The sequence below is a fragment of the Rhodococcus sp. IEGM1428 genome, from assembly GCF_050321865.1.
Taxonomy (GTDB): Bacteria; Actinomycetota; Actinomycetes; order Mycobacteriales; family Mycobacteriaceae; genus Rhodococcoides.
The window spans coordinates 1-115,343 of the sequence record NZ_JBNQFW010000007.1 but is presented as its reverse complement, the minus strand read 5'-3'; the positions used below and the strand labels follow the sequence as shown (position 1 = coordinate 115,343).

107 protein-coding genes, 1 rRNA gene and 2 pseudogenes (1 of these 110 running past the window's edge) are annotated in these 115,343 nt (G+C 63.2%); 49 read left to right on the top strand and 61 right to left on the bottom strand.

From position 1 onward, the window contains the following. On the top strand, positions 1-505 hold the 3' end of the coding sequence (locus ACQR3T_RS25355; protein ID WP_428695330.1) for a Fic family protein. 683 nt of this gene lie to the left of the window's left edge; the window shows 505 of its 1,188 coding nt (coding positions 684-1,188); its start codon lies beyond the left edge, outside the window; its stop codon occupies positions 503-505. 110 nt (positions 506-615) lie between these two features. Here ACQR3T_RS25355 and ACQR3T_RS25350 read toward each other — a convergent pair whose 3' ends face one another. The 6 genes from ACQR3T_RS25350 to ACQR3T_RS25325 all read right to left on the bottom strand — a co-directional run bounded on the left by ACQR3T_RS25350 (position 616) and on the right by ACQR3T_RS25325 (position 6,659). Then, the gene (locus ACQR3T_RS25350; RefSeq protein ID WP_428695329.1) at positions 616-1,449 is read right to left on the bottom strand and encodes an HpcH/HpaI aldolase/citrate lyase family protein; all 834 of its coding nucleotides are present in this window, start codon (positions 1,447-1,449) and stop codon (positions 616-618) included. Beyond that, on the bottom strand, positions 1,446-2,609 hold the full coding sequence (locus ACQR3T_RS25345; protein WP_428695328.1) for an acyl-CoA dehydrogenase family protein: 1,164 nt from the start codon (positions 2,607-2,609) through the stop codon (positions 1,446-1,448). Before ACQR3T_RS25345 ends, ACQR3T_RS25350 begins: the two co-directional genes overlap by 4 nt. Before the next feature lie 39 nt (positions 2,610-2,648). Continuing rightward, a complete protein-coding gene (locus tag ACQR3T_RS25340; protein ID WP_428695327.1) occupies positions 2,649-4,019 on the bottom strand; it encodes an MmgE/PrpD family protein in 1,371 nt (456 codons plus the stop codon). Beyond that, positions 4,016-5,233 (bottom strand): CaiB/BaiF CoA transferase family protein, encoded by a 1,218-nt coding sequence (locus ACQR3T_RS25335; RefSeq protein WP_428695326.1) that lies wholly within the window; start codon positions 5,231-5,233, stop codon positions 4,016-4,018. Before ACQR3T_RS25335 ends, ACQR3T_RS25340 begins: the two co-directional genes overlap by 4 nt. After that, positions 5,230-5,793, bottom strand: coding sequence for a MaoC family dehydratase (locus tag ACQR3T_RS25330; protein ID WP_428695325.1), 564 nt, complete (start codon positions 5,791-5,793; stop codon positions 5,230-5,232). The genes ACQR3T_RS25335 and ACQR3T_RS25330 overlap by 4 nt, the downstream gene beginning before the upstream one ends. A gap of 131 nt (positions 5,794-5,924) precedes the next feature. Further along, the gene (locus ACQR3T_RS25325) at positions 5,925-6,659 is read right to left on the bottom strand and encodes a FadR/GntR family transcriptional regulator (RefSeq protein ID WP_428695324.1); all 735 of its coding nucleotides are present in this window, start codon (positions 6,657-6,659) and stop codon (positions 5,925-5,927) included. A 305-nt stretch (positions 6,660-6,964) separates the two neighbouring features. Between ACQR3T_RS25325 and ACQR3T_RS25320 the strand changes: the two genes are divergently transcribed. The 9 genes from ACQR3T_RS25320 (at position 6,965) to ACQR3T_RS25280 (ending at position 18,326) form a co-directional block, all read left to right on the top strand. Beyond that, positions 6,965-9,046, top strand: coding sequence for a hydantoinase/oxoprolinase family protein (locus tag ACQR3T_RS25320; protein ID WP_428695323.1), 2,082 nt, complete (start codon positions 6,965-6,967; stop codon positions 9,044-9,046). Further along, positions 9,043-10,860: a hydantoinase B/oxoprolinase family protein gene (locus ACQR3T_RS25315; RefSeq protein WP_037148397.1), complete on the top strand. Its 1,818-nt coding sequence runs from the start codon at positions 9,043-9,045 to the stop codon at positions 10,858-10,860. The genes ACQR3T_RS25320 and ACQR3T_RS25315 overlap by 4 nt, the downstream gene beginning before the upstream one ends. After that, positions 10,806-12,065, top strand: a complete 1,260-nt coding sequence (locus tag ACQR3T_RS25310; RefSeq protein ID WP_428695322.1) for an amidase — start codon at positions 10,806-10,808, stop codon at positions 12,063-12,065. The genes ACQR3T_RS25315 and ACQR3T_RS25310 overlap by 55 nt, the downstream gene beginning before the upstream one ends. 175 nt (positions 12,066-12,240) lie before the next feature. Continuing rightward, a complete protein-coding gene (locus ACQR3T_RS25305) occupies positions 12,241-13,257 on the top strand; it encodes an ABC transporter substrate-binding protein (RefSeq protein WP_428695321.1) in 1,017 nt (338 codons plus the stop codon). 76 nt (positions 13,258-13,333) lie between these two features. Continuing rightward, complete coding sequence (locus ACQR3T_RS25300) at positions 13,334-14,098, top strand: ABC transporter ATP-binding protein (RefSeq protein ID WP_219520223.1); 765 nt, start codon at positions 13,334-13,336, stop codon at positions 14,096-14,098. Beyond that, positions 14,095-14,919 carry an ABC transporter permease gene (locus tag ACQR3T_RS25295; protein ID WP_428695320.1) on the top strand — a complete coding sequence of 275 codons (825 nt, stop codon included), beginning with the start codon at positions 14,095-14,097 and terminating at the stop codon, positions 14,917-14,919. Before ACQR3T_RS25300 ends, ACQR3T_RS25295 begins: the two co-directional genes overlap by 4 nt. Beyond that, positions 14,919-15,740 carry an ABC transporter permease gene (locus ACQR3T_RS25290; RefSeq protein ID WP_428695319.1) on the top strand — a complete coding sequence of 274 codons (822 nt, stop codon included), beginning with the start codon at positions 14,919-14,921 and terminating at the stop codon, positions 15,738-15,740. Before ACQR3T_RS25295 ends, ACQR3T_RS25290 begins: the two co-directional genes overlap by 1 nt. Positions 15,741-16,444: 704 nt before the next feature. Next, positions 16,445-17,725, top strand: a complete 1,281-nt coding sequence (locus ACQR3T_RS25285) for a GmrSD restriction endonuclease domain-containing protein (protein ID WP_428695318.1) — start codon at positions 16,445-16,447, stop codon at positions 17,723-17,725. A gap of 4 nt (positions 17,726-17,729) precedes the next feature. Beyond that, entirely contained in the window at positions 17,730-18,326 is a 597-nt protein-coding gene (locus ACQR3T_RS25280; protein ID WP_428695317.1) for a HEPN domain-containing protein, read from the top strand. 468 nt (positions 18,327-18,794) lie between these two features. Here ACQR3T_RS25280 and ACQR3T_RS25275 read toward each other — a convergent pair whose 3' ends face one another. Both ACQR3T_RS25275 and ACQR3T_RS25270 read right to left on the bottom strand, forming a co-directional pair. Then, positions 18,795-19,820 carry a DNA cytosine methyltransferase gene (locus ACQR3T_RS25275; protein ID WP_428695316.1) on the bottom strand — a complete coding sequence of 342 codons (1,026 nt, stop codon included), beginning with the start codon at positions 19,818-19,820 and terminating at the stop codon, positions 18,795-18,797. Further along, positions 19,810-21,645, bottom strand: a complete 1,836-nt coding sequence (locus tag ACQR3T_RS25270) for an ATP-dependent nuclease (RefSeq protein ID WP_428695315.1) — start codon at positions 21,643-21,645, stop codon at positions 19,810-19,812. The genes ACQR3T_RS25275 and ACQR3T_RS25270 overlap by 11 nt, the downstream gene beginning before the upstream one ends. 823 nt (positions 21,646-22,468) lie before the next feature. Between ACQR3T_RS25270 and ACQR3T_RS25265 the strand changes: the two genes are divergently transcribed. Further along, entirely contained in the window at positions 22,469-23,242 is a 774-nt protein-coding gene (locus ACQR3T_RS25265) for a hypothetical protein (RefSeq protein WP_428695314.1), read from the top strand. 56 nt (positions 23,243-23,298) lie between these two features. Here the strand turns inward: ACQR3T_RS25265 and ACQR3T_RS25260 are convergent, their stop codons facing one another. Beyond that, the gene (locus ACQR3T_RS25260) at positions 23,299-23,730 is read right to left on the bottom strand and encodes a GNAT family N-acetyltransferase (protein WP_428695313.1); all 432 of its coding nucleotides are present in this window, start codon (positions 23,728-23,730) and stop codon (positions 23,299-23,301) included. 39 nt (positions 23,731-23,769) lie between these two features. Further along, the gene (locus tag ACQR3T_RS25255; RefSeq protein WP_428695312.1) at positions 23,770-24,366 is read right to left on the bottom strand and encodes a TetR/AcrR family transcriptional regulator; all 597 of its coding nucleotides are present in this window, start codon (positions 24,364-24,366) and stop codon (positions 23,770-23,772) included. A gap of 159 nt (positions 24,367-24,525) precedes the next feature. Between ACQR3T_RS25255 and ACQR3T_RS25250 the strand changes: the two genes are divergently transcribed. The 3 genes from ACQR3T_RS25250 (at position 24,526) to ACQR3T_RS25240 (ending at position 27,335) form a co-directional block, all read left to right on the top strand. Next, positions 24,526-25,629 carry a serine hydrolase gene (locus tag ACQR3T_RS25250; RefSeq protein WP_428695311.1) on the top strand — a complete coding sequence of 368 codons (1,104 nt, stop codon included), beginning with the start codon at positions 24,526-24,528 and terminating at the stop codon, positions 25,627-25,629. Further along, positions 25,626-26,099 carry an ArsR/SmtB family transcription factor gene (locus ACQR3T_RS25245; RefSeq protein WP_428695310.1) on the top strand — a complete coding sequence of 158 codons (474 nt, stop codon included), beginning with the start codon at positions 25,626-25,628 and terminating at the stop codon, positions 26,097-26,099. The genes ACQR3T_RS25250 and ACQR3T_RS25245 overlap by 4 nt, the downstream gene beginning before the upstream one ends. Positions 26,100-26,183: 84 nt before the next feature. Continuing rightward, complete coding sequence (locus tag ACQR3T_RS25240) at positions 26,184-27,335, top strand: DUF3089 domain-containing protein (protein WP_428695309.1); 1,152 nt, start codon at positions 26,184-26,186, stop codon at positions 27,333-27,335. A 13-nt stretch (positions 27,336-27,348) separates the two neighbouring features. Here ACQR3T_RS25240 and ACQR3T_RS25235 read toward each other — a convergent pair whose 3' ends face one another. Next, positions 27,349-27,876 carry a hypothetical protein gene (locus tag ACQR3T_RS25235; protein ID WP_052070867.1) on the bottom strand — a complete coding sequence of 176 codons (528 nt, stop codon included), beginning with the start codon at positions 27,874-27,876 and terminating at the stop codon, positions 27,349-27,351. A 263-nt stretch (positions 27,877-28,139) separates the two neighbouring features. Here ACQR3T_RS25235 and ACQR3T_RS25230 point away from each other — a divergent pair, with 263 nt between their 5' ends. The 3 genes from ACQR3T_RS25230 (at position 28,140) to ACQR3T_RS25220 (ending at position 30,099) form a co-directional block, all read left to right on the top strand. Then, on the top strand, positions 28,140-28,817 hold the full coding sequence (locus tag ACQR3T_RS25230; protein WP_428695308.1) for a hypothetical protein: 678 nt from the start codon (positions 28,140-28,142) through the stop codon (positions 28,815-28,817). Positions 28,818-28,831: 14 nt separating this feature from the next. Beyond that, a complete protein-coding gene (locus ACQR3T_RS25225) occupies positions 28,832-29,467 on the top strand; it encodes a DUF6636 domain-containing protein (protein WP_428695307.1) in 636 nt (211 codons plus the stop codon). A gap of 95 nt (positions 29,468-29,562) precedes the next feature. Further along, positions 29,563-30,099 carry a DUF6636 domain-containing protein gene (locus tag ACQR3T_RS25220; protein WP_428695306.1) on the top strand — a complete coding sequence of 179 codons (537 nt, stop codon included), beginning with the start codon at positions 29,563-29,565 and terminating at the stop codon, positions 30,097-30,099. Here the strand turns inward: ACQR3T_RS25220 and ACQR3T_RS25215 are convergent, their stop codons facing one another. Next, positions 30,100-32,025: a flavin-containing monooxygenase gene (locus ACQR3T_RS25215; protein WP_428695305.1), complete on the bottom strand. Its 1,926-nt coding sequence runs from the start codon at positions 32,023-32,025 to the stop codon at positions 30,100-30,102. It abuts the gene before it with no gap. 176 nt (positions 32,026-32,201) lie between these two features. On the opposite strand from ACQR3T_RS25215, the gene ACQR3T_RS25210 reads away from it, so the two are divergent. Genes ACQR3T_RS25210 through ACQR3T_RS25195 form a run of 4 tightly spaced genes read left to right on the top strand, consistent with a single transcriptional unit; the run spans position 32,202 to position 36,195 of the window. Next, positions 32,202-32,864, top strand: a complete 663-nt coding sequence (locus ACQR3T_RS25210) for a nitroreductase family protein (RefSeq protein ID WP_032375276.1) — start codon at positions 32,202-32,204, stop codon at positions 32,862-32,864. 25 nt (positions 32,865-32,889) lie between these two features. Further along, positions 32,890-34,452, top strand: a complete 1,563-nt coding sequence (locus tag ACQR3T_RS25205) for a class I adenylate-forming enzyme family protein (RefSeq protein WP_428695304.1) — start codon at positions 32,890-32,892, stop codon at positions 34,450-34,452. Then, positions 34,449-35,075, top strand: a complete 627-nt coding sequence (locus tag ACQR3T_RS25200) for a TetR/AcrR family transcriptional regulator (RefSeq protein WP_032379759.1) — start codon at positions 34,449-34,451, stop codon at positions 35,073-35,075. The genes ACQR3T_RS25205 and ACQR3T_RS25200 overlap by 4 nt, the downstream gene beginning before the upstream one ends. Further along, positions 35,065-36,195 carry an EstA family serine hydrolase gene (locus tag ACQR3T_RS25195; RefSeq protein WP_032379760.1) on the top strand — a complete coding sequence of 377 codons (1,131 nt, stop codon included), beginning with the start codon at positions 35,065-35,067 and terminating at the stop codon, positions 36,193-36,195. Before ACQR3T_RS25200 ends, ACQR3T_RS25195 begins: the two co-directional genes overlap by 11 nt. 93 nt (positions 36,196-36,288) lie before the next feature. Here ACQR3T_RS25195 and ACQR3T_RS25190 read toward each other — a convergent pair whose 3' ends face one another. Genes ACQR3T_RS25190 through ACQR3T_RS25175 form a run of 4 tightly spaced genes read right to left on the bottom strand, consistent with a single transcriptional unit; the run spans position 36,289 to position 40,070 of the window. After that, positions 36,289-37,392, bottom strand: a complete 1,104-nt coding sequence (locus ACQR3T_RS25190; protein ID WP_428695303.1) for an LLM class flavin-dependent oxidoreductase — start codon at positions 37,390-37,392, stop codon at positions 36,289-36,291. Between the two features lie 28 nt (positions 37,393-37,420). Next, entirely contained in the window at positions 37,421-38,467 is a 1,047-nt protein-coding gene (locus tag ACQR3T_RS25185; RefSeq protein WP_428695302.1) for an ABC transporter substrate-binding protein, read from the bottom strand. 28 nt (positions 38,468-38,495) lie between these two features. Beyond that, on the bottom strand, positions 38,496-39,215 hold the full coding sequence (locus ACQR3T_RS25180) for an ABC transporter ATP-binding protein (RefSeq protein WP_428695301.1): 720 nt from the start codon (positions 39,213-39,215) through the stop codon (positions 38,496-38,498). Between the two features lie 3 nt (positions 39,216-39,218). Continuing rightward, on the bottom strand, positions 39,219-40,070 hold the full coding sequence (locus tag ACQR3T_RS25175; RefSeq protein WP_428695300.1) for an ABC transporter permease: 852 nt from the start codon (positions 40,068-40,070) through the stop codon (positions 39,219-39,221). Positions 40,071-40,186: 116 nt separating this feature from the next. On the opposite strand from ACQR3T_RS25175, the gene ACQR3T_RS25170 reads away from it, so the two are divergent. Together ACQR3T_RS25170 and ACQR3T_RS25165 are read left to right on the top strand one after the other, a co-directional pair. Further along, entirely contained in the window at positions 40,187-40,717 is a 531-nt protein-coding gene (locus ACQR3T_RS25170; protein WP_094679613.1) for a GNAT family N-acetyltransferase, read from the top strand. A gap of 107 nt (positions 40,718-40,824) precedes the next feature. Beyond that, positions 40,825-41,892 carry a ParB/Srx family N-terminal domain-containing protein gene (locus ACQR3T_RS25165; RefSeq protein WP_428695299.1) on the top strand — a complete coding sequence of 356 codons (1,068 nt, stop codon included), beginning with the start codon at positions 40,825-40,827 and terminating at the stop codon, positions 41,890-41,892. A 45-nt stretch (positions 41,893-41,937) separates the two neighbouring features. Here ACQR3T_RS25165 and ACQR3T_RS25160 read toward each other — a convergent pair whose 3' ends face one another. Next, positions 41,938-42,594 carry a DedA family protein gene (locus ACQR3T_RS25160; RefSeq protein ID WP_428695388.1) on the bottom strand — a complete coding sequence of 219 codons (657 nt, stop codon included), beginning with the start codon at positions 42,592-42,594 and terminating at the stop codon, positions 41,938-41,940. Positions 42,595-42,769: 175 nt separating this feature from the next. Between ACQR3T_RS25160 and ACQR3T_RS25155 the strand changes: the two genes are divergently transcribed. Then, positions 42,770-43,990 carry a sensor histidine kinase gene (locus ACQR3T_RS25155; RefSeq protein ID WP_428695298.1) on the top strand — a complete coding sequence of 407 codons (1,221 nt, stop codon included), beginning with the start codon at positions 42,770-42,772 and terminating at the stop codon, positions 43,988-43,990. After that, entirely contained in the window at positions 43,981-44,637 is a 657-nt protein-coding gene (locus ACQR3T_RS25150) for a response regulator (RefSeq protein ID WP_428695297.1), read from the top strand. The genes ACQR3T_RS25155 and ACQR3T_RS25150 overlap by 10 nt, the downstream gene beginning before the upstream one ends. 25 nt (positions 44,638-44,662) lie before the next feature. On the opposite strand, the gene ACQR3T_RS25145 is transcribed toward ACQR3T_RS25150, so the two are convergent. The 6 genes from ACQR3T_RS25145 to ACQR3T_RS25120 form a co-directional block, all read right to left on the bottom strand. Beyond that, positions 44,663-46,441 carry an ABC transporter ATP-binding protein gene (locus ACQR3T_RS25145; RefSeq protein ID WP_428695296.1) on the bottom strand — a complete coding sequence of 593 codons (1,779 nt, stop codon included), beginning with the start codon at positions 46,439-46,441 and terminating at the stop codon, positions 44,663-44,665. Next, positions 46,441-47,991, bottom strand: a complete 1,551-nt coding sequence (locus ACQR3T_RS25140; protein WP_428695295.1) for an ABC transporter transmembrane domain-containing protein — start codon at positions 47,989-47,991, stop codon at positions 46,441-46,443. Before ACQR3T_RS25140 ends, ACQR3T_RS25145 begins: the two co-directional genes overlap by 1 nt. A gap of 424 nt (positions 47,992-48,415) precedes the next feature. Beyond that, positions 48,416-49,072 carry a nitroreductase family protein gene (locus tag ACQR3T_RS25135; protein WP_428695294.1) on the bottom strand — a complete coding sequence of 219 codons (657 nt, stop codon included), beginning with the start codon at positions 49,070-49,072 and terminating at the stop codon, positions 48,416-48,418. Positions 49,073-49,079: 7 nt separating this feature from the next. Then, positions 49,080-50,066, bottom strand: a complete 987-nt coding sequence (locus ACQR3T_RS25130; protein WP_428695293.1) for an alpha/beta fold hydrolase — start codon at positions 50,064-50,066, stop codon at positions 49,080-49,082. A 12-nt stretch (positions 50,067-50,078) separates the two neighbouring features. After that, positions 50,079-50,501 (bottom strand): EVE domain-containing protein, encoded by a 423-nt coding sequence (locus tag ACQR3T_RS25125; protein ID WP_428695292.1) that lies wholly within the window; start codon positions 50,499-50,501, stop codon positions 50,079-50,081. Positions 50,502-50,521: 20 nt separating this feature from the next. Continuing rightward, a complete protein-coding gene (locus ACQR3T_RS25120; protein WP_428695291.1) occupies positions 50,522-51,154 on the bottom strand; it encodes an isochorismatase family protein in 633 nt (210 codons plus the stop codon). A 125-nt stretch (positions 51,155-51,279) separates the two neighbouring features. On the opposite strand from ACQR3T_RS25120, the gene ACQR3T_RS25115 reads away from it, so the two are divergent. Further along, positions 51,280-52,260 (top strand): GlxA family transcriptional regulator, encoded by a 981-nt coding sequence (locus ACQR3T_RS25115; RefSeq protein ID WP_428695290.1) that lies wholly within the window; start codon positions 51,280-51,282, stop codon positions 52,258-52,260. Then, positions 52,257-53,090: an adenylate/guanylate cyclase domain-containing protein gene (locus tag ACQR3T_RS25110; RefSeq protein ID WP_428695289.1), complete on the top strand. Its 834-nt coding sequence runs from the start codon at positions 52,257-52,259 to the stop codon at positions 53,088-53,090. Before ACQR3T_RS25115 ends, ACQR3T_RS25110 begins: the two co-directional genes overlap by 4 nt. A 2-nt stretch (positions 53,091-53,092) precedes the next feature. On the opposite strand, the gene ACQR3T_RS25105 is transcribed toward ACQR3T_RS25110, so the two are convergent. Genes ACQR3T_RS25105 through ACQR3T_RS25095 form a run of 3 tightly spaced genes read right to left on the bottom strand, consistent with a single transcriptional unit; the run spans position 53,093 to position 56,159 of the window. Further along, complete coding sequence (locus ACQR3T_RS25105) at positions 53,093-53,401, bottom strand: AtuA-related protein (RefSeq protein WP_428695288.1); 309 nt, start codon at positions 53,399-53,401, stop codon at positions 53,093-53,095. Continuing rightward, entirely contained in the window at positions 53,398-54,750 is a 1,353-nt protein-coding gene (locus ACQR3T_RS25100) for an acyclic terpene utilization AtuA family protein (RefSeq protein ID WP_428695287.1), read from the bottom strand. Before ACQR3T_RS25100 ends, ACQR3T_RS25105 begins: the two co-directional genes overlap by 4 nt. Next, entirely contained in the window at positions 54,747-56,159 is a 1,413-nt protein-coding gene (locus ACQR3T_RS25095) for a CitMHS family transporter (RefSeq protein WP_428695286.1), read from the bottom strand. The genes ACQR3T_RS25100 and ACQR3T_RS25095 overlap by 4 nt, the downstream gene beginning before the upstream one ends. Positions 56,160-56,241: 82 nt before the next feature. On the opposite strand from ACQR3T_RS25095, the gene ACQR3T_RS25090 reads away from it, so the two are divergent. Beyond that, complete coding sequence (locus ACQR3T_RS25090) at positions 56,242-57,135, top strand: LysR substrate-binding domain-containing protein (protein WP_428695285.1); 894 nt, start codon at positions 56,242-56,244, stop codon at positions 57,133-57,135. A gap of 187 nt (positions 57,136-57,322) precedes the next feature. Here ACQR3T_RS25090 and ACQR3T_RS25085 read toward each other — a convergent pair whose 3' ends face one another. Then, entirely contained in the window at positions 57,323-59,560 is a 2,238-nt protein-coding gene (locus ACQR3T_RS25085; RefSeq protein ID WP_428695284.1) for an NADP-dependent isocitrate dehydrogenase, read from the bottom strand. Positions 59,561-59,799: 239 nt separating this feature from the next. On the opposite strand from ACQR3T_RS25085, the gene ACQR3T_RS25080 reads away from it, so the two are divergent. The 3 genes and pseudogenes from ACQR3T_RS25080 (at position 59,800) to ACQR3T_RS25070 (ending at position 62,451) form a co-directional block, all read left to right on the top strand. Then, on the top strand, positions 59,800-61,176 hold the full coding sequence (locus ACQR3T_RS25080) for an NAD-dependent succinate-semialdehyde dehydrogenase (RefSeq protein ID WP_428695283.1): 1,377 nt from the start codon (positions 59,800-59,802) through the stop codon (positions 61,174-61,176). 68 nt (positions 61,177-61,244) lie between these two features. Next, positions 61,245-61,541, top strand: a pseudogene (locus ACQR3T_RS25075) (antibiotic biosynthesis monooxygenase family protein). 46 nt (positions 61,542-61,587) lie between these two features. Further along, entirely contained in the window at positions 61,588-62,451 is an 864-nt protein-coding gene (locus ACQR3T_RS25070; protein WP_428695282.1) for an alpha/beta fold hydrolase, read from the top strand. A 2-nt stretch (positions 62,452-62,453) separates the two neighbouring features. Here ACQR3T_RS25070 and ACQR3T_RS25065 read toward each other — a convergent pair whose 3' ends face one another. Then, a complete protein-coding gene (locus tag ACQR3T_RS25065) occupies positions 62,454-63,806 on the bottom strand; it encodes a cytochrome P450 (protein WP_428695281.1) in 1,353 nt (450 codons plus the stop codon). An 85-nt stretch (positions 63,807-63,891) separates the two neighbouring features. Between ACQR3T_RS25065 and ACQR3T_RS25060 the strand changes: the two genes are divergently transcribed. Next, positions 63,892-64,509: a TetR/AcrR family transcriptional regulator gene (locus ACQR3T_RS25060; RefSeq protein ID WP_428695280.1), complete on the top strand. Its 618-nt coding sequence runs from the start codon at positions 63,892-63,894 to the stop codon at positions 64,507-64,509. A 73-nt stretch (positions 64,510-64,582) separates the two neighbouring features. Here the strand turns inward: ACQR3T_RS25060 and ACQR3T_RS25055 are convergent, their stop codons facing one another. The 6 genes from ACQR3T_RS25055 to ACQR3T_RS25030 all read right to left on the bottom strand — a co-directional run bounded on the left by ACQR3T_RS25055 (position 64,583) and on the right by ACQR3T_RS25030 (position 72,230). Beyond that, entirely contained in the window at positions 64,583-65,947 is a 1,365-nt protein-coding gene (locus tag ACQR3T_RS25055) for an acetamidase/formamidase family protein (RefSeq protein WP_428695279.1), read from the bottom strand. 81 nt (positions 65,948-66,028) lie between these two features. Further along, the gene (locus ACQR3T_RS25050) at positions 66,029-66,487 is read right to left on the bottom strand and encodes a hypothetical protein (RefSeq protein ID WP_428695278.1); all 459 of its coding nucleotides are present in this window, start codon (positions 66,485-66,487) and stop codon (positions 66,029-66,031) included. Between the two features lie 191 nt (positions 66,488-66,678). Next, on the bottom strand, positions 66,679-68,367 hold the full coding sequence (locus tag ACQR3T_RS25045; protein ID WP_428695277.1) for an ABC transporter family substrate-binding protein: 1,689 nt from the start codon (positions 68,365-68,367) through the stop codon (positions 66,679-66,681). A 35-nt stretch (positions 68,368-68,402) separates the two neighbouring features. After that, positions 68,403-70,304: an ABC transporter ATP-binding protein gene (locus ACQR3T_RS25040; protein WP_428695276.1), complete on the bottom strand. Its 1,902-nt coding sequence runs from the start codon at positions 70,302-70,304 to the stop codon at positions 68,403-68,405. Beyond that, a complete protein-coding gene (locus ACQR3T_RS25035; RefSeq protein WP_428695275.1) occupies positions 70,297-71,217 on the bottom strand; it encodes an ABC transporter permease in 921 nt (306 codons plus the stop codon). Before ACQR3T_RS25035 ends, ACQR3T_RS25040 begins: the two co-directional genes overlap by 8 nt. A gap of 32 nt (positions 71,218-71,249) precedes the next feature. Then, positions 71,250-72,230, bottom strand: coding sequence for an ABC transporter permease (locus tag ACQR3T_RS25030; RefSeq protein WP_032394960.1), 981 nt, complete (start codon positions 72,228-72,230; stop codon positions 71,250-71,252). 320 nt (positions 72,231-72,550) lie between these two features. Here ACQR3T_RS25030 and ACQR3T_RS25025 point away from each other — a divergent pair, with 320 nt between their 5' ends. Next, on the top strand, positions 72,551-73,507 hold the full coding sequence (locus ACQR3T_RS25025; RefSeq protein WP_428695274.1) for a hypothetical protein: 957 nt from the start codon (positions 72,551-72,553) through the stop codon (positions 73,505-73,507). Beyond that, positions 73,504-74,166, top strand: a complete 663-nt coding sequence (locus tag ACQR3T_RS25020) for a hypothetical protein (RefSeq protein WP_428695273.1) — start codon at positions 73,504-73,506, stop codon at positions 74,164-74,166. Before ACQR3T_RS25025 ends, ACQR3T_RS25020 begins: the two co-directional genes overlap by 4 nt. On the opposite strand, the gene ACQR3T_RS25015 is transcribed toward ACQR3T_RS25020, so the two are convergent. The 3 genes from ACQR3T_RS25015 to ACQR3T_RS25005 form a co-directional block, all read right to left on the bottom strand. Further along, a complete protein-coding gene (locus ACQR3T_RS25015; RefSeq protein WP_428695272.1) occupies positions 74,099-75,367 on the bottom strand; it encodes a DUF4185 domain-containing protein in 1,269 nt (422 codons plus the stop codon). The genes ACQR3T_RS25020 and ACQR3T_RS25015 overlap by 68 nt on opposite strands. Before the next feature lie 142 nt (positions 75,368-75,509). Next, positions 75,510-75,923, bottom strand: a complete 414-nt coding sequence (locus tag ACQR3T_RS25010) for a DUF6992 family protein (protein WP_428695271.1) — start codon at positions 75,921-75,923, stop codon at positions 75,510-75,512. Between the two features lie 83 nt (positions 75,924-76,006). Beyond that, positions 76,007-76,573, bottom strand: a complete 567-nt coding sequence (locus ACQR3T_RS25005; RefSeq protein ID WP_428695270.1) for a peptide deformylase — start codon at positions 76,571-76,573, stop codon at positions 76,007-76,009. Here ACQR3T_RS25005 and ACQR3T_RS25000 point away from each other — a divergent pair. From ACQR3T_RS25000 to ACQR3T_RS24990, 3 genes and pseudogenes are all read left to right on the top strand, one after another. Beyond that, positions 76,551-76,724 (top strand): annotated as a pseudogene (locus tag ACQR3T_RS25000) (DUF2256 domain-containing protein); the annotation flags it as partial. The gene ACQR3T_RS25005 and the pseudogene ACQR3T_RS25000 sit on opposite strands and share 23 nt — an antisense overlap. Before the next feature lie 15 nt (positions 76,725-76,739). Next, complete coding sequence (locus ACQR3T_RS24995) at positions 76,740-76,991, top strand: DUF3253 domain-containing protein (protein ID WP_428695387.1); 252 nt, start codon at positions 76,740-76,742, stop codon at positions 76,989-76,991. Between the two features lie 46 nt (positions 76,992-77,037). After that, complete coding sequence (locus tag ACQR3T_RS24990) at positions 77,038-78,792, top strand: DUF222 domain-containing protein (RefSeq protein ID WP_428695269.1); 1,755 nt, start codon at positions 77,038-77,040, stop codon at positions 78,790-78,792. A 7-nt stretch (positions 78,793-78,799) separates the two neighbouring features. Here ACQR3T_RS24990 and ACQR3T_RS24985 read toward each other — a convergent pair whose 3' ends face one another. Then, entirely contained in the window at positions 78,800-80,296 is a 1,497-nt protein-coding gene (locus ACQR3T_RS24985; protein ID WP_428695268.1) for an acyl-CoA synthetase, read from the bottom strand. A gap of 89 nt (positions 80,297-80,385) precedes the next feature. Between ACQR3T_RS24985 and ACQR3T_RS24980 the strand changes: the two genes are divergently transcribed. The 3 genes from ACQR3T_RS24980 to ACQR3T_RS24970 all read left to right on the top strand — a co-directional run bounded on the left by ACQR3T_RS24980 (position 80,386) and on the right by ACQR3T_RS24970 (position 84,358). Continuing rightward, positions 80,386-80,919 carry a DUF2231 domain-containing protein gene (locus ACQR3T_RS24980; RefSeq protein WP_032379789.1) on the top strand — a complete coding sequence of 178 codons (534 nt, stop codon included), beginning with the start codon at positions 80,386-80,388 and terminating at the stop codon, positions 80,917-80,919. Between the two features lie 138 nt (positions 80,920-81,057). After that, positions 81,058-83,361, top strand: a complete 2,304-nt coding sequence (locus ACQR3T_RS24975) for an ATP-binding cassette domain-containing protein (RefSeq protein WP_428695267.1) — start codon at positions 81,058-81,060, stop codon at positions 83,359-83,361. Positions 83,362-83,434: 73 nt separating this feature from the next. Then, positions 83,435-84,358, top strand: a complete 924-nt coding sequence (locus ACQR3T_RS24970) for an ABC transporter substrate-binding protein (protein ID WP_428695386.1) — start codon at positions 83,435-83,437, stop codon at positions 84,356-84,358. A gap of 1 nt (position 84,359) precedes the next feature. On the opposite strand, the gene ACQR3T_RS24965 is transcribed toward ACQR3T_RS24970, so the two are convergent. From ACQR3T_RS24965 to ACQR3T_RS24950, 4 genes are read right to left on the bottom strand one after another with little or no spacing between them, the layout of a single operon-like run. Next, entirely contained in the window at positions 84,360-84,890 is a 531-nt protein-coding gene (locus ACQR3T_RS24965) for an LpqN/LpqT family lipoprotein (RefSeq protein WP_428695266.1), read from the bottom strand. Then, entirely contained in the window at positions 84,887-85,768 is an 882-nt protein-coding gene (locus tag ACQR3T_RS24960; protein ID WP_428695265.1) for a hypothetical protein, read from the bottom strand. Before ACQR3T_RS24960 ends, ACQR3T_RS24965 begins: the two co-directional genes overlap by 4 nt. Before the next feature lie 59 nt (positions 85,769-85,827). Continuing rightward, the gene (locus tag ACQR3T_RS24955) at positions 85,828-86,835 is read right to left on the bottom strand and encodes a hypothetical protein (RefSeq protein ID WP_428695264.1); all 1,008 of its coding nucleotides are present in this window, start codon (positions 86,833-86,835) and stop codon (positions 85,828-85,830) included. Continuing rightward, a complete protein-coding gene (locus ACQR3T_RS24950; RefSeq protein ID WP_032379793.1) occupies positions 86,832-87,131 on the bottom strand; it encodes a type VII secretion target in 300 nt (99 codons plus the stop codon). The genes ACQR3T_RS24955 and ACQR3T_RS24950 overlap by 4 nt, the downstream gene beginning before the upstream one ends. Positions 87,132-87,286: 155 nt before the next feature. Between ACQR3T_RS24950 and ACQR3T_RS24945 the strand changes: the two genes are divergently transcribed. After that, positions 87,287-88,405: a YbfB/YjiJ family MFS transporter gene (locus ACQR3T_RS24945; RefSeq protein WP_428695263.1), complete on the top strand. Its 1,119-nt coding sequence runs from the start codon at positions 87,287-87,289 to the stop codon at positions 88,403-88,405. Positions 88,406-88,421: 16 nt separating this feature from the next. Here the strand turns inward: ACQR3T_RS24945 and ACQR3T_RS24940 are convergent, their stop codons facing one another. Then, positions 88,422-89,096: a GntR family transcriptional regulator gene (locus ACQR3T_RS24940; RefSeq protein ID WP_428695262.1), complete on the bottom strand. Its 675-nt coding sequence runs from the start codon at positions 89,094-89,096 to the stop codon at positions 88,422-88,424. 199 nt (positions 89,097-89,295) lie between these two features. Here ACQR3T_RS24940 and ACQR3T_RS24935 point away from each other — a divergent pair, with 199 nt between their 5' ends. Together ACQR3T_RS24935 and ACQR3T_RS24930 are read left to right on the top strand one after the other, a co-directional pair. Then, entirely contained in the window at positions 89,296-90,714 is a 1,419-nt protein-coding gene (locus tag ACQR3T_RS24935) for an MFS transporter (protein ID WP_428695261.1), read from the top strand. Positions 90,715-90,717: 3 nt separating this feature from the next. After that, positions 90,718-91,383 carry an aspartate/glutamate racemase family protein gene (locus ACQR3T_RS24930; protein WP_428695260.1) on the top strand — a complete coding sequence of 222 codons (666 nt, stop codon included), beginning with the start codon at positions 90,718-90,720 and terminating at the stop codon, positions 91,381-91,383. A gap of 1 nt (position 91,384) precedes the next feature. Here the strand turns inward: ACQR3T_RS24930 and ACQR3T_RS24925 are convergent, their stop codons facing one another. The 10 genes from ACQR3T_RS24925 to ACQR3T_RS24880 all read right to left on the bottom strand — a co-directional run bounded on the left by ACQR3T_RS24925 (position 91,385) and on the right by ACQR3T_RS24880 (position 102,135). Then, positions 91,385-92,011, bottom strand: a complete 627-nt coding sequence (locus tag ACQR3T_RS24925; RefSeq protein WP_428695259.1) for an SRPBCC family protein — start codon at positions 92,009-92,011, stop codon at positions 91,385-91,387. Continuing rightward, the gene (locus ACQR3T_RS24920) at positions 92,008-92,511 is read right to left on the bottom strand and encodes a (2Fe-2S)-binding protein (protein ID WP_428695258.1); all 504 of its coding nucleotides are present in this window, start codon (positions 92,509-92,511) and stop codon (positions 92,008-92,010) included. The genes ACQR3T_RS24925 and ACQR3T_RS24920 overlap by 4 nt, the downstream gene beginning before the upstream one ends. Then, complete coding sequence (locus ACQR3T_RS24915; protein WP_428695257.1) at positions 92,508-94,874, bottom strand: xanthine dehydrogenase family protein molybdopterin-binding subunit; 2,367 nt, start codon at positions 94,872-94,874, stop codon at positions 92,508-92,510. Before ACQR3T_RS24915 ends, ACQR3T_RS24920 begins: the two co-directional genes overlap by 4 nt. Then, entirely contained in the window at positions 94,871-95,722 is an 852-nt protein-coding gene (locus ACQR3T_RS24910) for an FAD binding domain-containing protein (RefSeq protein WP_037148520.1), read from the bottom strand. Before ACQR3T_RS24910 ends, ACQR3T_RS24915 begins: the two co-directional genes overlap by 4 nt. Then, positions 95,722-97,152 (bottom strand): MFS transporter, encoded by a 1,431-nt coding sequence (locus ACQR3T_RS24905; protein ID WP_428695256.1) that lies wholly within the window; start codon positions 97,150-97,152, stop codon positions 95,722-95,724. Before ACQR3T_RS24905 ends, ACQR3T_RS24910 begins: the two co-directional genes overlap by 1 nt. Beyond that, positions 97,149-98,408 (bottom strand): FAD-dependent monooxygenase, encoded by a 1,260-nt coding sequence (locus ACQR3T_RS24900; RefSeq protein WP_428695255.1) that lies wholly within the window; start codon positions 98,406-98,408, stop codon positions 97,149-97,151. The genes ACQR3T_RS24905 and ACQR3T_RS24900 overlap by 4 nt, the downstream gene beginning before the upstream one ends. A gap of 1 nt (position 98,409) precedes the next feature. Then, positions 98,410-99,441 carry a hypothetical protein gene (locus ACQR3T_RS24895; RefSeq protein ID WP_428695254.1) on the bottom strand — a complete coding sequence of 344 codons (1,032 nt, stop codon included), beginning with the start codon at positions 99,439-99,441 and terminating at the stop codon, positions 98,410-98,412. After that, positions 99,419-100,312, bottom strand: a complete 894-nt coding sequence (locus ACQR3T_RS24890; RefSeq protein WP_428695253.1) for a carbon-nitrogen hydrolase family protein — start codon at positions 100,310-100,312, stop codon at positions 99,419-99,421. The genes ACQR3T_RS24895 and ACQR3T_RS24890 overlap by 23 nt, the downstream gene beginning before the upstream one ends. Further along, complete coding sequence (locus tag ACQR3T_RS24885) at positions 100,309-100,941, bottom strand: flavin reductase family protein (protein ID WP_428695252.1); 633 nt, start codon at positions 100,939-100,941, stop codon at positions 100,309-100,311. The genes ACQR3T_RS24890 and ACQR3T_RS24885 overlap by 4 nt, the downstream gene beginning before the upstream one ends. A gap of 159 nt (positions 100,942-101,100) precedes the next feature. After that, the gene (locus tag ACQR3T_RS24880) at positions 101,101-102,135 is read right to left on the bottom strand and encodes a formamidase (RefSeq protein WP_428695251.1); all 1,035 of its coding nucleotides are present in this window, start codon (positions 102,133-102,135) and stop codon (positions 101,101-101,103) included. A gap of 112 nt (positions 102,136-102,247) precedes the next feature. Between ACQR3T_RS24880 and ACQR3T_RS24875 the strand changes: the two genes are divergently transcribed. Beyond that, complete coding sequence (locus ACQR3T_RS24875; RefSeq protein ID WP_428695250.1) at positions 102,248-103,318, top strand: LacI family DNA-binding transcriptional regulator; 1,071 nt, start codon at positions 102,248-102,250, stop codon at positions 103,316-103,318. Here ACQR3T_RS24875 and ACQR3T_RS24870 read toward each other — a convergent pair. The 4 genes from ACQR3T_RS24870 to ACQR3T_RS24855 are packed head-to-tail and all read right to left on the bottom strand — an operon-like array spanning position 103,274 to position 107,480. Continuing rightward, positions 103,274-104,212: a PfkB family carbohydrate kinase gene (locus tag ACQR3T_RS24870; RefSeq protein ID WP_428695249.1), complete on the bottom strand. Its 939-nt coding sequence runs from the start codon at positions 104,210-104,212 to the stop codon at positions 103,274-103,276. The two genes, ACQR3T_RS24875 and ACQR3T_RS24870, sit on opposite strands and share 45 nt — an antisense overlap. Further along, a complete protein-coding gene (locus ACQR3T_RS24865; RefSeq protein ID WP_032402932.1) occupies positions 104,209-105,675 on the bottom strand; it encodes a purine-cytosine permease family protein in 1,467 nt (488 codons plus the stop codon). Before ACQR3T_RS24865 ends, ACQR3T_RS24870 begins: the two co-directional genes overlap by 4 nt. A 30-nt stretch (positions 105,676-105,705) precedes the next feature. Then, on the bottom strand, positions 105,706-106,707 hold the full coding sequence (locus ACQR3T_RS24860) for an ADP-ribosylglycohydrolase family protein (protein ID WP_037171192.1): 1,002 nt from the start codon (positions 106,705-106,707) through the stop codon (positions 105,706-105,708). Positions 106,708-106,742: 35 nt separating this feature from the next. Then, complete coding sequence (locus ACQR3T_RS24855; RefSeq protein ID WP_428695248.1) at positions 106,743-107,480, bottom strand: GntR family transcriptional regulator; 738 nt, start codon at positions 107,478-107,480, stop codon at positions 106,743-106,745. Between the two features lie 285 nt (positions 107,481-107,765). Here ACQR3T_RS24855 and ACQR3T_RS24850 point away from each other — a divergent pair, with 285 nt between their 5' ends. After that, on the top strand, positions 107,766-109,517 hold the full coding sequence (locus ACQR3T_RS24850; protein ID WP_428695247.1) for a pyruvate dehydrogenase: 1,752 nt from the start codon (positions 107,766-107,768) through the stop codon (positions 109,515-109,517). 196 nt (positions 109,518-109,713) lie between these two features. Beyond that, positions 109,714-110,418 carry a TerD family protein gene (locus ACQR3T_RS24845; RefSeq protein ID WP_094609816.1) on the top strand — a complete coding sequence of 235 codons (705 nt, stop codon included), beginning with the start codon at positions 109,714-109,716 and terminating at the stop codon, positions 110,416-110,418. On the opposite strand, the gene ACQR3T_RS24840 is transcribed toward ACQR3T_RS24845, so the two are convergent. After that, entirely contained in the window at positions 110,419-111,486 is a 1,068-nt protein-coding gene (locus tag ACQR3T_RS24840; RefSeq protein WP_428695246.1) for a DNA polymerase IV, read from the bottom strand. A 34-nt stretch (positions 111,487-111,520) separates the two neighbouring features. Between ACQR3T_RS24840 and ACQR3T_RS24835 the strand changes: the two genes are divergently transcribed. Next, positions 111,521-111,949: a DoxX family protein gene (locus ACQR3T_RS24835; protein ID WP_428695245.1), complete on the top strand. Its 429-nt coding sequence runs from the start codon at positions 111,521-111,523 to the stop codon at positions 111,947-111,949. Here ACQR3T_RS24835 and ACQR3T_RS24830 read toward each other — a convergent pair. Then, positions 111,943-112,935, bottom strand: a complete 993-nt coding sequence (locus ACQR3T_RS24830; protein WP_032379797.1) for an isopenicillin N synthase family dioxygenase — start codon at positions 112,933-112,935, stop codon at positions 111,943-111,945. The two genes, ACQR3T_RS24835 and ACQR3T_RS24830, sit on opposite strands and share 7 nt — an antisense overlap. An 87-nt stretch (positions 112,936-113,022) precedes the next feature. Here ACQR3T_RS24830 and ACQR3T_RS24825 point away from each other — a divergent pair, with 87 nt between their 5' ends. Together ACQR3T_RS24825 and ACQR3T_RS24820 are read left to right on the top strand one after the other, a co-directional pair. Next, entirely contained in the window at positions 113,023-113,691 is a 669-nt protein-coding gene (locus tag ACQR3T_RS24825) for an SIMPL domain-containing protein (protein WP_428695244.1), read from the top strand. A gap of 23 nt (positions 113,692-113,714) precedes the next feature. Then, on the top strand, positions 113,715-114,464 hold the full coding sequence (locus ACQR3T_RS24820; RefSeq protein ID WP_230594706.1) for a YqjF family protein: 750 nt from the start codon (positions 113,715-113,717) through the stop codon (positions 114,462-114,464). Here ACQR3T_RS24820 and ACQR3T_RS24815 read toward each other — a convergent pair. Both ACQR3T_RS24815 and rrf read right to left on the bottom strand, forming a co-directional pair. Next, positions 114,443-115,063 carry a DUF6188 family protein gene (locus ACQR3T_RS24815; RefSeq protein ID WP_428695243.1) on the bottom strand — a complete coding sequence of 207 codons (621 nt, stop codon included), beginning with the start codon at positions 115,061-115,063 and terminating at the stop codon, positions 114,443-114,445. The two genes, ACQR3T_RS24820 and ACQR3T_RS24815, sit on opposite strands and share 22 nt — an antisense overlap. A 183-nt stretch (positions 115,064-115,246) precedes the next feature. After that, positions 115,247-115,343 (bottom strand): 5S ribosomal RNA (rrf, locus tag ACQR3T_RS24810); the annotation flags it as partial.

Here is a 115,343-nt window from a genome sequence, read left to right as displayed (position 1 = left end):
AATCGGACGCGCATTGATCAGCGCGGTATTGCGCCGACGCGGCCTGACTCGTCGAATCACCGTTCCCCTGGCCTCGGCGATGCTCGCCGACACGACTCGGTACTTCTCCTTCTTGACGGGGTACCGCAGTGGACAGGCGGACGAGTTCGTCCACTATCTGGCTTCAGCCGCTGTGCACGCAAGCGAAGCGTCAGCGGAGTCGGCGCACGCTCTCTCGGAGCTGCCGGGTGCGTGGAAACACGTAGCAAAACCTCGCGCCAATTCTGCTGACGAAGCTCTGCTTGCCCGACTGCTGGAGGTGCCGATCCTTAACGCAGACATGGCGACAGAGATCACCGGAACAACCGATGTCAGCGCGTATCGCGCACTTGGTCGACTGACCGAGGCAGGCATCTTGGAGTTGATCTCCACGAGCAAGCGAAACCAGATATGGGCGGCGACCGACGTTCTGGCCGAGCTCGACGCACTGAGCGCCGCGATCGGCAAACGGACACTCGGTCCTTGAACTCGAGCGCTGGCGGAGGTCGGAACAACGGTTCGGCGGCGGTTAGGCGAGCAACTTCAACCTGACCGCTTGTAGGGCTACGTCGGGCTTCGCATCGCCTTCGGCTGACGTCAGGTACTGATCGTCTCCCGCGCAGCACCTCGCTCCACCACTCGTCGAGCAGTTCGGGCAACGGCTTCGTCGATCAGGAATCCCTTGCGGTCGACGGCCACACCGGACTCGGCACGTTCCAAGTCGGCCAGCAGTTGCTCGGCTTCGCGTACTTCCAACTCGGAGGGCACGAACACCGTTCGTACAGGAGCGAGTTGAGCCGGATGAATACACGCACGACCGACAAAGCCGAGACCGGCCAGAGTGCGGGTATCGGCCTCGAATGCATCGGCATCGCGGAAGTTCCGCGACACCGCAGCAGGCGGCGGATCGATCCCCGCCGCCACGCTGGCTGCGACCACCTGAGCGCGCACGAACGACAGTGACTCCGCCGAGCCGTCGACACCCAGATCGGCAGCGAGGTCCACCTCCCCGATCTGAAGGAACCGCACCCGAGGCGCACGGGCAATCTCAAGAGCGGCGAACACTCCGGCGGCCGTCTCGATGAGGGGCGACACCACCGCGCAACTGCCATTCAAAAGAGCATCGGCCTGCTCGACCTCGCGAGCAGACGACACCTTCGGCAGCCAGAAACCAGTCAGGTTCGGGTGCATCACCGCGCGAATATCATCCTCCTGCAACGCCCCAGGATTGACGCGCACCCAAATCTGCACGTCACCCGGATCGCAGGCAGCCACCCACGCAGCCACCGTCGCACGAGCATGATCCTTGTTCGCCGCGGTGACCGCATCCTCGAGATCCAACACCACCGCATCAGTTCCAGAGTTCAGTGCCTTGTCGAACCGCTCCGGCACGTCCCCGGGAACGTAGAGGTACGTCAGAGCCGACTTCATCCGATGACTCCCGTACCCGCGACGAGGGACTTCGCGATGACGGTGCGCATGATGTCGTTGGTTCCCTCCCCGATGGCCATCAACGGGGCGTCGCGGTAGAGGCGCTCGACGACGAACTCGGTGGAGTAGCCGTACCCACCGTGAATGCGCATGGCTTCGAGGCTGGCGGTGATGGCGGCTTCGGAGGCGAAGTACTTCGCCATGCCGGCCTCCATGTCCACGCGCTTACCCGAATCTGCCTGTGATGCAGCCCAGTACGTCATCAACCGTGCAGCCTGGAGCTGGGTTGCGATGTCGGCAATCTTGAGCTGGATGGCCTGGAACTCGGCGATAGGCTGACCGAATGCAGTGCGCTGCTTCGCGTATTCGAGGGCGGCGTCGTAGGCAGCCTGCGCGATGCCGACACTGCGTCCGGCGATGTTGAGGCGACCGATCTCGAGCCCCGACAGTGCTTGCTGCAGGCCACGGCCCTCCACACCACCGAGAAGAGCATCGACGGGGACGCGCACATCGGTGAAGGTGATCTCACACGATTCGGTGCCCTTGTAACCGAGCTTGCCCATGTCGCGCTGCACCTCGAACCCGTCGGTGCTGGTGTCGATCAGCAGCAACGACATTCCCTTGTGCGCGGGAGTCGTGGTGGTGTCGGTCTTGACCAGTACCGGAAGCACATTCGCGTGGCGTGCGTTGGTGATCCATGTCTTCGCACCGTTGACGACGTAGTGGTCGCCGTCGCGCTTCGCAGTGGTCTTGATGCCTTGCAGGTCGGTTCCGGCACCGGGCTCGGTGAGACCGACGCCCGTTCGCCATTCGCCGGACGCGAGCTTGGGCAGCAGAGTCTTCTTCTGCTCCTCGGTGCCGTGCTTGCCGATCATCCAGCACGACAGGTTGTGGCTGCCGAGAATTCCGGCTACGCCCATCCATCCTCGGGCGAGCTCCTCGTAGACGAGGGTGAACGAGACCTTGTCGAGGTCGAGACCGCCGTACTCCTCCGGCGTCGTGATCCCGAACAGTCCCATGGCCTTCATGTGTTCGACGATCTCGGTGGGGTATCGCCCCGTCTTCTCCCATTCGTTCGCGACCGGGATGATTTCCTTGTCGACGAAGATGCGCAACGCTTTCCGGAATGCCATCTGCTGTTCGTCATACGTGAAGTCCATGATGATGTCCTGTCGATTGGGGTGTCGTCGATCGAAGTGTCACGGTGCCGGCGCGATGGCTGCGGCGAGGTCGAGGATGGCGGTCAGGTCGGTTTCGTCGACCAACCCGAGGACGCGGTCGGCCAGCTCGTTGGCGCGAGAGTCGTTTCCGCAGTTGCCGAGAAACTTCTCCAGCAGACGGTCGTCGCTGAGCGGGAACCCGGCGGAGCCTTGGCTGCCGCCGACGGAGGCGTCGAGCACCCGGCCGTCGGTGAGGGTGAGAACCGCCCTGCCCGACGCGGCCGCCGCGGGAACCTCAGACGGTAGGTTCGTCACCCGGACCTTGCGGGCGGTGACGAGAACGTCCTCGCGTGCGATTGATCCGTCGGTGTAGGTCGAGACGGTGATCGCTCCGTCGTGCAGCAGTGCCGCCACACTCCACGGCAGATCGAACTTGCCGTCGTAGGTACTGCGCGGTGACGCGACCCCGGTGTTGGGTCCGCAGACGAACGGACTCGAATCGGGGTGAACGAACACCTCGATGTCGTCGACATCACTGGCCTGAACTGCGTCGTCGCCGAGCGCCTCCGACACCGCATCGAGCGTCACGTGCATCAGTTGGCAACTGGGGTACGGCTTGATGCCGATCCGGGTGGCTTCCCACCGCGTGCCGAGTCCCTCCGTCAGTGCCGCGAAGTTCGTCGGCCGGTCGGTCAACGCAGCGTAGATTCCGCGTCGACCTTCGAGGACTGAGGACGGGCCGGTGGCACCGGCGGCCGAGAGCCGGGCGGCAAGCACACCGTTCATGCTGGCCGATCCGGGATGCAGCGCCTTGGTGTCGGCGTCGGTATCGAGAAACTCGAGCAGACCCGAACTCGACGACCCGGCGATCCCCAGGGCGTTCACCAACGTCTCGGTGTCGAACTTCGAGAGGTGTCCGGCGACGAGTGCGGCTGTCAACGGCCCTACCGCTGCCGTGGCATGCACACCCCGAGCGTGAAATCCGTGCGGGCTGACTTCGCCGAGGCGGCAGGCGGTTTCGAGCCCGAGAGCTGCGGCGGTCAGCACATCTGCACCCGAGGCCGATACCTGCTGTCCGACGGCGAATGCCGCAGGAAGAGATACGGCCGTCGCGTGAACCAATGCGCCCGCATGCGTGTCATCGAAGTCCAGGGAGTGCAGCATCACCCCGGTCGCGAAGGCGGCTGCCGGCGCGGACAGGCCTCGGGTGCCGGTGAGAGGCCGCGCCTCCGGTGGTCCGCCGAGAGCGTCGGCCACTGTCCAGCCCGGTCGGCCGTAGCCGAGGCGTTGGGCCGCAACGGTATTACCGACGCCGTCGAGTAGGTGACGCGCGGCCGCGTGCCGAACCTCCTCGGACAGATCGGCGACGGTGACACCCGATGCCCACTCCGCCAGGATCGTCGAGGTCACGCCCGCACCTCATCTTTCGCCGTACCGAAGGCTCCCTCCGCCTTCAGTTTCGCGACGCGTTCGTCGTCGTAGCCCAGTTGGTCGCGCACGATGTCGTCGAAGTGCTCGTTGCGCTGCGGTGCTCGGCGGTACTGCTTGGCCTCGGAACCGAAGTTCACCGGTGAGGCGACCTGACGCACGGTGTTGTACACCGGGTGCTCGGTCTCGACCACAAGATTGCGTGCGAGCGTGTGTGGTTCGGTCAGCGCGTGCTCGACGTCATTGATCGGACCGGTAGGCACCCCGGCCGGGCCGAGCTTCGAGAGCCAGTGCTCGACGGTATTAGTAGCGAACACCTCTTCCAGGATCGGCAGCAGCACGTCCTGGTTCTTGCCACGCAGCGAGAAGTTGGTGAACCGTGGATCGGCACCGAGGTCCGGGCGGTCGATGGCGACGACGAGCCGGTCCCAGAACTTCTCCTTCGCGCAGCCGACGATGAGCCAGCCGTCCGTTGCCTCGAAGGCCTGGAACGGAACCAGGGACGGGTGAGCGGAGTTCTTCGTGCGGATCGGCTCGAAGCCGGCGTTGAGATGCCACGTCGCGGGATAGGTGAGCAGCGACATCGCTGTGTCGTACAACGAGACGTCGCAGTCACCGCCGATGCCGTCGCGTCGGGCAGCGTGCAATCCCGAGAGCAGCGAGATCGCGGCGACGAATCCACCGGAGTAATCGACCAGCGACAGACCGGATTTCGTGGGCGGGCCGTCGGGATCGCCGGTCACGCTCATCCAGCCGGCGAGGCCTTGCAGAATGTAGTCGTAGCCAGGCTCTTTCGCGCGAGGGCCGGTCATACCGAAGCCGGTGAGGCTGCAGCACACGATCGCGGGATTGAGGTGCTTGAGCTGGTCGTAGGTGATGCCGATCTTTTCCGGCACGTCACCGCGGAGGTTGGAGTAGACGGCGTCGCTGGTGCGGACGAGGTCCTCAAATACCGCTCGCCCACTTGGGGTCGAAAGGTCCAGTGAGAGAGAGCGTTTGTTGCGGTTGAAGCTCTCGAAGAACAGCGAGTCTTCGCCCTCGTTGTAGGGCGGGACGTAGCGTCCGACGTCGCCGCCGACGCTGGGGTCCTCGATCTTGATGACATCTGCGCCCAGATCTGCGAGGTGCAAGCTACCGAATGGGCCTGCGCCGTACTGCTCGAGGGAGATGATGCGGACGTCTTCGAGTGGCCTCATGCGTCGGAATCTTTCGTCTGTAGTTCAAGGTCCGCCGGGAGTTCGAGCGGGCCGTTCTGCGCTTCGGGGAAGTAGTTCTGCCCGATGCCACTGTCGCGGGTGGCGACCATGACCGAGCGCTTCCATGAAATGACTTCGACGCCATCCTGATTGAGGCCGCGGGTGATCATCGAGACGATGCCGGCGTAAGGCCTGGACTCGGATTTGCGCAGTCCGGTGCAGATGCTTTCGGCGTAGAGCGTGTCGCCTGCGTAGACCGGGTGCGACATCTTGATGTCGGTGAAGGCGAGGTTCGAGATCGCGTTCTGGCTCATGTCGATCACCGAAAGTCCCAGTACCACAGAGACTGTGAAGCCGGAGTTGACGATGACCTTCCCATCGGTGATGGGATTCTGCGACGCCAGATGCGCGTTGAAGTGGTTCTGGTTGGTGTTGAGCGACAGCAGCGTGATCCACGTGTTGTCGGTCTCCGAGATCGTCCGCCCGAAGGGATGTTGGTAGACGTCCCCCACGGTGTAGTCGTCGAAGAAGCGCCCCAGAACGGCCGGATGGATTGCCACCGTGTCTCCTCGTGTCGGTTTGGCGAGTGCCTTACCTAGACCATAAACATCAGATGTTTACGGCGTCAAGGGTTCGAGAAAACCGGTAATCAGCAAGCTTCGCGTGAATCGACTCGATAAAGAGCAGATGTTTAGGTGTTGCGGAGTCGATCCATCTGACGGTACGAGTCGCCGAGGTGGTCGAGATGCTTACGCATCAAGTCCATCGCGGCCATCGAATCACCGGCCTGCACCACGTCGAGCAGTCCCCGGTGGTCGCTGTCCACGCACTGCCAGAAGCCCTCGGGCGCGTGGTCGCGGCCGAATCGGCCGGACAGGACACGGAAAACAGGAGCGGTGATGAGCTCGAGCAGGGGATTGTGGGCTGCGCGCAGCAAGACGAGGTGGAATTCCTGGTTCTTGGCGAAAGTCTCGGGCCCCTGCAGTTCGTTGGGGTCGAAAATCGTCGCGTTGAGCTGCTCGAGGTGCTCATCGGTGCGGCGGAACGCGGCAATGCCCGCCGCCGGAACCTCCATCAGGTTGCGCACTTCCATGAGCTGGTCGACGGTGACAGTCTCCGCGGCGGCCATCAGAGCGACACCGGTTTCCAGATGCTCGCTGATGTGTCCGACGCTGGGGACGGCGACGAAGCTTCCACCGGTCACTCCCCTGGTCGTCTCGATCAGGTTCTGACTGGCCAAGGAACGAAGTGCTTCACGGATGGTGCTACGCCCGACGCCGAATTCGGCCGTGAGCTCGGCTTCGCCGGGTAGCCGCTCCCCTGGCTGCAGCTCACCGGAGAGGATGCGGCTCCGAAGATGGCCGGCGAGAACCGCATACGCGGGGACACTCTTGGCGGTCGCCTTGAGCGGAGCCGATTGGGCCACGTCTTCCCCCTGATGTCGCTCGACTGTTTCTACTGACCGGTCGGCTCGAGCTTAGCCTGGCCGCTGCCTCTAGACGCAGAGATCACGACGGACGATACATCCGCTTTTTAGCAAGAAAATGCGCATACCGGCCCTGATCCAGGCCAATATTTGGACAAAGCCGACGCAATACATCAGAGGTATTGCTTTTCCCGTCGATCATCAGCACTATGACTCATGTCACCTCAGCAGTGACCCCACGACTTCGTAGGACACGCGGAGCACGCCTTTCCGCTCCCCTCGGGCACCGACAGAACGGACGCAGCATGAAACGCATTGGAGTCGACGTCGGCGGCACGTTCACCGACCTCGTCCTGTGGGACGACGACGGCACGGTCGTCGTGCACAAGACCCCGTCCACCAACCACGACCCCTCGATCGGCACGATGGACGGCATCAAAGTTCTCGCCGAACGCGCAGGGATCGACCCGTCCGAAATCGACATGTTCTTCCATGGCACCACCGTGGCCACCAACATCGTGCTCGAACACAACGGCTGCGACGTTGGCATGATCACCACCGAGGGCTTCCGCGACCTGCTGCACATCGCGCGCAAGAAGCGTCCTCTCAATTACTCGAACTACCAGGATCTTCCGTGGCAGAAGTGGCAGCTCGTGCCGCGACGCAACCGTCGGGTGGTCCCCGAACGCATCGATGCCGCAGGAAATATTCTCACCCCACTCGACGAAGATGCTGTACGCGAACAGGTTCGACTGCTGCGTGAGCGAGGCGTGCAGGCCATCGCCGTCGCATTCCTGCACGCGTACCGCAACCCCACGCACGAGCAGCGCGTGCGAGCCATCATCGAAGAAGAGTTTCCCGGCGTCTTCATCTCCCTGTCCAGCGAGGTGGCTCCGCAATACCGCGAGTACGAACGCTTTTCGACCGCAGCGCTCAACGCGTTCATCGGACCGAAGACCTCGAAGTACATCGAGAATCTGGCCGGTAAGGCCAAAGCTGCACAGGTCGGTGAGGACGTGCACCTGATGACCTCGGCCGGCGGGCTCGTCACCTCTCGCAGCGCCAGCGAAATCCCGGTCTCACTCTTGACCAGCGGTGTGGTCGCCGGCCTGCTCGGTGGCTGCGCCATCGGCAAGGCGTCCGGGTACCCCAGCGTCATCACCCTCGATGTCGGTGGCACCTCCGCGGATGTCGGCGTGGCCCCGGACGGCGCGCTGCGGATGAAGCATCTGCTCGACACCCGAATCGGTGACTACCACGCGATGGTGCCGATGGCCGAGGTCGACACCATCGGTGCCGGCGGCGGTTCCATCGCCGTGGTCGACGACGGGGGCATGTTCCGCGTCGGACCACGCAGTGCGGGTGCCGTTCCCGGTCCCGCCTGTTACGGACACGGCGGCACCGAACCGACCTCCACCGATGCCATGGTGATGATGGGATGGCTGCGCGAGAAGAGCTTCCTGTCCGGAACCATGGAGGTCAAGCCCGAGCTGGCGCGCGGAGCGATTCAGACTCACATCGCCGACAAGCTCGACACCCCGCTCGACGACGCCGCGATGGGCATCTTCAAGATCCTCGCCCATTCCATGACCGAGGCGATCAGCCTGCACTCGGTGCGCAAAGGCTATGACCCGCGCGACTTCTCACTGATCGCCGAGGGCGGTGCCGGTCCGCTGTTCGCCTGGCAGATCGCCGACCAGCTCGGCATCCCGCGCGTGATCGTGCCCGGTCACCCCGGCATCACCTCCGCCGTCGGCCTGCTCACCACCGACATCCGCTACGAGGAGCCGACGACGGTGTGGACGTCGTCTGCGGACCCGAACATCGAACTGCTGCAGGAGCAGGTCGAGCGTCTGTCCGCCCTCGCCGTCGCGCAGCTCGAGAAGGACGGCGTTGCAGCCGAGAACATTTCGCTCGAACGCAGCGTCGACTGCCGTTACGTCGGCCAGGGCTACGAACTCCGCGTCGCCGCGCCGGACGGCAACATCGACGATGTGTGGGTCAAGACCGTCGCCGAGGCGTTCCACGACGTGCACGGACGTACCTACTCTCAGCGGTTCGACGACAAGCCCGTACAGCTGATCAACGTCCGCGTCACCGGCGTGGGTGCGGTCCCGCACGTGCAGATCGCCGACATCGCCGTGGGCTCCGCCGACTCCTCGGCCGCGATCAAGACGACCACAAAGGCACTGTTCTGGCAGGACGAGACGTCCGCGCCGCAGTGGGTGGACACCCCGGTCTACGAGCGGTCGTTGTTGTTGGCGAACAACGAGATCGACGGTCCGGCAATCGTCGAGCAGTTCGATTCCACCACGATCATCGGCATGAATCAGCATGCCACCGTCGACGCCGTCGGCCACATCATCATCGAGAGGAACCCCGCATGAGCAAGGCGCTGATGCCCACCACCGGAGTGTCACTGGCCGGCGAATCCACTCGAACCTGGAACGACGTCGAGGTCGATCCCATCACGCTGCGCGTCATCGGCGGAGCCCTGCAGTCGATGGCCAAAGAGATGGCCCAGGTGCTCTACCGCATGGCGTACTCGTCGCTCATCCGCGAGTCCGAGGACCTCGGCGCGGGCATCTTCGACATCAACGGACGTGAGCTGTGCGAATCGGATTCGACTCCGATGCACTGTGGTTCGATTCCCGCCTACATCAAGGGCGTCAACCGTCGCCTCGCCGGAACGTACAAGCCCGGAGACGTGGTGCTGCACAATCATCCGTACCACGGAGCGGCTCACTCCCCCGATTACGGCGTGATCATTCCGATCTTCTGGCAGGGCGAGCACATCGGGTTCGCCGGATGTACCGGGCACGTGTCCGACGTCGGCGGCAACTTCCCCGGCCTGTGCATGGACGTCGTCGATGTGTGGGCCGAGGGCAAGCTGATGGACTCGATGAAGATCTACGAGGCCGGGGTCCGCAACGACTACCTGATTCAGCACATCCTCGACAACGTCCGTACCCCGGAGCAGAACCGCGGCGACCTCGAAGCATTGATCGCGTGCTCGCGCATCGGCGAGAAACGATTCACCGAGCTGCTCGAGAAGTACGGCCTCGACACCGTCATGAGCGCGGGCGAACGCTGGATGGACTACTCCGAGTCCATGCTGCGCAAAAAGATTCGCGAGATTCCCGACGGCAGCTACACCGCACCCATCGGCTACCTCGACGACGATGGCAAGAACCGCGACGAACCGCTCAAGGTGGCCGTGCGGGTGCAGGTCGAGGGCGAGGACATTCTCATCGACCTCACCGGATCCAACAGCCAGGTCCCCACCGCGTTCAACGTCCCGTTCGAGGGTTCGGTTCTGCCGGTGGCCGTCTCGGCCATTCGCACGATTCTGCTCGACGAGGACCTGACCGAGGAGTTCGTTCCCCAGAACGACGGGTGCTTCCGGCCCGTCAAGGCCTATGCCCCCGAGGGGACGATCTTCAATCCGGACTTCCCCGCATCGTGCTTCGCGCGGTTCTCGCAGGTGAACCGGGTGTTCGACTCGATCAATCTCGCTCTGGCCCCGGTGCTTCCGGACCACGCGATCGCGGGGTCGTCCGCCGCTCTGTGCGCCATCGCGTATTCCGGTATCGCGCCGGACGGCGAATCATATTGGGTCTACATCGAAATCAACGAGGGCTCCTACGGCGGCCGCAACGGCAAGGACGGTATGGACGCCGTCGACGCCCTGATGGCCAACACTCGCAACAACCCGATCGAGGAGCTCGAGCTCAACCACGCGATGCGTGCGTTGCGGTACGAGCTGCGCGACGAGGCTCCCGCACCAGGGAAGTGGCGCGGCGGTATCGGCAGTGTGCGCAAGTGGTTGATGGAGACCGATACGTTCCTCGGTTCCGAGGCCGACAACCGGTCGGATCCTCCGGCCGGAGCCCTCGGTGGTCACAACGGTGTGTCCGGCTCGTTCACCAGGAACGCCGGGACCGACCGCGAGGAAGTGTTGTACTCCAAGGTCACTCAGGAGACGATTCGTTCCGGTGAGACGCTGGAGATCAAGCTCCCCTCGGGCGGTGGATTCGGAAACCCGTTCGAGCGTGATCCCTTCCAGGTGCTCAGCGACGTCTGGGACGAGTACCTCACCGAGGACGATGCTCGACGCGACTACGGTGTGGTCGTGAACACCGATTCGTGGACGGTAGACGAGGACGCGACGGCCGAGTTGCGCGCCCGGAGCGCAGCCTGATCGAGGACGGGACCTTCGGCGGTGTCGTCCGGTGGATCGACGACCGGAACGACACCCCGGGGCCCCTGTCCGGCCTGCGCATCGGCGTCAAAGACAACATCGACGTGGCCGGCGTCGAGACCACCTGCGCGTCGGAGTTCTTCGAGCACAACGTCGCCGACACTGATGCTGAGGTCGTCACCCGCCTGCGGCGCGCAGGCTGGTCGGTGGTCGCGAAACTGAACATGGCCGAGTTCGCCGTCGGCGTGACCTCACAGAACTCGGCTGCCGGCCCGTCCTACAACCCGTGGAATACCGCTCGGGTGCCCGGCGGATCGAGTGGCGGCTCAGGGATTGCCGTCGCCGCCGGATCGGTCGACGCGTCCCTGGGCACCGACACCGGCGGGTCGGTGCGCCTCCCCGCCGCGGCGTGCGGAATCTCCGGTCTACGCCCCAGTTGGGGATCGATCAGCAACGACGGCGTGTTCCCGGTGAGCGAGCAATTCGACACCGTCGGCCCGATGGCAAGGTCGGTCGCAGAGGTCGAGGCGCTGTTCGACGTCCTGTCCCCCAGCCCCTCCGAATTGCTCGCCGTGACACGCATCGGTGTCCCGACCGTCTTCCTCACCGCGGACGTGGATCCGGGCGTCGCGCAGACCGTTGCAACCGCGGTGCGCACGTTCGCCGAGCTGGGGTACGAGATCGTCCCCATCGAGCTGGGGCATGCCGCCGATGCCCAGGACATCGTCTACACGATTGTCTACAGCGACCTCGCTCGCCGCCATCGGCACCGGCTCGACACCGAGCCCTCCCGTTTCCAACCCGCGACCTATGAGCGAATAAGGTTGGGCCTGAGCATCTCCGACTCGGACCGCGCCCGTGCACTCACCGGCCTCGATCGGTTCCGTCAGGCCATGACCGCCACGTTCGAGATTGTCGACGCGGTGCTGACCCCGGCCATGCCCGTCGATGTTCCCCCGAGGGACGGGGGCGACGACGTTGTCGCGCTCTCGCGCCGGATGGGACAATTCACGTACCCGTGGTCGTTGCACGACGGCCCGACGCTGGCTCTGCCTGTCGGGTTCCACCCGTCCTCGGGCATGCCGGTGGGAGCGCAGCTGACCGCTGCTGCGCACCGTGAGGGTGCACTGTTCGGCGTGGGTGACCGCTATCAGTCGGTGACCGACTGGCATCGGGCAGTACCACCGCATACATCAGATATTTAACCTGAACTGTTCGCAGATTGCCGCCGCTTTGTCCGATTTTCGCCCACCTTGACGCCCTAAACATCTTATGTTTAGGTGGAAGACAGCTGTTACGTACGTCTCACTACGGGTGGGCATGCGACAGCCGACACTCCCACTTCGGCACCGTCACGCCGATCAGCAAGCGAGGACGCAGATGCATTTACGCCGAATCACCTCGATCATGACAGCAGTGGCGCTGTCCGGCGCGCTGGTGGCATGCGGATCGGATCCCGGCCCCGACGCGGACCCCGCCAATCCGGTCACGATCGACGTCACCGTCTCGGCAGCGGCCGAAATCTACAGCATCCCTTGGCTTGTCGCGCAGAAGCAGGGACTGTTCGAGAAGCACGGCGTGATCGTGGAGAACATCGTTCCGGGCAAGGGCGGCAGCGCGACCATGCGCACGCTGCTCGACGGCAACATCCCCATCGGTGAGGTCAGCTACCCGTCGATCGTGCAGGCGGACGCGGCCGGCTCCGAACTGCGCATCGTCGGCGGCGGAACGCAGGGGCCGTACCCAATGAACTTCTACGCACTCGCCTCGAATCCCAACATCAATTCCATCGAAGACGTCCGCCGTTGGGCCTACACCCGGCCCAACTCGGCGTCCGATGCTCTGACGCGTCTGCTTCCCTCCGTTGCGGGCGTCGACCCGAGCCGGATCGAGCGGGTTGCCTCCGGCGGTATCGGCGAGGGCTTCGCGCTACTCGAAGCCGGCAACGTCGATATCGCACTCGTTCCCTCCATCGTCGCCGAACAGCGGCCGGAGGATTTCAAGCTGATCGTCAGCAGCCCCGACTACATGTCGCGGTTCCTGCAGTCGACGATCACCACAACCAAGGATTACGCCGCGAGTAATCCCGGTGTCGTACGGGCCATCAATGCCGGTTACACCGAGGCGGTGGCGTCCATCAAGGCCGATCCTGTTGCAGCCGCGCAGATCTACGCGGACTACACCGGCTTCGATGTGGAGTCGGCGACCGCGGTGGTCGAGCGCGCAGCCTCGGTCGACACCTGGGGCGGCGGCTTCGACACCGCGTCGGTCGAATCCGCCCAGGACGGCGTCGAAGCGTCCGGCAGCGATCGAGTACCCAATTTCTGCACCCTGTTCGACCCGGAGTTCCTCGCCGAAGGAGTCGAGAACGATGTTCCCGGCGACTGCGACTCCTGACAGCATTTTCCCACCACCAGAAGGTATCGACGTGACTCACGCAGCGACTCGACCCCGCCCCGACACCACCTCTGCCATCGCCGTCGCCTCGTCGGTCTCGCGGCGCTTCGGTGATGTGACCGCCCTCCACGAGATCGACTTGTCCATCGGCCGAGGCGAATTCGTCTCCGTCGTCGGACCCAGTGGCTGCGGTAAGTCCACTCTCCTCGAAGTGTTCGCCGGCCTACAGGATCACGACGGCGGCACCGTGTATGTCGACGGCCAACCACTGACCGGCCCTCGGTCCAAGACTGCGGTGATCTTCCAGGAATCGGCGACGCTGCCCTGGCGGACCGTCCGCGACAACGTCGCGTTCGCTCTCGAAGTCCGGGGTGTCGGGAAGAAAGAACGTCGGTCCCGAGCCGACGAGCTGCTAAACACTGTGGGGCTGAGCAAGTTCGGCGACCACTACCCCACCCAGTTGTCCGGCGGTATGCGCCAACGTGTGGCCATCGCGCGCTGCCTGTCCATGGAGCCCGATCTCATTCTTGCGGACGAGCCGTTCGGCGCACTCGACGAGCAGACGCGACTGGTCATGTCGTACGAGCTACTCAAGATCGTCGAAAAGCTAACGTGCGGAGTCCTGTTCATCACCCACAGCATCCAGGAAGCGGTACTGCTGTCCGATCGCGTGCTGGTGATGAGCGCGCGGCCCGGTCGATTCATCGACGAGGTGGACATCGACCTCCCGCGTCCACGGTCCGAAGACGTACTGGCCAGTCCCGACGCTGTCGCTCTGCACGAACGTATTTGGTCGCGGCTGCGGGACGAGGCCAAGAAGACGATGAGCATCGAACCATGAGTGCCCCCACGCGCGAGATCACGCGCGCCTCAGTCGTCCCCGGATACATCCGGCCGGCCCCCTCCAGACAGCTCGGTCTCCCCGCATGGGGTTGGACCGTGCTCATCCTCGTCGCGGCACTGGTGGCCATCGACATCTCGGCACGGTTCTTCGCCTCACCGCTGGACATCGTTCCGGTAACCGACATGATGTCGACGTCACTGGGCTTGCTGACCGATCCGGACTTCCTGATCGACGAGTTGGGCCGGACGCTGGGCATCATCGTTCTGGCGTTCGTGCTCAGTTCCGTACTCGGTGTTGCCGCCGCGTACGTTCTGTGGCGGTACGAGCTGTGGGACAGAGCGTTTCAGCCGTACCTCAACGTCTACTACGCCGTCCCGACATTCGCGCTCTACCCCATCATGGTGGTGCTGTTCGGTGCCGGCGTGGCTCCGATCGCCATCCTGTCCACCATCTTCGCCTTCGGTGTGGTTGCGTTGAACGCACACACCGGATTCAACGCGGTGTCGCCGATCGTCACCAAGCTCGGGACCACGCTGATGTTGACGCGCTGGCAGTACTTCCGATCGGTGCTTCTGCCGTATGCGCTGCCGAGCATCGTGACCGGGCTCAAGCTCGGGCTCTCGTACGCCGTCATCTCGGTGTTGGCCAGTGAGTTCATCCTGTCGACGCAAGGGCTAGGCCACTTCATCTCCATTGCCTACGACGGGTTCGACATAGCCGACATGTACGCCGGGATCCTCATAGTGGCGCTGATCGCTCTGCTCTCGACCTCGCTGATCTCGCTCGCGCTCAACCGATTCGATTGGAGGCGCCGCTGATGAGCAGCACCTTGGACAGAGTAGCCACCGCCCCGACCACTCCCCCGAAAGCCGCCTCGTCCGCTAGCCGCACCAACGCCCGACGGTTCCTGCCACCCGTGGTCGTCGCCGTCGTCGCGGTGTTGATCTGGTGGGTCTCGGCCGTTCTGGTCGACAGCCTCATCTTCCCGACGCCTGCCGAGGCCATGCGTTCTCTGGTCCAGGATCTGGGCAACGCAGACTTCCGAGTCAACGTCTACGACTCGCTCCGCATCCTTGTACTCGCGTTCCTTGCCAGTACCGTCGTGGGTTCACTGCTGGGCCTGACACTGGGCCTGAGTCCGTTTTGGACCCGAACCATCGCCCCGATCGTGTACTCGATCAACAGCATCCCGAAAATCGTGCTGTACCCGATCTTCCTGTCGTTCCTCGGTATCGGCGCACTGAGCCGATTCGGGTTCTCCTTCTACGCCGCGTTCATCCCGATGTTCCTCGTCGCGGTCGAGGCGACGGCATCGGTCCAACGAATCCATCTCAAGATGGCGGCGTCGCTGCAGGTGAGCTGGCCCAGGCTGATCCGTCAGATCGTCATTCCCGCAGTGCTTCCAGCATTGGCGACGGGTATGCGGATGACCTTCGGCTTGGCATTCCTGGGTCTGCTTCTCGCCGAAATGTTCTCGTCGTCCAGTGGCATCGGCTACGAACTGCTGCGCAACGTGAGCCTCGTGCGGATGGAGAACATCATGGGCACGGTTGTGTTGATACTGGTGATGGCACTGCCACCCACGATTGCGCTGCAGTGGTTGGAGAGTCGAATCACCTCGAAATACGGCGGTCAGTAGTCACACAGGACCCAGGCAGGTTGGCCAGCCGTCGAACAGCCGGGACCAGGCGGTCCAGGCATAACACGCCATCTCGTACTCAAAAATAATCAATCCGGTCTATTCTTGCCGCCACTCAGAGCTATGGTGTGCTAAGTGATCCTCACCATGGCACTGACGGGAACGGCAAATCCAGACGCGCCGGCCCACAAAATTCGGGACTGCCAAATCGTTTTGAGCATACCCGTGCTACCGAATTCGCTGTCTCCGACATGTCGATTTTCCTGGCTAGTACGATCGTTCTGCGACGGGGCTTGACAGACTACGTGCCAGTCGACCAGATCCATGAGTGAATCACGTCCGACCTGGCTGCGAACAAATCCGCCAGTTAATTGCCGAAATTCGACTATCAAGCACGGCCTTGCGACCATTGCATCTAGGTTTGGCATCCTTACTTTGACTCTAACCGAGCGTTGACCAGGACGTACTGAGCCCGGCCAAAAAATTGTCCGAGGTCCTCGCCGGGGATAACGTACAACTCACATGCTCTCCGTGCAGACGTGACTCCAGATCGTGGTTCTGGCTGGAATCCGACTGCTATCGCCTTGCTCTCCACCCTGCCACCGGCACACCTCACTATGTTCTCAAGACTGCGCCAACATAACATGGCGACGTATATACTTTTGACGAGCTGTCCGTAACCGCCCAAGGAGCCGAGCCCGAACATGACGATCGACGATGAGCATGAGACCGATTCGCATACAATCGAGTACCGCCAAGCCGATTCGGAGCTAGGAGGCGATGACTTAGATGAGGAATCAGACGAAGAAAGTCCGTCGTCTTTAACGGCCGACGATGTCGACGACGTACTTCTTTATACCCTTGACTGGAGCGTACAGAGTCTTCTAGAAAGAATAGGAGGAACATTTGATATTAATCCAGCATTTCAAAGACGAGATGCGTGGAATGCGGACCGCAAGAGCAAGTACATTGAGTCACTTATGTTGGGCTTGCCCGTTCCACAGGTGGTGCTTGCCGAAGACAAAACGCGCAAGGGAAGCTTTATTGTTTTGGACGGCAAACAGCGCCTAGTGACGATGAAGCAATTCGGCGACCCAAATGACAGCTTTCGAACATTTAAATTAAAGAATCTTCAATTCTTGAGCAGTCTAAATGGTATGAGTCTGCAGGAGATACAAAACGAGTCTCCCGAGAGCAGGTCTTACGTTGACAACTTCTTGGCACAACCAGTTCGAACTATTGTTGTTCGAAACTGGGGTAAACCTGCCGTGCTATACCAGATATTCGTAAGATTAAACCAGGGAAGTCTTCCGTTGTCCCCTCAAGAACTGCGGCAAGCCCTATTTCCAGGATCATTTTCGTCCTGGATAAACAATAGGTCGGCAAGAAGCGCTGCAATTCATCGCGCACGCCGAACAAAAGGCGAAGACTTTAGGATGCGCGACGCCGAGATGCTACTTAGGTCCGTCGCTCTCCAGCAGAACTTGGAAAGCTATGACGGGGACCTACGCCAGTTTTTGGACACCATGTGCGAAACCGGGAATAAAGATTGGGAATCCAACCGAGAGCGCTACGAGTCGCTTGCAGATCGTACTGAACTTGCGATCGAGAGGACGGAGAAGATTTTCAAATTAACCAATTCGTTCTTGAGATACGACGGTGAAAAGGAGCAGTATGTTCGACGATTTAATATTGCTGTCTTCGACACAATGTGCATCGTTCTATCGTCGGAAGAACTCACAGATAGCTTAGTGTCGCAATTCTCACAGGAAATACGAATGGCGTTCGAACAACTCTGCTCGGACAGTCGAGAATTTGAAAATGCCTTAAAATCGACCACGAAGACAGCGCGCGCGACAGCGACTCGCATAAAACTCTTCGCGGAGGCAGTTGAACGCTGCACCGGGGCAACGCTTGACGCTTCAGCTCGCGCCAATGCATTGCTAGATCGCGTAACGTCCACGTCCAAGAATAAGGCATCTTGAAGTCATGACGTCGCCCGGTTTAGTTTCCCTCAAGGATTCACTGCAAAAGCTGCGGGAGGCTCTCATAGCCGAACGGGATGAATCTCTAAGCTATAGCCGTGCAGACCACGACCGAGCGCTCGGTTTTCGGGTTCTGGCCAGTGCCCACCTCGAGGACTACGCGGAAAGACGGTGTTTAGAAGCTGTTGAATCAGCTAGAGCCAAGCTTGTGCGAGGTCAAATCTCGCGAACTGCAAAATGTCTTCTTATTTGGAACTCAGTTCGGAGCGAAACGCAGCCGATTCCATTGGAATTAGCTGACTTTTCTTCGGACATGGAATCCGCTGTGAAGTCTTATGAGAAGCTAATCAAACGCATGCACGGGATAAGTGGGCGAAACTTTAAGGCAATACTCATGCCACTGGGTCTTCGTGATCCAGATTTTGATAGTCAGCTTTTTGACAAACTTGATGAACTGGCGCAGAAAAGAGGTGCGGCTGCGCATGTCCGAGTTAATAGAGCGAAAACTATGACAGAGCCAGCTCAAGAGTGGCAAATTTTTGACGATCTACTGCCCCTGCTAGAGGAGCTTGACATGCAGATCGCAAATGCATCATCGTAAATGTCCACCGACAAGATCGAAACGGTTTTCGAGAATTATCGACAGCAACTCAAGTCGTCCATGTTCTGAGTGCAAGCTTCAACTATCTACCGTTGTGGACGATCATGTTGACTTGCCTTTAGCAGCGGACTTCAACTGATATAAGCACCCAAAACGCCTCCGCATCACACCGATCTAGGCGGTCAGACTTACCCCTCACCGAAATCCAAGAATTCAGATAGCCTACTTTTTACTTCACAAATCTGCCCCGGTCACTGACGCCGAACGCACATCGCTCGTACGCTCGTACGCTCGTACGCTCGTACGCTCGTACGCTCGTACCCGTGAATAACATATCGAGATAATACATATGGCACGAACGCCGGGATCTCCTCGGTAGGCTCTGCTACTGTGAAATACAAGCGTCTGCGTCCTAGAACGACGTAATTCAGCAGCATCGAAATTTACAGCTCTAGGGTCGACCGGCTATCAGGTACCTTCGATTAGCGCTTCAGCGATCCTTTGCGCCATTAACGGAGGAACCGCATTCCCAACCTGCTTTGCTCTAGACGTTAAGGTTCCAGCAAACTTGAAGGATCTCGGGAAAGTCTGCAGGCTGGCTGCCTCCCTCAAACTGATAGCTCGATCTTGCTCGGGATGACCGAAGCGCCCATTCGAGTAGGAGATACATCTGGTGGTAAGACCGGACGCGGGGCGATCCCACCACATTCGGCCGTATGCATCTGTGTGGCCTTTATGGTCGCGATGGCATTCCGCGATGAGCTCACTGCTCCAATCGCGTCGATCACCACCCTCTGGTGTGGCTCGAATTCTCTGCAAGTTAATTTCGGCTAGCTTCATTGCTGCATGGTCCGGATCTTTAGGGTCAACCGCACCGTCCTTCAGAATGGGAAAGCGCTCGATGGTTTGCCGCACCGTCTTAGCTTTCCTTCGCGTCGAGACGTGAGTTGGAACCGGCATGTGCGCTGCACCAATTCTTGAAGCTACGATAACCAGTCTTTTGCGCTCTTGTGGAACGCCGTATTCCAGTGCCCGCAGAACTGAAAAATGGGTATCATACCCGGCGGAAGCCAATCTCTTAATAAATGAATTGAACGGGCCACCCAGCGCTGGATTCTGAATGCCTGGCACATTCTCCACCACTATCAATTCTGGGCGAAGTGCAAGCGCAACTTTGCCGAACTCAGCCAGCAGACTACGCCGCGGATCGCCGCCCTTCTGGTTCTTGTTTTGCCGGGAGAAGGGCTGGCAGGGAGCGCATCCGGAAAAGAGTACGGGACCGCTGGGCATCAGTTCGCGGATCTCATCGAGCTCGATGCCACGAATATCCGCCTCGATGAACGCAGATCGGGGAAAGTTCTGTCGGAATGTGGTCGCCGAATCTGCATCAAAGTCGATGCCGGCGGCAATGTTCAAACCGGCTTTTTCGAATCCATAGCTCGTCCCTCCGCAACCCGAAAAGAAGTCAATGACCGAGACATCATTAGCTCTCATGTGTGCCTCCGTTAACGAAAATCTCTACCCTACGAAGTATAGCCTGTAGCAGCACGTGGTGTACGGGCACTCTCGCTAGGGCCTGAAGTTGAAACGTGTAGATCTGCTCTCCAGTCACTTTTTCACGTTTCAGCTGTCCACATGCGTACTCCTCCCACAAACCCTTGATAACGCTCGACTCGGGCCCGTCGGGGTTAATCCCAGATCCAGTTTGCAATTCGTGGCGAAATTCCCAAAGCATTTGTTCGGGCGTATTACAAGAGAGAAAGTCTACGTTTGATGACCTCCAGGATAAGACTGTCCGGATAGATTCCCGTCTATTTTCAACTGACGAGATCTCACTGGCCCCGAATGGAAGCTTAACGTCCTCCTCATTCATGCAATGCTTCATCTCCGCTTCAAGCTCCACCGCTGGGATTTCATCGAGCGGCCTGGTCTGCTCGCAGTGCTGATCACCGTCGAGCATTAACAAGAGGTCAGTCCTATCGTCGTGAGCCCACATTGGAACGTAGTGGGCCCAAAGTGTGCTGGCACCGCCAGGAATAAATTTCACCTGTACGATATTCGCGACTGGATTTTGACTGATCGCTCTTTCCACAACCGCTTTGGCGAGCCTGTCTTCTACTACGATTGTTGGGTGTTCGAACTTCGCCCCCACCGCATCGAAAGCGACATGTGCGGAGGATGATTGCGATGGTAAGTCGACTTTACCGTCATCGTTCCGTACTGAAAAAACTTTGATTGCATTCGGTGGTAACGGCCGGATCATCTCAGGTGAGTGCGTGGCAAAAACCATCTGGTGCTTGTACCTTTTACTTGCTTCACAAAGAAACTGTATCAAAACTTCTTGTGCAGACGGATGCAACGAGACTTCTGGCTCGTCTAATAGAATCAAAGATCTCTCATCAGCACTTAGAACCGAATGTACGATCATGACTGCCGCAAACTCCCCGCTTCCAGCAAACGCTTCGGAGTACGTTAGTCCTGCTGTCTGCACGATAATGGTCCAACCACCCGCATTGCCAAAATATCGATGCTTAATTAGGCGAACTTTCTCATAAGATTTTCCTAAAATTTTGTTGACCCATTTCAGCTCATCCGCGGTCAATTCAAATATCGGCTTGATTATTCTTTCACGTGTATACCAAACATCAGTTTGCGCTTCAGTTTCAATAGCGTGAGCAAGCCTTTTAGCTCTCGCTCGGATCTTGTCCTTCCGTGACCTCAACACCTGGAGATCGGTTGCTGCACCGATCTTCTTCGACGGCTCAGAATGATGAAATGCCCAATCGAATGCAGACAGTTGAGACCGGAAGTCTAAATAGACCACCGGTTTAGCGATGGGGTTCCATCTCGTTGTCGATCCGTCGGGGAACGGCTGCTTTCCATGGGTGTAACGTTGCATGCTGTCGGGATCGGAAGTGAGGGGACGACTTGGCTCAAACAGATCGGGGTCGATCTCCCGTTTGGATCGCTGACTCTTCCGCCGACCGATCCTAGTCTTAATTACTTCCACTGTGCGCTTGGCGTAATAAGATTTTCGACCATATATAAAACGATGTCTTGCATCGGCGGGAATTTCGTCCATCGCAGTGCCGAACCAATAGTTCCCCATATCGTTCCCAGCGGGACTGCCCTGCAGTGCTCTGAGCATGGCGGTTTTGTTAGATCCATTCGGTCCCACCAGGGCAGTGACCGGATGCGAAAACTCGATCCTTAGATTCGTTGCCAGGTTCTTGAACACAGGGAATCGGATGTAAGAGAGCGCTGGTTCCAACATGCCGTTGGCCCAGAGCTGCGCGAGTGCCTGCTGATCTCTATCCATCGTCCCAATCCACCGTCTCTCGACTCTTTTCCGTGCCCTCGCGCGTGAATTCAGGCTGAATCCGCGGTTGACTCGATCGAACGCACAAACTCTATCCGACTTTAATCTAGCTGACGGGTGAGCTGGCTTTACCAGTTAAAACGCGGTACATCACCACGTCAACTGACGCAGCTAAACCAATATTCGGGTCATACGCGGCCGCTCGGAAGACAACAGAACCGACGGACGTGGACACGGTTGCTAGGACATACGGCCCTGACCCTCCTTCTCATGCATCGCTTCAGACTCGAACTCGCCAAGTACCGGCCCGCGGCGAGGCTTTCAATCGGTAGCTCCCGCCAGTCATCGCGAATTCGAATTGCCTCGGACAGACTGGACTTGCTGAGCCATTGCGTCCAATGAAGACGGTGATGCCCGGGGGCAGGATGCAGTTCGAGCCTTGCCTTCCGGCCGATCCCCCGAACGCCTGCACCGTCGATGGGCTTCAGGAACGCAGCGACGGGCTCTGCGACCGACCTGTCAGCCCATGACTCGGGGACATTGGACGTCGAGATGCCGTCGAGCACTTCCTGTAGTGCCGTCGGCTCTTCGAGGGCGGGCAACACGCAGTACTTCACGTCGCCGGACAAGCCATCGTCCACGTCGATGGCTTCATCACCACGTCGACGAGTAGCCTGTCGACAGCATTGTCGGCAATGGTCACCGGCACTCCCCTGTTCGTGCTGATGGTTAATCAGACCCCACAGTTCCATATGGGACCGACAGTTCGCAGGGACATCGCCAACGCCGCCAGTGTGTCGGTACCCGATGCTTCGATGGCGGTATGTCACGACTCGACGAGGGGTTCCCGCCGCCAGAAGCCTGTGTGCAGTGGTGCCAGCACCGCAGCTACGACCTGCATGTCCTCGACGACGGCGTGGAGGTAGATCTGGATTGGTGGAACGGCCACCTCGACCGTGCAGGCCACGATCTTCGGCTGCGGGGCCGCAACCTCGACGGAGAAATAGTCGAGTACGGCGGTGCCACCGTGCAGCGCAACGATCTTCGGCATGGCACCGATCTGGCCACGGGCGAACATGATTCGCTCGGACTGCTGTTTCTCTGCGCGGCGTGGCAGGGCAGCCATCGGCACCGCCGAGCCATGAGGCGATTCCCCGACGTCATGAACCCGCACCTGAGCCGTCCGGACGAGAACCCCGTCGCCAAGACTCTGGCAGTGCTCGACAGTTGCGTCCGCAACCGCGTAGTGCCCGACCATCCGAACTCCACCTGGTCCGGCTGGCCCGACGCACCGGGCGTCGGAATGTCCCTCATGGCCACGTTCCTGTGGGCCGTGAAGGCGTCGGTCTACGGCGGGCCGGCGCAGCTGATCGACCAATACGGAGTGTCGACCCTGATCCACGAAGGTTGGCTCGAAGACCCGTCCGTCACCGGATTCACTCGTCGTCGCTACGACCGTTACGTCGAACTCATCACCGCTTGGTCCACCGACATCGGTACCAGCCCCGAGCTCGTCGAAATGTGGCTCGTGCAGCGCTGGAGCGCGCGATTGAACGAAGCACGGAACGGTCGCTACACCGCACCCACGTTGTTCTGAACCGCTCGACATACCATTGCGGCTCAACGGCATTGGTCAGGACAGAAGAGGGTTGGTCATCCGCTCGTCACCATGCGCACCTGCGGGATTCCAGCGTCCAGGTAGTTCTCCCCCACACGAACGAATCCGAAGCGTCCGTACCACTCTTCGAGGTGCGCCTGCGCGGAGAGTTCGACCACCCCGGGATATGCCTCCTGTGCCGCCTTTACGAGTTCTCCCGCATAGCCCCGACCCCGCGCACTGGCGGCAGTCGCGACTCGGCCGATATGAACGGTGTCGTCGACGAGAACTCGAATGGTCGCCAGCACCTCACCGTCGTCGTCCTGCATCCAGAACAACTCCGTCGTCGGAAGCAGGTCCGCACCATCGAGTTCGATGTCGTCGACGATGCCCTGCTCGTGCACGAATACCGCGACCCGAAGCGCCATGATGCGGTACAGGGTGTTCTGGTCCACGCGTGCCAGCGGGGCGTGATGGAGCGTAGGCATGGGGGTCCGTTCAGTCGAAGGTAGGGACAAGGTCACCGATCAATGCCGGGCACTGCGGTCGACCACGTTTGCGATCGTGCGCTGGGCCAGTCGTTTTTGCGTCGCCGGCGGATACGTCTCGGGATCGAGTACCGCCAGAACCACGATGCCTTCCACCGCGGTCGCGATTTGCAGGGCGCTCTCTGCGGCCTCGGTATCGGTGATGTGAGTGCCGAGGTCGGCAACGAGACCCGCTAGGCGAATGAGCCACTGACGCGTGTGGGTCACGTGCGGGTTTCGCAGCTCGGCGTCCGCGATCGCCGCCGCCGCGAAGCCCGTGAAGATTCGAGCTTCGACAATGCGCTCGTCGTTGAGCGGAAGCACTGAGCAGACAACGGCATACAGACGCTCCGCCGCGGACTGCGTGCCACCGGTACCGGCCTCGTCGGCCCGCGCTGCCGTGCGCTCGAACAGGGTCTGTCGCGCGTGTACCAACATCGCCGACCGGGAGCTGAAGCGGTGCATGATCAGACCGGTCGTGCAGCCCGCCCGAGTCGCGACCGCGCGCACCGTCGTCGCCTCGATTCCCACCTCCGCGATCGTGTCCCACACGGCCTGCGAAATGCGATGCCGCGGATCGTCCGCTTCGAGTGTCACTCGTTCCCACCTCCCCTCTCGCCGTAACACTTGTTACGGACGAGCGTAACAGGTGTTACGGCAAGCCATCTTCCGAACGCCGCAGGAAGGGGTTGCCCAGACGCACAATCCGTTTTACTGTTATTCCGTAATTACGGAATAACAACCAAGGAGCTCGAGATGCGACACCTCACCCTGGTTTCGGCAGCCTGCGCGACGGTCCTGTTGATGAGCGGATGCGCCTCCACCGCCTCGGACACCGCCGAGGCCGCCACTCCGACACCGGAGAACTGCGCACCCGTCACCTCGACCGACCTCGCCACCGAAGACGGGTGGATCGGACTGATCGATCAGGCACCCGACACCGTCGGCCTCGTCATCGACGACGGACGCGGCCGCACCGTCGAACACCGGGCCGATCAGGAGCAGGTCCTCGCATCCGCGATCAAGGTGGTGCATCTCGCCGCCTACGCCCAGGCCGTCGCGAATGGCAGCATCGACCCGAACGAGCAAGTGTCGCTCTCGGATTGGGAACGCTGGTACGTACCCAACACCGACGGCGGCGCGCATCCGAACGCCTTGAATCGCTTGGGAATCGCCAACACCGGCACCAACGCAACCGACCCCAATGCCACGGTCCGCATCGACGACATGGTTACGGCCATGATTCAGGAAAGCGACAACTCGGTCCCCGACTTCCTCCGATACCGACTCGGCGACCAAGCCATCATCGACGCGGCAGCAACTGGCGGGTGGGAGAACTTCGAGGTCCCGAGCCTGGTGGCCGACATACTGTCGGTATTCGACCCGGCACTCGCCGACGAAGACCGCTGGGAGACCGCGCAGAAGTGGGCCTTCGATCCGCAGTTCCGAGCCCGGGTCGACGCAGCCGCGCAACAACCGACCTACGAAGACCAGGCCACCCGAGTGGAGAGCAGCTTTCGCGGCGGGTCGGCCCAACAACTCAATGGACTGTATCGCGCCTTCACGGATGGAACCTTCGGTGCCGCGTCGGATACCATTCTGCGCCAATTGGAATGGCAGCCCGCGGGTGACGGCGTTCTCGGCGTGGGGTTCAAAGGCGGCAGCCTCGCAGGGGTGCTCACCCAGGGATTCGAGGTACGGCGCACCGATGGAACGGTCGCGACCGCAGTGTGGCTGATCGATGGTCTTTCTGCAGACAGATTCGAGCAAGCGTATGCGGACGCAGGCGTACAGCAGCAACTCATCCTCGAGGCCATGCTCTCGTCGGACGTACTCGACCGGATAGCCTGCGTGGTGTGAGTTCAACGTTCGAGTCGAGACTGGCAGAGCTGGAAGCTCGCGTCGCCGAGCTGGAACTACGCGACACTCCCGAGCAGGCCGATGCCGCCCCGTCGACGGGAGGGATGATCGCCTATCAAGGCGACGTGCGTCTGCACGGAACTGTCCGTTGGGACATCAGCTACTCTCCCGACGCCATCGTGGATCTGCCCATCTCCTCGATGTCGGAAGTGCTTGCTGCGCTAGGCCATCCGGTGCGGTTACAGATCGTGCGCATGCTGCTCCGCGGGCCAGCGAACGCGGCAGATCTGCACGCCGCGGTAGGAGTCGGCTCCTCCGGCCAGATCTACCACCACCTCAAGACGCTCAGCTCGGCGAACATCGTGGAGCAGCACGGCCGCGGCGACTACCGAATTGCCGCCAAACGGGCTGTGCCGCTTCTTGTTTCGATGCTCGCTGCCGCCGATATCGCCGGTGACCTGGGTACCTGACCGCTACTACCTGCGGTCGAGCGTAAAACGAGTCGTGCTAACTTTCTGACAGTGACGCCGGTCACCAGGAAACGGGGAGTTGTAGTGGGACGTCGCGCGACGGCAGTAATGGTGGGGTTGGTTCTGATGGCGGGCAGCGTGGTCGGCACCGGCACGGCGTCGGCGCAACCCGCGCCCGCCACGACGTGGCTGTGCAACCCGAACGTGGCCGACGACCCGTGCGACCTACCCGGCGACACCACAGACCTGGGCACCGGCGCGGTGACGCCCGGCCCCGTGGCCGTGTCGGAGTCCGACAAGCCCGTCGATTGCTTCTACCTCTACCCCACCGTCACCAACGACGTCGCCCTCAATGCCCCCGGGTACGCGACCCCCGAGGTGGCGTCCATCGCCAGCTTCCAGGCCGCTCGGTTCAACACTCAATGCCGAGTGTTTGCGCCGGTCTACCAGCAGACCCCGTTGCTCGGGCTGCCTCTGGCACTGGTGGGTGCGGCCGGACCGTCGATAGATCTGGCGTACTCCGATGTGCGCGCCGCCTGGGACAACTACATGGCCACCGAGAACAACGGCCGAGGCGTCATCCTCATCGGCCATTCACAAGGCACGTTCATGCTCCGCAAGCTGATGCGCGATACCTTCGATCAAGATGCAGCCCTACGACAGCAACTCGTCGGCGCTTTTCTCATGGGCGGGAATGTCGAAACGGCCCGCGGCAGCACCACTGGTGGCGACTTCACGTACATCCCTTTGTGCACCGAACAGGGCCAGTTCGGTTGCGTCGTAGCATATTCCACCAACACGCTACTGCCGCCGCTGTCGACGTTCGGCAATTCGTCGCTGGATCTGTGGTCTCAGCGGTGGGGATTGCCGAGCGGCCCGCAGTATCAGGTGGCGTGCACCGATCCGGTGGCACTCAGTGGAGACGATCGGCCCGTGGGCATCACCATCCCGAGCGCGCCCTTCGCTTTCGGCATCATTTCCATTCTGCTGCAGTACACGTCCGCGCCGGAGTCGATACCGACCTCGAACTCGACGTGGACCACCAGCCGCGGCCGAGTGGTCGGATCCTGCATCGACGCAGGCGGCTACAACCAATACCACCTGCAGTTCGTAGAACCTCAGCCGCTCAACGAGGTTCCGCTACTCGACTCACATCTGGTTGACATGAACGTGGGCCTCGATCGACTGGTCAGCATCTCCGGTCAGCAAACCACTGCATGGCAGTCGGCTCGCTGACCGTCGACACGAATCAGGGAACGAAAACTACGCCAGCACCGGGAAGAAGGGTGTCGAGGTAGGGAGAGCCCCACTCGGCACCGTACGAGTAGTCGCGGGAATGCGTCACCGTGACCACCACAGGCCCCGGACCGGTGTTCGCCACCACCTCCAGTGGAAGGTACTGCTTACTGAAGAAGTTGTCCGCCGGTGGCGTCGGATCGTCCTGCCAATGACGTAGGTCGGCGGCACCCGTCGCCCCTGTCGCCAGATTTCGCCAGCTCAGGTTCAGATACCGGTAGGGATACTGATCGGCGAACGGGGCAATGTTCGCAGCCGAGAAGGTGGCCACACCGGGCTCGTCGCCCACGGTGGCCTTCATCGGAATGGTCTGGAAGAAGCCGCCGGGGACGGCACCGGGAGCGATCTGGAAACCGGTCACGATGGGAACCTGGAGGTTCGTCACCTGAGGGGCGGCCGCTGCCGAACCCGCTCCGATCCCGAACGCCAGGGGCACAGTCAGGGCCGTGGCTACTACCGCTCGCCGCAATGACTTTCGCATACCTCATGCCTTTCGTCGATGTCGCGCAATGGGATTCCGAGTCGCTCCAGAATCGGCATCCATCACTTCAGGTTGAAGCTGAAACATCAACTGGCTGTTGAGTGTTTCTTCTCTTCACCCTCTCAGGCGAAATGTCCGATGTTCCCGTCGTATACCGATTCGTGACGGGGTCGTGACCCGAAGGACGTTAACAGACCATCTGACCCGTTCGATTTACCTGCCAAGAGGTGATGCACTCTGCAGCCACCGGTGAGGACGAACGAATGAGGCAAGTCCGCAACATCGTGGCCATGTGTGCCCTGGTCGCAGCTACCACCCTGACCCTTACGGCCTGCGGGTCAGATGCACCGACCAGCACGGATGCAGCGCCGGTCACCAGTGCCGCTCCCGCTCCGTCAGCGGGTGGCTCTCCCGATACGGGCGGCGGCACCGGGACGGACGGACCAGCGGAAGAGGCTCCCGAAGTCGTAACACCGTTACCGGCGGAGCCCGCCGATGAGGGGCCTGCCGCGGTGCCGCCTGCTCCCAACCGCGACGACGTGAACGTCGACGCACGCGACTTCGAACAGGCCGGTGGCCAGTACTTCTTCAAGTCCCCCAGTGGGAATGTGTTGTGCGCATTCAATTCGTCCAACGCTCCCGGAACGATCGTGGGCTGCCAGGTGCGCTACTCGGTACCGGGCAACACCGGGCGCGAGTGCGCGAATACGGCAAACAACACCTACGGGGTGAAGATCAACCAGGACGGGACCGTCGAACAGATCTGCACCAACCAGGGGATTTTCGTCGGCGATCCGAACAATGGCGACGTCCCGATACTCCAGTACGGCCAGGTCATCGGAGTGACAGGCAACTTCTGCCGGTCCACCGAAGCCGGCATTACCTGCTACGACGGCGACAGAGGCTTCATGATCTCCCGCGACGTCAACATCGCTTTCTGATGAAGGAGCTCCGAATGATCCGAAAAAGTGCTCTACTCGCGTCCACTGCTGCCCTCGCTTTCGCGCTGACCGCCTGCGGCGGCGAGGAGGCCCCCGCGGCTGCACCGACCCCCGCCTCCAACGCCGCATCGGCAATTCCTGCTCCACCGCAAGTGACCATTGCCAACCCCCCAGTCGACACCACGGACACCGCCACCGCACCGGAGACCGCCGATTCATCGCCGAACAGCGCGAACCCGGCGGACAACACTGCACCGATCACTCCCGTCGACCCGGCCCGCTACACCGCGTACGGCGACCAGGTCGGGTGGAAGTCCCCCTCGGGCAAGATCTATTGCAAGATCGGCGCTTTCGAATTCTCGTCCGGTTGCCAGTCGGGAGATGCTCCCGTACCGGACGGCGCGAATTGCGTCACCCCGTCGTTCACGATCGACCAGCTCAGTAAGGGCTTTTACATGTCGCCGGGGAAGGTGACACCGACCTGCTTCAACCAAGGCGAATTCGGCGTCGAGAACGCGCAGACGTTGGAATACAACACCTCCATCACGTTCAATGGGATGACGTGCTTCTCCCGCGTCGAAGCGATGATCTGCGACGCCGGCGGCGGGCACGGCTTCGTGTTGTCGATGCAGCAAGCGACATCCAACTGATGACGAGACACAGCAGGCGAATGGCCTTCGTCGCCATGATGTTTACCGGCATTCTCCTGACAGGATGCAGCAATTCGGACGAACCAACGGATGCAATGCCGTCGGTCATCCCCACCGTGGTCGCGGGTGTGTCGGCGACATCGACCGAGGCCGCGCCGCAAATGACGGTTGCGCCGCAACCGGGTGGAGTCCAGCCCGAGTCCGATTCTGCAACAACACCATCGGTCGACTCTGTGCCGATCACTCCCGTCGACCCGGCCCGATATGCCGCTATCAACAACGAGGTCGGGTGGAAGTCGCCGTCGGGCAACGTCTATTGCAAGCTCGGCTCCACCGCCTTCTCGTCCGGCTGCCAAGCGACCGACGCACCGGTGCCCGACGGCGCGGACTGCGACAAACCACCGTTCTCGGCCGACGAGATGAGCAAGGGCTTCTTCCTCGACCCGGGCAAGGTGACTCCGATGTGCTTCAACCAAGGCGCTTTCGGGGTCGAGAACGCGCAATCGCTGGACTACAACACGTCGATCTCGCACCTCGGCTACACCTGCTACTCCCGCGTCGACGCGATGGTCTGCGACGCGGGAAGCGGGCACGGCTTCGTGTTGTCGATGCAGCAGGCGACCTCCAACTGATCAGCCAGCCTCATCCCGTCGAGGTTCCATGACGAAGTCGTTCAGATCGGCCCGCCGAGTCATTTCCCAGTAGTCGACGATGCGCCACGGCAACGTCGAGACCACACGTCCGACGTCGTTGCGGTACCAGTTGTCCATGCCGCCGTGCGACCAGATCATCTTCGCGTGCGCCTCGTCGTGCTTGCGGACGTACTCCGTTTCGACATCGGCTTTGCACTCGATGGCTCCGATCCGTTTGTCCACCATGTCTATCAACACGTCGACGATGTAGCGGACCTGGCATTCGGCGATGGTGATGTAGCTCCCCCCGTGACCCAAGACCGTTCCCGGACCGCAGGTGATGAAGAAGTTCGGGAAGTCCGGGACGGTGATGCCGAGATACGCGTGCGCATCCTCCGGGCCCCAGATGTCGCGGATGGACTCACCCGATCGGCCCCGCACGTCGATCGGCGTCAGCAGCTTGTGGGTCTCGAAGCCCGTCGCGAGGATCACCACATCGACCTCGGTCTCCGAACCGTCACGTGCAACAACTGAATTCGAGGTGATAGATGCGACGGCGTCGGCGATGAGGGTTACGTTGTCGCGCTTGAGCGCGGCGTACCAGCCGTTGTCGAGCAACATCCGCTTGCCGAAGGGCGGGTAATCGGGCAGTGACTTCTCGATCAGATCCGGCCGGCCTTCGAGCTCGCGTTCGATATAACGGGTGAACACCCGGCGGTGGGCGTCATTCGCCGGGTTGATCGAGCGCTGCGGATGCTCCCACTCGGGATCGACCTGCAGCGAGCTGTGCACCCGATCGTTAAAGTTCCAGGCCAGCCGCGTCCGGTACCAAAGTCTGTACAAGGGAACGACATCCATCAGATAGTTGGCATCGTCGCCCATCTCGGTGAAATACACGTCGCTCGACGACACCCACTGCGGCGACCGCTGGAACACCGTCGCATGCCCCACCGTCGACGCAACGGCCGGCAGCACCTGCATGGCGCTTGCCCCGGTACCGACGATGGCGACCCGCTTGCCGGTCAGATCCAGATCGGCCGGCCAGTTCGCCGTGTGGAAGATCGGACCGTCGAACGACTCGAGCCCGGGTATGTGAGGCACCTTCGGCCGATTGAGCTGACCGGTAGCGGTGATCACCACGTCAGCGGTTAGCGTTTCGCCGTCGACCGTCGTGACGATCCAGCCCTGCCGCTGCGTGTCGTACTCTGCGGTCGCCACCTCGGTGTCGAAGCAAATGCGTTGCCGCAGATCGTGTTCGGACGCAACATCGCTGAGGTACTGCCACACCTCGTCGCGCTTGCCGAAGTGGGTGCTCCAGGCCCGCGGGGCGAAGGAGTAGGAGTAGAGGTGGCTCGGGGTGTCGACGCCGGCACCGGGATAGGTGTTCTCGAACCAGCCGCCGCCCACGTCGGCGTTCTTTTCGAGCACGGTGTGACTGATGCCCGCCTCGTGCAGCTTGATGGCGGCGAGCATCCCGGAGACGCCGGCACCGATCACGATGACGGACAGATCGTTCGGAGCCGCCACCGGAGTGTCCGAGGCAGTGAAGCCCATGTCCTCGGCGACCATGACGCCGAACTCGGGAGGAACCTGCTCACCGACAGCCACGCTGATCATCTCGACGAGGTGCTCCGAGTCGGGTGACGGCACCGCCATGGGCGTGCCCTCGTGGAACGCGCAGATCGCGTCGAGCGCCGCGGAACGGATGCGGTCGGCAACGGCGTCGTCGAATCCGCCGGTGTCGTTGTTGTCCATGCCCCGACTACGGGTGGGGCGATAGGGATCGGTGAGCCAGGTGCGATCGCCGGTCAACTGGTAGAGCACCGCCACCAGCGTGGGCAGGTTGGATGCGGTGAGAGCGCGCGAGAGCCGGTCTCGATCGATCCGGCCCACGGTCTCCGCTGCCGTTGCTGCGCCTGTGGACACCGGTACCTCCTACTGCTTCAACCAACTCCGACAGCTCAACTAACCACGGTTAGGTAATTTGCCGCAAGGGTTTCGCGATCTCAAGATTCACTGCACTTCAACCCTTGACAATGTGGCCCACGCCACACGATGCTTCATGGCACTACCTAACAGCGGACAGGCGAAGGGAAACACCCATGGAACTTACCGAGGCGATGCGCACCACCGGCACCTGCAGGCGGTACCTCAGCGATCCTGTTCCCGACGAGGTGTTCAAGGCCGCGTTCGACGTCGCCCGCTTCGGCCCGCAGGGTGGCAACCGTCAGCCCGTGCGGTGGATCGTCGTGCGTGACGCCGCCCGCAAGCAGGCGCTCGCCGATCTCTATCTCCCGATGTGGGACGCCTACTTCGCCGGCATCACCGGCGGAACCGTCGCCGTCGGGGCATTGCCCAAGACCGTGCAGGACGCTGACTACTTCGCCCGCCACCTTCACGAGGTGCCCGCCATCGTGGTGGTCTGCGCCGCGCTGGACGGACTGCACCCCACCGATCACGAACTCGGCCGACTCTCCGTCGTCGGCGGCGCATCCATCTACCCCACCGTGCAGAACCTGTGCCTGAGCCTGCGCGATCAGGGCGTCGCGACCGCGGTGACTACGTTGCTGTGCCACGAGGAACCGGCCATTCGCGAACTGCTCGGCATTCCGGACGACTACATCACCGCCGCGCACATCGCCGTCGGGTATCCGGAGAAGTCGTTCCCGCGCAAGCTCACCCGTGATCCGGTGGAGCAGATCGTTGCGGCAGAGACGTTCTCGCAGCCGATGTTCGACACCGCTGCCCTCTCCCCTGCCCTTTAACAGCTCGCACCTCGAGGAGTCCGCCGTGCCCGGTACTGCCATTCACCATCGCTCCCCCATCGGCCGCGCCACCATCGGCGATCAGCTTCGTCGCCATGCGCGGACTCAGCCGAACAAGGTTGCGTTCATCAGCTACGCGGCGGACGGCACCCGAGAGGTCACCACCTACGGCGAACTCGATTCTCGCGCAAACCAGTTCGCCAACCTGCTGGTCGATCTCGGGGTGACCGCGGGCGACCGCGTCGCATCGATGGCGCGAAACAGCGTCGACGTGGTGGTGGCGTACTACGGAACACTCAAGGCCGGAGCGGCCTTCACCGGCATCAACGTGATGTATCGCGCGGCCGAGGTGAAGCACCAACTCGAACACGCGGAACCGACTGTGGTGGTGGCCGATCCGGCCTACGCCGAGATCATCTCCTCGGTGAAGCCGGACACCACCACCCTGGTGACGTTCGGTACCGAATACGCCGCACTGACGGCGAACACTCCGTCCACCGAGCCGGACGTCGAGATGGACGAGAACGACGTCGCGATGGTCATCTACACCTCGGGAACCGAAGCGGCTCCCAAGGGCGTGATGATTCCGCACCGCAACTTCCTCATCTCCACAGCGCCCGCGTGGAGCTGGGGCCTGCGCACGGGACCGGAAGACACCTGGTTGTTCGTCATGCCCTTCCACACCATCGCCGGACTCGGCTCGATGACCACCCTCACGCTGATGGGCGCGACCCTGGTGCTGCCCGCGACGGTCGACCCGACCCAATCGCTGCGCATCATCGCCGCCGAGAAAATCTCCGTCATCGCACAGACGCCGACGTTCTACCTGGCCCTGGCCCGCGATGCGCAGTTCGGCCCGGAGGCCGTCAGCCAGGTGCGGCGCTGCCTCACCTACGGTGGCCAGGTGTCACCGCACACGATCAGCGCCTGGGCCGCCGCCGCACCCGAGGCCATCTGGGGCACCTACTGGGGACAGTCGGAACTCTCGCAGCTCGGCTCGGTCGGCTGGTTCTCCACCCTCGACGACATCCCCGACGGCGACGCGTCGTGGATCGGCAAGCCCGTCACCCACCTCGAGATCAAGGTCGTGGACCCCGCGGGCAACGAGAGCGAGATCGGTGAATTACTCTGCCGCACTCCGTCGGTGATGCTGGGCTACTTCAAAGATCCCGAGCGCACTGCCGAAGTGTTCCGAGACGGCTGGGTACACACCGGCGACATGGTGCGCATCGACGCCGACGGGAACCTGTTCTTCTACGATCGGATGAAGGACATGATCAAGTCGGGAGGGATGAACGTGTCGTCGCAGGAAGTGGAACGCACCATCCACACGCACCCGGATGTGCTGCGCGCCGCCGTCGTCGGGGTGCCCGACCCCTACTGGTCCGAGGCCGTGACCGCATTTGTCATCGCCCGCGACGGGGTGACGGCCGACCCGGCCGCGATCATCGAATACTGCCGCACCGAGTTGGCGTCGTACAAGGCTCCGAAGTCGGTACACATCGTGGCCGAACTGCCCGTCGACCCGCAGGGCAAGATCCTCAAGCGTGAACTGCGACTGCTGGCGGCGGTCGAGGAAACCGTATGACGCAGCCCGATGCTGTGACTCCACTCCCGCGGCAGCTACGTACCCGGCAACGCCGAGAAGACATCGTCGCCAACGCTGCGAATATCTTTGCGCGCGAGGGCTACTCGAATGTTGGTATGCGCGATATCGCCGACGCCGTCGGTATCAAGGGTGCCAGCCTTTACCACCACTTCCCGTCCAAGGAAGACATCCTCTTCGCGATCTGTCTGACGGTCACGCAGGAACCGGCCGAGGAGAACCTGCCGCTGCTCGACGCGGCCGGAACCCCCACCGAGCGCCTGTCGTCTCTGGTGCGCGCGCACCTGGTGCATCTGAACCGGCGACGGGTGGAGTACATCGTGGGCCTACACGAGCTGGCCTCGCTCACGTCCGAGCACCGCACTGTTGTCGAGGACTATCGCCGTCAGTACCAGCGACGCGTCCGCGACGTGATCACCGCCGGAATGCGCAGTGGTGAGTTCACCGTTCCGGATGCGCGGCTGGCGTCGTTCGCACTGACCGACATGCTCAACGGCATCAGCAACTGGTTCCACGACGGCGGCGAACTCAGCATCGAGGACGTCGCCGACAACTACGTCGAATTGGCCGTTCACCGCATTCTGGGGGCATCACATGACAATTGACGGTCACTGCGACCCCGAGTTCTCAGCGGTGCGTGACGCGCTCGCGGCCAACCTCGACAGCGGCGAGGAACTCGGCGCGTCCATCGTGGTCGACATCGACGGCCACACCGCCGTAGACCTGTGGGGCGGCTATCGCGACACAGAGCGCAGCCAGCCGTGGGAGTCGGACACGATCACCAACGTGTGGTCGACGACGAAGATGGTGACGTGCCTGGCAGCGTTGATGCTGATCGACCGTGGCGTGCTCGATCCCGACTCGCCGGTCGCGACGTACTGGCCGGAGTTCGCAGCCGCAGGCAAGGAGAACATCCTGGTGCGGCATCTGATGTCGCACACCTCGGGCGTCTCGGGCTGGGACCGGCCGTTCGGCGAAGAGGACCTCTACGACTGGGAACTAGCAACATCGCGTCTGGCCGGGCAGGCACCATGGTGGGATTCGCGCACGACGTCGGGCTATCACGCTGTCAGTCAGGGCCACCTGATCGGAGAAGTCGTCCGCCGCGTCACCGGAAAGTCGTTGCGGCAGTTCGTCGCCGATGAGATCGCCGGGCCACTCGGTGCCGACTTCCAGATCGGTGCCGTCGAGGCCGACTGGAATCGGATCGCCGACGTCGTACCACCACCCCCACCGACCGATGATGCCGTGCCCGACCCGACGATGGTGCGTCGCAAAACATTTCTCGGACCGTTGGTGCAGGCCTCGTCCGCGAACACCCCGGCGTGGCGCGGCGCGGACATGGGCGCAGTGAACGGGCATGCCAACGCACGATCGGTCGCCAGAATCCTGTCGGTCATCTCCCGAGGCGGCACCGTGGACGGCATACGACTGCTGAGCCCCGAGACCATCGACACGATCTTCGAGGAGCAGACCAACGGCGTCGATCTTGCGCTGGGCATTCCGTTGCGCTTCGGCCTGGGTTTCGCTCTGCCGCAACAGGAATCGATGCCCTACATCCCCGACGGCAAGATCTGCTTCTGGGGCGGCTGGGGTGGATCGCTGACCGTTCTCCACCCGGAATCGAAGCTGACCATCTCATACGTGATGAACCGAATGGGGCCCGGAATCATCGGCTCGGACCGGGCCGAGCGGTATGTGCGGGCGGTGTATGACGCCATCTGACGGCGGGCTGGATGATCGCGGGCCACTATCATCCATTTTTCACACGCTCTACTGGACAGATTTTGCAGATTCCGAAAGTCCAGCGGCGCTCACCTACCGCGCCGGAACGGTAATTCCTCGCGCGTCGAGGATTGGCCGCACTCCTTCGGCGAAGTAGTACGCCTCCTCCAGATGCGGGTAACCCGAGAGGATGAACTCGTCGAAACCGGCATCGTGGTACTCCCCGATCAGGTTCGCCACCTCCTCGTGCGAACCGACCAATGCGGTTCCCGCGCCGCCGCGAACGAGTCCGACTCCGGCCCATAGGTTCGGGTAGATCTCCAGAGAGTCCTTGCTGCCGCCGTGCAGTGCAGCCATTCGACGCTGTCCCTCGGACTGCGACGACGAGTGCAGCGCGTGTGCCGCAGACACCTGCTCCTCGGGAAGCTCGTCGAGGAGCTTCTGTGCGACGGCCCAGGCCTCTTCGGACGTGTCGCGGCTGATCGTGTGCAGGCGAATGCCATAGGTGAGCTTGCGGCCCTCGGCGTCCGCGAGCGCCTGCACCTTCTCGATCTTGGCGCGGGCGTCGGCCGGCGGCTCACCCCACGTCAGGTACGTCTGTACCCGCTTGGCCGCGACGGCCAGAGCAGGGTCGGAGGAACCGCCGAACCAGAACTCCGGCAATGGATCCGGCGCTTCGGACACCCTCGCATCGGCGACCTTGAAGAACTCACCCTCGTGGTCCACCGACGGCTCGGTCCAAATGCGCTGCACCAGTTCGAGGAACTCGTCGGTGCGGGCGTAGCGCCGATCGTGGTCGATCCAATCCCCGAAACGACGCTGCTCGACGTCGTCGCCACCGGTGACGATGTTGAACAACACCCGACCCTCCGAGAACCGCTGCAACGTCGCGGCCTGCTGCGCCGCCAACGTGGGCGGCGTGAGGCCGGGACGGAAGGCGACGAGAAACTTCAGCCGTCGGGTGCTCTGCAGTAGAGCTGCCGTGGTCAACCACGCGTCCTCGCACCATGTTCCGGTCGGAGTCAACACCCCCTCGTAGCCGAGGCGGTCCGCGGCCTGCGCAACCTCGGTGAGGTAACGCAGCGACGGACGACGAAACCCGGCCGGTTCACGGAGGTTGCCGGAGGCGTGAGACGCGCCGACGATGGAGCGGCCGTCGCCTGCGGTGGGAAGAAACCAGAAGATGCGTGCGGTCACGTGTGAACTCCTACGACGTGGTGGGTGATCAGTTGGTGGAGGCGGTCGCGCCGGCGATGGCGTCGTTGTAACGCGTGTCGACGAAGTCCGCGAACGTGTTGCCGCCAGGGATGCTTCCGCTTTCGACGAATGCATCGAAGAGTGCTTGCTCGGACTCGATCACTTTGTCGTCCAATGCAATTGCGGGTCGCTGGCTTCGTCCTTGCGCTAATTCACCGGCAGCCGGGTCGATCCCGACGGCCGCGGAGTACGCCGCAGCCCACTCGGCCGGATTGGCGTCCGCCCAGGCGGACGCCTTGGCCAGACGAACCACGAAGTCCTGCAGCGCAGTGTTCTTCGCGGGATCGTCCAGCGCCTGCTGCGACGCGATACCGAAGCCGTAGCCGTTGGCCACGCCCTCGGCGGTGGTCAGCGTCTTGGAGCCGTTCTGGACCTGCGCAATCGCGGTGAAGGGATCCCAGATCGCCCAGGCGTCGACCTGACCCGAGGTGAATGCCGTCAACGCATCGGCGGGCTGGAGGAAGACCAGCTGAACGTCGTCGGTGGTCAGTCCGGCCTTCTGCAACTGCAGCAGCACATGACCGTGCGCGGAACTTCCCTTGCCCACTGCGATCTTCTTGCCCCGCAGGTCTGCGAACGACGCGAGAGTCGAATCTGCCGGCACGAGAATCTGATCGCCACTCGCATCGTTGGTGTAGGCGGAGACGACCTTGATGCGTGCGTTGGCTGCCACGCCGAACACCGGAGGCGTGTTGCCCGTAACCGCGAAGTCGATCTGGCCGGCCGTTGCGGCCTCCACCTGAGGCGGGCCGGAGGTGAAGGTGGAGAACGCAACATCGTAGGGAGCCGAGTCGAGCTCACCCGACGCGCGAAGCAGAGCTTCGGTGCCACCCTTCTGGTCGCCGACGTCGAGGGTGACGGTGGCGAGCTGATCGTTCGAGACGAGTTCGGGGGCTTCGGTGGTCGCGGTATCGCTGCCACGAGAGACGCAACCGGTGAGGCCGGCGACGGTCATGGACAGGGCAGCGAGAACGCCTACGACGCGTAGGGAGCGGGGTCGAGCGTGTGACGACATGGGTGAAAAATCCTTCGTATCAGTGAAATCAGTGGACGCCGAGAGCACCGAGCAAGTGCGTGCGAATGCGGGAGAATCCGGCTGTTCCTCGGTCGCGGGGACGAGGCAGGTCGACGTGGACGGTCTCGGCCACGGCACCGCCGTCGAGCACCAACACCCTGTCCCCCAACGCAATCGCTTCGTCGACATCGTGGGTGACCAGCAGGATACCGAAGCCGTGCCGCCCCCACAGATCGAGCAGGAGTGACTGCATGGTCAGTCGCGTCAGTGCGTCGAGTGCGCCGAACGGTTCGTCGAGGAGGAGCAGTTCGGGCTCCCCCACCAACGCCCGTGCAAGTGCAGCGCGCTGAGCTTGCCCACCGGACAACGTGAGGGGCCACGCGTCACGCTTGTCGGCGAGACCTACTTCGTCCAGAGTCGCGTCCGCGGCAGTCAATGCGTCGTTGCCCGTGACGCCTGCGGTGTTCAGACCGTAGGACACATTCTGGCGGACCGACCGCCACGGAAACAGGCGTGGTTCCTGAAATGCCACCGCGGGATGTCCGGCCACATGCCGCTCCCCCGTATGGTCGGTCGACAGTCCGGCCAAGACACGCAGGATGGTCGACTTGCCGGAGCCGGATCGTCCGACCAGCGAGACGATTTCGCCGCGTTCGATGGACAGGTCGACGCCCTTCAACACGTGGCTGGATCCGTAGAACTTGTCGATGCCGTGCAGGGTGGCGACGGAGGTCGTCGTCGTGGTCATGAATTAGGCATCCAATCGGTATCGGAGGGCTCGCTTTTCGAGGACTCGTACGAGGCCGTCGGTCGCGATTCCCATCAGCGCATAAACGACGAGTCCGAAGATGATGGTGTCCAAGCGCAGGAAGTCTCTGGCGTCGTTGATGATGTGGCCCAGTCCGGATTCGGCGTTGATCTGCTCGGCCACGATCAACGACAGCCAGGCGATGGCCAACGACTGTCGCAGTCCCACCAGCAGTTGCGGAGCGATACTGGGCAGGATGATCGTGGTGAACCGTTGACGCCACGAGAAGCCGAGTACGACAGCGGTGTCGAGGAAGTCGCGATCGAGCTGACGGATGGCCGAGTACGTGTTGAGGTAGAGCGGAAATGCCACTCCCAGAGCGATGAGCAGAATCTTGGGAGTCTCGCCGATCCCGAACCACAGGATGAACAGCGGGATCAATCCGAGGTGCGGGAGTGCGCGCAGCATCTGCAGCGGCGGATCTACGGTTGCCTCGGCGAGCTTCGACAGTCCGACGAGCGCTCCGAGCACCACCCCGATCACCCCGCCCAGCACGAGCCCCTGAACGACGCGGGTACCGGAGACGGCGAGGGCCTCGACCAGCTGACCGTTGCGCAGCAACTGCACGCCCGCGTCGAAGACCAAGGATGGTGCCGGCAGCACTCGCTCGGAGAGAACTCCGGCAGCGCTGGCGATCTGCCACAGAACGAGCAGCACGATGGGTGACAGACTGCGTAGGACGGTCCATCGATACCGCTGCCACACCGACTGTTTCGGTGACGCGGGCGCAGGGTCGGTGTCGCTGACACGCAGGTGCACGGGTCCCGCGGGTGGGGCGTACGACGTGACGACCATGTTCACGGGCCTTCCGGTTGATGACGAGCAGGTTCGACTCACCACCATCTGTCACGATGCCGGTCCGAGACCAGGGTTCGAATCAGCGTGAATACAAGTCGGGCAGAATCGGACATATGACTGTCGAGCCCATCCACACCGAGCGCCTGACCCTTCGTCTGTACGAACCCGACGACGCAGACAGGATTCTCGCGTACTACAGCGACCCGGAGGTCTGCCGCTACCTGCTCCACGAAGCGTGGACACACGCCGATGCGGTTGCTGCGGTGGGCAAACGGATGAAGCGATCAGGCTTGAACACCCAGGCACTCGCGCTGGTCGTCGAGCACGAGGGAACCGTGGTGGGCAACGTCGAGGCGTGGTTGATCGACGGATCCCCGGCTCTCGTCGAGCTCGGGTGGACGTTCTCCCCCGACGTGGCGGGCCGCGGATACGCCACCGAGGCGGTGAACGCGTTGGTCGAGCACGTGTTCTCGCTACCTCAGATCCACCGAATCAGCGCACAGCTGGACGGCCGCAACGACGCGTCGGCCCGGTTGGCGGCGCGGGTCGGGATGCGGCAGGAAGCGCATTTCCGCCAGAACTGGTGGTGCAAGGGTGAATGGACCGACACCCTCGTCTACGCGATGTTGCGCGAAGATCGCTGACCACCAACATGCAACGTTCACCTCTACGTCGGTTCCGCGACATCGGCCGGTGACCGGAGTGCGACAGTCTCCGGGGAACTTCACTCGCGCTCATAGGAGTTTCACGAATGGCCTCGCTTCGTAGAGCGGCCCTACTGGGCACACTCGCACTGGTCTCTGTCGTCTCCGCGTCCATGGCCGGCGTTGCCACGGCCGCCCCGGCACGGACGGCGTCGCCGCTGTGTCAGGTCGCAGACCTGCTCCCCACCGGATCGTCTTCGGGCCTCGGCTACCAATGTGCCGAAGCGGGTGAGCTTCTCGATCTCCCGATCGGTGATGTGCGCGCGACGCAACCCTCGCTCGGGTACGACGAGGTGTACTACAAGCTCGGGCGATACACACTCGGCAAGGACGAGATCAACAAGAAATTCGACGACTGGTGCGAGGCCAACGGTCAGGAGAAGGCCGCCTCGGCGTTGCCCGATGCGCGACTGGACAATCCGTCGTCGTTCACCTGCACCGTCCCCGTCGGCCAGGAAACGCCCGACACCATCGCGCCCATGAAGACTGTTGCCATCGGGCCGGGCGGAGTGCCGTACCTGACCGACGGACACCACACACTCACCTCGTTCTACGAAACGGCCGACGGTGGACCGAATCTGCACCTCCGCCTGCGGGTGGTCGCAAACCTCAGTGACCTGAGCCCCGCCGATTTCTGGGCACGGATGAAAGCCGAGAAGTGGGTATGGAACTACGACGTGGACGGCAACGAGGTTCCAGTGGAGCAGCTTCCGTCAGGAGTCGGTCTTGCGAAGTTCCAGAACGACAAGTACCGGAGCCTGATGTACTTCGCTCGCGACATCGGCTTCACCCCCGGCACCATCCCCTTCCAGGAATTCTATTGGGGTGCATGGGTTCGCGACTCCGGAGTGGTGGACATCAGCGGTTGGGACAGCAACAACCTGGCAAGCTACCTGAGCACCGTCGAGTCGGTCTCGCGTGCTCAGGTCGCGGCCCCGAAGGACACTGTGATCGACAGTGGCCGTACCGCAGCGGAACTCGGTGCCCTGGACGCCTGGAACGACGGAAAAGCAGCCACCAAGGGCGAGTTCGGGAAGCTTTCGGCCCCGTACTCGGACGCCAAGCCCGGCAAACTCGCCTACGCCTTGCAGTACAAGTCGGGACTGCCCCGGTAGTTCCACGTCGCGGTAGATCCAAGTCATGTCGCCGGGCCGGCGTTGTCACAGACCGGCCTGGCGGCGAGATCGCAACCGCACGGCGACAAAGACGACGAAGGCAATCGCGACCGTCATCACGACGATCTTCTGCAGGATTTCGGCATACGCGTCGACCAGGTGCCAGTTCTCGCCCAGCTGATAGCCCGCGGTGACGAAAATCGTGTTCCAGATCAGACTGCCGATTGTGGTGAGTACGAGGAATTTCGTCATTGCCATCCGCTCGATTCCGGCCGGCAGGGAGATGAAGCTGCGAAACAGCGGGACCATGCGGCCCAGGAGCACTGCCTTCGATTCGTGCTTGGCGAACCACGCTTCCGTTCGGTCGAAGTCGCTGGCCTTGATCAGTGGGATCCGTGCCACCAGTGCTCGCGTGCGCTCGCGTCCGATGAGCGCACCGACCGCATAGACGATGACCGCGCCCAGGACCGAGCCGAGCGTCGTCCAGAAGAGCGCGGCACCGAAGGAGAACACTCCCTGACTGGCCGAGAACCCGGCAAGTGGGAGAACGAGTTCGCTCGGGATCGGCGGGAACAGGTTGTCGGCGCCGACGACAACGGCGGCACCGGGGCCGCCGAGCGCATCCATGACGCCGACCGCCCATCCGGCCAGCCCGTCGAGTTGCTCGGTTTCGGCAGTTGCGGCAATCAGCAAGTTGGACATATTCATTCCCCTGTTCGTTGGTGACGTCTCCGGTCGAGACGGCCACTGAGAACGCTAGAAATATTTCGACTGGGGGACATCGAGGAAAACCGTCGACCGTTCATAGGGACTCCCCCGTCGAAACCCTGCGGTTTACCGCAGTATCAGCGGCCACATACCCCGCTACGCTGCTCGAGTGCCCGGAAACGACGTCGTACATCCACCTGACCTGGCGGATCGGATTACCGTCAGCTTGTTTGTTCGGCGTTGGCTGATGGCACTTGCCGGAGTTCTGCTCGGTAGCCTCACGGCGATCGCGGCCCTGCTGTTCTCGGTTACGGCAGTACTCGCCCTCACTCTGGCGCACATCCTCGGCCGCTGGGGAACGCCACTTCGGAGGGCAGTCGATGAGAGCACACTGGCGTTGTCCGAGTTGGAGATTCGTCGTATCACCCGCTTTCACGGCACGGTGCACACGGATGCGGCGACCCCTCGACGTTGCCGCTGGTATCTCGGTATGCGCTGGTCTATCGGACTACTCGGAATCGGCGTGGTCCTTCTTCTGATGCTCTGTCTCGTCGTGGCCGGCTCGATGATCTCGGCGTGGATCCTGAACGGCAGCTGGGGCCTGATCGAGAACTCCGACCGAGTCGACGGTGGACTCGTAGCGGTCGCGGCCGTACCTGGGATCCTCTTGATCTTCGTCGCGGCCGTCGGCGTGGCAGGGGTGGGATCGCTGGACCGCTGGTTCGTCGTCCAAGTACTCGGCCGGCAGTCGGATCGGTTGCTGCACCAGCGGGTTGCCGAACTGACGAGCAGCCGCGATCACGTGGTCGACGCCATCGACGACGAACGCCGCCGGATCGAGCGCGACCTGCACGACGGTGTACAGCAGCAATTGATTGCTCTGGGAATGCTCATCGGCCGGGCCCGCCGGGCCGACGAACCCGACAAGGTGCACGAACTGCTCGCACAAGCCCAGGCAACATCGCAGGGGGCGATCAGCGAGCTACGCGAGGTCGCAAACCGGGTGTACCCGATCGCGCTCGACAAGGACGGCCTGCGCGCAGCTGTCGAGACGATGGCCGAGCGGGCCAGTGTTTCCGTCCGACTCACCTACGAACTAACGGAGAGACTACGTCCCGCTGTGGAGACGGTTCTCTACTTCGTCATCTCGGAAGCCGTGACCAACGCAGCCAAACATGCCTTCCCGAAACTGTTGGAGGTCAACGTCACTCACCAGAAGTTCGACCGCGTACTGGCGACCATCACCGACGACGGAACCGGCGGGGCCGATCCGTCCGGCACCGGCTTGTCCGGGCTGGCCCGCCGCGTCGCGGCCGTAGACGGCACCCTGACCGTGCACAGCCCGGACGGCGGCCCGACCGTCGTGATGGCGAGCGTCCCATGCGGGTGATCGTTACCGAGGACTCGACGCTGCTGCGTGAGGGGCTGGTTCGTCTGCTCGCCGAGGAAGGCCACGACGTGATCGCGTCCGTAGGCGACGCCGACGCGCTCCTGGCTGCCGTGGAACGGGATCGTCCGGACATCGTGGTCACCGACGTCCGGATGCCTCCAGATCACAGCGACGAGGGACTGCGAGCAGCACTGACCATTCGCGATCGATGGCCGGAGGTGGCGGTGCTCGTACTCTCCCAGTACGTCGAAAACCGTTACGCAGCAGAGCTGATCAGTGGATCCGGAGGCAAGGTCGGATATCTGCTGAAAGACCGCGTCGCGCAAGTCGACGAGTTCCTGGACGCCCTCGACAGGGTGGCCGACGGCGGGACTGCCTTCGACCCCGAAGTGGTGCGACAGCTGTTGTCTCGCACGACACGATCGGATCCCCTCGAACGACTCACACCACGCGAGCGCGATGTTCTCGAGCTGATGGCGCAAGGGCTCACCAACGCTCGAATCGCAGCCGATCTGTACATCTCGGTGAGCTCGGTCGAAAAACGCATCAACGCCGTGTTCGACAAACTCGGATTGGCGAACTCCACCGGTATCAGCCGACGCGTCATGGCTGTGGTGGCCTACCTGCGCAGTCACAGCGATCCGTAGGTGGCGGATCCAGGCTGAACAGTCGTCAGTTCTCCCAGTCCGACCACAGCGTGCGGTACGGGCCGTCACGGGCGATGAGCTGATCGTGCGTGCCGTCCTGCACGACCGCACCAGCGGCCATGACCAAGACTCGGTCGGCGTCCTGCGCAATGCGCAGCCGGTGCGCAATGGTGATGATGGTACTTCCGAAGAGAAGCTGCCGGACCGCTGTTTCGAGATGGCGAGCGGTGAGCGGATCGAACTGCGCCGTTGCCTCGTCCAAAACGACCACCTGCGGTTTCGCCAACACCATGCGCGCCAACGAAAGCTGCTGTTCCTCGACAGGAGTCAGCGGCCGTGGTCCTTCCGCAATCGGCCGGTCCAACATGAATGTGTTCAGCAGGCTCGCCGCGCCTACTGCTGCCAGAACCTCAGCGAGGTTCTCGTCGTTTGCCGTCGGTGCGGCAATGCGCAGGTTGTCGGCAACACTGCCACTGAATACGAAAGAGTGTTGCGAGAGCATTCCCACCGTTCGACGCACTACCTCGGAGGGCAATTCCGCCAGCGGAACGTCGCCGTACCGAATACCCCCGGATCGAGGGGCATCCAGTCCCGAGATCACCCGTCCCAAGGTAGTTTTCCCAGCGCCTGACGGCCCGACGATCGCAACTCGCTGACCGGCGGGGACCGTCAGCGTGATGCCTTCCAGTACGTCACGGACCGACCCTCGGGATGGATCGCAGGGATACGAAAAGAACACTTCCGACACGATGAGATCGGCAGTGGTGTCGACGGAAGTGCGACCGTCGCTATTGTGGCTTTCCAGTACCTTTTCGGATGCACTGCTGTGAACAAATCCTTGCAAGCCCAATATGCGAGCGAACGCCGCCCCGCCTACCTGGAGTTGATTCTGATGGGCGAGCACGGTGTCGATGTGAACAGCCAAATTCTGCGCGTACAAAGCTCCGGCCGTCACCACAGCAAGTGGCGTTGCATCGTGGAGGTAAGCAATCCCGCCGAGTAGCAGCACCATGGCAATCGGAATATTGCGACCGAAATCGGCGATCACCCAGAAGGTCGACTGCAATCGCAGAACGCCCCGTTCAGCATCGCGGACGTCGTTGCAGGCGTTGATGATCCGCCTGTCCCACCACGACCCCCAGCCGTGCCGAGCCAAGGTGGAGGCTCCGGCACCGGACTCGGCCAACACCTGCGTCGCGACAGCCTTTGCAGCTTGGTTCGCCAGGAAGGCGGGGCGGGATCTACGCAGGAACCAACGGGTCACGGGAATCAAGATCGGCAGGCACAGCAGAAACGCGACGAGATACTCCCACCCGAGTAGGACCATCGCACCGAGCGTCATCACCATCATCAAAGAGGTGACGATCACCGCAGGCAACGAATTACGAGTGCCCCGCACCAATGCATCGATATCCCTGGTCACCCGGCTGAGTAGCTCGCCGACGGGGATCGCTTCCACCGTCGCCAACGGTGCCGCGAGGACCGACCTTATGGCGTCCTCTCGGAGTTCTGCCGCGATCGTCTCGGCCAGCACGCCGGACAGGTACGTGGCCAACCACAGCGTGACAGCCTCGATCGCCAACGCGGCCAGCATCCAGCCTGCGATCGCCCACACTCGATCGGTCCCGTTCCGAACCTGATCCACCACCAGGCCGAGGAGGTAGGGAGACAGCAGTCCAGCCGCCACCGACGCGGCGTACGCCGACAGCGACGCCAGCGCCATGCTCCGATGCCGACGCAGAATGAGGACAGCTGCGCGGCGGACCTCGGTCCGATCCGCAACAGGAATCACCGATGCGGGCACTACGCTTCACCTCGCAGCCGACGGACCAGCCCTCGATATTCCGGCAATTGCAGAAGGTCTCGGTGCGTGCCCACAGCGGCGACGCCGTCTCCTGCACCCCCGAGCACGATTACTCGGTCGGCGTGCACCAGACTCGGGACACTGTGTGTCAGGACGACTGTCGTCCGGCCGGCACGCAGTTCACGGATACCCGACACGACGGCGGACTCGGTAGAGACATCCAATGCAGCCGTGGGATCCACCAGAACAAGCACCTCGGGTGCAGTACTCAGCGCCCTGGCAAGCCGCAGGCGCTGCCGCTCGCCGCCCGAAAACTCCATCGCACCAGCAGTCATGTCACTATCGACGCCATCCGGAAGGGCCACGAGTATGTCGGACGCCATCGCGGCCGCCACCGCCGAACGTTGCCGCTCGACGTCCTCGAACCCTATGTCGCCCAGACCGTCACATGGTGGAGTAAGTACTTCACGCAACGTTCCGGAGAACAAATAATCGTCGGTGCCCACGATCTGAACCGTCTGGTGCCGACCAAGGGTGGCATTGGCGAGTTCGAGGCTGGTGGTGTGCCAGTCGCGCACATCCAACGACGTCACTCCCGTGTATGCGCCTGGGGTGATCGACGCGCCGATTACCGACTCGAGCCGCTTCAACGCTGCAGGGAAGTCCTGCTGACGAAGTGCGGGTGTATGACTGATGGGATTGTCGGCCAACCATTCTTCGATTCGCTGTTGCGAAATGACGCCTGCTGCCCTGAGCTGACGAGCCCGCATGATGTAGTTCAGCGGATTGCTCAGAAATACGGTGTACCCGTATGCGGTGACGACGTCGCCCACCGTGATCGTGCCCGACAACGCCAGCTTCGCACCGACGGCGACGGTGACGATCTTATAGATTCCCGACACCACCCCTCGGAATGCCGACGCTTGCGCATCGGCCTTCGAAAGATCGGTTCCGGATCGCTGAAGCGTCTGAGACGACGCAGCATAACGCTGTAGAAAGGTCTGCGCAGTGCCCAAACCTCTGATTACCCTGGCACCACCACCGATGTCTCGGGCAACCTGCGTCAGGTCGTCACTTCGTTTGCGTTGCGTCACCTGACGACGCCGATAGTTCAGCAGCACAACATCGTTCGATATCAGTGCGATGACCGCGCCGACCAGGATCACCAGGCCGAGCTGCCACGACGTGGCCAGCATGGCACCCCCGACCAACAGCACCGCGATCAGCCCGCCGATGCCGCGAGCGAGTGCGGAAACCCCGTTGGCGACGCTGCTGATATCCACCATGCCGAGGTTGACGGCGCTGTATGCCGATGGTGCAACTCCCAGGTTGGACGTCCGCCTCGACAGCACACGCATGAGCGAGACTTCGCACTCGACACGGAGGAGCATGCTGGTGCGTTCTTCGGCAAGTATCGCCACCGCGCCACCAGCGGCGATCGCCAAGAGCACGGCACAACGGTGCACGATGTCCGTGACGGTCGTACTCGACGCAACAATTGCGTCGATGGTGTTGCCGATCCACCATGGAGTTAGCGCGAAGAACAGCATCCAGCAGCAGGCGAAAGAAGTCGCCAGTGTAAGTCGCCGCAGAATATGGACACCATCGAATACGGCGAAAGACGATCCGGGTATCAGGCGCCCGAGACACCGCTTCCGGTGGTGCATGGCTGCGCTGTCGTCGGTTATTGCCTCGTAGTCTGAACTGCCCGTGACGCACCCGCCGATCTGCTCGAACGGACCAAATACTTCCCAGCATTCAACATACGCCACCAACTCTGCTCAGCCTGCTACCGCTGATCGCGTCGACTCGCAGCCAAGCGTCACGAAATCGACACGTAGAAGGCCTAATTGGCGACAAAACACCCAATTGTCGATAACCGCCCAGTCAGCGCAAACCTCATCTTCCACGCCGGCGCGATCGGTCTTGTTTGTTGTTGTTCGCCGAATACACAGCTGCGCCGAGCCGATTCGACTACCAGCGATCGACGTGCAGCACCGTCTCGATCGGATCCCGCGGAGCGATCTTGAACGTCTCACCCGTGTAGTACGCCGTCGGAATGAGCGCACCCTGGTGGAATCCCTCGGGGATGCCGAGTAGCTCGGAGATCTCGGCTTCCTTCGCGAGATGGATTGTCGTCCAGGCCGTTCCGAGGCCACGAGCGCGTGCGGCCAAGGCGTAGTTCCACACCGCAGGTAGCAGCGAACCCCACAGTCCCGCTTGATTACCGGCCGGAAGCGTCTTACCTGCCTGGATGCATGGAATCAGTAGCACCGGAACCTCACCCATGTGCTCGCCGAGCCATCCGGCACTGTCTCCCACGCGCTTCTGTACAGATGCGCGTTCCGGATCGTCGGCGAACAAGGCCGATGCGGAATGCTTCGATGCCTGATATTCGGCAAACAATTCGCCGTAGATCGCACCGATCTGGGCGCGAAGATCAGGATCGGTGACGACGATCCACTGCCACCCCTGCTTGTTCGAGCCGGACGGTGCCTGCAGCGCGATCTCCAGACATTCCTTGATCAGCTCCATCGGCACCGGCCGCGTCAGGTCCAGGCGCTTGCGGACGGTGCGTGTCGTGGTCAGCAGTTCGTCGGGAGTCAGATCGACAATCGGAAATGAAGTCACCTCTCGATCATGCACCATGCGGTCGCCTCTGTGCCCGATCGACCAGTTCCTCGTTCGCAGCGTCCCACTGCGCGGCCATGGACCTGCCCCCGTGCCCATCACCCTCGTCGACGATGAGTGTCGATCCGGGCCACCTCCGGTGCAGACGCCACGCAGTGAGGGCGGGTCCGGATACGTCGCGGCGGCCGTGGATCAGGACGCCCGGGACATCGCGTAGACCGCCGGCACGATCGAGCAGAGGCGGATCGTAGAACCCGTCGTGCGACCAGTAATGCGTGGCCAGCCGCACGAAGGCCAGCCGGAATTGGTCATCCTCCCACCTGGGATCGCGTCTGATACCGCCGGTGCCGATCGAAATGTGGACGTCTTCCCACAATGCCCATTCTCGGGATGCATTGTCGCGCAACGCGAGATCGGGCGAATTCAACAGTTGGGCGTACGCGTCGACCAGTCGACCGTGCCCGCGGCGATAGCCGACGCCGGCCTTCTCGGCGAAGGTGGCGAAACGATCCCACGCTTCGGGGAAGATCGCGCCGACGCCCTCGGTGATCCAATCGATCTCTTCACGACCGGTAGTGGTGACGGCGAACAAGACGACGCCGAGAACACGCGTGGGATGTGCAAGGGCGTAGGCGACGGCGAGGGTAGATCCCCAGGACGCGCCGTTGACGATCCACGACTCGACGCCGAGGTGCTCACGCAAGGCCTCGATATCGGCAATCAGGTGCGCAGTGGTGTTGGTGGCCAACGACGTCGACGGATCCGACGCGTGCGGAGTGGACCGTCCGCACCCGCGCTGCTCGAATCCGACTGCGCGAACACGGGACAGGTCGAAGTGTCGACGAAACTGACTGGCGTTCAGGGTCCCGCCTGGTCCGCCGTGCAGGTAGACCGCCGGGACGCCGTCGGACGGACCCCATTGCTCCCAGTAGATTCGCTGCCCATCCCCTACATCCAACATCCCGTGCAGTGTCGGCTCGTCCTCCGGAGTCATACCGCCATCACATCACTGGATGACCGTCAGCATCGGACGAATCGCCGCCCATGCGGTGGCGTCGACCCAGGAGGGGTTGGATTGCTGCGGCGATCGGAATACCTCGAGCATCGACAGTTCCTCGACGGACTGAATGTCCGACGCGAGGATCGGCTCATCGAACAGCGTGATGTCGGTCGAGACCTTCCACTGCGGGCCGGGGACCGGGGTGCCGGTCAACCGACCAGCACCCCAGATCCCGCGTCGCGGATTGCTACTGACCCAGAACAGCACAGGTTGCCCGGGTTTCATCAAACGCGTTCGGTAGTTGTCGGCGACGCACCAGTTCTCGTGAGCACGTCCGGCTTCGACCATCGGTGTCAGATCGGTCTTGTGCGGATTGCACTTGATCACCCACGCGCCGAGTGTCTGGTCGGTAATTGCCCGTACGGTCACCGCAGCCAGCGTACCGAGCGTCAGGCCACTGCGTCGTTGCCCTGCGCCGCCGAGACCACCAGATTGTTTGCAGTCAGCCCGTTTCCGTTCTTGACGGCGTCGACCCACTGGTCGGTGGACGCCACTGCTGCGAAGTTGGACTGGTAGAGCACCATCAGTGCCTTGTGCAGTTGCTCCGCAGAGACAGTGCCCGCCTCGTTGGAGAGGTTGATCGCACCGGTGGCGTCCGACAGGATCTCGACGGTCAGATCCAGCGATTCGGCGTCGGCGCTGGAGGCGAGGTCGCAGTTGTTGGTCATATATCCGACGATCGTGACGGTGTCGACGTTGTTGCCCTGCAACCACTTCGCGACGTCGGTGCCGGCAAAGACGCTGCTGTACTGCTTCTCGACTCGCTCGAAGGAGGGCTGCACGACGGCCTGAATGTCGGGATGCAGCTCGTACGTCGGGGTTCCCTTGACGAAAGCGGGCGAACCTTCGGGCATCTCGTGCTGCACGATGGCGACCGGAACGTCCTGCGCTACAGCAGCTTCGATGGATCGAACGATGTTGGCCAACGACTCGTCACGAGGCGGGTACTGGATCTTCAGCACACCCTCGAAGTACTCCTGCTGAACATCGATGACGATGAGGGCTCTACGCGGTGCAGTCATGGGCGTTCTCCTTCAAGTGGCGTTCTCGGTCGAGACTCATACTTCGGCACCGGCCTTGCGTTCACGAGTGGCACGGATGCATACTTTCGATGGATTTGCGCCAACGTTTGAGATCGGAGTCGGCCATGCGCATCGCGCTCTACGTGTTCGACGGCATCACGATGTTCCACCTCGCCGCGCCGTTGATGGTGTTCGGCGAGGTGACCCGACTCGGGCTCGCCGCGGATTGGGAGACCCGAGTGTGGTCCGACAAACCAGGCACTATCCGCACCGAGGAGGGGTTTCCGATCGGTGGGATAGCGGGTCCCAGCACCGTCGACTGGGCCGATATCGTCATTGTGACGTCGTGGCCGGAGTCGTTGCCCCACATAGGCACTGACTTCTCGGAAGCACTCCGCAGAGCTCATGCCCGAGGCACAGCGATCGCGGGTTTGTGCCTCGGTTCGTTCGCCGTGGCAGACACCGGGTTGCTGGCCGGCCGCCCCGCCGTCACGCACTGGACCAAGATGACCGAGCTGCGGGAGCGAAATGCACACGCCGGCGTCGACGAGTCGGTGCTCTACATCGACCACGGAGACGTGATGACCTCTGCGGGAACCGCGTCGTCGATCGATTCCTGCCTCCACATCGTCCGCAAACACCTCGGCTCGGCGGCGGCGACGCGGGTAGCGCGCAGTCTGGTGGTCGCACCCCATCGCGACGGCGGTCAAGCGCAGTACATCGAACGTCCGGTCATCGAGGCATCGGGAGACACCGCAATCGCCGACGTACAGAGCTGGGCACTCGAACGACTGAACGAGCCGTTACCCATCGAGCGACTGGCCGAACACGCGCGCATGAGCCGACGCAGCTTCATCCGTCAGTTTCAGCTCGAGACAGGGTCCACGCCGGCCCGCTGGGTGTTGGACAAACGACTCGAGGAAGCGCGAAGCCTGCTCGAAACGACCGATCGCAGTATCGAGAACATCGCTGCCCTGTGCGGGTTCGGAAGCGCTGTCACTCTGCGTCAGAACTTCCGCTCGGCATTTGCGGTGACGCCGACGGCCTATCGACGGCAATTCGCCGTCGGTTGTGCTCCCACAGGTGCGGTCGACAGGCAAGGATGAGCGACGTGATCCTGTGGATAGTTGCCGGAGTAGAACTCGCCGCCATCATCGCTCTCGGTGTGGTCTTGATCGTCTCGCGCCGAAAGTTGAAGCACACGCGCCGAGCGCTCGACCGCGCTCTCGAATCGCAGCAACGACGTAAGCGGCGCGGCCTGGTGCCCTTCGCGATCAGAACTGCCTTCCACACCACGGACCTACTCATCAACAAGGGCTTCGGCGCAACGGTCCGCAATTCCGTCGAAGACCTCGCCGGCTGGGCCAAGGTGGAACGACCCGATCTGGCACGCATGACCGCCGACGGCGACATCGTGGTGATGTTCTCCGACATCGAGGGGTCGACCGCACGCAACGAGGAACTGGGCGATCGCGGCTGGGTGAAGCTGCTCGAAAAGCACAACAAACTGATCTGCAAGCACGTCGCAGATCACGGAGGACATGTGGTGAAGAGTCAGGGCGACGGCTACATGCTGGCCTTCTCCGATCCCGGCCAAGCTGTGCGCTGCGGGGTGAAAGTGCAGGAAGCATTGCTGAACAGCCCCGATCGGTGGGACCGCATCCGGGTGCGTATGGGCGTGCATGTCGGCAGCTCGGTGCGACGCGGCGACGACCTGTTCGGCCTCAACGTCGCCATGGCGGCACGGGTGGCCAATCAAGCCGACGGCGGCGAAATTCTGGTCAGCGAACCGGTGCGAAATGCCATCGATACCGCACACGATCTGACCCTCGGCACGCCCCGCGACGTCGAACTCAAAGGAATGAGCGGAAGCTTCCAGTTGTATCCGGTGGCGCTGCCGGTGCTGCCCAACACCGAGGTCAAACAGCTCGACTAGATCTACTCGCCCACAGCCATACTCAGCAGGTGGTAGCTCAGACACTTGCCGTGTCCGTCGAGAACAGGGCTACCTGTCACTCCCCCTCCGAGCACGCCGGGTAGCTCGAACACCAACCCGGAGACCAGAGGCATTGCAGTGCGGCGTACGTCTCCGGTGAGCAACGGTGCGAAGTGCGTGGCAACGGCATCGACAGTCAGTTCGCGGGAAAGTAACTTGTAGTGTTCGTCGGTCCGCGGAAAGACAGCGAGAATGAGTGTGTCGCCCTTGTCCCCGGTTCGCACGTCGGCGACATCGTCGACAGTCGTCATACCGTCACCTCCGTGGTGTGTACAGCGGTCGTTACCTGTGCCCGTGGAATCAGGCACGATCTGATCGCGAGAACCTCGGCGCAACTGCTCCGTGCGCCACCTCCCCCGGCCGGGCCGTTGGTGTACAGACTTTCGACTTCCCATCCCACCAGTGCAGCGGCTTGGGCGTCGGGCACCTTCGCGGTCACGCGCAGTCGCACTTCGGGGACATCGGTTATGGACGCAAGTCCGCGGAATGCCGCACCTGCCCCGATGTATTCGATGCCCACATTCTTCGCCGGAATGCCATGGACCTCCCACAGTCGTTGCTGCACAATCGCTCCGGCGAGCTCAGCGCGTTGCAGTGCGCGTGGTCCGGCATAGCTGATCTGCCCTTCACCGAGCCAACCGCCGCGAAATCCGAGGGTCACCTTCAACTCCTCGGGCCGGGTACTGCCCGTCGCCCCGGACACTGCTACCCGATCGGGTCCGACGGTCTCGAACGCGACTCCGGTGAAATCGGCGGAGACGTCCGGCGTCAAGTATCTGGTTGGATCGCCTACCTCGTAGAGCAATTGCTCGGCGCACGTTCGCCGCGTCAATTCCCCGCCGGTGCCGTCGACTTTGCCGAATTCGGCTGTGCCGTCGGCACGTACGTCCCCGAACGGAAAACCCAGATTTGCCAGACCCTGCACGGGCTTGGTGACCGGGTCGGCGAAGTAGCCACCGGTCAGTTGGCCCGCGCATTCGAGTAGATGCCCGACGGCCGTCCCAGCACCGAGCGTCTCCCAATCCTGCCCCGCCCAACCGAACTCGTGCATCAGCGGCGCGAGATACAGCGCTGGATCGGCAAGACGGCCGGTGACGATCACGTCGGCACCGACGTCGAGTGCGGGCAGTACCGCGTCGGCCCCGATATAGGCGTTGGCCGACACCAGTTCCTCGGAATGCTCCGACAGCGGGCGGCCGGTCTCCCACACCACCGGATCGATGCGACGTACCGCGTCGAGCACGTCGTCGCCGGTGACAGCAGCGATGCGCACCGGACGCGAGCACACCTGCTCCGCCACCTGCGCGACGACCGCGGCTGCCGCTACAGGATTCGCGGCTCCGGAGTTGGTGACGACGGTGATGCCCTGCTCGGTGGTCGAGCCGAGTACAGCGCGCATGCGCGCTGCCAGGAGCGGGTCGTAGCCCGTCGTGGGATCGAGCAATTTTCGGGCCTGCCCTGTCGCAACCGTCCGCTCTCCGAGGCACTCGAAGATCAGATAGTCGAGCTCGCCTCGCTCGGCCAAGATCTGGGCGGGGTCGATGCGGTCGCCGGCAAACCCTGCGCCCGCGCCCAATCGGACGGTTCCGGGGGCGCTCACGATACCCACACCGGGATGACGCCCGTCGCGAAGGCGACTCCGAGCATGCCGAGGCTGACCAGCCATGCCCACCCCAAGGTATGCCGGATGTGCCTGCCGATATCGACCTTGGCCAGACCGACGAGGAGGTAGAACGCGCCCGTCATCGGACTGATCGGGAAGCCGACGGTCTCCTCACCGATGATCGACGCCTGAGCGAGATGGATTGCGCTGATACCGAATTGGTCGCCGACCTCGATGAGTACCGGCAGCACACCGAAGTAGTACGCGTCAGGGCCGAAGATCAGACTCATCGGTACCGCGAACACCCCGACGATGAGCGGAAGTGCGGGTGCCATCCAGTCCGGAATCACGTTGGCGGCGCTGACGGCCATCGATTCGATCATGCCGCTGCCATCGAGCACACCGAGCAGAACTCCGGCGGCGAGCAGCGTGCCCACCATCAGCATCGCGCCGACGGCATGCGCTTCGATACGCGCGGACTGTGCCTTCATGCCCGGGTAATTGATCAGGAGCGCAACGATGGTCGCGATGATGAAGCAGGTCTCCGGAGGCGCGACGGCCGCGATCAGCGCGGCAAGTGTCGCGACGACGAGAACGGCGTTGACCCAGAACAGCTTCGGACGTAGCAAGCTGGGCTCGTCAGGCTTGTCGGGCTCTTCTGGGGTCTCGTCGCCGCCTGAACCGGATGAGGCCGGCTCGTCGGTTCCGCCGACAGCGGGTACGGGGATTCGCTGACCGATGCGTGCCGTCGACTCCTCCACCTCGGCCGAGACATCACCTGCTGCGACCTTCGCCAACCGTGTCCGCTCACGCCGTCCGAGGTAGTACGCGATGGCCAACGCGAACACCACGCCGGCAATCTGCGCGGGAATCAGCGGCACCCAGAGCTCGTTGGCGTCGACGCCCAATGTTGCGGCCGCCCGCGCCGTCGGGCCGCCCCAAGGCACGATGTTCATCACGCCCGCACCGAGCCCGACACAGGTGGCCAACACCAGCCGACTCATGCCGAGGCGCTCGTAGATCGGGAGCATCGCGGGAACCGCGATCAGGAACGTCACCGCGCCTGCGCCGTCGAGATGGGCGACCAGAGCGAGAGCCGTCGTAGCAACGGCGACGGTCGGCGGAGCACTGCCTGCCCACTTCACGATGCGCGCGATGAGGGGATCGAACAGCCCCGCGTCGCGCATGATCCCGAAGAAGACGATCGCGAACAGGAACATCGCCGCGACGCCCACCACGCCGCCGAGTCCCTCCTTGACGAACCCTGCCACCTCGGACGGCGAGTTGCCGGCCAGGAACGCCGCGGCGAGTGGAACACCCGCGAGCGCCACGATCGCCGCGACACGTTGAGTGAACAACAGCAGCAGGATGACGGCAATCGTCCCGAAGCCGAGCAATGACAGCATGTGATCTCCTTCATCGAATACGACGAGTGTTGTGCAGATCACTTACGCAGTCCAACATCAGTTGGGTATAGATTCATGCACTGTGGGCATAAACCTGGGCATCGCCCATCTACGCGCAGTCGTCGCACTCGCCGACCACGCGAGTTTCACCGCAGCGGCTGCCTCCCTGATGGTTTCTCAACCCAATCTGAGTCGTACCGTCGCCGAGGCTGAGCGTCGCCTGGGCGTCCGACTCTTCGTGCGCACTACCCGCAGCGTCGACCTCACCGGTGACGGACACGAGGTGACGGCCTATGCCCGTCGGGTATTGCTCGAATTCGACGACGGCTTGGAGCAGATCGGACGCTTCGTTTCCGGCGATCGCGGAACCGTCACCATCGCGTGCTTGCCGTCGATCGCGGCAACGTTCCTCCCGCCGTACATCGTGGACTTCCGCAACAGCCATCCCGACGTCTCGGTGCACATCAAGGACGGGCTGCGCGACGACGTGGTGGCCTCCGTCCGCGACGGCTCCGTGGATTTCGCGGTGGTGGCAGCTTCGGGTCGAGCGAACGACCTGATGCGTACGACGGTCAGCGCCGATGCGTTCGTCTGCGCGCTACCGTCGAATCACGCTCTGGCGCAGCGCAAGAGCCTGAGGTGGACCGACCTCGCCGGCGAGCCGTTCATCGCCTTCGGCCCCGAATCCAGCATCTCGTCGCATGTACGACTGGCTCTTGAGAACGCGGGAGTCGACGTCGGACCGTCGGTTCAGGCACACAACGTAGCCGCCGTGGCTGGCCTGACCGCGGCGGGACTCGGCATCACCGTCATCCCAGAATTGGTGGTGCCGATGATGTCGTTCGCGAGCCTTATCTACCTGCCGATCGAGCCGACCATCCATCGCACCATCTCGGTCGTGCAATTGCCGGGGCGACGCCAGAGCGCTAGTTGTTCGGCGTTTCTCGACATCTTGGTGCCGCCACGTAAGGAATGAATGGTCCATTCAGTACGTCTGAGCGCGTGAAAGTCACATTGATCCGAACGGGGCGGGCTGCGGACGGTTTCCGGGGCGGGTGGTCGACCCGAGTGTTGTTGCGCCCCTGAACGAATGAATGGTCCATTCACGACGTCTGAGCGCGTGAATGGACCATTCATTCGTATTGGGGGTGAGCCAGAAAGAACTACTGCTTCGCCGACTCCAGAGCCTCGTTGAACGTCTTCGACGGACGCATCACGGCGGCGGTGGCTTCGGGGTCGGGGTAGTAGTAGCCGCCGATGTCGACTGCCTTGCCCTGGACCTCGTTGAGCTCGGAGACGATTTTCTCTTCGTTGTCTGCCAACGTCTTTGCCAGTGCACCGAAGTGCTTGGCCAGTTCGGCGTCCTCGGTCTGCTCGGCGAGTTCCTGTGCCCAGTACAGCGCGAGGTAGAACTGGCTACCACGGTTGTCGAGTTCACCGGTCGAACGCGACGGGCCCTTGCTGTTCTCGAGCAGCTTGCCGGTGGCGGAGTCGAGTGCCTTGGCGAGGATGGTCGCCTTGACGTCGCCGGTCTTGGTGCCGAGGTCTTCGAGACTCACTGCCAGAGCCAGGAACTCGCCGAGCGAATCCCAGCGAAGGTGGTTCTCCTCGATGAGCTGCTTGACGTGCTTGGGAGCCGAGCCGCCCGCGCCCGTCTCGTACAGTCCGCCACCTGCCATCAGAGGAACGATGGAGAGCATCTTGGCGCTTGTGCCGAGTTCGAGGATCGGGAACAGGTCGGTGAGGTAGTCGCGCAGGATGTTGCCCGTCGCGGAGATGGTGTCGAGTCCGCGGACCAGACGCTCCATCGTGTACCGGATGGCACGAACCTGCGACATGATCTGGATGTCGAGGCCCTCGGTGTCGTGATCCTTCAGGTACTTGCGCACCTTGCCGATGAGCTCGTTCTCGTGCGGGCGGTACGGGTCGAGCCAGAAGACGACCGGCATTCCGGATTCACGCGCACGCGTCACGGCGAGCTTGACCCAGTCCTGGATCGGAGCGTCCTTGACGATGCACAGACGCCAGATGTCGCCCTCTTCGACGGTCTGCGTGAGCAGCACCTCGCCGGTGGCGATATCGGTGATGTTCGCGACGCCTGCCTTCGGTACCTCGAAGGTCTTGTCGTGCGAGCCGTACTCCTCGGCCTTCTGCGCCATCAAGCCGACGTTGGGAACGGTGCCCATCGTCGTCGGATCGAACTGGCCGTTGGTCTTGCAGAAGTTCACCATCTCCTGGTAGATCCGGGAGAAGGTCGACTCGGGGTTGACGGCCTTGGTGTCCTTGGGACGACCGTCCGCTCCCCACATCTTGCCGCCGGCGCGGATCATCGCGGGCATGGATGCGTCGACGATGACGTCGCTGGGCGAGTGGAAGTTCGAGATGCCGCGAGCGGAGTCGACCATCGCAAGCTCCGGACGGGTCTCGTGACACTTGTGCAGGTCTTCGATGATCTCGTCACGCTTGGACGCCGGCAGCGTCTCGATCTTGGTGTACAGATCGGACAGGCCGTTGTTGACGTTGACGCCGAGCTCTTCGAAGATCTCGTTGTGCTTGGCGAACGCGTCCTTGTAGAACACGCGGACGGCATGGCCGAAGACGATCGGGTGCGAAACCCGCATCATCGTCGCCTTGACGTGCAGCGAAAGCATGACGCCGGTCTCGTAAGCGTCCTGCATCTCGGCCTCGTAGAAATCCAGAAGCGCCTTCTTGCTCATGAACATCGAGTCGATGACGTCACCGTCGGTGAGCGAGACCTTCTCCTTGAGCACGATCGGCTCGCCGTCGGCGGGCAGCAGTTCCATCTTGATCTCGCGGTCGCCGTCGACCACGGTCGACTTCTCACCGTGGTAGAAATCGCCCTCACGCATGTGCGCGACGTGGGTGCGCGACGCCATGGACCACTCGGTCATGCTGTGCGGGTGCTTGCGCGCGAATTCCTTCACGGCCTTGGGCGCGCGGCGATCCGAGTTTCCTTCACGCAGAACAGGATTGACCGCGCTGCCGAGGCACTTGGTGTACCGGTCGCGGATCTCGCGCTCTTCGTCGGTCTTCGGGTTGCCGGGGAAGTCGGGGATCGCGTAGCCCTTGTCCTGTAGCTCCTTGACAGCCGCGAGCAACTGCGGCACCGAAGCGCTGATGTTCGGCAGCTTGATGATGTTGGTTTCGGGCAGCTGCGTCAGCTTGCCCAGCTCGGCGAGGTTGTCGGTCACTCGCTGGTCTTCGTTCAGGTAATCGGGGAACTCGGCGAGGATGCGGTTGGCAACGGAGATGTCACTCGACTCGACGTTGATCTCGGCCGCGCTGGCGAAAGAACGTATGACCGGAAGAAACGCGTGAGTCGCCAGCATCGGCGCCTCGTCGGTCAGTGTGTAGATGATGGTCGGCTTCTTCGCTGTCATGTTCGCCTTTGCCTCAGTTTCAACGTCGTCTTTTGGATGCGTTCGTCGTCAACTTTAATCTTCGAACCCGCCGCTGTGCGTGCCTGTGGGGTATCCCTCCACCAGCCGTTCTAAGTTACCGACCAGTACGGCGCTCAAAGGATTTCGTGGCCTTGCCCCGGGCTGCTCCTGACCACCGCCGGAGCATCCGATTTGCCCGAATCGGAACAACGAGCCCCTCCCCGACCGTTGAACGGATCATGACAACCTACAAAACTGTCAATCCTGCCGACGGCACAACTGTCAAGGAATTCGAGACTCTGGACGCGGCCGGCGTCGAGCGCACACTGGCCGACGCACACGCCGGTTTCCAGACGTGGCGCAAGACCTCACCGAAGCACCGTGCCGAAATTCTGCACAAGGTCGCCGATCTCTACACCGAGCGTTCCGACGAACTGGCCCGGACGATCTCGATCGAAATGGGTAAGCCCCTCACCGAATCCCAAGGCGAGGTCGAGCTGTCGTCGAACATCTACCGCTACTACGCCGACAACGGCCCCGCGCTGCTCGAGGACGAAAAGCTCGACGTCCCCGGCGCGGAAGACACAGTGCTGCAGCGCAAGCCGGTGGGTGCCCTCGTCGGCGTCATGCCGTGGAACTTCCCGTACTACCAGGTGGCCAGGTTCGCAGGCCCGAACCTGATGGTGGGCAACACGATTCTGCTCAAGCATGCGCCCAATTGCCCGCAATCGGCGCTGCTGATGGAAGAGATCTTCCAGCAGGCCGGACTACCACAGGACGCGTACATCAACATCTTTGCGACCAACGATCAGATCGCCGACATGATCGCCGACCCACGAGTGCAGGGTGTCTCGCTCACCGGCAGCGAGCGGGCCGGAACCTCCGTCGCCGAAACCGCCGGACGCAATCTCAAGAAGGTCGTCCTCGAACTCGGCGGATCGGACGTGTTCATCCTGCTCGACTCCGACGACATGGACGCCACCGTCGAATCCGCGACCCGGGCACGGCTGTCCAACGCCGGTCAGGCCTGCAACGCCGCCAAGCGCATCCTCGTCGCCGAGGAGTACTACGACGACTTCGTCACCAAGCTCACCTCATCGTTCGAGGCCGTGCAGACCGGTGACCCGCTGGACGCGAACACCACGCTCGGCCCACTGTCGTCGCAGACCGCCGCCGATACGTTGATCGAGCAGATCGACGACGCCGTCGCGAAGGGCGCGACGCTACTGACCGGCGGTAAGAAGATCGATGGACCGGGTGCATTCGTCCAGCCGACTCTGCTCACCGACGTCACCCCGGACATGCGCGCGTACAGCGAAGAGCTCTTCGGACCGGCAGCGGTGATCTACAAGATCGAAAGCCCGGAGCAGGCAATCGAATTGGCGAACTCCTCGGCATACGGCCTCAGCGGCTCGGTGTGGAGCACCGACCTCGACAAGGCCCGTGACGTCGCCGAGCAACTCGAAGTCGGCATGGCCTTCGTGAACGAACACGGCACCACCTTGCCCGGCCTGCCCTTCGGCGGAGTCAAGCGTTCCGGCGTCGGCCGCGAACTGGGACCGTGGGGCATGGACGAGTTCGTGAACAAGAAGCTCGTCAGAGTTTCCGCGAAGTAGTTACTGTTGGCATGGCTCTGCGGGCAGTTGTCCGGGGAGCTTCGTCATGCCGCGGTCATACTGTCTCGATGATCGTCGAACATGCTCTGCTACACGTCGTCCCCAGTCGAACCGACGAATTCGAGGCCGCGTTCGCCGACGCGAAGTCGATCATCTAATGGATGCCGGGGTTCATGAATCTGACACTGTCCAAAGGCATCGAGCAGCCCGATGTCTATCTACTGCTGGTGGAGTGGGAACGCCTCGAAGACCACACCGAGGGCTTTCGAAAGTCCGACCAGTATCAGGGCTGGAAGACTCTGTTGCATCACTTCTACGAGCCGTTTCCCAGCGTCGAGCATTTCGACCCGATACTGCGGGCGTAGGAGATAGGTTCGATTCTCGACCCCTCGCCGCTTCAAGGAGACACTCGTGGCCAACGCTTCGTCGTTCGTATCCAAGCAGGACGACATCGAAATCAACACCTACACCTGGGCTACCCCGGCCGACCCGGCTCGCGGCGTCGTGCAGATCGCGCACGGACTCGCCGAACACGGCAGCCGCTACTCCCGATTCGCCGCCGCCCTGAACGATGCCGGATTTCATGTCGTCGCGTCCGATCATCGCGGCCACGGGCAGTCGATCGTCGACACTCCGGGTGATTTCGGTGCCGCCGCGTTCGCCGGGTTGTGGGCCGACATCGAGCAACTCGGCGAATCGCTACTGAACAAGTACCCGGACCTACCACTGTTTCTGTTCGCCCATTCGATGGGTTCATTTGCTGCACAGCATGTTCTGATCGAACGCTCGGATCTGTACGAGGGTGTGGTGTTGTCGGGATCGACCACGCTCGACATCCTCGCGGCCGGAATGGCCGACGCCCCCGCCGGCGACCTGAGCGTGTTCAACGCCGCCTTCGAGCATCGCACCGGGTACGAGTGGCTCTCACGTGACGAGGCCGAAGTGGACGCCTACGTCGCCGATCCGCTGTGCGGCTTCGACCTCCCGGAGTCGACGGTCCCGGCGCTGTTCGGTGAGGCCGAGAAGCTCGCCGATCCACACAACCTCGAGCAGATCCGCACCGACCTGCCGCTGCTCATCACCTCGGGAACCGACGACCCGCTCGCAGACGGCGGACAGTTGATCGAAACCCTCGCGTCCCGATACCGCGAGGCCGGCATGAGCGACGTCACCGTCACCCTCTACCCCGGTGCCCGCCACGAGATCCTCAACGAGACGAACCGTGACGAGGTCACCGCGAACATCATCGGCTGGCTCAGCGACCGCGCCGGCTAGGACTACCGCCGTCGAAGCTGCACGGGCTGCCCGTCCTCCGGGAAGGGCAGCGACGTGAAGTTCAGCGGCGCAACGTAATCGGGATCTACCGACCAGTCGAACCGCAGCAGCAGATGGTGCATGATCGTTTTGATCTCCGCACCCGCGAAGAACATGCCGATGCACTTGTGCACGCCGCCGCCGAACGGTTCCCACGCATAGCGGTGCACCTTGTCCTCCCGGCGATCATCGGCGAATCGGCAGGGGTCGAATTTCTCGGGGTTCGGCCAGTACTGCGCCATGTGATGCGTGAAATGCGGGGCAACCGACACATACGTCCCTGCGGGAACGAACTTGCCTTGCACCTCGGTGTCCTTGACTGCACGGCGAGCGACGACCGGAGTGGGCGAGACCAAACGCAGGCATTCCTTCATGACCAAGTCGACACTGCGCAATTCGTCCAATTGCGCGAGCGTCGGCGCATCCGTGCCCAGCGCCTCGGACTCGGCACGGCACGTGTCCTGCCACTCCGGATGCTGGCCGAGGTACTGCATCATCGTCGAGAGTGTGATCGTCGACGTGTCATGGGCAGCCATGAGCAGGAAGATCATGTGGTCGATCACTTCGTCGTCCGAGAAACGCTCGCCGTTCTCCCCTTCGATGTGGCAGAGAACCGAGAAGAGGTCGTCGGTTTCCTGTGCGCGCCTGGCCGGTAGGTAGCGGCGGAAGAAGTCGTCGAGCACAGCCCGGCCGTCGAGTCCCCGCTTCCACCGCGTTCCCGGAACCCGATAGCGCACGATCGAGGTCGCGGCCTGGACGCACGCCACGAAACTGGCGTTGAGTTCCGCGATGTCGGCGTCGGTGCTGTCCTCGGCACCGCCCATGAAAATGCTCGTCGCAACTTCCAGCGTCAGGGCTTTGAGCGCGGGGTAGACCTGGAAGTCGCGTCCGCCCTGCCAGGCGTCCAATCCTGTTGCCGTGACCGGGTTCAACGCGTCGACGGACTTGGTGAGGCGGTCCCGGGTGAAGGCCTGCTGCATGATTCGGCGGTGCCGCAGATGCTCCTCGGAGTCGAGCAGCATCAGACCGCCGTGGAAGAAGGGCCCGATCAGCAGGGACCACCCGTCGCCGTTGACGAACGCCTTGTCCGCGTTCTGCAGCACCTGCTGGCACGCGTCGGGACCGAGGACGGTGATCCACTTCTGCCCGGCCATCGTCAGCCACGACACTTCGCCGTACTTCTCCCACCGACTCCCGAGCAGTTTCAAGGGGTCGCGGATGTACTCGAGGGTGTGGCCGACGACGGGCAGACCGCCGTCGCCGAACACCGGTTGTAGCGTCGAATCAGCAGGTGGAGCTGCGAGAGCACGGGACATTGTCGACCTCCATCAATCTGACAGAGCGTCCTGTCAGATGAGATGTAGTCTGCGTCACAGTTATCTCCTCTGTCAAGATCTATCCATGGCCTCCACCACCCGCCGCTACAACGGCATGAGCGCCGACGATCGCCTTGCCGACCGTCGCGCCCGACTGCTCGAGGCCGGGCTCGAAGTGTTCGCGGCAGCCGGGGCGAAGGGCGCAACGATGACCGCCATCTGCGCTCGCGCCAAGCTCACCGAACGCTACTTCTACGAAAACTTCAGCAGCAGAGACGATCTCCTCGAAAAAGTGGTGGATTCGATCTCCGACGAGATTCGAGCCAAGGCCATGGACGCACTGCACTCCCCCGCACCTACCGTCGAGGAACAGGTGCACAACGCGATCGCCGCATTCGTCGACGTGCTCACCGAGGACGCACGCAAGGGCCGCGTCGCGATGATCGAATCGCTGGCCGTCGACTCACTTCGGGCGTACCGACGAAAGTCCATGCGCGCGTTCGCCCATCTGGTGGCCGAACAATCGCGCGAGCTCTACGGTGAGCAGGCCTTTCCGCAACCGCAGTCGGAGATCAACGGCCTGCTGTTCATCGGCGGACTCGCCGAACTCGTGATCGCCTGGCTGAACGACGAAATAGACATCACGCCTGCAGACATCGTCGACGCCGCAACACGACAGTTCATCGCGACGGCGCACCGCTGAGGTGCCTTCGGCAGTGGCGTGAGTAAGTGCCGCGGACGGCACTTGTTCGCACCACCGCGCCGAAGGCGCACTCCTACCGGCCGAAGTGTGCCTTCGAGATTTGCCCGTGCACACCGACGGTCTTGTCGACAACCTGCGAGACGGTGAAGTTCGCGGCCGCGGACAGGTACGCATACGCCGTCGCGCGGTCCATGCCGAGATCCGTCTCCAAGAAGTTCAGAGCATTCACCACTGCGCGCCGCATCGCCGCGTTGAGATCCGAACTCTGGCCACCGACGGCACCGTCCGGATCGGACAGGCCGATCGGGATCCACGAATCCTCGTTCTCGGCAAAGGGATACGAGTACGCGACGGACGGGGCGTCGCCGCTACCGGCCTTGCAGACGGTGAGACGGAAGGTTCCGCGCAGCGATCCCTCCATCGCGGTCAGCGCCACCTCCCCGTCGCCCATCGCCATGTGCGGATCACCGACGTAGAACAACGCACCCTCCGCAAACACCGGGAGGTAGAACGTCGATCCGACGCTCAGCAGACCGACGTCGATGTTGCCGCCGCCGAGCGTCGGGGGAATCGAGTTGGCGTTCGGGGACGTCAGACCCGGATCGCTGGCGAACGCAACGCCCATCATCCCCATGAACGGTCGCAGCGGAAAGCGCACTGCCGCATCGCCGTACCGCATCACGCCCTGCCCGTCCTCGACTGCGGTGAACGTGGACACGTTGCCGTACTGCGTCGGGTCACCCGACTTCCTGCCGTCGCCTCCGATCGGCGGCATGACCTCGTCGAGGCTGATTCCCGCAGGTGCCTCACCGGACGCAGTGACCGCCAGAGCGCCCTTGCCGTGCCTGCTGGACACCACGCCGTACGGAACGCGTGGAATCGCTTCGAGCGTCTCGATCTTGAGCACGTCGCCGCGCTGCGCACCCTCGACGAACACCGGGCCCGTCACCACGTGCGGTCCGTCGACGTCGAAGTTGCGCACCGTCCGGCCGTACCCGCCGGCGATGTCGATCGCGTCCTGAAGAACATCGGACTCGGAAACACCTTTACCGCCGAAGAATTCGACGGGATCGCGGCCCTGGTCTTCGAGGATCCCTTCGTGGCTGAGCGCGTCGATGGTCACCGTCTCGCCGGACTTCATCTGCAGCACCGATTCGGACTCGACCGTCGGGACGTACCCCCACAGGACCTTGTCGACCTCCGAGCTCAGGTAGTGATCGCCGGAGATGTCGCCGGCTCCGGGCTGAAGAATCCCGGCGGCGGTAGTTGCCGGTGCCGATGAACTCGCAGCGGCAGTGGTCGTCGAGGACGTCGAACACGCTGCCGTTCCAGCAATTCCGACGCCCGCTCCCAGCGCGGCCACCGCCTGGATGAATCCGCGACGACCGATCCCCTTGGTGATCGTCTCCGCTGCCTGCTCCGCCATCGACCGCGCCATGGTGCCTCCTGAATTGTCCGAATCTCGAACGTAGATCAGGGGTGTTTCTCGGCAGTTACGAACGCGCGTCGCCGCAATTGCTCAGCTGGGGTCGCTGCCGCCGATCGCCGACCACCAGAGCGCGGTGACTGCGGCCAGCAGACTCACTGCGACGAACTGAGCGAACCCTCCCCCGTCGACGATCAGCCACAGCAGCCCGATGAAGGGGCCGGCCACCGCGGCGGGGGCGTCGAGCATGATTCGGCGGCGCAGCGATCCGAATCTTTTACTGCGGGTGCGTAGGTCGGATTCGTTGAGGCGCGGAGCATCGAGCGGGGCACCGGGAGGCATCGACGACCGACGACGACCCGACGGCAGCGCAAGAATGCCTGGTTCGATGACAAAGGCGCGACGACCGAGGATCGACCCACTGATGCGGGCAGCGGCATCGGGAACGATCGCCAGCAGCCCAGTGTGGAAGTAGACGGGGTACCAGGCCCGACTGCCGTTCTCGTGGACCTCCAGGTATCCACGCGAGCGCATCCGGTGTTGAAACCGCACTCGCCGCAGAGTGGTTCGACCAGAGGAGCGCATCGCGGATCGAGCGGCGAGCAGAGCACACCCCGCGGACGAACCCGTCCAGACGAGCACGACGAACGCAACCAACAGGCCGAGTGGAGTGACGAAAGCGGTCGATGCCGCGACAACCAGACTGATTGCCGCGACACCGACCGGATAGCCGAGCCCGTTCTTTATTTCAGGAACCCGACCTTCGACATGTCGATGTCTCCGAATCCTGGAGCACCGAAGTTGGCGAGATTGGACTTCGTCGCGTACGTCGACGGACGCTGGAACATTGTCAGGCTGTGCCCCTCCGCCCAGATCGCCTTGTCCGCCTCGTTGTAGTCGGCGATACGTGCATCGTCGTCGAGCTCGCCGGCCGCCTTGTCGAGCAAACCGTTGATCTCCTCGGATCCGACCTGGCCGTAGTTCTGCAACGTACTGCCGGGCGTCAAACGGAAGATGCCGTCACTGCTGGACGTGTACGGCGTTCCCTCCCAAGTGAAGTGGGTGACATCGAAGGCACCCACCAAGATGTACTTCTCGAAGAAGTCGTCCGACGGCACCGCATCGATGATGAGGTTGGCACCGACGGCCTTGAGGTTCTGCTGGATGATCTGTGCTTCCTGCGTCGCATTGGGAGTATCGGCCGGAATGATGTCGTGCAGATCGAGCTGCTGACCGTCCTTCGAGCGGAACTCACCGTTCATCGTCCACCCCGCGGCATCGAGTTCGGACTTCGCCTTCTCGGGGTCGAAAGTGACATCGCCGTTGTTGGCCTGGTAGCCCTTCTGACCGTCGACGTAGATATGACTGTTCAGCACCGTCGGGCTCGACGTGATCTGGCCGAGCTGGGACGTAGCCAGGTAATCGCGATCGATCGCTTTCATCAGAGCCAGCCGGACGGCCTTGTCCGACGTGATCCGGCCCGACGCACCGTTGAAATCGAAGTGGCGGTACTGCGGACCCAGGCTCTGCCGTAAGTCGACGTTCGGGATACCCCGGGCCACCTTGAATGCATCAGCACTGCTGCCCAATTCGTAGTAGTCGACCTCGCCGCTCTGCAGCGCTCCGACGGAGGCCGTCGAATCGAGTGGGAGGTAGGTGATGGTGTCGAGGACCGCTGGGTTCTCACCCCACCAATCCGGGTTCCTCTCGACGACGATGCGCTTTCCGCCGGGCTCGATGTTCCGAACGCGGAACGGCCCCGCGGTAGCGGGCATCGTGGTCACCGATCCGGTGTTGAACGCCTCGACGGTGTTCACCGACTCTGCAGGCATCAGGGGCACGAACAGCGAACGCCAGTCGCCGAATTTTTCGTTGAAGGTCAAGATGACCTGCTGGTCGTTCTCGCCCCGAACCACCGATTCGACCTTGTCGTAACCTGCGGTGGACGACGCCTCGTAGGCCGGGTCTTTGCCGCTGTTGGCCGTCCATGTCGCCACGAGGTCGGTGTAGTCGAGCGGCCGACCGGTGCTCCACTTGGCTTTCGGGTTGATGTTGTAGGTGACGACCTGTTTGCCGTCGACCTCCGATTCGGTGATGTCGGTGAAGTAGTCCGACGCAGTAGTCAGGCTCGCATCGGCCGCCGCGGTGAACGCCCTCGGCATCAATGCAAGGTAGTACCGTGCCGCATCGACTGTGGTGCCGTCGATTTGGTAGTAGTTGTAATTGGTCGGCACCTGCGAGAGCGGGAAGTTCATGTTCCCGCCCTGTTGCAGATCGCTGATCGGATGCGGATTGATCTGCGCTCCGCTCTCGAAGGACGCAGGCGCATCGGGGTTGGGCCCGGTATCGCCTGAGCTGCACCCCGCAACCAGTCCCACAGTGGTCACGGCCACCGCGATCGGGACCAGTGCCCGAAATAGCTTGGCTCTCATCAGTTCACCTTTCTCAGTGTGCCGTATCTTGCGGGTCAAATGGCGTCGGCCAGTTTTGCGGCCTCGGCGATTCGGGCTCGTTGGAGCACGGGATCGGGGATGGGGATGGCTTTCAGAAGTGCCCGTGTGTACGGGTCCTTGGGTGCGTCGAAGATCTGCGCCGTCGGGCCCTTCTCCACGAACACTCCGTTGCGCATCACGGCCACTTCGTCGGCGAGGTGACGCACCACCGACAGGTCGTGCGAGACGAACAGATACGCCAGGCCGAGCTCTTCCTGCAGATCCTGCAGTAGGTTCAGTACACCAGCCTGGATCGACACGTCGAGCGCAGACACAGGCTCGTCGAGGACCAGGATCGACGGCTTCAACGCCAAAGCCCGTGCAATACCGACACGTTGACGCTGCCCGCCGGAGAATTGGGTGGGATACCGATCTGCGAGCTCGGGACGCATTCCGACGGTGTCCATCAGTTCCCGAACCCTGCGGGTGCGCTCGTCGACCGGGACGCCGTTGATCTTCAACGGCTCGGCGATGATCTCCCCCACCGGCATACGGGGATCGAGCGAGCCCATCGGGTCCTGAAACACGATCTGGATGTGTGCGCGCAACTTCCGTTGCTCGGCCCGGCTCAGGCTGTAGGGCTCGACGCCGTTGATCTCGATCGAGCCTTGCTGCGGCTTCACGAATTCCATGATCTCGAGCAGGGTCGTCGACTTGCCGCAGCCGGATTCACCGACGATGGCCAGAGTGGATCCGGCGTGCACGTCGAAGCTGATGCCTTGTACGGCAGGTACTTCCCCGGCCCGACGCCGCAGCACGGAGCCCTTGAACATCGGGTAGCTCTTGTGCAGATCGGTCACCGACAGCACCGGAGCATCCTTCGGCACGGTCACCACCAACTCCGCCGGGGCCTCCGACCGCGGAGCACCCTCGAATTCCGCCTCCACCGACTCGGCCGTAGCCGCATCGATGCGGATGCACGCCGCGCTGTGATTCGGGGCAACCTGAATCAACGGCGGTTCGCCTTTGTCGCAGGCCTCCGTGTGCAACGGGCATCGGGGCCCGAACGGGCAGCCCGTCGGGAGATTCACCAGAGCGGGCGGCGTGCCCTCGATGGGCACCAGCCGCTCCTGCGCGGGACGATCCGGGCGAGGGACGGAGCCGAGCAAGCCCACGGTGTAGGGCATGGACGGGTGTGCGTACAGCTCGTCCACCGGAGCAGTTTCGACGGCACGACCGGCGTACATGACCATGGCCCGATCGGCAACGCCGGCAACGACTCCCAGGTCGTGCGTGATGAACACGACGCCCGCTCCGGTGACGTCACGGGCCGTGCGCAGCAGGTCGAGGATCTGCGCTTGGATCGTGACATCGAGAGCAGTGGTGGGCTCGTCGGCGATGATGAGATCGGGATCGTTCGCGATGGCCATCGCGATGACGACGCGTTGGCGCATACCGCCGGAGAACTCGTGCGGATACGACTTCGCCCGTATTTTCGGATCTGCGATGCCGACCAGATCGAGCAACTCCAAGGTGCGCTCCTCGACCTTTGTCTTGCTCAGCGACGGGTTGTGCACGGAGATCGCTTCGGCGATCTGGTCGCCGATGCGGTAGATGGGAGTCAGCGCCGTCAGCGGATCCTGCGAGATCATCGCCACCGAACGCCCACGCTCACGGGACATCTCACGATCGGACAGACCGAGTAGCTGACGGCCGTTCAGCTCGATGGACCCGGTGACGCGTGCGCTCTGCGGGAGCAACCCCATGACGGCCAGGGACGAGACCGACTTACCGGAGCCGGATTCGCCGACGATGGCCATGACCTCGCCCTTGTCGATCTGATAGTCCAGACCACGGACTGCCGTGACGCGGCCTTCTTCGCTCGGGAAGCTGACTTCGAGTCCGCTGACCTTCAACACCGGCACAGTCTCAGCCACGTGCCTGTCCCCTCGTCGAGTTCGGATCGAATGCGTCGCGCAGGCCGTCGCCGACGAAGTTCGTCGCCAACACGATCAATACCAGTGCGCCACAGCAGAACGCGAACAGCCACGGATACGTCAACGCGGACGACGTCCCGTCCGCGATCAGTGTGCCGAGCGATACGTCGGGCCGCTGGACACCGAAGCCGAAGTAGCTCAGCGACGCCTCACCGATGATGGCAATACCCACGTTGAGCGTGACGTCGACGATGAGGATCGAGGCCATCGACGGCAGCACGTGCTTGCCGATCACGCTGCTCGGCGTTGCGCCCATGTACTTTGCGGCACGGATGAATTCGCGCTCGCGCAGCGATCGCGTCATCGCCCGGATGATGCGCGAGGTGATCATCCACGCGAACGCCGCAAGCAGCAGCACCAGGATGAAGAAGCTCTTGTCGCGAAACAGCGGCGAGCAGATCGCGATGACCAGGAAGCTCGGGACGACGAGCAGAACATCGGCGACCCACATCAGGGCGCGGTCGGTCCAACCGCCGAAATACCCCGCGACCGCACCGACAACACCGGCGAGCACCGTGGAAATCAACGCGACAAGCATGCCGATGATCAGCGACTTCTGCAGACCACGCAACGTCTGAGCCAAGACGTCCTGCCCGATCTGGTTGGTGCCGAACCAATGCCGGGTGGTCGGCGGCGAGTTGAGCGCGTACGCGTCGAGTTCCTGGTAGGTGAACGGGATGAAATGCGGGAGCACGAATGCGCCGACGAACATCGCCACGAGTACCACGATGCCCACCAGCGCCGGCCGGTTGCGCAGGAACCGGCGCAACACCAAGCGCCTGCGGGTGATCGGAGCCGTCGAGTCGCTCGGGCCGTCCACCGCGGTGATCTCGGGAACCACGGGTGTCGCCATCGCCAGTCCTTTCTTTCGTCCGAGGTGGTGGGTCAGTCCGCGTAGCGAACGCGCGGGTCGAGAGCGGCGGTGAAGATGTCGGTCAACATGCCGGAGACGAGCACCGACAGAGCCGTGAACAGCGAAACCGCAAGCGTGATGTTGATGTCCTGACTGGTGATGCCGTAGATCAGCCAATCCCCCATGCCGTACCAACCGAAGACGCGCTCGGTGAACGTGGCACCGGTGATCACCGCGCCCATACCGAACGCGAACAGCGTCGCCATCGGGATCAGAGCAGTACGGAAACCGTGCTTGAAGATCGCGCGGCCGCGGGTGAGCCCTTTGCCGCGCGCCGTGCGGATGTAGTCCATGTTCAGCTCGTCGAGCATGGAGCTGCGCATGTAGCGGCTGTAACCGCCGATGGTGAACAACATCAGCACGACGGTCGGCAACAGCAAATGCTGTGCGCGGTCGATAATTTCGTTCATCAGACCGGGGGCGAGCGTTGTCGACGTCTCACCGGTGTATTGGAAGAACTGGCTACCGGTGCTCTGATTGACCTGCACAGCAAGGTATTTGAGAACCGGTGCCAGAACCAGGATCGGAGTGCTGATGAGGATGAACGTCACGACAGTCGCGACGTGATCGAAGATCTTGTACTGCCGGACGGCACCGTACGCACCGACGAGCGTTCCGAGCACGGCGCCCAGGACGGTGCCGAGCACTACCAACCGCAGCGAGACGAGGATGCGTCGCCACAGTTCGTCGTTGACGGAGCCGGCCGCGATGGTCTGACCGAAGTCACCATGAAGTACTGCCCACAGCCACTTCAGATAGCGCAGCACGGGGTTGTCGTCGAGATGCAGCGCCGCGCGCTTGGCATCGAGTACAGCGCTCGACGGCGGCGGATTGCGACTGAGCAGATTGGACAGCGGATCGAACGTGAGCGAGGCCAGAAGGTAGGTCAGAAACGTCGCGATGAGCAGTAGGACGACGTAGTTCAGCAACCTCCGCGCAAGATAACCGCCCACGCGCAACCACCTTCCATCGAGCACCACGGCCGTGCCCGATGGCACTGCTCTCGGCATTGTTCACACCGCGTGTTACCTGCTTGTTTCGTTAGCGGTGGAAACAGACATTCCACAAGATAGCACCACGAATTCGTCTTTCGTTCACGGTAGCGGAAGTACCTCCGGTACATCGGACAATGCGGAACACGCGGTGCCAGAACAAGTCTGAACATCGAGTTTACGAAGGTTCACCTAAATCATCGGTTTCTGGAACGAATTCCCGACATTGCGGACAAGGCCGGAAATAGGTGCTTTCAGCTCACATCGGTAGATTCTCGACCATGCCGACTGATTCCACACCCGACGGGTTCGCCTTCGAGCGGTTCGATGTCATCGACGCCGGATCCATCGCCACGACCTTCGCGGCCAAGGATCACCGATCCGGGCTGTACATCCTGCACTTCACGAACGACGAGGCCTTCGTCGGATACTCCGACTCCGTCGCAGCCCAATTCGCCGCCGACCGCGCCATCTGGGCCGACATCGACTCGCTCGACTTCACCCCCGGGACCGAGGACAAGCTCGAGCAGTTGACAACGCTCGTCTCGCAACTGACCGACCTGCGTCAGCGTCCGGCGGAGCCGACCGCGATCGGCGACGCACCGAGCGCGAAAGCCGCACTGCCGAAGGAACGCGCCAAGCGCGCAACGCTGCTGGACGCGGCCGTCGGGCAGAGCCGTCGACGGTTCTGGGAGCTCTCCGACCACATCGCCTACCCCGCCATCCGCAGCATCGTGGCCGACTACATCAACTCCTCGATCCCCGACCCGGCGAACACCGAGAAGTACCTGTGGCAGATCAGCGCTCTCTCCGACGCACAGGACGACACCGGTCCGCGACGTCTGCTGACACTGACGTGCGGCGGCTTCGAGACCCTCCGCGTCGACGAGATCATGCACGAAGACGACACGATCGAGCTGGACCTGCGCATCAATACCAACGTTCCGCGCGACCGGACCGACGAGCAGCTCGAGATCTCCAACGAGACCGTCAGCGCCGGACGCGGACCGTACCGAGACGAACGCGTGTGGTCGTGGTCGATCGACCTCGGGGCGCTGCTGGAAGAGGACGTGGACGTCGACCTGGGTATCGACGACGACACGTTCGACGACCTCGCCTACGGCCTCAACGCTCGACTGATGCGGTCCGGAAACTCAACGGGCGCAGCGGCACACAACCACGATCTCGCTGCCGACCTACTCGCCGAGGCGTACCGGCAGCTGTTCGAGGCCGAATGAGCGAACGGCTGTGGTACGTCTCGTACGGGTCCAATCTGCTGCGCGAGAGGTTCCACACCTACCTGACCGGATCCGACGAGCACTCGGAATTCGGCGCGCACCCGCCGGCACCCACCGCGTCACTACCTACCGAACAACGGTGGCTGTGGATCGATCATGCGCTGTACTTCGCGGGAGTGTCCCGGCGCTGGACCGGAGCATCCGCCTTCGTGTCGACGAACGTCGATCCTGCGAATCGTTCTGTAGCGCACGGCTATCTGATCGAACGAGCCCAGTTCGCTCACCTGGCCGCGGTCGAGAACGTCGTCGCAGCCATCGATGTCGGGGCGACGGAGACGCTCGCCATCGGACAGTGGTCGCAGCTGGCAGTGGATCGCCAAGGCGAGAGCTTCCGCGGAAAATACGATGCTCTGCTGCGGCTCCCGGACATCGACGGACTGCCCGCGTTCACGCTGACCAGTTCGATCGTGCGGGCGCGCGGCGCACCGTCGAGCAGGTATCTCTCGACGATCCGGCGCGGCCTGAACTCCGGGGTGTTCGATCTGGACGTCGACGCCTACCTCGACGCGGCCGTCGAACGATCGGCGGAGTTCACTTCAGCGCATCGAGGTTCGTCTTCAGCAGCAGCACGTTGTAGTCCGACCACCGAGATGCAGTGAAGTACAGGTCTTTTCCGCTCGACATCGGATGAATGAACGGTGCGTAGATACCGCCCGCCGTCTGGTTCGCGTCGAGGATCGTCTTCGGCGCGCTCCACGGTCCCTCGGGATTCTCGGCAGTGCGCGCGACCAACGTACGAGAGTTCTCGTCCCCGTACATCATCACGTAGCGGCCGAGGTAGTCGCTCCACGCAACGGACATCTCGCTGACCGGGCCCTTGACGATGGCGACGGTATCGCCGATGTTCTTGGACCACTGCTTGGTTGGGTCAGGATCCTGCGTCGAGTACTCGTACGCGTCGAGATTCTCGATCTGGTCGGGTGCGACCCGAGATACGAACGCGTCGCCGAATCGTCCGTTGGGAGTGCCGAACTGGTACAGGTACTTGCCGTCTCGGCTCAACGCATAGGCGCTCTGCTGAAATTTGCCCTGGCTCTCGTGAACGTTGGTGAAGCCCTCGATCGTGACACCCTTGTTGACACGGATCGTCTTGGGATCCGTCGTCCAATTCTGGCCGTTGTCGGTCGATTTGGCCGTCGCAGAGTAGTTCGTGATCCAGCGACCCGGAGCACCCCAACTCTGCACCGACATGAAGTTGATGTACTGCGTGCCGCCGATCGCGATGGCCGCCGTGGGGATGGTCGTGTCCTCGACGCTCGGTAGCTTTGCACTCGAGATGATCTCGGCGGCGTAGCGTGGATTGTTTGCTCGGACAACAGCACCCGAGGTGCTGTTGTTCGGGTCGGCCGGGCCGATCTTGATTCCCTGGGAGAGATCGGTCGACGCCTTGTCCGACCGGAACAGAGCATTGCTGCGCCACTGCGCATTTCCCGAGGAGCAATCACCGAACGTGTCGCCGAACGCCGTCAGGATCTGGCCGGAGCCGTTGTCCCAACTGATACCCAGGTCGGTTCCCGACATCGCCAGAGTGTTGTAGGTGTCGTTCACGCTCTGCGGGCCGGTGACCCAGGCGATGCTCTGCGTGTTGCCGGTGATGCGCGGAAGAGGCCCCTGCGGACCCTGGGGGTTCTTGCCCGACATCCCCGCGCTGCCCGAGGACCCGAAGAGCGGCGACGAGCCAGGTCCGCCGAGGCCACCACACGGCTCGGCCGAGACGGTAGGCGCGGTCAGAGCGCTGAGCCCGCTCACTGCCAGTGCCAGGACAGCCCCGACAGCGATCTGCCGACTACGTACACGCATGGACGAACCCACCGTTTCCCGTGTGACCCACGATACTCATGTGACTGATGGGACGAGTGTTACGCAAATCTACTCATCGCGCAACAAATGGGTCGTGTCGGTACTTGACAAATCGTCTACTGCGGGAATGACACTCGTGTGATTAGCCGCTGATCATGCGGGCGTGCGTCGTGTCCAGAACCAGCAGGGCTAGGCCTTGGACCACAACAGCCGTTCCGTGGCCCAACGCCTGGTCGGCAGTGATCCGGCGGCCGAAGCGAGGCTTCCTGACGGCGATGTGCGCACCGGTCGCGATGTAGAGGACGTCGAGACCGGCGTTTATCCACAGCAGCCGGCTCAGGCTCGCCGACGTCGGCGGCTTCGAACTCAGTGCGCCGGCACCCGCGATCGCCAGGTCGATCGCACCCCACCCGGCCGTCTGCAGACCGAACGCTCGTCGTGCGGGCGACGAGCCGCGCAACGCCAACATCGTTCCGGCGAGCACACTTCCACCACCCCACACCGTGAGACGACGGCCGAGCCGCTCGGCGACGACGGGAGCTTCGATTGGGGTCATGGTTTCCAGTGTGCCGTGTTCGGCGGCAGCGCAGTTCGAGGATGGAGCGCTCGACAGATGGCGCACTCACCGGGCCGTGCTGATCACCAACCGAACGGGTTCGAGTCGGATCCGGGCAGCCAGCTGTTACCTCGCGCGAACCACCCATTGGCTTTGATCATCTTCTTCGCTGCACGCTGATTGCGGCCGATCAGGCGGTCGAGATACAGGTGGCCGGCCAGATGGTCGCACTCGTGCTGCAGACACCGAGCCAGGTAGCCCTCGCCCTCGACCGTCACCGGATTCCCCTCCACATCGACGCCGGTGACGCGGGCCCACTCGGCGCGTCCCGTGGGGTACCGCTCCCCCGGGACCGACAGACAGCCTTCGGGGTCCTCCGGGGCGGGCATTGTCTCCGGGATCGCCGACGTCTCGAGCACCGGATTGATCACGTGCCCGCGGTGACGCACTCCGCCGTCGCGCAGGTCGTAGACGAAAGCTGCGCGGGGATCACCGACTTGATTGGCTGCGAGGCCGGCCCCGTGCGCGGCGGTGTTCGTTTCGAACAGGTCGTCCACGAACGCTGCCAGTTCCGCATCGAACTCGGTGACGGGATTGGCTCGGGTCGTCAGACGCGGGTCGCCGGCAATGAGGATGGGTCGAATCGCCATGCGACGAGGTTACTGTCGAAGCATGGCCCATTCCCGTCGCTCCCCCACGGCTCACCCCGCGGACAAGGTCTGCGCATCGTGCGGGCGGAGAATCGAGTGGCGCAAGAAGTGGGAGAAGAACTGGGATGACATCAAGTACTGCAGCGACGCGTGCCGGCGGCACAAGGTGAGCACCACCGACAAAGAACTCGAAGGCAAGATCCGAACCCTGCTCGACGCCAGATCCCGCGACGCCACGATCTGCCCCTCCGACGTGGCACGAGCACTGTCCGACGACGGATGGCGCGAGTTGATGGAGCCGGTCCGCCGCGCTGCTCGCCGCATGGTCGACGCGGGAGAAGTCGAGATCACACAGAAGGGATCCGTCGTCGATCCGTCAACCGCGAAAGGACCCATCCGCATCCGGTGGAAGCGCTGACCTACGCCGCAGAAACGTGTCGGTGGGTGGGTATAGCTTTCGTGGTGTGAAGACATGGGGGGATGTGTTCGAGCTCGGGAACCAGGAATTGGTCTCCGAGCTCGCTGACGTGACCTCCCTCGAAAACGCACTCGCAGCAACCAGATTGACACTGCTCGCCGAAATCGACCGACGCGGCTTGGCGATGAAACTCGGGCACTCGTCCGTCACCCGCTGGTACGCCCGATCGGTCCGGATCACCGACGGATCAGCCGCCCGCCAGAACGCACTGGGATACTGGCTGCACGATCACCACACCGTGCTCGACGCCCTCGCCTGCGGTGAGATTCACGCCGCGCACGCCGCAGCAATCGCCGAGGGCTACGACGTCGTCCTGCTGGCCGACCCCACCCTCGACGAGCAACGACGCGACGCAATCGTCGCCGAACTCCTCGACACCGCGATACGCAATACCGCCGGTCAGGTCACCTCACGTGCGCAAGCACTGGCGCACTCTGCGGCCGACGACGCCCGAGCTCGGCACGAGAGGGACCGACGCGAGCAACAACGACGAGAGCAGGAAAAGCGGGAGCAGGAGCGTCAAGATCAGGCGGGACGGAGCGATCATTCATCGACTCCAAGCGGCAGGCTGCCCGATCCGGAACCGCCTGCACCCGAGCCTGTTCCGCCGACTCCCGCGCCGGCACCGGTGTCGGAGAACCCGGACCTGAACCGATTCGATCTTCATCCTCTCGCGAACGGTCGTTATCAATTCGGTGGCAACGCCGACCGACTTCTCGCCGAGAAGCTGCTCACCGCCCTGTCGGCGTTGACGGCACCGCGGCCCGGTCCCGGTGGTGAGCGCGACCCACGGAGCCCGTCGAAGCGGCGAGCCGACGCCCTTGATCAGATCCTCGAACGACACCTGCGCGGCAGTGGCCGCGGGTCGGCGGGCGGGTCGCGGGCGTCGGTGCACCTGATCGTCCCACTGCGGGACCTGCTCGTTCGCGACAAAGAGCAACCCGGAAGTACAACAACGGATTCGATGAGAACCGGTGCCGGCCGTCACGGTGCCGGCGGCGACGCTGTGCGTCACGAAGAGGGTGACAGCACCGGTCCCACTGGCGGGCGTTCTGACGGCGCTGCCCGAGGCGATACCGATGCTCGCGGCGGAGCACCAACCGGTGGTGATGGCGGCGGGCAGAGGTCTGCGCCCGAGCCAGGCGATGCCGGTGCCCGCGGCAAAGTAGCAGCGGGCGGTGATGGCGGCGGGCAGAGGTCTGCGGCCGAGCGGGGCGACGCCGATGCTCGCCGCGGAGAAGCAGCCGACGGTAATAGTGCCGGTGGTGCTGGTGCCGGGCGGAAGTCTGCGCCGGAGCCGGGCGACGCCGACTGGCCGTTCCACCTCGACTGGACCGGCCCGATCAGTCGCTCCCTCGCCGAACTCCTCACCTGCGACGCCGACCTGACCCCGGTCATCGTCGACGACCACGGCGTCCCGCTCGCTCTTGGGCGCACCACCAGGCTCGCCAGCGACGACCAACGCATCGCCCTGACCATCCGCGATACCTGCTGCGTGATGTGTGGCCGCCCCGCGCAGTGGTGCCAGGCCCACCACGTGAAGTTCTGGGAAGACGGCGGCGTAACCGATCTGAACAACCTCGCGTTGGTGTGCGGGGAATGCCACCGCCTCGTCCACCACGGCGACTGGCAACTGATCATGGGCGAGGACGGACACCCGTACGCCATCCCACCCGAATCCGTCGACCCCCGAAGACAACCCATCCCCACCTACCACCGACGAAAACGTCGCGCAGCCTGAGCACAGGTCAACCGCGCAACTCTCGCTTGAGCAGCTTGCCGCTCTGGTTGCGCGGTAACTCGTCGACGAACGTGACTGTCTTGGGCACCTTGAACGGCGCGATGCGACCCTTGACGTGGTCGATCAACGCCTCCGCCGACAACTGCTGCCCGTCCTTCAGTACGACGACAGCAGTGACCGCCTCGATCCACCGGTCGTCAGGGGTCCCGATCACCGCGACCTCGGCCACCGCCGAATGGGTGTAGATCGCATCCTCCACCTCGCGTGACGCGACGAGAATGCCGCCGGTGTTGATCACGTCCTTGATCCGGTCGACGACGGTGATGAACCCCTCGGCATCGCGGGTCACCAGGTCGCCGGAATGAAACCACCCGTCCGAGAACGCATCTGCCGTCGCCTCCGGTTTGTCCCAGTAGCCGTCGCACAACTGAGGGGAACGGTAGAGAATCTCGCCGGGCTCACCGTCCGGCACATCGTTGCCGTCGGCGTCGACGACGCGGGTCTCGACGAAGAACACCGCGCGGCCGCACGATGCCGGCCTCGCTTCGTGCTCAGCAGGCTGCAATACCGTTGCCAGCGGCCCTATTTCGGACTGCCCGAAACAGTTGTAGAACTCTATGTCCGGATACCGCTCTCGCAGTCGGGTGAGCACTGTGACCGGCATGATCGACGACCCGTACTGCGCCTTCTTCAACGACGAGAGATCGCGCGTCTCCAGATCGGGGTGATTGGCCAGCGGAACCCACACCGTCGGTGCCAGGAACAGCGACTTGATCTTCTCTTCTTCTATGCGGCGCAGGATTTCCGGAACGTCGGGTCTACGCATCAGACGCACCGTGGCACCCACAGACAGGTAGGGCAGCATGAACACGTGCATCCCCGCCGAGTGGTACATCGGCATCACGAGCAGAGGATCGTCGTCCTGAGTGAACCCGAGCGCGATGACACACGAGACGTACTCCGCAACCAGCGCACCGTGAGACATCATCGCGCCCTTGGGTTTCGACGTCGTTCCGGAGGTGTACAGCAACTGAGCGAGGTCGGTCGACTCTGCGGCGGGTTCGAGTTCGGAGCCGTCACCGTCCGTGCTCAGTACATCGGGAAGGGAGACCACGTGCTCGATTGTCAGGTCTCCACGAACGGACTCGAGGGTGGCCGTCAACGCCGGGTCCACGAGAACCACGCGGGAGCCCGACTGTTCCAGCAGGTACTGCAATTCCTCGCCCACGAGCGCGTAGTTGATCGGAACGTGCACCAACCCGGCTCGCGCACAAGCAAGGAACGCGACGACGTACGCATCCGAGTTCACGCCGTACGCCGCGACGCGGTCACCCTTGTTCAATCCCAACGCGATCAGTCGTCGGGCGGCGCGGGTGACCGCGATATCGAGTTCTCCGTATGTGTGACTGCGTCCCTCGAACGTCACCGCGAGACGGTCGGGGAATTTCGCTGCCGACCGTCGCAGGACGCCGTCGACGGTGTTCACTCGTGTTCCGCTGCTCATCACCCGACGTTATAGGACGTCCAAGCATTTCGTCCCGTGTTTGGCTGCCCTTACGGTTCGCACAGGACAAGTGGGGCATGCGGGAAGGTATGACAGCCAAACAAGCACTGGACAGCCTCGAATCGGCCTCCTTTCTCGACGGAGCCAGCAACGCGATCAACGGAGTTCTCGCGCCCGCACTCGACGACACCGCCATCGGTTCCGCGCTCCGCGGCCGGTGGATCGGACACCCCATCCACCCTGCGCTGGTCAACGTCACCATCGGCAGCTGGACGAGCGCAGTGGTACTCGACCTGATGAATCACCAGTCCCGGGCGAGCAAACTGGTCATCTCCGTCGGGCTGGCGTCCGCACCGGCAGCTATCGCCACCGGCTGGGCCGACTGGTCGACGATGAACGTTCGCCAGCGACGGGTCGGGATGATCCACGCGGCCTCGAACGCGACCGGCGTATTCCTGTTCCTCGGCTCCTACCTACGACGCCGCAAGCACACCGACGGTGTTGCCAAAGCGCTCGCCGCGGCCGGTCTCGCTTCCGCCAGCGTGGGTGGACTCATCGGAGGTCACCTCGCCTACAGCTCGACCAGCAGTGACACGACATCAGTGGTTCAACACCACGCCTGACGCCGCGGAGTGCGCATCAGCGGTCCGGCCGTGGACTGTACGCAACGAGCCTGAGCAACATTTCCGTACGCCGTACGGTAGACTGCGTCGGCCCCGGGCGAACCAGCGCCGGGGGCGGCGAAAGGCGACTCCCGCGCAATGACTCCAGCCCAGCCGATGATCTCCACTCCGCCAGCCACACCTGACCAAGACCTGTCCACCATCATCGTTCGCGGTGCCCGCGAGAACAATCTTCGTGATGTGAGCCTCGACCTGCCCAAACGTTCGCTCGTCGTGTTCGCCGGCGTCTCCGGGTCGGGCAAGTCATCGCTGGTGTTCGACACCATCGCAGCCGAGGCGCAACGACAGATCAACTCCACGTTCACCGCGTTCGCGCAGACGTTCCTTCCGTCCTACGGTCGGCCCGACGCGGATCTGATCGCCAACCTGTCGGCCGTCGTGATCGTCGATCAGAAGCGTCTCTTCGGTGGCCCGCGTTCGACGGTCGGCACGATCACCGACATCGGGGACTGGCTACGCATGCTGTGGTCCCGCGGCGTCACGCCGTCGATCGGGTACGCCAACGCGTTCTCGTTCAACGACCCCGCCGGAATGTGCCCCGAGTGCGAGGGGCTCGGCGAAGCAAAGGTCGTCGACCTCGGCGAACTGGTGGACGAGTCGAAATCCTTGCGAGAAGGGCCGTTCAAGCATCCGGACTTCGAGGTCGGCAAATGGCCGTACCGGGTGTTCTCCGACTCGGGTCTGTTCGACCTGGACGTCCCGATCGAGCAGTACTCGGCCCGCGAGCGCCACATCTTCTTCGACGCCAAGCCCGGCGAGGTCGAGGTGACGAACCCGGACGCAGTCATGAAGAGCTACGAGGGCATCGTCTCTCGCTTCCGGCGCAGCTACCTGGCGAAAGACGCCGATGCGCTCAAGGGAAAGTCCAAGCTGGCGTTCGAGCGCATCGTCACCCGCGGCACCTGCGAGGCCTGCGGCGGCTCCCGCTACAACGAGACCGTCCGAGGCGCCACCCTCGAAGGGCTTTCCCTCCCCGAGGCGTTCGCCATGCAGGTATCCGAACTCGCCGACCGCATCGACGGCTGGAAGATCAAAGGCCTGGGCACCTTCACCAGCGAAATCGTCACGCAGCTCCGCAGACTCGTCGATCTCGGGCTGGGCTACCTCAGCCTGGACCGCGCTACGTCGTCGCTCTCCGGTGGTGAATCGCAGCGCATCAAGATGGTCCGGCACCTGGGAGCCACACTCAACGACATGCTCTACGTCTTCGACGAGCCGACCACCGGGTTGCATCCTCGCGACGTGCACCGCCTCGACGACATGCTGCTCGCGCTCCGCGACAAGGGCAACACCGTCCTCGTCGTCGAGCACGACCCCGAGGTGATGGCCATCGCCGACCGCATCGTCGAGATCGGACCCGGTGCAGGAAAGGCCGGCGGCACAGTCGTGTTCGAGGGAACCTACGACGAGCTGCGTGACGCCGACACCCGGACCGGCGCCGCCCTGCGGCGTGAGAACATCGAATTGCGCACTCCCCGTGCTCCTTCCGGCTGGCTGAGCATCACCGGAGCACGCACCCACAATCTGCGCGACGTCAGCGTCGACGTTCCGCTGGGCGTGCTGACCGCCGTCACCGGGGTCGCCGGTTCCGGCAAGTCTTCTCTCATCCACGGACACCTCCGCGAGGCCGCGCCGGACGCCGTCATCATCGACCAGGCCCCCATCCGCGGATCGCGCCGCTCCTCCCCCGCGACGTACACCGGACTCCTCGACCCGATCCGCGCGCACTTCGCCAAGAAGACCGGCCAGCCACCATCGCTGTTCTCACCCAACTCCGACGGTGCCTGCCCCGACTGCCAGGGCAGTGGCGTGATCTTCACCGATCTCGGATTCACCGACCCGGTGACCAGCACGTGTGAGACGTGCCAGGGCAGGCGGTTCCGGTCGGGCGCGATCCGGCACACCGTCGACGGCGTCAGCATCGCCGACATCTTCGAGATGTCCGTCGAGGACGCGCAGGACTTCTTCGACGTCAAGAAGATCCGCGACATTCTGCGGCGGTGCCGAGACGTCGGGCTCGGCTACCTCTCCCTCGGCCAGAACCTCTCGTCGTTGTCCGGTGGCGAGCGCCAACGCCTCAAGCTCGCCACCGAGCTGGTCGGATCGTCACCGGTGTTGGTACTCGACGAGCCGACGACCGGTCTGCACCCGTCGGACGTGTCGAATCTGATCGCGTTGTTGTCCGGGATGGTCGACGAGGGCAGATCGGTGATCGTCATCGAACACAACCTCGACGTCGTTGCCGCTGCCGATTGGGTCATCGACCTCGGCCCCGACGGCGGGCACAACGGCGGCCTGATCACGTTCACCGGAACGGTGGACGGGCTGCTCACCTCGGACACCCACACCGGGCGGTACCTGGCGCGCAACCTGGGACGGTGACCGAAGACTCGATAGTGTTGGCCCTCCAGGGACATCGGACACAGGAGTGGCAGTGCAGCGTCGATCGGTACGAATGATCTCAGCAGGGTTCGCGGTCGTCGCGCTCGTTGCAGCCGGGTGCGGCAGTTCGACGACGGATGCACCGCCTGCCACCCCGTCCGCTGCGTCGAACGGGGAGTTTCCCAAGTCGATCGCGTCGGGCTCGGACGGCGGGACCGTCACCATCGACGCGATGCCCCGCACGATCGTCTCGCTCAGTCCGACGGCGACGGAGACCCTGTTCGCCGTCGGCGCGGGTGAGCAGGTTGCGGCCGTCGACGATCAGTCGGACTATCCTGCCGACGCGCCGAAGACCGGCCTGTCGGCATTCACGCCGAGCCTCGAGGCGATCGTCGCGTACGACCCCGATCTGGTGATCACCTCCACCGACTTGGGCATTGTGACATCCACCCTGGCCGAGGCGGGGGTCCCGACGCTGTTGCTGCCGGCCGCGACAAGCCTCGACGACGCGTACTCGCAGATCGAACAAGTGGCCGACGCGACCGGGCACGACGCCGAAGGCGACGCGGTGGTCGCGCAGATGCGTGACCGGATCGACGCCGCCGTCGCCAGCGTGCCGACGCGCGCAGAGCCACTGACGTATTTCCACGAACTCGACGACACGCTGTATACCGTGACCAGCCAGAGCTTCGTCGGGCAGATCTACGGCCTCTTCGGTCTGCAGAGCATCGCCGACGGCTCCGATGCAGGCGACTACCCGCAGCTGTCCGCAGAGACGGTGATCACCGCGGACCCCGACGTGGTCTTCCTCGCCGACGCCCAATGCTGCGGAGTGACAGCCGAATCCGTCGCAGCTCGGCCGGGCTGGGGGTCGATGCGCGCCGTCCGGGACGGCAGGATCTTCCCGATGGACGAGGATCTGTCGAGTCGATGGGGTCCTCGCATCGCGGACCAGGTGGAGGCCGTCGCCGCGGTGGTGCAGCAGATTCCGGCGTGAGTCACTCGTACCCGATCCGCACCTCGTCCACGAACTCCTCTGCTGCCCAACCCAATCGAGCCCTGGCCAAGTCGGGCAGGGTGACCGTCATCTGTACGAGGTACTGATCCACAATGTGGTGGACGACGACATAGCGGGTCCGGGCGAACAGCGTCCGACCGTCCCAGTCGTATCGACCGGCGATCGAGACGGACGGGAGTCCGCGCAGCGGTGCTCGGTCGCGACTGACTTCGACCCAACCCGGCAACGCCCGTGAGTCTCCGAACCCGCACTTCAGCAACGAGATCGGGTCCACTGATCGCGTGAACTTACCCACCAGAGCCATTGCATTCGGCACGAACCCGTCGACGGCATTCGCCGGCGAGCACAGCACCGCGGTGGCATGCGGGAACAAGTGCTCGGGAACCAGGTCCCAGCCCGGCATTGTCGGCAGTTCGAGACCGAATCTCTTGCATTCACTGCGATGCACAGGCACGAGTTCGACACCCTGCTGCTGAAGGAAGCTTTCGATCGACCCCTCTCGAACCGTCACCGAACAGCATCCCTTCGAGCAGAAGTCGATGCAGCTCGGTCTGCGCGGATACGCTCGCGCAGACTGGGCGGACGCAGCAATTCACGTGCATCGTCCTGGCCCAGTTGCGCACGAGCCAAGGGATTGTCGCGACACCATTGCAGCAGAGCGATCAACGAGTTGGGCTCGACCTTCTTCTCGCACACCATCAGCATCAGTTCCTGATCCGATTCGCTGTCGGCTTCGCGATACACAACGCGGACAGTGGGGTACAAGTGCGGATGGGGTACGGCCGGATTTGGATGCGTCCGTGGTTGCAGGTCGACAATCTCGTCCCACGGAACAACCGTGACGTCGCTGGTCACCTTCCATGCCCGACGTCGATAGATCTCCTGCACTATGCCGTCGGGATGCAGTGAAATTCTCGTCCGGTTGACGATGACGAAACCGAGGACGAAGCACAGCAGCACCACCGGGGCACCGACGAGCGTCGATATCTCCGCCCTGAACTGGCGACGTCCGGGTTCGTCGTCCCTCCAGTGGAAGTACGACACGCCGAGCAGAACCGCGAAGGCGAAGATCAAGGTCCGGAGCAAAAAGTCTCCGCGCCCAGGCACCGCCAAGCCACGTCCCACTACGGCAACATCGATCGGTCGTACGAAACGCGACAACCGAGCCGATCCGACACCGGACAGCATCACCGACTGCCCGAGTGCCACAACCACAAAAAACGCGAGCCAAGACAATCCCATGAGCACGTCCGGGTGCAGATGCTCGAACAGAACCACCACGGTCACGAGGATTGCTACAGATGTCCCCGCAAGACCGGCGAACGCTATGAGCCACCCGATATGGACGCTGCGCCACAGTGGAACCCACAGTGGCTTCTTCGTCCCCACAACGCTTTTTTGCAATGAAATCTTCTGCCACGCAGGTATTCGATCGTCTCCACGTTGAATCATCGCAAAGTCCATTCGAATATTTTGGACACGGTGTGGCTCACGGTGCCACCGACAAAGGTTCCCAACGCGAGCCCAGCGGCACCGCCGGCAACCGTTCCGGGCCCCGGAATGAACGAGCCTGCCGCGCTCCCGAGTCCCGCGAGGGCGTAGGTGGCGTAGCTTGCGGCCGCGAGACCGACGGCCGTGCTCGCTGAATTCACCAGGATTGCCTCGGTCGGATCCACTCCATCGTCGATATCGTGGGCAATGGAGGGAATCGTTCCGGCAACCGCACCGAAGGCTCCAAGCCCACGGCCGATGTTCCTGGCGACGTCGTCAATGGAACTGACACCTGGAAGTTCCAGCGCCCTCTTCGTCGCGTCGCTCATGCCACCGATCACCGTCGATGCTACGGTCGTCGGCCAGTCCGGCATCCACGAGAACGATCCGTCCGGGTTCTCGACGAACTTTCCCGGCGGGCTGCCCAGCGCAAGAGCGGTCAGCAGCTTCGTTGGCTCGGCCAACTGCTGCGCAGCGTCGAGCGCCGCCCGCTCTGCCTGCTTCAGAGCATCTTGGATGTCTTCCGTCAACTGCGCTGCAGCAGAGCGCAGTTCGTCGGCCTGGCGTACTTTCTCTTCGCCCAGGCTGTCCGGAATCAGCGCGATCATCCCGTCGGGATCGACCACACCGTCTGCCCGTACGGCGAACCCGCTCGCGGTCGCCGCCGACACCTGCGCCTGCAGGTGCACCTTCGCGGCCTCGACCATTCCTGCTGCGGTCTCGAATGCCTTACCGAGCGAATCGATCTCACCGCACACGGAGCTCATCCGGGAGCATTCGGTCACCACGCGCTCGGCCGCTGCGCCTGCTGCGTCGCCGGTCCATGTCTCGGAAAGCACATCCTGTTCCTCCAACACCCCGGTGCGCTGGCCGTTGACGCGGTCGACGATCTCGGCCAGTTCGATCATCGTCTTGCGCATCGACTCCGGCTCCCAGCCGGCGACGTGCGGCACGGTCGGTGTCATTTCGGCTGGTCCATCGCAGCGAGGCGGCGGGCGAGTTCGTCGTCGGCGATCTCGTAGTTCTGCGCGACGCCGCGGGCAATGTCTGCGACGCATTCGGCCCGGCCGGCCAGTGCTGAAACGGCTCCCGCCGCCGCTGCCGCGGCCGCCGCACACGCTGCGCCGAAGTCGCTACCCTGCAGCGCATTCTCGGACTCGCGGAACGGGGCGAGGGTATCCAACTCGGCGATCGCCTCCCCCGTTCCCGACAACACATTCGAGAACTGCCGCAGGATCACTGGATCCACATTCACTGTCATGACGCTCCCCCGAGTCGCACCGTATCGACGCCCGGTGAATCGGCGTCATCGGGTTTGACGCCCGTGGGCTCGGATCGGTTCCGTCCGGTCCGATTCCGGAGTCGTGAATGCGGCGGGTACCGTTGGCCCGGCTAACGATATAGGGGGTGCTCGCCATGAACGGCCGTCGACTGTCGTTCGCTGCCGCGGCCGGACTCGCGGCCGCGATGGGCGTCGGGCGCTTCGTGTTCACGCCGCTGCTACCGATCATGGTCGACGCGGCGGAGGTGACGCCGAGCAGCGGTGCCGTCATCGCAACCGCGAACTACGCCGGCTATCTCGCTGGCGCAATCGTCTTGTCCGTGCGACCGTCGATCAACACGACGACATCGTTCCGACTGTGGACAGTAGTCCTCGTCGCCAGCGAGTTGGCCATGGCCGCAGTCCATTCCACCGCAGCGTTCTCTGCCCTGAGATTTATGGCGGGCCTGGCGAGCGCCGCGGTTTTCATCGCGTGCGCGAGCACCGTGACGAAACATCGCGCCGACGGTGCCTCACCCGGTATCGCGTTCGGCGGCGTCGGCGCAGGCATCGCGGCGTCGGGCATACTGACGTTGCTCGTCGGGCCACATCTGTCGTGGGAGGCGCTGTGGGTGTGCTCGGCTCTACTGACAGCGGTCCTCATCGCCCCGGCATGGACGCTCTCGGTGCATCCCGAGCCCACAACGCGGGCTGCACCCGGCGAGATCGACCGCAGGACCCGAACCGTATGGCGGACATTGCTGTTCGCGTACTTCCTCGAGGGTCTCGGCTACATCATCGTCGGTACGTTTCTCGTGGCGACGGTCGGTGACCACGGCAGCACATCGGTGGGTCCGGCGGTGTGGATCGTCGTCGGATTCGCCGCGGTACCGGCGACGGTGCTGTGGCAGGCAGTCGCCCGCCGAACCAGCATGCGCAACGCCCTGGTGGCAGCGTTCGCTTTGCAATCGATCGCAGCGGTACTCCCCGCGCTCACCGGGAACACCGTCGCCGCCGTGTTCTCGGCTCTGCTGTTCGGCGGAACGTTCATGGGCATCACGATGCTGACGATGAGCACCGCCCAGACACTGCCCATCGGACGTACCGCAGCGACGCTGACCGCGCTCTACGGCGTCGGGCAGGTACTCGGCCCACTGATCGTCGCACCCGCCATCGGCGACTCCTATTCGATCGCCTTCGCGGTGGCGACGGGGGTGCTCGTGATCGGGACTGCCGGGGCCGTACGAGTGGCCGGACTGACCGCGTCGCGCTGAGGACAGCGCACTCGGCTCAGTGCTGAGGGTCGTAACCCGGGACTTGTGCCAGAGTCTCGAACGTTCGTGCTCGGCCCCATTCCACGTGCGCGAACGCAACAGCGGCAGCCAGTTCCGGGTCCCCCTTGGCGATGGCGTCGACGAGGGAGACATGCTCCCCGTGTCGCAGCGACGGATCCCGTTCGAGATTGGCCATGTTGAGTCGATTGCTGCGCTCCCGCAACGGTTCCATGATGACCGGGAACAGCCGGTTGGCGGACAATGCCTCGATCCCCGAGTGCACTCCTGAGCTCGCGTGATGGAACTCGAGTAGATCGCCCCGGTCGAGCGCCGCACCTGCACGGGACACGGCGTCGACCAACGACGAGGAATCCGAGCCCGCCGCCACTGCGGACGCTGCCCGTCGAGCCACGAGTGGCTCGAGCGCGGACCTGATGTCGTACAACTCGTCGACAGAACTTCGAGTCACGGCCGTCACCACGGCAGGACGTCTCGGCGACAGAGTCACCAACCCGGCTGCTTCGAGCAACGGAAGAGCCTCGCGAATCGGCACCCTCGACACCTGGAGCTCGGTTCCCAGATTGCGCTCACTCAGCGTTTCACCAGGCCGGAGGCGGCCGTCGAGGATGCGTGTTCTGATCGCGTCGAACACCACACGCGACAGCGACTCGCGACCTTCCGTGGATGCCATGATGTTTGTATACCAGCGAGCTGAAGGTATACCGCGCATCCGCAGGCTCCGGCGGTGGATGTCGCCACGCTAAAACGTCCAAGGAAAGCAGCAGGGGAGAGCATTTGGAAACGCAAGTGTTACTGCCAGGAAACCTCCAACGGCGCGCATCTCCGTAAATTCTCCGCTGTTGGTATACCACTGAGCGAGAGGCACTGGGATGAACGTCCCGACCACGAACGAGAAGCAGTCACCGATCGACCCACCGCCCGAGGCGGCCGGTCTCAGCGAACAGATCGAGGCGTCGTACTCGAAGATCGGCCTCACCACTGCACACTTCGGCATCGTCGCCATGGTCCTGTTCGGTGTGTTCTTCGACGCCGTCGAACAGAATGCCGTCGGCATCACCGGTCCGCTCCTGCGTGAATCCTGGGGTCTCGGTGGCACCGAGATCGGACTGCTGAACACCGCGACGTTCACCGCCGTCGCACTCGGCCGCATCCTGGCCGGCGCGGTGATGGACCGTTTCGGTCGTCGAACCCTCCTCGGTGCGAACCTGCTCGTCTTCGCGTTCGGCTCGCTACTGTGCGCATTCGCACCCAACTACGAGGTGTTGGTGGGCGCTCGATTCATGGTCGGTCTCGGACTCGGCGGCGAAATCGCTGTGGCGGTGATCATGCTCTCCGAGTTCTTCTCCGCCAAGCATCGCGGTACCGCGGTCGGCATGATCAACGTCGCAGCGGCCGGCCTGGGCAACATGCTCGCTCCACTGTTCGGCGTCATCGTCTTCGCCATCTTCACCGGTGACGATCGCTGGCGTTGGCTGTTCGGTCTGCTCGTGCTGCCCGCACTCGCAGTCGTGTTCTATCGCCGCTCGCTTCCGGAAACACCGCGCTTCCTCGCGGCGACGGGCCGTGTGGCCGAGGCAAACACCGTCATCAACCGCCTCGCGCAGGGCAAGCTTCGTGGCGCGCTCGACTCCGAGGTTCAGTACTTGAACGTCGACACCTCGGTCGACGAACAAGCCGCACCGCGCGCACGGTGGACGGAAATGTTCGGCAAGCGTTACCGCAGAAGCACTCTCGCCCTCGGCATCGCAGTCTGTATGTCCTACGCAGCCCAGATCTCGATGCTCACCCTCATCCCCGTCATCCTGACCGAGCGGGGAATGTCGATTTCGAGTGCGCTCTGGTACACCCTCGTGATGCAGTCCGGGTCGCTGATCGGCGCTCTGACCGCCGCGCTCATCGCTCGTGAGCTTCCACGTAAAGTGACGTTGACCTGCGGAGCGGCGCTCGGCGTCGTTGCCGGACTCGGATTCGGCTTCTTCGCAACCTCTATCGGCCTCGTACTGCTCTTCGGTGCGCTGTTCAATTTCTCGGTCATCATCCTCAACACGACTATCTGGCTGTTCGCACCCGAGCAATACCCGACGCGAATCCGTGGCCTCGCGACGTCGGTGATCCTGGCACTGGGCTCCCTCTCCGGCGGACTGTTCCCGCTCATCGCCGGAGCCGTTCTCGACTCGTCCGGCGTGGGTGCCATGTTCGGGATGCTGGCGGGGCTGTTCATCGTGTGCGCGATCGCCGCTCAGTTCCCGAAAGAGACCTTCGGACAACCCATGCCGGAAGATGGCTGAACCGTGAAGATTCTCTTGGTCAACCCCAACTCGAACACTGCAACGACGCAGCTGCTCGTCGACGTCGCGCGGCGCTGGCTCTACGACACAGAATTCACTGTCATCGGGGTCACCGCGGGTACCGGACCGGCGATGATCACCGGCACCGAACAGTTAGGTGCTGCCGGAGCGGATGTCGTAGCAGCGGCTCTCGACGCGATCGAGCACCATGACCCGGCCGCCGTGATCGTCGGCGCGTTCGGTGATCCCGGTGCGGCCGAACTCCGAACCCTCGTCGACATTCCGGTCGTCGGGATCGGAGAGGCAGGAATCCTGCACGCCGCACGAGGCGGTCGTCGCTTCGCAATCGCCACCACCACAGCCGATCTCGCCGCCCCACTCGATGCACTGACTCGCGCCACCGTGCCCGACGGCGATTTCGCGGGTGTGTTCCTCACTGCGTCATCGCCGTTGGTCCTCGCCGAGGATCTCGCATCGAGCGTTGTCGAACTGGGAACAGCGGTCGATGCGGCAGTGGCCGCCGGAGCGAGCGCCGTCGTCATCGGCGGCGGACCGCTGAGCGATTCGGCTCGGCGGCTGGCGCTGCGCACCGACGTGGACGTCATCGAGCCGGTTCCGAGTGCCGTTGCGATGGTCGTCGACAGAATCTCGAGCGCGGTGCGCAGCTGAGCTACCGTCGCCCGAAGGCCCTGGACACCAGCCAGCCCTCGACCATTCCGGCGAGAAAGATGCCCGCGATCGGTGCGTACTTGCGCACCGGTTCGGGCATCAGGCTCAGCGCGTTCAATTCGCCGCCCATCGGGCTCGCAACAGCAGTCCTCACCGCTGCGGGCGTGGTTGGATCGGCCGTAGCCGGACCACTGAGCAGCGCACCGAGATTGACGGCGAACTGCTGCAGCACCTTGTTCGAGACCGCGACGATCGCGCCCTTGCCGAACGAGACGATCTTTCCGCTGATGACCAGATCGGTGTTCAACGTCAACCGCGAGCGGTCGCCGATCGCCTCGACCGACAGATCCACCTGAGCCTCGGCATCGCCGTTTCCGTGCGAGTCCGCGCCCTTGGCTTCGAGGGAGAGCGTGCGGGTCTCGGCGTCGACGTCGAGGAACCGAATGGTGCCCGCGTACGAGGCGCTGATCGGCCCGACCTTCACTTTGACCCCGCCGAGAAAAGTCTCGCCGTCCTTGCCGGTGATGGCGGCACCCGGTACACAGGTCGCCACCTTCTCGACGTCGTTGATCAGCCGAAAGACGTCATCGGCCGATGCGTCGATCTCGAGGGTATTGGTCAGTATCACTGGGAAACTCCGTTCACACAGCCGACGCAGCGGCGCTGTTCGGCGCACGAGTCGATGGCCTCGACGATGGTCTGGTATCCGGTGCAACGGCAGTAGTTCGAGGCGACCACCTCTCGGATCTCCTCTTTGGTGGCGTCCGGATGCTCGGCGAGATAGCCCTCGGCCAGCATCAGAAATCCCGGCGTGCAGAATCCGCACTGCAGGCCGTGGTGGTCTGCGAATGCCTGCTGTAGGTCGCTCAATTCGCCGTCCCGGCCGAGTGATTCGACGGTCCGGATCTCCGAGCTCTCGACCTGCGCCGCGAAGGTCAGGCAGGCGCGAGCCGGTTTGCCGTCGATCAGAACGGTGCATGCACCGCACACGCCGTGCTCGCAACCCACGTGAGTTCCGGTCAACTGCAGGTCGTGTCGTAGCACGTCGACCAGGGTGCGGCGTGGTTCGCTGATCACTTCGTGCTCGGTACCGTTGACGGTCAGTTCGATCAGTTGCTTGTTGCTCATGGCCTTCCCTTCGCCAGTGCCGCCTGTACTGCGACGGGAGTGATCGGTGTGTCGTTCAGTTCCACTCCGGTGGAACGCAATCCGTCGTTGACTGCATTGAGGACCGCGGCCGGTGCGCCGATCGTTCCACCCTCACCTGCCCCTTTGGCTCCGGATTCGGTGAACAGGCAGGGAGTTTCGAGGTGATGGATCTCGATGTCGGGAATCTCGCACGCCGTCGGCACCTTGTAGTCGATGAAGCTGGCGCACAGCGGGTTTCCATTCTCGTCGTACGACACCTGCTCGAACAACGCTCCTGCGATCCCCTGCGCGATCCCGCCGCGGCACTGGCCCTCGACGATCTTCGGATTGATCGCGACCCCGCAGTCCTCGACACAGACGTACTTCAGGATCTCCACTTGTCCGGTGCCCTCGTGCAATTCGACGACGACGCCGTGGGTGGCGTTGGAGAACGTGCCGTCGTTGAACACGTCGAAACTCGCCGTCGCGGACAACCCCGGCTCGACCCCCTTGGGCAGCAACTGTGCCTTCAGATACGCGACGTCGGCGATGTCCCGGTAGGTGACGTACTTCGAGTGGTCGTCACGCTGACGCACCCGCCCCGAGGCCAGCTCGACGTTGTCGTCGCGAGTCTCCAGCAGGTGCGCGGCGATCTCACACAGCTTGTCTCCCAATTTGGTCGACGCCAGCGCCACCGCACTGCCGCCGATGGTGATCGAGCGAGAGGCGAACGATCCGAAGCCGTAGGTGATCCGGTCGGTGTCGCCCTGCACGATCTTGACCTGATCGACCGTGATTCCCAGTCGGTCGGCCACGATCTGCGCCATGGTGGTCTCGTGGCTCTGACCATGGCTCATCGTGCCGGTCGTCACGACCACGGTTCCGGAGGTGTCCATCCTGACCTCCGAGATGTCGAATCCCGGGACCACGTTCATCTTTCGGGCCGCAAAGGCGCTGCTGCCGTAGCCCGTCCGCTCGCTGAAGCACGAGTACCCGATGCCGATGTGTCGGCCGTCGGCAGTAGCGCGTTCCTGAAGGTCGTACCAACCGCCGTCCCGCAGCGTCTGCTCGCACAGGTTCAGCGCCTCGAGGTACGAGCCCGGGTCGTAGGTGATGTTGTTGACCCCGGTGTACGGGAACGCGGTGATCACGTTGCGACGCCTGATCTCCACTGCGTCGAGCGCCAATTCGCGGGCTGCTCGCTCGAACAGCCGCTCCATCACCATCACGTACTGCGGGCGTGACACTCCGCGGTACGGCGCTGTCGGTGCCTTGTTGCTGAACACGGAACGGCCCCGCACCCGGTACGCCGGAACCTGATACACCCCAGGCATTTCGGCCGAGGCCATGAGCGGTTCGATGCCCGCGGTGAAGGGGTAACACGAGTACGCACCCATGTCGCACACGACATCGGCGTCGAGGCCGAGAATGTGCCCCTCGGAATCGAACGCGGCCCGCACGTCGTACTGCTGCTCGCGTGCCAGGAAGGACGCCGTCAGTGCGTCCTTGCGATCCTCGATCCACTTGACCGGGCGACGGAGCTTCAATGCAGCTGCCGCGACGGCGATCTCCTCGCGGCCGACGACGCACTTCTGCCCGAACCCGCCGCCCATATCGGGCACGACGACCCGAACCTGGCGTTCGTCGAGACCGAGGCACTGCGCGGTGACTGTCCGAACCTGGTGCGGGACCTGCGTGCAGATATAGATGATCAACTGTTCGTCGCGGTCGTCCCAGTAGGCAATGCATCCGCGGGTCTCGAGCGGCAGTGCGTTCTGACGCCCCGTTCTGGACTGCACGGACACCACGGTGTGTGCGTCGTCGAATATCTCGTCGATGCCCTCGGTGGCGAACATCTGCACGTCCACGACGGTGTTGTTCGGCACCGAATCGTGAACCAGGGGCACGCCCTCGGACATGGCCTGATCTGCGGAGGTGACGGCGGTGACGGTCCGGTAGGACACCCGGGCTGCTTCGAGTCCGTCCTCGACGCTGTACGCATCGGCGGCGACGACGATGGCCAGCGGCTCACCGACGTAGCGCACGACGTCGTGTGCCAGCACGGGCATGTCGGTGGGCACGAATTCGCTGAGCGGACGGGACAATTCGGCGCGGATCGGCCGAAGGACCAAGTCCGCCGCGGTGAAGACGCCGCGCACTCCTTCGACTCCGGCGACATCACCGACGTCGAGACCGGTGACGTCACCGGCCGCAACGGTGCTGCGCAGGAACTGTGCGTGCAGCATGCCCGGCATCGCGATGTCGTCGACGAATCTGCCGCGGCCGGTGAGCAATCGAGGGTCCTCGCGGCGTGCAACCGAGGTGCCGACGAACTTGGGTGTGAGAACCTGATCGACGCTCATGTGGGCACCCCTTGCGATACCAGTGCATCGCTGCAGGCTTCGGCCACCAATGTGCGAACCAGGGTGCGCCGGTACTCGGCAGTGACCATGCCCTCGTCCTCCAATTCCAGTGCCTCGGCTGCGGCGTCCGCACAGTCACCGAACGTTCCACCGGCGGCCAGAACGGCCTCGCCTGCGGACGATCGGACGGGAGTCGCGCCCACTCCTGCGAGAGCGACGCGTCCACCCACCACGGCCACTCCGTCGAGATCGAGCGACACCGCTGCGCCCACGATCGCGAAGTCGCCTTGTCGTTCGGCATATTCGGTCACCGCAGCGTGGGGTGCCGGGTTCGGAAACACGATCTCGACGATCATTTCGTCGAACGCGAGATCGGTGGAGTAGTACCCGAAGAAGAACGAGTTTGCCTCGACGGTTCGCCGCCCCCTCACGCTCTCTACGACGATGCGGGCGTCGAGCAGGATGGCGAGCAAGCACCATTCCGCGGTGGCGTCCGCATGAGCGATGCTGCCCCCGACGGTGCCGCGAGTACGGATCGGATAGTGCCCCACCCACCGCATGGCCTCGCGAAGAACAGCGAAGTCTGTTCCCACATCGCCGGATTCGACGTCGTGGTGGGTGGTGAGCGCTCCGATGTGCAGGCCGTCGGATTCGCGCCTGATGTAGCTCAGAGTGTTCAAACCACCCACGTCGACCAGGTGTCCGGGCCGGGCGAGGCGGAAGTTCATCATGGCGACCAGGGACTGGCCTCCGGCGATGATCTTCGCGTCCTCGCCCAGCTCGGCCAGCAGCCGTACTGCACCCGAGACATCGCGTGCCCGGTGGTAGTCGAACTGTGCGGGCTTCATCAGACCCGAGCCTCGCCTGCGACGACCTCGGCGGGTTCGTCGACGAGGGTGTCGAGTTCGCGGCCCTTGGTCTCCGGTGCGAAGTACGCCATCCAGATCACCGCGAACAACACGAACGCGGTGACGATGCCGAAGGTCAACGGAAGACCCAGGATCGGCCACATGACCGAACCGAACAGGAGAGGAGCGAATCCGGTGGCCACCCGACTGACCGAGGATGCGTAGCCGAATCCCGAGGCGCGGATGTTGGTGGGGTACAGCTCGGAGACGTAGCAGTACAGCACCGGGATGGTCAGCTGAATGACGAATCCGAAGATGCCGAGCCAGATCAGCGCAGCAGACTGGATGTCGAGCATGACAGCGAACATGACCAACGCACTACCGGCGATAGGACCCGACAACCCGATGACCCACTTGCGGCCGAATATCTCGACGATGAACGCGGAGGTGAGCACACCGACGATGCCGACTCCGGTCATGAGCGTCGTACCGGCGAAGGCTGCGAATTCTCCGTAGCCCTCGGCCCGCAGGATGGACGGCATCCAGCTGAGCGCTGCGTAGTAGAGCAGCATGATGGACACGAACAGCATCCAGGCTGCTGCGGTGATGCGTGGACTGTAGCGCCAGACCGATTTCAGCTGTGTCAGAGCCGCTTTCATGCCACCCGGACCCTTCGGTGCCGTATCGGCGACGATGACGTAGTCGACTGCATCGGATCCGGTGCGGGTGACCATGTCGTCGATGACGGCGCGGGCCTCGACTTCACGTCCGACCTTGGCGAGGTAGATCGGCGACTCGGGGATGCCGCGTCGAACCCAGAACAGCAGCAGCGCAGGCAGAACCATGAACAGCAGCATGTAGCGCCAACGAACGTCTCCGTCGATCGGGACGAGAAGCGTGGCGACGACGCCGCAGATGGTGGCACCGATGGGCCACCAGACGTCCATCGCGGACAGAATTTTGCCGCGAATGCGGCGTGGTGAGAATTCGCTGACCAACGCGTAGTCCACCGGGATGCAGCCGCCGAGACCGAACCCGGCCAGGAACCGCAGGATGATGAAGATCTCGAAGCTCGGCGCGAAAGCGCCGAGGACCGAGAACAGCGCAAAGATCAACAGCGTCAACGAGAATGCGCGCTTACGCCCGACTCGGTCGGCGATCGTTCCCCACACGACGGCACCGACGGCCATGCCGATCAGGTTGCCGGTGGCGACGAGCCCCCGCTCGGCCTGGGAGAGGTCCCAATAGGTGCCGAGCAGCGGAGTCAAGAATCCGTTCAGCGCCACATCCCAGGCGTCGAACATGTAACCCAGCCCGCCGATGATGAAGATCTTGCCCTGCACACCCCATTTCCATGGGAGCTCCTGTACTACCTGATCACCAGTCTTCATCGCAGCCTCCGGCGCGGTGTTGTGGTCCGAGGTCGTCATCGGACGAACGAGTAATGGAATTTCTCGTCGTCGCTGTCGTCGAGCGGAGTACCGCTCCACAGCCAGTCGTACGAGATGTCGGACTCCCCATCGAACGACGCCAGTGTCGCGTCCCGCTTCTGCTGCTCGGGTCCATCGGGTATGTGGTAGAAAGTCTTGTTCTGCAGGCTCGCGTCCTGCACCATCCGCGCGTGCCGGGCTCGGCGAAAGACGTAGCGCGCCAACGCGTCGTCGATTCCGCTCGAGGTGACCTTCGCGAGTTCCTCGGCGAGCACGGCCGCATCTTCCATCGCCTGCGACGCGCCCTGCGCCTGGTACGGCAGCATGGCGTGGCAGGCGTCGCCCAGCAACGCGACGCGGCCGTCGGTCCAGCGAGGATCAGGTCTGCGGTAGTAGAGCGCCTGGCACAGCACGTTCTCATCGGCCTTCGAGAGCATCGCGTGGGCGCGGTCGTCCCAGTCCGGGAACGTCCCCATCAGTTCCTCGGGCCCGACGAGCCGCGGTCCGCCGTCGCGAACCTCGTCGGTACACGGGGCCAGCGCAACGACATTGAGGTACTCACCGTTACGGATCATGTAGTGCACCAGGTGTCGGTCGGGTCCGTACCAGATGGTGCTCTGGTATCGGTCGACGAGCCAGCGGGTGGCCGGGTCCTTGACGATGCGATCACCCGGAATCAAAGCGCGATAGGCCATTTCACCGGAGAAGACGAGAGTATCGGGTAGACCGATCAGGTCGCGCACGGTCGAACGAATACCGTCGGCTCCGATGAGCAGGTCCGACTCGTAGCGTCTTCCGGTTCCGGTGACCGCGACGGGCCGCGTCGGATTCGTTCGATCGACCTCGACGACCTTCGCGTCGGTCTCGAACACCACGACCGGGCCGGGGCCGTCGGGGTCGAGGCACTGTGAGTGGATGGCAGAGTGCAGGTCCGCGCGGTGGTAGTGCCAGTAGGGCGCATTGAACGTTTTCTTGCAGTACTCGCCGAGTGCGGTGAGCGCGATGACCTTGCCGTTCTCCCACCGCCTGCGCACCTGATCCATCGGCTCGGTCTTGATCGCTTCGAGTTTGTCACGCATTCCGAGAGCGATGAGAATGCGGCTGGCGTTCGGTGCGGTCTGGATGCCTGCTCCGACCTCGCCGAGCTCGGCAGCGGCTTCGAGCACCGTCACCTGGATGCCCCTGTGCCGCAAAGAGAGCGCCGCGGTCAGCCCACCCAAACCGCCGCCCGCGATCACCACTTCGATCGGTGCCATGTCAGCTCTCCACCAATCGACCTTCGGTGACGACATCGATGCCGTCGATGGTTACGGTGCAGGCGCGCATTCCGATGTCGAGGTGCGCGTAGGAATCTCGGCCGAGTACGGGATGCGGGCCGGTGGACCACAGGAAGCTGCCTGCAAAAGCTCGGGCGTCCATGCCCATGATGTCGTCCTTGCCGTACATCGCCGCAGCGAACCAGTCGCCGGTCTTCATCAGTCCCCAGCCCATGTGAGACAGGTAGCGCGCCCACTTGTCGTTGGAGTCCGCGAAGAACATGTTGAGCAATGCAGCTTCACCACCGCCGGTCACCTCGTCGATGTGGCCGTTGGTGACCGTCAGCGTCGTCTCGTCCCGGACGTATTCCTTGAACGGCAACAAGATATCGCCCTCGGAGAGCACGATCTTTCCATTCGAGATCTCCGGCCAACACAACACCATGGTGGACGGCCAGTGATCCCAGCGGCCCTTGTCGTCGGCGAAGCCCACCTGGAACTCGGGCTGTGAATTGCTCAACTGCACGGTCAGATCGGTGCCTGCGTCGTTGGTGATGTGCATGGTCGAGCCGCTGCGGATCAGATCGACCCCCGCCTGGACCCGTTCTTTGTCGCCGTCCTGCGGCATGTTCCGGATCAACACGTCCGGGGCGTCGCAGACGAAGATGATGCGTGTGCCGGCAGCCAGAATTTCCTGCTGAATGGGCGCATGGATGAAGCCCTCACTGGTGAGGTCTACCACCAGGTCCGCACCCTTGAGCATGTCCTGAGCCACCGAACTGTTCATGACCGAGACAAGCCCGGGGCCTGCACCGGTGTGCGTGCTGGGCATCGGCGCGGGGCTGCCGCCCGGGACGGTGGCCGCGAGTACCTGTGCGCCCAGGCTCTGGGCCGCTCCGAAAGCAGCCGAGATGTAGTCACCACGGCTCGACGGTTCCGCGAGAATCACCACCTGTTCTCCGGGCTGAACTTTGCACAGCTCGAGCTGACGGGTGAAGGCGCGCAACAGATCAGCTGATCGCAGATCGAACATCTCGGTTCCTCTCGTGATCGTTCTCGGTCGTTCGTATCTCGGTGATACCGCCCAGTCGGGCAAGATCTTTCAGATAGGGCACTTCGTCGCGTGCGTCTTGCAGTTCGCGTCTGGAGACCGTCGCCGAGACCGATCCGACGGTCTCGGCCATCTCGACGATGGTGCGGCCCTGCGGCCCGACAATCACGCTGTGTCCGGCGAACCGCGGTCCGTCGCCGGTCTGCCCGGTGAGCCCCGCTGCGGCCACGACAACACCGTTCTCGAGTGCGCGGGATCGTGTGAGCAGCTTCCACACGTGCAGGCGGACGTGACCGAAGGCCGACGGCACGGCGATGATATCGGCTCCTCGCTGCACCAGATCGCGGACGGTCTCGGGAAACCCTGCCTCGTAACAGATCACGACGCCGATGGATCCGAACGGGGTGTCGACCACCAGACCGCTCTGCGCACCCGGGGTGAACACCGCGTTCTCACGGTCCCACAGAAACCGCTTGTGTCCCAGGGCAAGCAGACCGTCCGGACCCACGACGAGTGAGCTGTCGAAGACGACTCCCTCGGAATCGCGGAACACCATTGCCGTCACCAGAACCGTATCGGTCTCGGCGGCGAGTTCTCCGAGCGCGATCGATGTGCGGCCGGGCACCGACTCGGCCATCGCGTCGATGCTGCCGAGATCGTAACCGCTGGCGAACAGTTCGGGCAGCACGATCACCTTGGAGCCACCGGCGGCGAGAACACGGACTTCCGAGCTCACCGCGTCGATATTCTGCTGCCAGGCGCCGGTTCGCGAACTGGTCTGCACCACAGCGATATCGAACGTATCGACCACCGGCCGAGCGTCGACGCCGCGCAGATGCGCCGAGGTGGTCATTGCGCCACTCGATTCATGTCGGTTGTGTAGAACGGGCCGGCCAACCTGCCGAGGAATCGATGTTCGAGCGTGTCGACGTGCAGATCGTCGGTGAGCAAGCCCGGTCTGCTGGTCACCGTCGTGACGGTCCCGAGCACGAGAGTGTCGGAACCGAGTGCGATTTCCTGGAGCGTCCGGCATTCGAGAGAGACCAGGGATTCGAGCACCGACGGAGCCGAGACAGACACCGATGGAACGGCCGTCATGTGCGAGAGCTCGAACTCGTCGACGTCCGCGTCCACTGTCGCGAAACTTGCGGTCACCGCGTTCACAGTCTCCGCCGACGGGATGTTGACGACGAATTCGCCGGTGTCGCGGATGTTGACCAACGTGTCCTTGAATTCTCTTGGAAAGCCGATGCGCTCACCGATGGAGATCATCAGGGTGGCCGGGTTCCGTGAGGCGACGTTGAAGAAGCTGAACGGTGCCAGGTTGCGAACGCCGGTGCTGGACACCGTGGAGATCCAGGCGATCGGGCGTGGCTGCACCGCACAGGACAGGAGTTTGTACACATCCCCCGACGACATCGAATCGATGTCGTGGCGGGTGCGGTCCGTGAGCTCCAGAGAGTCGCCTACCTGGGAAGTCATCGACACGAGCCTTCTTTCGATTGCGTTGCAACCGGTCGTGCAACCGATTGCGTTGCCCTGACGATAGAGGGGTTTCACGCTCGATGTCGAGCATTGGCCAACAAATCGAGGACCAATTAATGGCACCGTTACACGGGCACCGGCCGCGTAACCTCCGCCTTACTCTCCGCGCAGACCGGCTCGCGCAGAATCGGCCGCACTGCCGGGCCGACGCGGGGGCCCGTACCCCTCCGACGTCCCGTCCACGATGCGAACCTCGTCTTCCCACGGCACTCGATACGTTCCGGCCGCCAGATCACGGACGAAGGTGTACGGGCAGTCCTGCGCGCCACCGGCCAACGCCGTGTACCCGCGATGTCCGAGCTGATAGATGTTGTTCTCCACGCCCCACTCCCGCCGAGCAGCGTCGGCGCAAGCCGGTTCGATCGACACCGTCACCACCCGATCGGGGGTCGAATCGCCGCGCTCGACGATCGTGCCCTCGAAGTCGCACACCATCGCCTCACCCATGGACGGGATACCGTTGCCGTCCTCCCCGGCCAAACAGACCGAGGCCGTGTACGCCAGGTTGTGGAATGCATTGGCCTCGTTGGTGATACGCCAAGACTGCCGAAGCGGGAACTTGTACCCGGCCGTGCGCAGCAGCACATTGGCACCGCGGTAGCTCGCTTCACGGGCGACTTCGGGGAACATCCCGTCATGACAGATCAACAGCGACAGCACCGAACCCTTCGGCCCCGCGCAGACCGGTAGGCCGATGTCGCCGGGCTCCCAGGGCTCCTTGGGCGTCCAAGGATGAAGTTTGCGAACGTACAGGGCTATCTCACCCTGATCGTCGACGATGATTCCGGAGTTGAACGGTGCTCCGCCGGGGTTGCGTTCCATGATGCTGAAGCACCCCCAGACCTGCGACTCGCGGCACGCCGCACGCAATCGCTCCACCTGCGAACCGTCCATGTCGCACATCACCTCGTCGGACGCCCACGAGGACTTCCGCAGGCCGTGCAACGAATACTCCGGGAACACAACGAGGTCGAGTGCGGCGAACCCGGCCTTCGCCTCACGCAGTTGCCTGCACACGCGATCGGTCGTCTCGTCCACATCGGCCATGCTGGTGATCAGCGGAACCTGTTGCTGCACCAGGCCGAGCGTGAGAGACGTCGGCGATGGATTGAGACCACCCAAACCTGTCATCAGAAGTCCGTTCCTCGGGGGCAACTTATTGCGCAAACGATTGCGCACGGTGCTAGCTTAGGGGCCAGTAGGGGTCGGGGTAGGTCCGACGGATGATCGAGGGGAACCGCAAGTGGACAGCACCAGTTCGGGGAGCGTCACGCTCAAAACGGTCGCGGCTGCTGCGGGAGTGCATGTCTCGACCGTCTCCCGAGCGCTGCGCCGCGTCGCGCTCGACCCGGCCGGCGCCAGTGCCGGAGATCTGCGACTGTTCGAGCTGGCCCGCGAGATGGACTACGTGCCCAATCCCAACGCGGCGAGTCTGACCACGAAGAAATCCACCGCCTTCGGCGTCCTGGTGCCACGACTGACCGATGTGGTCCTCTCCGCGATGTACGACGCCATCGAGGAAACGGCCAACCGGGCGGGCTACGAGACGTTCGTCGCGAATACCCACGACGATCCGGTGCAGCAGCGACGACGGATCGACCTTCTCCTCGGCCGCAACGTCGACGGACTGATCTTCGGCGACGCCCGCCTCGACAGTGAGAACCTCGAAAACCTCGATCGTCGGGGGATCAAATTCGTCCTCATCAGCCGCCGATACCCCGGGATGGCGTCGGTGACGTGCGACGACCATCGCGGCGGCTATCTGGCCGGCGAACACCTCGCCCGACTCGGCCACACTCGCGTGGGCATCGTGTCGGGTCCGGCCTGGGCCAGCACCGGAATCGACCGGCTCGAGGGCTGCCGCGCAGCTCTGCACGACGCGGGCATCGACGTCCCGGACGAGTACGTTCGGGAAGAGGGGTTCGATCCCGATGCCGGAAGACGCGGGGCGAGCGCCCTTCTGGCGCTGCCGACTCCCCCGACGGCCATCTTCGCGACCAACGATTTCAGCGCCATCGGAGTGCTCGGCGTGTTGCGTGAGTCGGAGCTGCAGCCAGGACGCGACGTAGCCGTCGTCGGCTACAACGACATCTCGATCTGCAGCGAGTTGACCGTTCCGCTGACGACGATTCACAGCCCACACCGCGAAATCGGGACGCGCGCAGCAGAAATGCTGCTGGCGGTCACCCATGGACTTCCGGTGTCCTCGATGGCGTTGACACCGACGCTCGTCGTGCGCGACTCGACGGTTCCGGGACGGACTCGCCCCTCACCCGTCGAGAGGCCGACCGCGGATCAACGCGTCGGTACGTGACCGAGGTGGAGCCGTCGCCGGTCCTCGCTCGGTGACCGCAAGTGCTGCAGCAGCATTGGCCCGCAGCGCCGCGTCGTACAGACCGAGCCCACGGGAGAGTCCCGCCAACAACACCCCGGCGTGAGCATCGCCCGCACCGTTCGAGTCCACCGCCTGCACCTCGAACCCCGGAACCGATTGCGATGTTCGTCCACCGCCCGCGATTCGACAACCGTCCGGACCGGTACGGAGCACCACCGCCGCATCGGGCCGCACCCTCGTCACCATTTCGGCCGCGATGGAGTCGATATCGACCTCATCCGTCATGAGCATGCCCTCGCGTAGATTCACGCTCACGATGTCGGCACGGGCGAGAACGGCGTCCACCACGTCGCGGTTCAGCGTCGCGATCAATGGGGACGGATCGAACAGCACCGTGACGTCCGCGGGAAGCGTCGGTAGCCACGCGGTCAGTGCCGCGGCGTTGCTCTCGTGCGCCAACCCGTAGCCGGTGACGTACACCAAGTCCGCACTCCGTACCCCTGCCGCCTCGAGGTCTCCGATGCTCAGTTCCGCCTCGGCCCCCGGGTAGGTCACGAACGTGCGCTCGGTGTTCGCATCGACGAGGGCGATGCAGAATCCCGAGTCCTGCTCAGCAGGAACAGTGTTGACGACAAGAGCACCGCTGGAAGACAGAGCTTCGCGGACGATCGAACCGTAGTGGCCGGACCCGTATCTGCCGGCGAAGATCACCGGCAGGTCGTCACGAATCGCAGCGACCATCACGTTGAGTCCACCGCCCGCGGTCTCGTTCAGTGACGTCGCCACGACGTCACCTCCCGGAACCGGCACTTCGGGTACGGCCATCACCACGTCGACGATCACCTGACCGGTGTGGATCAATCGCGGAGTCACCGAGAAACCGTCTCGGTTCGCCGCGCTCCACCGGTGACGAGATAGAGCCCGGCGGCGATCACGAACGACGCCACCCAGCCGAGTCCGTTGTCACCGATCCAGCTGCCGGACAGCGGTCCGGTGTAGATCACGTCGCCGTCCACCGTGATCGCCGTGAACAGAAAGCCCACCACGATTCCCGCCGCCCAGCTCGCGAAGGCGTACCAGTTGACTCCGCCGGTGTACCAGTAGCGACTGGTGTTGCCCACGTTCATGATCGATGCCGCGTCGTACGTCTTTCGTTTGATCATGTCGGACATGAACACTCCCAGCCACGCGGTGAGCGGAACTGCCAGAACCGAGATGAACGTGATGAACGGGCCGTAGAAACCGTCGGAGATCAGCATGAAGTAGATGGCGCCGACGAACGTGACGAACACGTCGACTCCGACCGCATAGACCCGCTTGATCCGAAAACCGAGGGTCAACGTCGTGAGACTGGCCGAATACACCGAAAGATGGTTGGACAACAGCAATCCGCCGAATGCGGTGATCAGATACGGAACGGCCATCCAAGCCGGCAGAATTTCTCGGATTGCCGCAACCGGATCCGATGCGGACGCAAGGCTGTTGTCGCCCGCCGACAGCAGCGCACCGAGTCCGATCAGCAGAACGAGAGGAATTCCGGCTCCGGCCGCGCTGGAGAGCACCAACGAGCCGGCTCCCACACTCTTTCGCTGGTACCGCGACATGTCGGCTCCGGCATTCGCCCAACCGATACCTGTTCCGGCAGCGATGGTTCCGACCCCGATGACCATCGCGCTGATGGATCCGGCCGGAGTACTGGTCACTGCAGTCCAGTCGACGGTGGCGATCAGGAAGATCGCGACGAAGATGTTCAGCGCACCGAAGATCCACGTCGACCAGCGTTGAATGACGAGGATCGCCGCATGCCCCAGACCGCTGACCACCAGTGTCAGCACGATGAAGACGACGATGGAGACGATCGTGACGACGGCGTGATCCTTCGCGACGCCGGATCCACCGAAGATCAGTGTGAAGATCGACAGCAGCACAAATGCCGCGGTCGTGGTGTTGACGGTTTCCCAGCCGAGTCGCGACATCAGTGAGACCAGTGTGGGGCCGATGTTTCCGCGCACCCCGAAGGTTGCCCGCGACAACGTGAGACTGGGTGCCCCGCCACGTTTGCCGGCAATCGACACGATTCCGACGATGGCGAACGAACCCGCCGCGCCCACCAGCGCGACAATCAATGCTTGCCAGATGTTCAGACCGGTGAAGACCACCAGGGTTGCCCCGAGCGGTAGACCGAGGATGGAGATGTTCGCGGCGAACCACACCCAGAACAACTGCAGCGGGTTACCGTTGCGCTCGTCGTCCGGAACGGGCTCGATCCCCCGAGTTTCCAGCGACAATACGTCGACTGTCGTGTCCGATGCAGACGTGGAAGCGGATGAGGTCATGGTTGTGCTCCAAGGGTGAGTCGAACTGTGTCAGTTCGTGTTACGGAGAGCGAGCAGTCGATCGACGATGGGCTCCAGATCGAGCTTGTTCACGTCGGTTACCGTTCGTATCGCTTCGCCGGGCCACGCTGCCAGGCCACCGACGGCACCGCGGACAGCACCTGCTATCGCTGCGATGGTGTCGGTGTCGCCGCCGATGGTGGCGGCTGCCAGTACGACGTCCCATGGGTCGTCGTACGCAACGGCCAATGCGAAGGCCGCTACCACTGATTCCTGTGACGCGACGGACGTGCCGATGACGTCTGCCACTGTGTCCGTGATGTGCCTGTCGGCGGACTTGCCGACCAGCTCGACAGCCCAACGAATACGGGCTGCGATGTTTCCGCCGGCGACCCAATATCCACGGGTGGCCCCCTCGGTGGCGGCGGCGACACCGATGTCGACCGCCTCGTGCAACTCGGCACCTGCGATCCCGGCACTGATGGCACCGGCAACCGCTGCGGCGGAAGCTATTCCGAGAGAGGTGTTGTGGGTGACGAAGCTGCAACTGTAGATCGCGTCGACGAACGGCACGATACCGCCGTCCAACGATGCCGCAATTGCCGCGGGTGTGATTCGCATGGCCGCACCGTTGGTGCTGCCGAACTTGCCCGCCTCGTTCGGATCGGAGCCGTCGAGTATCCGTTCCACGGCTCGCTTGGTTGACGGCCCCAGCAGATCCAGCGATCCGCGCGCGGACATCTCGGACTCCCACGCGATCAAGGCGCGGGCGAAAGCCGAGGGATCGACCACACCGTCACCGTCGACGATCAACTGCGCCAACATGATCGCCTGCTCGGTATCGTCGGTGATCGAGCCTGCCGACATACCGTGCGCGATGAGCTGACGCGGACCGGCGGCAACGAATCCGCGCAACTGTCCGTAATCCTCGACGATGTCCTCCCGGCGCATCGATTGCGTCGGCATTCCCAGGGCATCGCCCAGTGCCAGTCCGTAGAAGGCCCCGAGGGCGCGGTCACGCGAAGTAGACATGTACACAGTCCTTGCCGGTGAGGCGATGAGATAGATCAGGAGTTGAAGGTGAGATGGAGCCGAAAGCGCTCGGGTGCAAGGAGACTGACGACTTTTTCGACGAATCGACCCGATGCGTCCCGACTGACCCGGATGCTGTGCAGGTAGGGAGTGCCTACCGGCACTTCGAGAACTGCCGCGTCGGCCGAGTCCACCGGAACCACCGACACCCATTGCTCGCCACTGGCCGCCACGAGCCCCGCGGACCTCAAGGTTGCCGTCAGTGAGTCCCCGGCCAATCCGTTCTCGGGCAGGTCCGCGAGCGTTCCCAGTGCCGGAACACGGCTGCGCTCCAACGACACCGGACGCCCGTCGACCACGTGTCGCACTCGATCGACGGCAACGAAGTTCAGAGTCGAAGTTCCGGCCTCGGCAGCCAGTTCCGGATCCACGATGCGCTCGATGCGGAGAGTGCGGGTGTGCATCTCGACGCCGGCGGACGACAGCGCCCGAGCCCAACCGTCTGCGGTCTCGATCTGATGGCCGTCGAAGGTGACGAGCGATCCTATGCCGCTGCGCTTTTCGATCAGCTTTTGATCTTCCAACACACTGAGCGCAGAGCGAATGGTTCCGCGGCTGACCGAGAACTCGCGGGCGAGTTCGTTCTCTCCTGGCAGGAACGAGCCGGAGGGGATGTCGCCGGACTCGATGGTGTTCTTGAGTGAGGCGAGCACCTGGTGACGCTTGTGCCGCGCACGCTCCGATGTGCGCTGGGTCATAGCGGGCTCGGTCATGTCAGTACCGTACATCGTGAAAGTGAACCTGTACAGAGCCTGTTCATTTTTGCCGAACTCTCCAGTGGACGGCATGTCGGGACAGCCCCAGTCTTCGATGGGTGCTGGCCGGAATACCGCCACGTGACGGAGATCGCGCCGGGCCTCTACCTGGGCTTTCCTCTTGCGGTACCGAGCGCTCTGCACTTCTATGTTTGATACGCCCTCGGCACAGGGAAGGCGTCGAACTGGCGCACGTGAGGCACATCGATCCGAACGCGCCACTACATCCGAGGAGAATTTCACATGCCCACCACAGTGGCCGATCAGCTCGTTCGAGGACTCGTCGACGCCGGCGTACAACGCATCTACGGCATCGTCGGCGACAGTCTCAATCCGGTGGTCGACGCAGTGCGTCGTACCGGCGGATCGGCCAAGGGCGGTATCGACTGGATTCACGTACGACACGAGGAGGCCGCGGCCTTCGCTGCATCGGCCGACGCGCAGACCACCGGCGCTCTGGCAGTATGCGCAGGTTCGTGCGGCCCGGGCAACCTGCATCTGATCAACGGCCTGTTCGACGCACACCGTTCCGGCGCACCGGTTCTGGCGATCGCGTCGCACATTCCCAGCAGTGAGATCGGCTCGGGCTACTTCCAGGAGACGCACCCCGACCGGCTTTTCGGCGAATGCTCGCTCTACAACGAGTTCGTCTCCACCGCGGAGCAGGCACCTCGGGTGTTCCGTGCGGCGATCAATGCCGCCATCACTGGGGGCGGGGTGTCTGTTCTGACGCTCCCGGGCGATATCGCCGAGCTGTCGGCCGCCGGAACGATGGACCCCATCGCCATTCCCTCGGCACCGATCGTCACACCGCCCGCGGCGGACATCCAGACACTGGCCGACGCCATCAACAACGCCGAAAAAGTTGCCATCTTCGCCGGTTACGGCGTCAAGGGCGCCCATGACGAGGTGGTCGCATTCGCCGACACCATCGGCGCTCCCGTAGGACATTCGTTGCGCGGCAAGGAGTTCATCCAGTACGACAACCCGTACGACGTCGGCATGACAGGTTTGCTCGGGTACGGAGCTGCGCACGCCGGGATCCACGACGCCGATCTGCTCATCCTGCTCGGCACCGACTTTCCGTATCAGCAGTTCCTTCCCGAGAACGTCACGACCGCGCAGATCGACATCGATCCCACCAAGCTCGGCCGTCGAACCTCGGTGCAGTACCCGATCCACGGTGATGTTCGCGCCACCCTGAATGCATTGGCTCCGTTGGTCACTCGCAAGACAGACCGACGCTACGTGGAGAAGTGGGTGGACAAGCACAACGACCTGATGGGCAAGACCGTCGGCGCGTACACCCGCAACGCCGAGAAGCTCGTTCCGATCCACCCCGAGTACGCCGCCTCGGTGCTCGACGACCTCGCCGCCGACGACGCGGTGTTCACCACCGACACCGGCATGTGCAACGTGTGGACCGCGCGCTACATCAACCCCACCGGCCGTAGAGCTTTCGTCGCGTCGATGCTGCACGGATCCATGGCCAACGCGTTGCCACACGCCATCGGAGCGCAGTTCGCCAACCCGGGCCGCCAAGTTGTCTCGATCTCCGGCGACGGCGGCTTCTCGATGCTGCTCTCCGAACTCTTGACCGTCGCGATGTACAAGCTGCCCGTCAAGATCGTGCTGTTCGACAATTCGACGCTGGGCATGGTCAAGGCCGAGATGCTCGTCGATGGGCTGCCCGACTTCGGCGTCGACGTGCCCCAGGTCGACTACACCGGCATCGCTGCTGCAGCAGGTCTCCACGCGCAACGCGTCGAGAAGCCCGAGGACATCCGCGGCGCACTCGAGGCGGCTTTCGCGGTCGACGGCCCGGCACTGGTCCAGTTGATCACCGACCCGCTCGCGCTGTCGGTGCCGCCGACCATCACCGGAGAGCAGATCAAGGGATTCGCGCTCGCGATGAGCAAGGTCGTACTCAACGGCGGCGTCGGCGAGGCGGTTCGGATGGCGAAATCGAATCTGCGTAACGTGCCGCGCCCGTAGATCGGATTGCAGCCCGAGAAATCGGCGCGATGGGTGGCCCTCGAGGTCTCACCCGTCGCGCCGAGTTCTGTCGCAGGTGCCTCGATCCACCGGTCGACGTCCGGCCGACGTCGATCGCCAGGTTTGCGGCTATTCTCGACGGACCGCCCAAACCGGACATCACGATCCGGGAATCGATCGTTCGGAAGGCACCACCATGGCCATCGACTACACCCGCAAGCCCTCGACCGGGCAATCCTCGGCACCGCAGGCCGGAGCCCCCGTCAGCCTGAGCAAAGTCACGCTGTCCAAGGCGTCGCCGACGATCAGCCTCACCAAGTCCGGCGAGAAGCAGGGTTCGATGCGGGTGAACCTGAACTGGTCCACCGGCGCACCCGCTGCACAGCCGAAGAAGAAGGGCTTCCTGGCCAAGCTGGCTGCCGCGTCGTACGGTTCGGGCGGAGTCGATCTCGACCTCGGGTGCCTCTACGAATTGCGCGACGGCTCCAAAGGCGTCGTGCAGGCGCTCGGTAACAGCTTCGGTTCTCTGCAGGATGCGCCGTTCATCGCTCTCGACGGCGACGACCGTTCCGGTTCGGTCAGCGGCGGCGAGAACATGCACATCAATCTCGCCCACCCCGAGAAGTTCGCCCGCATCCTGATCTTCGCGATGATCTACGACGGCGCACCGAACTGGGCTGCCGTCGACGGAGTGGTGACGCTCTACCCCACCAGCGGACCGCAGGTGGAGGTACGACTCGACTCGGCCGAGAACTCTGCGCGGATATGCTCGATCGCATTGTTGGAGAACACGTCCGCCGGAATCACGGTCACCCGTGAGGTCGAGTACATCCAGGGCAGCCAAGCCGACCTGGACAAGAAGTACGGTTGGGGACTGCGCTGGGCGGCGGGACGCAAGTAGTCAGAGAGGTTGCGGCGGAGTCATTTCCAGCCGGACGCCGATCAACCGAACCTCTCGATTGTGGTCGAGACGATCCACCAACGCCACCGCGGCCGAGGTCAGAATCTCCGGATCGAAGGTCGGCGCACCGACGATCGGCGCGCTGACGGTGTGCGTCTCGAACGGTGCGTAGCGTATCTTCAGTGCCGCTCGCACGGCCGGCCGGTTCTCGGCTTCGATGTCCGCCAACACTTTCGACGTCAGAGCCGCGACCTCTTGCCGAATCACGGCCCAATCGGCGACGTTGGTCTGGAACGTGACTTCGCGACTGTGTGATCGCGCTACCCACGGCTCGGACGTGACCGGCGCGAGATCGATACCCCGCCCCTTCGTACCGAGCCAGGGGCCGATCTTCGGTCCGAACGCCGCAGCCAGGTCCGCATCGTCGGCATCGGCCAATTCACGAACGGTCGAGATGCCCAGTTCGGTGAGCCTCTTCGAGATCTTCTTGCCGATCCCCCACAGCGCGTCGGTACCACGCTCACCCATCACCTCGAACCAGTTGTCCTGCGTCAGCCGGTAGATGCCCTGCGGCTTGTCGAAGTCGGTGGCGATCTTGGCTCGTAACTTGTTGTCTCCGATACCGACCGAGCAATGCAACCCTGTCGCGTCGAACACCGCGTCGTGCACTGTCTTGGCAAAGCGCTCCGGGTCATCGGTCTCGACACCGAGAAATGCCTCGTCCCAGCCGATCACCTCGACTACGACACCCAACGTCCGCAGCGTGTCCATCACCATCGCCGACGCCTCGTCGTATGCCGGTTTGTCGACCGGGAGAAAGACCGCGTCGGGGATCTTCTTCGCGGCAATGCGCAGCGGCATCCCGGAACCGACACCCTTGGCCCTCGCCTCGTACGACGCCGTCGAGACCACACCGCGCTCGGTCGGATCTCCCCTACCGCCGACCACCACGGCTTTGCCCACCAGATCGGGGTTGCGCAGCACTTCGACGGCAGCGATGAACTGGTCGAAGTCGACGTGCAGTACCCATCGGCGACGCCCTGGGTCGGTTGGGGTGCTCCCGGTCATGGTGCCCAGTGTGCCCGTGGTGTCTCATGGCGCAATGACGAAATCGATATCTCGCACCATCGGCCGGGTCGTACTCGGGGCGTTCCTCGTCTTCGCCGGCCTGAGCCACCTGTTCTGGGCGCGCAGCACTTTCGCCGCCCAGGTGCCCGGGTGGGTGCCACTGAGCACCGACTTCGTCGTGCTGGCATCGGGGGTCGTCGAGATCGCGCTCGGGCTGGCACTGCTGTTCTGGACTGCTCGCGCACCGCTCGTCGGCTGGGTGGTCGCGGCCTTCTTCGTCGCGGTGTTCCCCGGCAACGTCTCACAGTTCGTCACGCACACCGACGCGTTCGGCCTCGACTCCGACACGGCACGAGGAATCCGATTGCTGTTCCAACCACTGTTGATCCTGTGGGCGCTGTGGTGCACCGGGGCATGGGCGAAGTATCGACTGTCACGACACGGGCGCAGCCGGAGTCAGTAGGCGGACCGCTGCCCGGCAGGAACGATGCCGTGGTGCAACTGGGCCACGTCGGGGTGTGCACGTGTGCGGGACTTCCATGCGTTCTCGCCGTAGGTGCTGTAGATGGGGTTGTCGGGGTCGTTCTCGACTCCCCGTGAATGCTGCGCCAATTCGGCAGGCAGTTCGATCACCGGTACGACGGCATCGAGCGCCGGGCTCAAGAAGTGTGGCACCGATATCCGGTCGATGCCGGGCCCAGGCGCGACCACCCGGTGCCGCGTGGCCCGGAGGTAACCACCGGTTGCCACTTCCAACAACTCGCCGATGTTGACGATGAATGCCCCGGCCAACGGCGGCACATCGATCCACGTATCGGGAGTCGTCTCCACCTGCAGTCCGGACGAATCCGGTTCGACGAGGAGCAGCGTCAGCACTCCGGAATCCTTGTGTGCGCCGACGCCCTGCGAGTGATCAGGCGTACCCGGGTAGCGCACGACCTTCATGAGGGTTGCTGGTGCGGTGGCGAAGGCCTCGTCGAACACGTTCCGGGATGCGCCGAGCGACTGCGCCCAATGCCGGAGGAGACGGAGGCCGAGGCTCGAGACCGTCCGCTCCCACTGCTCGAACGTCTCCCGGAATCCTGCCGGCTGCGAGGGCCACAGATTGGGGCCCTGAAGATTCCAGTAGCCTTCTGCACCCTCGATCGCCGGCCGTTCGGGTCCGATGTCGATCTGCTCCCGCCAATCCACTCGGCCGTTGGTCAGCTCTCCACCCACCCGCGAATAGCCGCGGAAATGAGGGCTCTTCAGCTGACTGATCTCGTCTTTGACATCGTCCGACACAGCAAAGAACTCCCGTGCCAGACGCAGCACGTCGTGCATTCGCTCGGTCTCGATCCCGTGCCCGACGAGGTAGAAGAAGCCCGACCGATGGGCGGCCTCGCGTAGTGCCCGCTCGAACGCGGAGGGGTCCTTTTCGGCCGAAGCAAGATCGAGAACAGGAAGCATGCTCGCGATTGTCCTCCCTACCTGACGCGTCGGCCAGCACTGTTGAGGTTCCGTGAATATCCATGCGCGAATGCCACACTGGACGCCATGAGCCATGGAGCACTCGACATCACAGTCGTCGGTCACGGCGCAGCCACCTATCCGCCCGAGCAGTGCACGCTGTCGCTGACCGTCCGTACCGACGGACGAACGGCGGAGTCGGCGTCCGAGCCGGCCCAACAACTCGTCCGCGAGCTGACGCGTCTTGTCGAGCCGCTCTACAGCAGCGACGGCGGCCCCATCGATCGATGGTCTGTCGATCAGGTGCGGCACTCGCGGAACCGGCCGTTCAACCACGACGGCGAACAATTGCCGTACGTCTACCAGGCGGAGGCGTCGGTGGAAGTACAGTTCAGCCAGCTCGACCTCGTCGACGCCTTCGTCTACGCAGCCTCTGCGCTCGAGGGTGTGTCGATCGAGCACTTCGATTGGGACCTGACCGAATCGAGCCGGATCTCGCACACGCTGGCAGTACGCGAACTCGCCGTTCAGGACGCGGTGGCCAAAGCCGAGGCTTACGCGTCGAGCCTGGGGAGAACGAGCGTGCACGCCGTCGCGGTAGCCGATCCAGGTCTGCTGCCGGGGACCGCCGAGCACGGCGGCCCCGACGCCTCCCCTCGCATGTTCGCCGCGAAGTCGGCCCCAGCCGGGTTCGCGCTCAAACCCGAGAACATCACGATCGTTGCGAGCGTGCACGCCCGATTCACCGCTACCTGACTCCGCGCGCATACGCTCGAACCATGAATCGAGACGATGCCCGACGCCTCTGGCCGCGGCCACCGCTGTTGCCTCGTCCGATCCTGATGGATCAGCGCTGGGAACGGCTGGTCTTCTTGCATTGGCAAGTCCCGAGTTCGGCCGTCGCCCCGCTGCTTCCCGAAGGATGTGAACCGGACGAGTTCGACGGTTCGACCTGGGTCGGCCTGATCGGCTTCCATATGGTCGGTGCCGGACTCGGATATCGGCACCCGGTTCCTTATTTCGGTACGTTCGGGGAGATCAACGTCCGGCTCTACTCCGTCGACGCAGAGGGTCGACGCGGCGTCGTGTTCAGATCACTGGAGGCGTCCCGACTGGCAGTCGTGTTGGGCACCAACGTCGCTCGCATTCCGTATCGCTGGGCATCGATCGACATCGACGACGACACCACCACGATCGGCTACCGCAGCAGACGGCTCGCTCCCCCGCATCGCGGTGCCACTACCGATTTCGGAATTGTCCGAGGAACACGCGACATGTCCGAGAACTCACTGGCAGTGTTTCTCACCGCGCGATGGGGGTTGCACACCTCGCTGGCCGGCCGGCTGCTGTACGTACCGAACGTGCACCGACACTGGAACCTGGTCGATGCCGAACTGACCCACTGCTCCGACGAACTCGTTGCTGCGGCAGGCCTGCCCGACGTCAGCACACGACCGCCGGACTCGGTGCTGTATTCACCGGGAGTCGAAACCCAGTTCGGAAAGCCCTACACGGTTCGCGGCCGGTAGAAGATCACGTGTCCCGAGGACAGCTCGACTACCCAATCGCCGTGGGCCTCGTCGCCTTCTTCGTAGCTCGAGCTCGACGTGACGCTTTCCCGCAACACGAGATAGCCGGAATCGAGCGGAAGGTCGAACAGCAGCTTTGTGCCGTCCGAGAATTCGACAGCCGGCTCGTCACCCGTCGACAACCGAACCACAGTGGCTCCGATGGACGGGAGACCTTCGACAGTAGGCACTTCCGTACCGGGATGCTCCGGGGCCGGCCACGACTCGACGCCTCCATCCGGTCCGCACAGGACGGTGGACCCGTCTGCGGCGCAATACTCCCAGGATTCGACTTCGTCGCGGGGACGAGCCACCACTGTGTGCCCGCCCGCGAACGCCATTCGCAGCACGCCCGATCGGTCGTAGTCGACGTCCTCACACATGAGACCGTGCAAGGCCGCGAAGGCTCGTAAACCCTCGAACTGATTGTCTTCGTCGACCGTGAGGTCATTGATCACCACTTCGCTGAAGGAAATGGTGGCTCCATCGTCGAATTCGATGGTCAGATCGAAATCGAGCAGAATTCTGCTGACACGGTGCTGGTCGACGGCGAGTTTCATCGACTTCGACTGTGCCACACAACCGAGCCCCGGTACACAACCGAGCACGGCGCACCCCGGGTTGTTTGGGACTGGAGAGTCGTCGGTGTCGCGATCGGTGCGTACAAGTTCAGTTGTGGGAGAGGTGGTTTCGAAATGCGGAATGCCCCCGACCGTGAGGTCGGGGGCATTCCGTTGAATTGTGTTCGGCGGTGTCCTACTCTCCCACACCCTGTCGAGTGCAGTACCATCGGCGCTGGAGGGCTTAGCTTCCGGGTTCGGAATGGGACCGGGCGTTTCC

Coding starts and splice junctions, on each gene's coding strand:
- ACQR3T_RS25350 (WP_428695329.1), bottom strand. CDS start 1,449: ATGAAGTCGGCTCTGACGTACCTCTACGTTCCCGGGGACGTGCCGGAG.
- ACQR3T_RS25345 (WP_428695328.1), bottom strand. CDS start 2,609: ATGGACTTCACGTATGACGAACAGCAGATGGCATTCCGGAAAGCGTTG.
- ACQR3T_RS25335 (WP_428695326.1), bottom strand. CDS start 5,233: ATGAGGCCACTCGAAGACGTCCGCATCATCTCCCTCGAGCAGTACGGC.
- ACQR3T_RS25320 (WP_428695323.1), top strand. CDS start 6,965: ATGAAACGCATTGGAGTCGACGTCGGCGGCACGTTCACCGACCTCGTC.
- ACQR3T_RS25315 (WP_037148397.1), top strand. CDS start 9,043: ATGAGCAAGGCGCTGATGCCCACCACCGGAGTGTCACTGGCCGGCGAA.
- ACQR3T_RS25305 (WP_428695321.1), top strand. CDS start 12,241: ATGCATTTACGCCGAATCACCTCGATCATGACAGCAGTGGCGCTGTCC.
- ACQR3T_RS25295 (WP_428695320.1), top strand. CDS start 14,095: ATGAGTGCCCCCACGCGCGAGATCACGCGCGCCTCAGTCGTCCCCGGA.
- ACQR3T_RS25290 (WP_428695319.1), top strand. CDS start 14,919: ATGAGCAGCACCTTGGACAGAGTAGCCACCGCCCCGACCACTCCCCCG.
- ACQR3T_RS25285 (WP_428695318.1), top strand. CDS start 16,445: ATGACGATCGACGATGAGCATGAGACCGATTCGCATACAATCGAGTAC.
- ACQR3T_RS25280 (WP_428695317.1), top strand. CDS start 17,730: ATGACGTCGCCCGGTTTAGTTTCCCTCAAGGATTCACTGCAAAAGCTG.
- ACQR3T_RS25275 (WP_428695316.1), bottom strand. CDS start 19,820: ATGAGAGCTAATGATGTCTCGGTCATTGACTTCTTTTCGGGTTGCGGA.
- ACQR3T_RS25270 (WP_428695315.1), bottom strand. CDS start 21,645: ATGGATAGAGATCAGCAGGCACTCGCGCAGCTCTGGGCCAACGGCATG.
- ACQR3T_RS25265 (WP_428695314.1), top strand. CDS start 22,469: ATGTCACGACTCGACGAGGGGTTCCCGCCGCCAGAAGCCTGTGTGCAG.
- ACQR3T_RS25260 (WP_428695313.1), bottom strand. CDS start 23,730: ATGCCTACGCTCCATCACGCCCCGCTGGCACGCGTGGACCAGAACACC.
- ACQR3T_RS25250 (WP_428695311.1), top strand. CDS start 24,526: ATGCGACACCTCACCCTGGTTTCGGCAGCCTGCGCGACGGTCCTGTTG.
- ACQR3T_RS25235 (WP_052070867.1), bottom strand. CDS start 27,876: ATGCGAAAGTCATTGCGGCGAGCGGTAGTAGCCACGGCCCTGACTGTG.
- ACQR3T_RS25230 (WP_428695308.1), top strand. CDS start 28,140: ATGAGGCAAGTCCGCAACATCGTGGCCATGTGTGCCCTGGTCGCAGCT.
- ACQR3T_RS25225 (WP_428695307.1), top strand. CDS start 28,832: ATGATCCGAAAAAGTGCTCTACTCGCGTCCACTGCTGCCCTCGCTTTC.
- ACQR3T_RS25220 (WP_428695306.1), top strand. CDS start 29,563: ATGCCGTCGGTCATCCCCACCGTGGTCGCGGGTGTGTCGGCGACATCG.
- ACQR3T_RS25210 (WP_032375276.1), top strand. CDS start 32,202: ATGGAACTTACCGAGGCGATGCGCACCACCGGCACCTGCAGGCGGTAC.
- ACQR3T_RS25200 (WP_032379759.1), top strand. CDS start 34,449: ATGACGCAGCCCGATGCTGTGACTCCACTCCCGCGGCAGCTACGTACC.
- ACQR3T_RS25195 (WP_032379760.1), top strand. CDS start 35,065: ATGACAATTGACGGTCACTGCGACCCCGAGTTCTCAGCGGTGCGTGAC.
- ACQR3T_RS25185 (WP_428695302.1), bottom strand. CDS start 38,467: ATGTCGTCACACGCTCGACCCCGCTCCCTACGCGTCGTAGGCGTTCTC.
- ACQR3T_RS25180 (WP_428695301.1), bottom strand. CDS start 39,215: ATGACCACGACGACGACCTCCGTCGCCACCCTGCACGGCATCGACAAG.
- ACQR3T_RS25175 (WP_428695300.1), bottom strand. CDS start 40,070: ATGGTCGTCACGTCGTACGCCCCACCCGCGGGACCCGTGCACCTGCGT.
- ACQR3T_RS25170 (WP_094679613.1), top strand. CDS start 40,187: ATGACTGTCGAGCCCATCCACACCGAGCGCCTGACCCTTCGTCTGTAC.
- ACQR3T_RS25165 (WP_428695299.1), top strand. CDS start 40,825: ATGGCCTCGCTTCGTAGAGCGGCCCTACTGGGCACACTCGCACTGGTC.
- ACQR3T_RS25160 (WP_428695388.1), bottom strand. CDS start 42,594: ATGTCCAACTTGCTGATTGCCGCAACTGCCGAAACCGAGCAACTCGAC.
- ACQR3T_RS25150 (WP_428695297.1), top strand. CDS start 43,981: ATGCGGGTGATCGTTACCGAGGACTCGACGCTGCTGCGTGAGGGGCTG.
- ACQR3T_RS25140 (WP_428695295.1), bottom strand. CDS start 47,991: ATGCTGTTCTTCGCGCTAACTCCATGGTGGATCGGCAACACCATCGAC.
- ACQR3T_RS25130 (WP_428695293.1), bottom strand. CDS start 50,066: ATGACTCCGGAGGACGAGCCGACACTGCACGGGATGTTGGATGTAGGG.
- ACQR3T_RS25120 (WP_428695291.1), bottom strand. CDS start 51,154: ATGACTGCACCGCGTAGAGCCCTCATCGTCATCGATGTTCAGCAGGAG.
- ACQR3T_RS25115 (WP_428695290.1), top strand. CDS start 51,280: ATGCGCATCGCGCTCTACGTGTTCGACGGCATCACGATGTTCCACCTC.
- ACQR3T_RS25110 (WP_428695289.1), top strand. CDS start 52,257: ATGAGCGACGTGATCCTGTGGATAGTTGCCGGAGTAGAACTCGCCGCC.
- ACQR3T_RS25105 (WP_428695288.1), bottom strand. CDS start 53,401: ATGACGACTGTCGACGATGTCGCCGACGTGCGAACCGGGGACAAGGGC.
- ACQR3T_RS25095 (WP_428695286.1), bottom strand. CDS start 56,159: ATGCTGTCATTGCTCGGCTTCGGGACGATTGCCGTCATCCTGCTGCTG.
- ACQR3T_RS25085 (WP_428695284.1), bottom strand. CDS start 59,560: ATGACAGCGAAGAAGCCGACCATCATCTACACACTGACCGACGAGGCG.
- ACQR3T_RS25080 (WP_428695283.1), top strand. CDS start 59,800: ATGACAACCTACAAAACTGTCAATCCTGCCGACGGCACAACTGTCAAG.
- ACQR3T_RS25065 (WP_428695281.1), bottom strand. CDS start 63,806: ATGTCCCGTGCTCTCGCAGCTCCACCTGCTGATTCGACGCTACAACCG.
- ACQR3T_RS25060 (WP_428695280.1), top strand. CDS start 63,892: ATGGCCTCCACCACCCGCCGCTACAACGGCATGAGCGCCGACGATCGC.
- ACQR3T_RS25055 (WP_428695279.1), bottom strand. CDS start 65,947: ATGGCGCGGTCGATGGCGGAGCAGGCAGCGGAGACGATCACCAAGGGG.
- ACQR3T_RS25045 (WP_428695277.1), bottom strand. CDS start 68,367: ATGAGAGCCAAGCTATTTCGGGCACTGGTCCCGATCGCGGTGGCCGTG.
- ACQR3T_RS25035 (WP_428695275.1), bottom strand. CDS start 71,217: ATGGCGACACCCGTGGTTCCCGAGATCACCGCGGTGGACGGCCCGAGC.
- ACQR3T_RS25025 (WP_428695274.1), top strand. CDS start 72,551: ATGCCGACTGATTCCACACCCGACGGGTTCGCCTTCGAGCGGTTCGAT.
- ACQR3T_RS25020 (WP_428695273.1), top strand. CDS start 73,504: ATGAGCGAACGGCTGTGGTACGTCTCGTACGGGTCCAATCTGCTGCGC.
- ACQR3T_RS25015 (WP_428695272.1), bottom strand. CDS start 75,367: ATGCGTGTACGTAGTCGGCAGATCGCTGTCGGGGCTGTCCTGGCACTG.
- ACQR3T_RS25010 (WP_428695271.1), bottom strand. CDS start 75,923: ATGACCCCAATCGAAGCTCCCGTCGTCGCCGAGCGGCTCGGCCGTCGT.
- ACQR3T_RS25005 (WP_428695270.1), bottom strand. CDS start 76,573: ATGGCGATTCGACCCATCCTCATTGCCGGCGACCCGCGTCTGACGACC.
- ACQR3T_RS24985 (WP_428695268.1), bottom strand. CDS start 80,296: ATGAGCAGCGGAACACGAGTGAACACCGTCGACGGCGTCCTGCGACGG.
- ACQR3T_RS24980 (WP_032379789.1), top strand. CDS start 80,386: ATGACAGCCAAACAAGCACTGGACAGCCTCGAATCGGCCTCCTTTCTC.
- ACQR3T_RS24975 (WP_428695267.1), top strand. CDS start 81,058: ATGACTCCAGCCCAGCCGATGATCTCCACTCCGCCAGCCACACCTGAC.
- ACQR3T_RS24970 (WP_428695386.1), top strand. CDS start 83,435: ATGATCTCAGCAGGGTTCGCGGTCGTCGCGCTCGTTGCAGCCGGGTGC.
- ACQR3T_RS24955 (WP_428695264.1), bottom strand. CDS start 86,835: ATGACACCGACCGTGCCGCACGTCGCCGGCTGGGAGCCGGAGTCGATG.
- ACQR3T_RS24950 (WP_032379793.1), bottom strand. CDS start 87,131: ATGACAGTGAATGTGGATCCAGTGATCCTGCGGCAGTTCTCGAATGTG.
- ACQR3T_RS24945 (WP_428695263.1), top strand. CDS start 87,287: ATGAACGGCCGTCGACTGTCGTTCGCTGCCGCGGCCGGACTCGCGGCC.
- ACQR3T_RS24940 (WP_428695262.1), bottom strand. CDS start 89,096: ATGGCATCCACGGAAGGTCGCGAGTCGCTGTCGCGTGTGGTGTTCGAC.
- ACQR3T_RS24935 (WP_428695261.1), top strand. CDS start 89,296: ATGAACGTCCCGACCACGAACGAGAAGCAGTCACCGATCGACCCACCG.
- ACQR3T_RS24920 (WP_428695258.1), bottom strand. CDS start 92,511: ATGAGCAACAAGCAACTGATCGAACTGACCGTCAACGGTACCGAGCAC.
- ACQR3T_RS24915 (WP_428695257.1), bottom strand. CDS start 94,874: ATGAGCGTCGATCAGGTTCTCACACCCAAGTTCGTCGGCACCTCGGTT.
- ACQR3T_RS24910 (WP_037148520.1), bottom strand. CDS start 95,722: ATGAAGCCCGCACAGTTCGACTACCACCGGGCACGCGATGTCTCGGGT.
- ACQR3T_RS24905 (WP_428695256.1), bottom strand. CDS start 97,152: ATGACGACCTCGGACCACAACACCGCGCCGGAGGCTGCGATGAAGACT.
- ACQR3T_RS24900 (WP_428695255.1), bottom strand. CDS start 98,408: ATGGCACCGATCGAAGTGGTGATCGCGGGCGGCGGTTTGGGTGGGCTG.
- ACQR3T_RS24895 (WP_428695254.1), bottom strand. CDS start 99,441: ATGTTCGATCTGCGATCAGCTGATCTGTTGCGCGCCTTCACCCGTCAG.
- ACQR3T_RS24890 (WP_428695253.1), bottom strand. CDS start 100,312: ATGACCACCTCGGCGCATCTGCGCGGCGTCGACGCTCGGCCGGTGGTC.
- ACQR3T_RS24885 (WP_428695252.1), bottom strand. CDS start 100,941: ATGACTTCCCAGGTAGGCGACTCTCTGGAGCTCACGGACCGCACCCGC.
- ACQR3T_RS24880 (WP_428695251.1), bottom strand. CDS start 102,135: ATGACAGGTTTGGGTGGTCTCAATCCATCGCCGACGTCTCTCACGCTC.
- ACQR3T_RS24865 (WP_032402932.1), bottom strand. CDS start 105,675: ATGACCTCATCCGCTTCCACGTCTGCATCGGACACGACAGTCGACGTA.
- ACQR3T_RS24860 (WP_037171192.1), bottom strand. CDS start 106,707: ATGTCTACTTCGCGTGACCGCGCCCTCGGGGCCTTCTACGGACTGGCA.
- ACQR3T_RS24855 (WP_428695248.1), bottom strand. CDS start 107,480: ATGACCGAGCCCGCTATGACCCAGCGCACATCGGAGCGTGCGCGGCAC.
- ACQR3T_RS24850 (WP_428695247.1), top strand. CDS start 107,766: ATGCCCACCACAGTGGCCGATCAGCTCGTTCGAGGACTCGTCGACGCC.
- ACQR3T_RS24845 (WP_094609816.1), top strand. CDS start 109,714: ATGGCCATCGACTACACCCGCAAGCCCTCGACCGGGCAATCCTCGGCA.
- ACQR3T_RS24840 (WP_428695246.1), bottom strand. CDS start 111,486: ATGACCGGGAGCACCCCAACCGACCCAGGGCGTCGCCGATGGGTACTG.
- ACQR3T_RS24835 (WP_428695245.1), top strand. CDS start 111,521: ATGACGAAATCGATATCTCGCACCATCGGCCGGGTCGTACTCGGGGCG.
- ACQR3T_RS24830 (WP_032379797.1), bottom strand. CDS start 112,935: ATGCTTCCTGTTCTCGATCTTGCTTCGGCCGAAAAGGACCCCTCCGCG.
- ACQR3T_RS24825 (WP_428695244.1), top strand. CDS start 113,023: ATGAGCCATGGAGCACTCGACATCACAGTCGTCGGTCACGGCGCAGCC.
- ACQR3T_RS24820 (WP_230594706.1), top strand. CDS start 113,715: ATGAATCGAGACGATGCCCGACGCCTCTGGCCGCGGCCACCGCTGTTG.
- ACQR3T_RS24815 (WP_428695243.1), bottom strand. CDS start 115,063: ATGAAACTCGCCGTCGACCAGCACCGTGTCAGCAGAATTCTGCTCGAT.